This is a genomic window from Bradyrhizobium huanghuaihaiense, assembly GCF_007830635.1.
GTDB lineage: Bacteria > Pseudomonadota > Alphaproteobacteria > Rhizobiales > Xanthobacteraceae > Bradyrhizobium > Bradyrhizobium huanghuaihaiense.
Genome location: NZ_VLLA01000010.1, coordinates 168,863 through 272,222 on the forward strand (window position 1 = coordinate 168,863; position 103,360 = coordinate 272,222).

The following is a 103,360-nucleotide window of genomic DNA, read 5'->3' on the forward strand; positions in this document are numbered from 1 at the left end:
CTTCGGTCGCTGCTATAGGTCGCGCGCAGGACTCCATTGCTATTCGCGCCAGAATTCCGCGAGCTCCTCGGCGGTCACCAGATCGACCTGACCATGGAAGCGGGTACGATACATCGTCATGAGCGCGTCATGGCCGACGTCGGATGAGCTGCACAGAGCGTCCTCCACGATCACGACCCTGAAGCCGAGATCGACCGCGCTCAAGACCGTCGACAGGACGCAAACGTCGGTTTCCGCGCCAGTGACGACCACCGTCCCGATTGCTTTTTCGATCAACGAGGTCGCCAGCGCCGGATTGCTGAACGCCGAATAGGCCGGCTTGTCGATTGCGCGAGCCGGCGGAACGTGGCGCGCCAAGGCCGGCACGAGGTCAAGCGCCGATGCCGGGAGATGGTTGCGGGTGGCCTGCTCCCAACGCTGGAAATAGCTGCGCCACTGGCCGGGACGGTCCTCCGGGTGTTGCGGCGTGATGAAGCGCGAAAACACGGTTCTCACCTCGTAGCGCGACACGATCGTAACGATCGTTGGCAGGACTCGCTCCATCCACGGCGTCTCCCAGAGACCGCCGGGCGCAAAGATGTTCTGCATGTCGATGCAGAGATGAACGGCGCCACGAATCTCCGCGACCTCCGACTTGCCATCCCTCATTATCTTCCACCGTTCGCCTGCATCACCCATACTCACGAGCCCGACCGGTCCGCTTGCAGCGCCCGCGCCAGGAGGTGCGGTGCGACGCGCAGACTAGTTTCCGGCCACTGCAGGCCTGCCCAAGAAACCTGAAACCAGAACGCTGGTTCCAAGACGCATCTGCGAGGAACAAGCAGGAGCCAGGCTTCTTAACCGGACAGAACGACGTCGGAGGTCAGCATGGGTGACACCACGATCAAGAAGGTTTCCGCCAGCCACTCCCCGGTGGGGGACATGGGACAAACGTACCTGGTCTCCGGAAAGCACGTTTCAATGCGCTTGTGGCAGAACGAGGCGCCGCAACAGGGCGCGACGACGCAGCGAGAATACGAGACCGTTGGCTACGTCATTGCGGGGCAGGCCGAACTCACGCTTGAAGGCCAAACGATCAATCTGAAATCCGGCGATTCCTGGCTCGTTCCTGCGCAGGCAAAGCACGCCTACCGGATTCAGAAGACCTTTACCGCGATTGAGGCGACGGCACCGCCGGCGCAGGTGCACGGGCGCGACGATTGAACGGCCGCGCCGATTGGCGCGAAGGTGGACCGGCCAAGCTGTCATTCCGCGGCGCTCCTTGCGCCGATCGTATAGCCTTGGATGTAGGACAGCAAAACCGGCCGCTTTCCCCGCTGAAAAGTACGTACCGCTGACCGCTCCATGAAACGAGCGTACCGCGACGTGGATGTCGTGCGGACGGTCTTCCCGGATCATCCACCGGCCTGATTAGGAACCCTCGCGTCAACACTGAATTGGTACCGCACAATTCGGAGGACTTCACATGGATGGGATCATTTATCTCGTTGGGTTGATCGTAATCATCATGTTCATCCTGTCTCTGTTCGGCTTGCGGTGATCATCATGGAAACGCTGGTGAGAGCCGAAGACGCGACGGTGCGCGAGCAAGGCCGATTGCAACCGTGGAGTCTGCAATGGACGCCTGTCATCGCCGGCGCCCTGGCAGCATCGGCGCTTTCGCTGATCCTGATCTCGTTTGCGGCCGCCCTCGGGCTTGGCGTCGCCTCGGCGGCTCCGACCTGGCGGGATACCTCGTTTGCGCTTTGGCTGCTCTCGGGCGTTTATCTGATCTTTCAGGCCCTCATCAGCTTCGGTTGCGGCGGCTATTTTGCCGGGCGTATCCGATCGCCCTATGCGTCCGTCAACGAGGACGTCGCAACCCGCGACGGGATGCATGGCGTTGCCTCCTGGGCGCTTGCCGTCGTGATCGGCGCCGTCCTGACCGCCTTGGTTGCATGGGCGGCCAGCAAGCCGTCCTCGTCGATGCAGACGTCTTCGGCTTCCGAACCATCGGTTCTCAGTTTCGAGCTCGATCGCCTGTTCCGCGCGCCGCGTCGGCCGCCGAACGTCGATCTGAGCGCCGAACGAGCCGAAGCCGCACGCATCCTGATGACGTCGTCCAGCCACAGCGGCGTTGCGACCGACGATCGTGCTTACCTCGTCCAGCAGGTCACCGCGCTGACCGGCCTGACCGGGCCGGATTCGGAGAAGCGGGTCGATGCGACGATTGCGAATGCCAAGCAAGCCATTTCCAGGGCGCGCGCGGCGAGCATAATCCTGGCTTTTTCGGCCGCTGCTGCGCTGCTGTTTGGAGCCGTTGCCGCCTGGGCTGGCGCCGCTGCGGGAGGACGGCACAGGGACGGCCGGCCACTTTCTGCCTGGATGATGCATTCGAACCGCTGGTCGAGCCGCCCGGCAGAGACGCCGCAATCCATGCCTTAGCGCGAATTGATAAAAAAGGGCGTCCCGGTAACGGGGCGCCCTCGTTCGTCAGAACACAACGACAGGCGACCGCAGTCAGCAGCCCTCGTCGGCAGCGATTGACTTGCTGGCATCGGCCGCGGTGGACTTGGTCGATTGCTCGGCAGCCGTCGGCTGGCTCTGCATCTGACGCTGGGCATCCTGCGACGAGGCCGCGGTCCCCTCGGTCGCTTTGTTCATGGCCGAGGTCGGCGGATGCTCCTTGGCATTCGATGAAGCAACTCCCGTCGTCTCACCGGCTTTCCCGGTTGTCACCGGCCCGGAGCCGGCATCGCGGCTGGCCGTATTGCACGGACCGCCGAGCGCGATGGTCGAACTGAGCGCGAGCAGAGCGCCCACCAACATTGACTTCTGAAACATGACAATCTCCTTCCTCGCTTTCACCGGCTAGTGCTTGGCGGAGCCGGGTTCCGCCATCTTGCGATGCGATCTCAACGTCGTCCCGCACCCCACGTTCCAGGCGCGGACGCGCGTCGCTATCGCTCATCCGGCTTCGCGGCTCGTGCCTGAAGTCGCTTCGCTGATTTCTGGCGAAGCTGGTCCATGCGGCATTGCGAAGGCTTCTTGTCCTGGCGCCAACGCAGGATCTTCGTGCCGTGGCGAAACCGGCCGCCGGACACATGGTCGTAGCAGACCTCGACGACGTGAACCGGCCGCACCGGCTGCCACTCGGCAGATCGCCTGGTCGACCATCGGCTGGGCCCGCCCGGCGCCTTGCCGGTAAAGCTGCTCTTGCTGACGATCTTCTCGAATTTCTCGGTGAGGCCCACTCTGTCGGACGCCTTGATCGCCGAAGTGAAGCCGACGTGATGCAGGCGGCCGGCGTCGTCGTACAGGCCAAGCAGCAACGAGCCGAGCACCTTCCGTTTGCCCTGCTTCTTCTCGCCATATCTGAAGCCTCCGACCACGCAATCGGCCGATCGCAGCAGCTTGATCTTCTGCATCCCGTCCCGCGTGCCGCTGCGGTAGGCAAGGTCCAGCCGCTTTGCCACGACGCCATCGTGGCCGTCCTCGACATGCTGGAGCCACCGCTTCGCCTCGGCAAAATCGCGGTTCGCCGGCGAAAGCTCGAACACCTCGTTGCCCCGGAAGTAGCGCCGCGCGAATTTTTCAAGCGCAAGCCGTCGTTTTGCCAGCGGCAGCGCTCCGACATCCACCTCCGCCGACCGCAGCAGGTCGAAGGCGATGAAGTGTGCTGGCGTTTCCCGGGCAAGACGCTTCACCCGGCTGGCTGCCGGATGGATGCGCTGAAGCAAGGCGTCGAACGAGTAGCCCTCCTCAAGCTGGATGATCAGCTCTCCGTCGAGCATGAAGGAGCCCGCAGTTATAGCCGATGCGGCGGAAGCGATCTCCGGAAAATAGCGGACGAGGTCGCGGCCGCCTTTCGACCGCATGCGAACGCTTCGGCCGTCGCGAATGAGCAGGCAACGGAAGCCGTCCCATTTCGGCTCGTATTGCCATTGCGCCCCGCGCGGAAGCTCGGTGACGGATTCGGCTTCCATCGGCTCCATGGTCAACACTCGCAAAACGCCTCGATCAGCGAGACGTTGTTCGTCCCCCGTTCAAACAGGTTTGGCTGGATGTACCGTGCGCGGATGACGATCGTGCAGCAGCCGCGCAAGCGCTTCCCGCTCCGAGGCATGCCCCTTCATCGCCGTCTCGAACAGCGCCTCCTGGACGTCGCGCGGCATATCACCCCATACGTCCATGGCGGCCTGGCCCAGCAGATAAGCAAAGCGTTCGTCGGCCATGTCGACCCTCCCTCTCGTGCCTGAGGATAGGAACTGCAGGCGCCAGCCCGCGTTCCAAACCCATCAAGCAAGTCGAGCGGCTCTAGAAGGTGGATTGTCTCGGGTCGCAAACGCCAGCGGTCTAAAGACCTGAATTGGCGGACCGTCCGTCATCGCGTGCTGAAAGGTACGGGCGCGGCAATGGTTAGCTTGACGCCGGCTGCGGCGCGTCGGCCAATTCGATTTAGCCAAGCGCCTGGCTTGCGAGCGCGTAGGTCACAGGTGTGTCTCCGGAGCGATCGTTCGGATCACGAAACTCTCCGCCCAGCGACATCGTCGTGACGGTGTCGAAAAAGACGAGGCCACACCGGGCCAGGAAGGAGCAGAACTCCCCGTCGGCCAGATGCGTGTCGATCCTCAGAAACTGTCCTTCGTGCACCGCGACATGCGGCGCGACGACCAGGATCGCATCCTCGTCGCTCGACGCGACGACGGGCCCCACGACGTGCCCTCGCCCAAACGGGCGGCACAATGCGAACGCTTCGAGACGACCTTGCCGATAGAGTCCGAACGCGGCGGATTGTCCGAGCAGCGCCGCAATCAAGTCGAGGCGCGAGGCGCCAAACGCCTGCGCATCCAGTTGAGCGATGGCCGGCAGGTCCTTCCGATCCAGCTCCCGCAGCTCGGCCCCTTCGGAAGGGCTCGGCACCTCACCGAACCGCTGCGCCTCGGCTTGCCGCTGGAACACCGTTCGTTCGCGACGAAAGCCGAGCGAGAGATAAAGCTTGCGCGCTGCACGCGTGGCATTGAGGCGGAGATTGCGTCCCTTGGCGGCGGACAGAATGCGCTTCATGAGCCATTGGGCTGTGCCAAGCGCCTGAAGACGGGGCGAGGTGATCACCATGCCGACGGTGGCAAAATCCGTCCCATGGGGAAACCACATCGCCGATCCCAGCACCCGCCCGATTTCATCATGAACGACGATGCCGTGGCCGGTGTCGCGCAGAAACTGCCAGTCCTCCGGGCGGTGCGGCCAGCCGACGCCGATCGAGAGGGTGTAAAGCTGGTCGAGCTCGACCGTGTCGATGTCAACCGCACGCGCATCGAATGCGTCGATCGTCAGCGAACGGGTCGTGCGGGACTTCATGTCTCCCCCTGATCGGCCTGACCTTGGTCGCGGTAGTGTGTTCCGAGTTCGCTCCAGGGCCGCTGTGGCGCTCAGCATAAACCGAACCCCGCCGCAGATTACGTTTCAGAACAGCCATCTGGCGAAACAATCCACCAAATCGCGCTTGCCTTCGGCACCGGATGGAACACCGCTCCGATAGCATAGTGCGATCGGGTGACCCCGCCATGCCCTGCGTGTCCAAAACCCCGGCGGACAGCGCCACTCGCGCGGTCATCGACAACATCAAGCGATATGAGGCGGCTCGACCGCGTCGGGCTGCTGGATCGGACTTGTGGTTACTGAGAGGAGCCCAACTTGCTGCTGAAACGGATTGATCCCAACCCGACGTTCGCCCCGGAGGAATCCGGCCCAATCCCGGAGCGGCTCATTGCCGGCGCGCCGCACTTCAAGACCTGGGCGCAGGACGAGGCCAAGGGTGAGCTGGTGCATACCGGCGTGTGGGAAGCGACGCCGGGCGAGACGCGCTCCATCAAGGGCGAGACCTTCGAATTCTGTCACATCCTCGCCGGCAGGATCGAGATCACGCCGGATGGCGGCGAGCCGATCACGTTCAAGGCCGGCGACAGCTTCGTCATGAAGCCCGGCTTTATCGGCGTTTGGAAGACCATCGAGACCGTCCGCAAGATCTACGTCACGGTGTCATGAGCCTGAGCTTCGATCCCGAGGAGCGCAGCGAAGCGATCAGCGCGGCCGTACTCTCCCGTCTCTCCTGAAACGACAAGGCACAACAGATGCAGAACCTGAGCGACCAGCAACTCTTCCGCCAGCAGGGCTTGATCGGCGGCCAATGGCAAGCGGCGCTTTCGCGCGCGACGATCGACGTGATCGACCCGGCGACGCAAACCGTTCTGGGGACCGTGCCGGATATGGGCCGGGACGACACACGCGCCGCCATTGCAGCGGCTGCGAAGGCTTACGCGACCTGGCGCGCGAAGACCAATGCCGAGCGCGCCGCGCTTCTGGAAGCCTGGCACGGCCTCATGATCGCGCATCTCGACGACCTCGCGCGCATCCTGACGCTGGAACAGGGCAAGCCGCTGGAGGAGGCCAAGGGCGAGATTCGCTACGGCGCCTCCTTCGTCAAATGGTTCGCAGAGGAAGCCCGGCGGATCGCTGGCACCACGATCCCCTCGCCCACACCGGACCGGCGCATCGTCGTGCTTAAGGAGCCGGTGGGCGTGTGTGCGATCATCACGCCCTGGAATTTCCCGAACGCGATGATCACCCGCAAGGTGGCTCCGGCGCTCGCGGCGGGATGCACCGTCGTGATCAAGCCATCGGACTTCACGCCCTATTCGGCGCTGGCTCTCGGCGTGCTGGCCGAGCGCGCCGGCATTCCCGCCGGTGTCATCAACATCGTCACCGGCCTGCCGACCGAGATCGGTGCCGAGCTCATGGCGAACGAGACGGTGCGCAAGATTTCGTTCACCGGCTCGACCCGCGTCGGCTCGCTGCTCATGCGCGGTGCCGCTGACAGCATCAAGCGCGTCAGCCTCGAGCTCGGCGGAAATGCGCCCTTCATCGTCTTCGACGATGCCGACCTCGACCTCGCGGTCGAGGGTGCAATCATGTCGAAATTCCGCAACGGCGGCCAGACCTGCGTCTGCGCCAACAGGATCCTCGTGCAGGCCGGCGTTTATGATGCCTTTGCGGACAAGCTCGTCGCCCGCGTCAAGTCCATGAAGGTGGGATCGGGCCTCGAGCCGGGCGTGGCGATCGGGCCGATGATCAACGAAGCGGCGATCAGCAAGATCAATCGCCATGTCGCCGACGCACTGTCGAAGGGCGCCCGTATTGCCGCCCAACCGGCGAGCCTGCCCAAGGGCCCGCAATTCACCGCGCCGATCGTCCTGACCGGGGCGACCACCGACATGGTGCTGGCGCACGAGGAGACATTTGGTCCCGTGGCGCCTCTGTTCCGCTTCGAGACCGACGAGGAGGCGATCGCCATCGCAAATGCGACGCCCTTCGGCCTCGCCGCCTATTTCTATACGCGCGATCTGAAGCGGTCCTGGCGCGTTGCGGAGGCGCTCGAGGCCGGCATGGTCGGCCTCAACACCGGCATGGTGTCGACCGAGGTCGCCCCGTTCGGCGGCATCAAGCAATCCGGCCTGGGACGCGAAGGAGCACAGATCGGAATCGAGGAATACCTCGCGACCAAGGCCTTCCACATTGGTGGGCTGGGCTAGGCGGCAGCGGGCGAAAGGCGTAGCCCTTTCGCCCTACTGCACGCGATCAAGCATCTTGTAGTACAATCCCACCAGCGGCAGGAACCACGGCTTGCCGAAGTGACCGGGCACCGCGGGCCAGTCGAGGCCCTTCATCGGATTTCGGTCTTCGCGTCCGAGCATCGCATCGGCGATGATCATGCCGAGATGGGTCGACAGTTGCGCGCCGTGACCTGCATAACCCATCGCATACCACAGCCCGTCCTGATGGCCGGCGCGCGGGAAGCGGTCACTGGTCATGTCGACGAGCCCACCCCAGCAATAGTCGATCTCGATGCCGGCGAGCTGCGGGAAGGTTCGCGTGAGACCGTCGACGAGAACGGCGCCGCTCTTTGCGTCGGAGCGCTGGTCCGACGTCGCCGAGAAGCGCGCCCGTCCGCCGAAGATCAGACGGTTGTCGGGGGCGAGGCGGAAATAGTTGCCGACATTCATCGACGTGACGCACGTGCGATTGCCGGGCATGGTGGCCGCAATTTCGGCCGCGTCCAGCGGACGGGTCGCGACGATGAAGCTGCCGACGGCGACGAGGCGCCGCCGGAAGTAGCCGAAATTCGGCGTCGTGTAGGCGCCTGTCGCCAGCAGCACCTGATCGGCGGTGACGCTGCCGCGAGGTGTGGTCAGGCGATGGCGCGATCCCTCGCGCACCTGCGCGGTGACTGGCGCCTGCTCGAAGACGATCGCGCCGCGGCGCTTGGCGGCTTCGGCCAGCCCGATGCCATAGCGTCCCATATGCATCATCGCGCTCTTCTTCGAGAGCATCGCGCCAAAGAAGGGCGAGCCGATTTCGGCGCCGAGATCCCCCGCAGACAGCAATGCGGTGTCCGGATCGACCTCGCGATGAACCGCTTCGAAATTGCGCGCGATGGCGTCGAGATGCTTCGGCTTGGAGGCGAGCTTCAGCTTGCCTGCGCGGCGAAAATCGCATGCAATGCCCTCCTCCGCGATCAGCGCCTCGAGCGTGTCGATCGAAGCATCGAGCGCGTGGTAGAGCGCGACGGCTCGCTCCTTGCCCAATTCCGCCTTGGCGGCGAGATAGCTGTGGGCGAGACCGTTGTTAAGATGCCCGCCGTTCCGGCCCGATGCGCCGCCGATCACCCGGTCCGCCTCGAGCACGACAACCTTCGTTCCCGCCTTGGCGAGCTGGCGCGCGGCTCCGAGACCCGTGAAGCCACCGCCGATCACCGCGACGTCATAATGCCCTCCGACGGGACCTTCGGCGCCGCCGGAAAAGCGCGGTGCGGTATCGTGCCAGTAGGAGACGTATTTCACCGCAGATCCCGCCGGCTCAGAGTCCGAACACGCCGGGCAGGCCGCCGATATCCTTGATCTCGACGTAGCCGTAATAGGGATTGGCAGGCTCATGCCCCCGATTGACCCAGACCTTGTTCTTGATGCCGAGGTCGTGCGCGGTCATCAGGTCGTAGCGGAAGGACGAGGAGCAGTGCACGACGTCCTCAGGCCCGCAACCCAGCGTGTCGAACATGAATTCGAAGCCCTTCATGCGAGGCTTGTAGGACCGGGCCTGTTCGGCGGTGAGCGCGGCGTGAAAAGGCGCCCCGAGCTTGGCAACGTTGGACGGAAGCTGCGCATTCATGGCGTTGGAGAGAATGACGAGCGGAATCTCCTTGGCGACCCTGGCAAGGCCGGCAGGAACGTCGGGATGCGGTCCCCAGCTCGGCACGCGGTCATAGACCATCTGCCCGTGCTCGGACTTGAAGGCGACGCCGTTGCGCTTGCATGCACGCTCCAGCGCGTTATGGATCACGTCGGCATAGGGCTTCCAGTCGCCGAGAATTTCGTCGAGCCGATATGCCGCGAAATCGCGCACGAGCGCGGTCATTTGCGCTTCAGGAAGGTGCGCGCGATAGAGATCCTGCGCCGCTTCCGCCATCTGGAAGTTCGTCAGCGTGCCGTAGCAGTCGAAGGTCACGTATTTCGGGCGAAACTGGCTCATCATCCTATCCTGGTGCGCTCGCGCTCAGGGCTGCAACCATAGAACGTCAACGCGGCATAAGATGCGGCTTTTTCGCCGGCTGCGGTGGAAGATATCGTTCGCGCCGGGCCCTTCAGACGATCTGCACGTCGCCGAGATAAGAAACTGGTGCCGGACAGGAACACGAGTCAATGACCCAGAGCACCATATCGCTCACGGCCTTTCGCCCCGACCATCTCGAGGGCGCCTTACGTCTTTCGCGCCAAGCCGGATGGCCGCACCGCCTCGAGGACTGGCAACTGGCGCTCGACCTCAGCGCGGGGGTCGTCGCCCTGGATACGGATGCTTCGACCGTTGTCGGAACGATCCTGATGACGCCCTACAAACGGGACGTCGCGACCGTCAACATGGTCATCGTCGATGAATCCGCCCGCGGCCGCGGATTGGGACGCCGGCTCATGGAAGCCATCATTGAGCAGGCGGGATTGCGTGTGCTGAGGCTGGTTGCGACCGGCGAAGGCCTGCCGCTCTATCAAAAGCTCGGCTTTCACAGGACCGGAACGATCATCCAGCACCAGGGAACGGCCTTGCCGGTCGCCGCGCCCGCCAATGTCCGGCCGGCCGGGTCGCACGACGTCTTCGACGTCCTCGAGCTCGACCGAAGCGCGTTCGGCGCCGACCGCAGATGTCTGCTGCGGACGCTCGCGGAGGTCGGCCAACTCGCCGTGCTCGATCATGGCCGCGGGATCACCGGATTTGCGGCGTCGCGCGCCTTCGGCAGGGGTGAAGTGATCGGACCTGTGGTTGCAGCGAATGTCGATGACGGAAAAGCCCTGCTCAGCTTCTTCATGGCCCGAAGCGAAGGGCGTTTCGTTCGCGTCGATACTGCCGAAGCCTCGCAATTGAGCGCCTGGCTCTCGGAGCAAGGGCTGGTCCAGGTGGGCGACGGCATCGCCATGCAGCGCCCCGTCGCGGTTCAGTCCAGTCCCTCCACATCCACGACATTCACGACATTCGCCCTCGCCAGCCAGGCTTTTGGATAGACGGAGACTTTGATGCTGAGCAATTCGCTCGTCGAGCTCGACCGGGCTCACCTCATCCACCCGGTCGCATCCTACCGGGGTCACGAAGCGGCCGGCGTCAAGGTTCTCACGTCGGCCAGGGGAGCGACCGTGACGGATGCTTCCGGACATCAGTTGATCGACGGCTTCGCCGGACTCTGGTGCGTCAATGCCGGCTACGGGCACGAGAGCATCGTTGCGGCCGCTGCCAGCCAGATGCGGGAGCTTCCCTACGCGACGGGCTATTTCAGCCTTGGCTCAGAGCCCGCGATCCGCCTTGCTGCCGAGTTGGCGCAGCGCGCGCCCGGCGACCTCAACCATGTCTATTTCACGCTCGGCGGTTCGGACGCCGTCGACAGCACGGTCCGCTTCGTCCGCTATTACTGGCACGCCCGGCGCGAGCCGCTGCGCGAGCATTTCATCTCGGTGGAACAGGGCTATCACGGGTCTTCGACCGTCGGCGCCGGGCTGACGGCCCTGCCCGCCTTCCATGCCGGCTTCGGCGTGCCGCTGAGCTGGCAGCACAGGATCCCCTCGCACTATGTCTATCGCAATCCGGCCGGCGCGGATGATGACGCCATCATCGCAGCCTCGCTCGCCGCGCTCGACGCGAAGATCGAGGAGATCGGCGGCGCGCAACGCGTCGCCGCGTTCTATGCCGAACCGATCCAGGGCTCAGGTGGCGTGCTCGTACCACCAAAGGGCTGGATGAAGGCCATGCGCGCGCGGTGCAAGGCGCATGGCATCCTCTTCGTCGCAGATGAAGTCATCACGGGGTTCGGCAGAACCGGGCCGCTGTTCGCATGCAGCGAGGACGACATCATCCCCGATCTCATGACGGTCGCCAAGGGATTGACCTCGGGATACGTCCCTATGGGCGCGGTCTTCATGTCGGATCACGTCTACGACGCGATTGCCGATGCCGCAGGCTCCAGCGCCGTCGGCCACGGTTACACCTACTCCGCCCATCCAGTCAGCGCCGCGGTCGCCCTGGAAGTGTTGCGCCTCTACGAAAACGGCCTGCTCGAGAATGGCGCGAGAGCGGGTGCGCGTCTGATCGCTGGGCTTCAATCGCTCAGGGATCATCCCCTGGTTGGAGACGTGCGCGGCCGCGGCATGCTGGCCGCCGTCGAACTCGTCACCGACAAGCAACGCAAGACGCCGCTTCCTGCCGCGGCCGAGCCGGCGAAGCGCATCTTCGACCGCGCCTGGAAGAACGGCCTCGTCATCCGGGCTTTCCCCACCGGCGTACTGGGTTACGCCCCGCCGCTCTGCTGCTCCGAGTCCGAGATCGACGCCATCATCGAGCGCACCGCCAGGACACTGGACGATACGCTGGCTGATGCCGAAGTTCGCGCCGCACTGCGATAATAATAGGCACGCACAACGAGCGGGCTGGAGGCAGGTCCGAAACACTGGAAACAGAGACATCTTCGCAATTTTGTGCCGCGGCTCGCGGGTTTTTCGGCCAAAGCCGCCGAACTATCCTGCGAGACTTTGATCGCAGGAAAGAAGTGCAGTTCTGAGTGGAGACAGGGCACCGTCGTTACGACGGACCACGCCGGCATCCACCACAACGGCGCGGCAGAACAATCTGCCGCTCACCGCAGTACGGGTCGTAGCCTTAGCCAGCGAGGGGATTGACATGAGCGACACGACGAACTGGTCCTGTTCAGACGATGCCACGATCGAGAACGCCATTCGGCGCGGGGCTTCGCGCCGCGATCTTCTGAAGCTGATGCTCGCCAATGGCGTGGCCATGGCGGCAGCCGGCACGATCTTCGGCCGCGCGTCGGAAGCGGTGGCGGCGACACCCGTGAAAGGCGGCGCCCTGAAAGCCGCGGCCTGGTCCTCCTCGACCGCCGACACGCTGGACCCGGCCAAGGCCTCGCTCTCGACCGACTATGTTCGCTGCTGCTCCTTCTACAATCGCCTGACATTTCTCGACCAGACCGGCGTGCCCCAGATGGAGCTCGCCGAATCGATCGAGAGCGGCGATGCCAAGACCTGGACGATCAAGCTCAAGAAGGGCGTCACCTTCCACAACGGCAAGGAGCTGAGCGCCGACGACGTCATCTTCTCGCTGAAGCGCCATCTGGACAAGGCGACCGGATCGAAGGTCGCTGCGATCGCGTCCCAGATGACCGGCTTCAAGGCCGTCGACAAGAGCACCCTCGAGGTGACGCTGGCGAATCCCAACGCAGACCTGCCGACGATCCTGTCCATGCATCACTTCATGATCGTGGCCGACGGCACCACCGACTTCTCCTCGGGCAACGGCACCGGCGCCTTCACGTGCAAGCAGTTCACCCCCGGCGAACGCTCGATCGGCGCGCGGAATCCGAACTACTTCAAGGGAGGGCCGAATGTCGATTCATTCGAGTTCTTCGCGATTCCGGACGAAAACGCGCGGATCAATGCCCTGTTGTCCGGGGACATCCATCTCGCCGCCTCGATCAACCCACGATCGGTGCGCCTCCTCGACGGCAAGGATGGCCTTGCGCTGTCGACGACCACGTCGGGCACCTACACCGACCTGAACATCCGCATGGACATGGCGCCCGGCAACGTCAGCGATTTCGTGGAGGGCATGAAATACCTCGTCAACCGCGAGCAGATCGTCAAATCGGCTCTGCGCGGCTTCGGCGTCGTCGGCAACGACCAACCCGTCTCGCCCGCCAACGCCTACCACAATGCGGCCCTCAAGCCGAAATCGTTCGATTCGGACAAGGCAAAATTCCATTTCCAGAAGGCCGGCGTGCTGGGTCAGACCATCGAGGTCATCGCTTCCGAGGCTGCCGGTTCGTCGATCGACATGGCCATGATCGTCCAGGCAAGCGCCGCCCAGATCGGCATGAAGCTCGATGTGAAGCGCGTGCCCTCCGATGGTTACTGGAGCAATTACTGGCTGAAGGCGCCGATCCATTTCGGCAATATCAACCCGCGTCCGACACCCGACATCCTGTTCTCCCTCCTCTACAAGTCGGATGCGGCGTGGAACGAGAGCCGCTTCGTCTCGGAGAAATTCGACAAGATGCTGGTCGAGGCCCGCGGCTCGCTCGATCAGGCCAAGCGGCGCGAGATGTACAATGAAATGCAGGTCCTGGTGTCGGAACAAGCCGGCACCATCATCCCGGCCTATATCTCCAACGTGGACGCCATCACCGCCAAGCTGAAGGGACTGCAGCCCAACCCGCTCGGCGGCATGATGGGATACGCCTTCGCCGAATATGTCTGGCTGACCGCCTGACCGGCGCCAGGCGAAGTCACGCCTCGGGATCCCGAGATCGGAACCCGAGCTGAATGAAATGACGGGGCGGGGCGTGGAGGACGAATGTGAGAGGACAAGTTTCTTCGCTTGTGGTGAGGCGGCTACTCATCGCCTTGATCACGCTCGTGATCGTTTCCTTCGCCGTCTTCTTTGCGACCGCGCTCCTGCCCGGCGACACTGCCACCATCCTGCTCGGGCAATCCGCGACACCTGAAGCCGTCGAGGGCCTGCGCAAGGCCATGCATCTCGACGATCCCGCCATCATCCGCTTCCTGAGATGGATCGCCGGCCTCTTCCAGGGCGATTTCGGCAAGTCTTATGCAAACAATGCCCCGGTCGCTACTCTGATCAGCGGACGGTTCGTCAACACGATGAAGCTGGCTGGACTGACTGCCGCGATCGCAGTCCCTCTTGCGCTGACGCTCGGCATCACCGCTGCGATGTGGCGCGGCACGCTGTACGACCGCATCGTGACCGTCGGAACCATCGGCATCATCTCGGTGCCGGAGTTCATGATCGCAACGCTGGCTGTGCTGCTCTTCGCGGTCTACCTCAAATGGCTGCCGGCGCTTTCTCTCACCAACGAGGTCAAGTCGTTCCATGACCTGGTGCGGATCTACGCGATGCCGGTCATGACACTCACGTTCGGCGTTTCCGCGCAGATGATCCGCATGACGCGCGCCGCCGTGGTCGAAACATTGAACACACCCTATGTCGAGATGGCGCTGCTCAAGGGCGCCTCGCGTCCCCGGCTCGTGCTGCGACATGCCCTGCCGAATGCGCTCGGCCCCATCGTCAATGCAGTCGCGCTCTCGCTGTCGTACCTGCTCGGCGGCGTCATCATCGTGGAGACCATCTTCAACTATCCCGGCGTGGCTAAGCTGATGGTCGATGCCGTTTCGACCCGTGACCTGCCACTGATCCAGACCTGCGCGATGATCTTCTGCCTGGGTTATCTGGCACTGATCACGGCCGCCGACATCATTGCCGTCGTGTCCAATCCGAGGCTCCGATGACGAATCCGACCTCGTCAGGCCGGCTCAACATGCGCTTGGGCTATCGCTTCAATCTCGTGGGCGTGTCGGCCCTTGGCATCATCCTCCTCTGGGCCGGCGTCGCCCTGTTCGCTCCGCAGATCATCCCGCATTCCGTGGGCGAGATCGTCGACGCCGACTATTTTGGCCCCATGAGCCGGGACCTGTGGTTCGGCTCCGATTATCTCGGCCGGGATATCTTCTCGCGCATCCTGATGGGCGCGCGCTATACGCTTGGCATCTCGCTTGCGGCCGTCTCCATTGCCTGCTTCAGCGGCGTCGCGCTCGGCATGACTGCGGCAGTCGCCGGAGGTTGGTGCGACAGCCTGCTGAGCCGGTTTCTCGATGCGCTCAACTCTATTCCCAGCAAGCTGTTCGGCCTCGTCGTGGTCGCCGCGGTCGGCTCGTCGATCCCGGCACTCATTGCGACGCTCTCGGTGATCTATACGCCCGGCGCCTATCGCTTCGCTCGCGCCCTCGCCGTCAACGTCAATACAATGGACTTCATGGTGGTCGCCCGTATCAGAGGCGAACGCCTGCCCTATCTCATCGCCTCCGAGATTCTTCCAAACATTCTCGGCCCCGTGCTCGCCGATCTCGGCCTGCGCTTCGTCTTCATCGTGCTGCTGCTCTCCGGCCTGTCGTTTCTCGGGCTCGGCGTGCAACCGCCCTACGCGGACTGGGGTGCACTGGTTCGCGAGAACATCGGCGGGCTGCCCTTTGGCGCGCCGGCGGTGATCTTCCCGTCGCTCGCGATCGCAAGTCTCACCATCAGCGTCAACCTTCTGATCGATAACCTGCCGCGCAGGATCCGCGACCGGAGCGCCGAATGACGGGAAACCTCGTCGAGATCCGCAATCTCAGGGTTGAAGCAACGACCGACGCCGGCAGGCGGGTCGAGATCATCAAGGGCGTCAGCCTCGACATTGCCGAAGGCGAGATCGTCGCCCTCATCGGCGAGAGCGGCTCGGGCAAGACCACGATTGCCATGACGCTGATGGGCTACGCGCGGCAGGGCTGCGCGATCACCGGCGGCGAGGTGCGGGTGGGCGGCGTCGACATGGTGAAGCTTTCGGAAGCGGAACGCGCCGGCATTCGCGGGACGGGCGTCGCCTATGTGCCACAGAGCGCTGCGGCCGCCTTCAACCCTGCGCTCACCATCATGGACCAGGTCATCGAGGTGGCGCGGATTCACAGGCTCATGTCGGCCACTGAGGCGCAGGCGAAAGCCCTCTTGCTCTTCAAGGCCCTGTCGCTGCCGCACCCCGAAACGATCGGCAACCGCTACCCGCACCAGGTCTCCGGCGGTCAGCTGCAGCGCCTTGCCGCCGCGATGGCCCTGATCGGCCAGCCGAAGGTGGTCATCTTCGATGAGCCCACCACGGCGCTCGATGTCACGACGCAGGTCGAGGTGCTGCGGGCCTTCAAGTCCGTCACGGCGCAGCACAACATCGCCGGCGTCTACGTCTCGCATGATCTGGCCGTGGTCGCCCAGATCGCCGACAGGATCGTCGTGCTCAAGGACGGTACGGTCCAGGAAATGGGAGCGACCAACGATATCCTCGAGGGGGGCCAGCACCCCTACACCAGGGAGCTGCTGGCCGCGTTCAGGCCAAAGGCCCAGCAACGGGAGCCTGACGGCAAGAGCGCGACGAAGCGCCCGTTGCTGGAGGTCGACAATCTCACGGTCGGCTACGGACCTCGCTCGCGCGACGGACAGCCGCTGATCAAGGCCGTGCAGGCGGTCAGCCTCAAGCTGGATCAGGGCCGGAATCTCGGCATCATCGGCGAATCCGGCTGCGGCAAGTCGACGCTTGCCCGGGCGATTGCCGGCATCCTGCCGGCCCATGCGGGCGACATCGTCTTCAACGGGCGCGAATTGGGAAAGGCCGGCCGCAACCGCACCCGCAACGAGCTCCGCGAGATCCAGATCGTGTTCCAGCACGCGGACACCGCGCTCAACCCGGCAAAGTCGGTGGAAGACATCCTGAGGCGTCCCCTCGCCTTCTACCACGGCATGAGAGGCAAGACGCGCGATGCGCGCGTCAACGATCTGCTCGATCTGGTTCGGCTGCCCAAATCCGTGCGGCATCGATTGCCGGGAGAGCTGTCAGGCGGCCAGAAACAGCGCGTGAACTTTGCCCGGGCACTCGCTGCCGAGCCGACGCTCATCCTGTGCGACGAGATCACGTCGGCCCTCGACACGGTCGTGGCGGCCGCGGTGGTCGAGCTGCTGAAGGAGTTGCAGCGCGAACTCGGCATCTCCTACATCTTCATCAGCCATGACCTGTCGGTGGTCGAGGCGATCTGCGACGAAATCATCGTGATGTATCGCGGTCAGAAGGTCGAACAGATCGCGTCAACCCGTCTGGCAGCACCGGAGCACCCTTATACGCGGCTGCTGTTCTCTTCGGTGCCCAAGCTCGATACCCGCTGGCTCGACAATCTGGAACGGGATGCCGAACAGGTCCGGGCCTATGGCCATCCGTAGGCGCAGCCGGCATCAAGCCGGAAACAGGCTGGTCAGCGGCATCTGCGACCGGACGATGGGCGATTTGAGGACGACGAAGCTGAAATACTTGTCGATGCCGATATCCATGTCCGTCAACCGTTCCATGATCGTCTGGTACTCGCCGATGCTGGCGGTGACGAACTTCAGCATGTAGTCGTAACCTCCCGAGACCAGATGGCATTCGATCAACTGGTCGACCTTGTCGACCGCCGACAGGAAACGAGCGAAGTCGATCTGTCGATGGTTCTTCAACGTCACTTCGGTGAACACCGTCAGCGTCTGTCCCAGCTTGCGCACGTTGATTTGGGCGGCATATCCCTCGATGTAGCCCTCGGCCTGCAATCTCTTCACGCGCATGAGACACGGGCTGGGCGACAGATTCACCAGCTCGGCAAGCTCGACATTGGTGATGCGACCGTTCTTCTGGAGTTCGTGGAGGATCTTGATGTCGATCCGATCCAGCTTCATTGGTCTCTCTCCATCGAGCAGGCGCCAGAAGGCACAACAGAAAATTTGGTACAATGAGCTGAAGGCTCACCTTGCCCGCAGCCATCGTTTCCCATCGAAGCCGTATTGTTCGAGAAAAACGTGGTTTTGCGATGCCTTGAGGATACAGCATAAAATGCTGGACTACCATCAAATCCAGTGCCGCTCGCGCCGATGGGCGATTTACCCTGTGACGAGCGAAATCTAGGAAACCAGGATGCCTGCCCCACTCAGCCATATCGAGACCTCGCCGGATCTTCCCCATAGCGCCGACGTGGTGGTCATCGGAGGCGGCATCATCGGGGTGTTCGCAGCTTACTATCTCACCCTGCGGGGGCTTGGCGTCGCCCTCGTGGAGAAGGGACGAATCGGGGCTGAGCAGTCCAGCCGCAACTGGGGCTGGTGCCGGCAGCAAAATCGCGATGCCCGCGAGCTGCCGATGGCCACGAAGAGCCTGGACCTGTGGGAGAAGTTCGGCAGTGAGAGCGGCGAGAGCACCGGCTTCTCCCGCTGCGGCCTTCTGTATCTCAGCAACGACGAGGCAGAGCTCGAGGGCTGGGCGCGCTGGCGCGACTTCGCGCGGACGGCCGGCGTCACCACGCACATGCTTGATGCGACCGCGGCGACCCAGCGCGGCGCAGCGACGGGACGCGACTGGAAGGGTGGCGTGTTCTCGCCGACCGACGGCATCGCCGATCCCGCCAGGGCTGCGCCAGCGGTGGCGCGGGCAATGCTCAGGCGCGGGGGCACGGTGCATCAGATGTGCGCAGCGCGCGGGCTGGAGACCGAAGGCGGCTGCGTGAGCGCGGTCGTGACGGAGCGCGGTACGATTCGCACACGTATCGCCATATTGGCGGGCGGCGCGTGGTCGTCGTCGTTCTGCCATCAGGCCGGCATCCGTCTGCCACTCGCCTCGATCCGCTCGTCCATCCTGTCGGTGTCGCAAGGTGCGAAGGGCTTGCCGGATGCACTCCACACTGCCGCTGTTTCGGTGACGAAACGTGGCGACGGCGGCTATACGCTCGCCATCAGCGGCCGGGGCCGGGTCGATCCGACTGCGCAACAGCTGCGCTTCGCCCCGCAATTCCTGCCGATGTTTCTGCGGCGCTGGCGCAGTCTGCTCCCGGGCGGCCTCGAAGGCGCCAGGTCCGGGCACGAAACGCTGCAGCGTTGGCGCGTGAGCGAGCCGACACCGATGGAGCGCATGCGCATTCTGGATCCCACGCCCGATCAGAACACGATCGCGCTCACCCATCGGCGGGCGCTCGAGCTGTTGCCCGCCCTGAAGGACACCAGGATCACCGCCGCGTGGGGCGGCTACATCGACTCGACGCCCGATGGCGTGCCGGTCATCGGAGAGACGTCCGGCCTGCCTGGATTGGTCCTGGCCGCGGGCTTCAGCGGCCACGGCTTCGGTATCGGTCCGGGAGCCGGGCACCTCATCGCGGACATTGTGACCGGCGCCGCGCCGATCGTCGATCCCCAATCCTATCGGCCGGATCGCTTTGCCGGACTTGCGGTCGGAAAGGTCTCGGATTTCTAGAAAAGGTCGTCATACGCACCAAAGCGGCGCGCCACATCAGCATCGGTTCAGGGCGAGACCAGCTTCTTGCGGACGGCATAGCGCACCAGCTCGGCGGTGGACGACATTCTGAGCTTGCGCATGGCCGAGGCGCGATGGGTCTCGACGGTCTTCACACTCAGATTCAGGATCGCGCTGATGGATCTGTTGGTATTTCCTTCCGCGATCAGCTGGACCACGCTCTGCTCGCGTGATGTCAGCAGCATGTCGGCCCGGTTCTGCTTGTTCGCCTGGTAATCATGCAGCAGCTTCTCCAGGAGGACGCTGGTGAAGTAGGGCCTGCCGTCGAGCAAGGCTTCGATAGCGGAAATCAGGTGCTTGCGGGCATCGGACTTGAACAGGAAGCCGCGAATGCCGGCCAGGATGGCCTCCGTCAGCAGTTCCTCGCTTTCGTGCATGGTCAGGATCAGCACCTCCGTTCGCACATGCAGCGTCCTGAGGCGGCGGCTGACCTCCAGGCCGTTCATGATCGGCATGGAGTAATCGACAATCACGATGTCCGGTCGGGTTTCGAGCGCCAGCGCGACGGCCTGCTCGCCGTTGGTGGCCTCTCCGCTCACGATCCAGTCGGACCGCGTTCCAACGATCGCGCGAAGGCCGGAACGTACGATTTCATGATCATCCGCAATCAAGATGCGTTTCACGACATCGTTCCCGTTTGCCGGCTCCTATCCGACCGGGCGGACAACGGCAGTGACCGGCCGTAGGGTCGAACGATCATACGGCGCCCTGCGGCCAGCGTTATCCAACAAAACCCTGAGATGTCCCGGCGAAGGTACTGACGCCCAGGGTCGGTTCGCCGACGTCACCGTTCAGGCCTCGACCAGCCCGGTCCGGACCGCGTATCGGACGAGGCCCGCCGTCGAATTCACCTCGAGCTTGCGCATCGCAGCCGCCCGATGCGCCTCGGTTGTCTTGACGCTGAGATTGAGGATCGCACTGATCCCCTTGTTGCTGTAGCCTTCCGCAACCAGCTTGACCACGAGCTGCTCGCGCGCCGTCAGCTCGTGATGCCGCTCGCCGTTGGCGCCCGAGCCGCGGTCGAATTCCGTCACGCAGCTCGTGGTGCAGAACGGCCGGTGCAGCAGCAACGCCTCGACCGCCGCAAGCAGCAGCTTGTTGGCGTCCGACTTGACCAGGAACGCACGCGCGCCGGCCTCGAATGCCTGCTGCGCGATCAGGCCCGAATTGTGCACGGTGAAGATCAGGACCTCGGTCTGCAATGGATGGTCCTTGATCCGCCGCGCCGCCTCCACGCCGGTCATGCGGGGCATCGAGAAATCGAGGATGGCGACGTGAGGCTGGCTCTCGATCGCCGCAGCGACCGCCCGGCCGCCATCGGTGACCTCGGCCACCACCTCCCAATCCGCCCGCTGTTCGAGCACCGCACGCAAGCCAGACCGCACCGCTTCGTGATCGTCAGCTATGAGAATTCGTTTCATGGCAGCACGCTCCCAATCCTTCACGGCGGTTCGGCCGCCCATCCGGCCTGCCGCCGCGGGCTAGTGTTCTTTCGCTGATCGTGTGCCTGCGTGGGCCCTCATGATGGTCGTGGCTCTTCGCCGGTTCCGCCTGTTCGCCGCAAAGCGACGCGGAAACACCGCGCACAGGACGGTTCCGGAAAGTGGCGCGGTCCGGCTGGACCGGATGTCCAGCGTACCTCCGATCTCATGCAGCCTCACCCGCATCGCGGGAATGCCGACCCCGACCGATACCGCCTTGTGGCCGCGCCCGACCACATCGGGAAGACCGCGTCCATTGTCGCTGATCGTCAGCACGAAACGGCTGTCGGCAAGGTCGAGGGCGATGGCCACCTCCGTCGCTTTCGCATGGCGGTAGACGTTCGTGAGCCCCTCCTGAACGACGCGTAGCAGCGAACGCTTCGTTTCATACGGCAGCCGATCGACATCCGGCACGATGTTCACGGTCACGCGCAACGAAGTGCGCGCCGCAAATCCTTCCGCGTATCGCTCGATCGCGGCCTTCAATCCCTCACCCGCCAGATTCCGCGGATGCAGGAGATAGGCAAAGGCGCGGAGCTCCCGGAGGGCTTCGTCGATCGACGCGTCAATTTCGTCGCAGAGCCGTTCCGCGAGGGCCGCGTCGCCCACATTGCTCCGCATCCGCATCAGGCCGAGGCTGGCGGCGATCAGATGCTGACAGGTCGAGTCGTGCAGATCGGAGGCGATCCGTTGCTGGATGCCTTCCTGAATGGCGAGCAGGCCGACGTCGATATCGAGTCCATCGTCGCATGCGGCGGCGTGCTCGAAAGGACCGTTGCGCAGCTCGCGGTGGCTGCCGATCAACCGGACCACGCCGCCGTCCACGATCGGCGTGACCGTCGTTTCCATCGCCCGCGGCGACCCGCCGAGCGCGAGCCGCTGGCGGATCCTGACCTCCGTTCCCTCCGCGAGGCCGGCCTGAAGCGCCTCGCAGACGGACCTTGCGTCGTCCGCGCTCATGCAATCGAAGACGTCCATGTCGCTGACGTCTTCCGACGATACGCCGAGCTGGGACTCGAATGCCGGATTGATTCCCTCATAGGCGAAGTGTCCGCGGAACGACGGACGCGCGGCGAAGAGCAGATCTGCCGAAGACGTCCAATAGAGCTCGTCGATCGATTCTTGCGAACCTATGCGCAACCAGTTTTTCAGACCGGTTCGATCCGACTCACTGTCGGGGCAGCCATGTGGCTTCACGGTACGCACTCACTATATTCCGGCGACGCCCGATATCGGCGACTATATCGCAGGTCCCCTCCCCGCCCCACCGGCGAGACATCCGCCACCGGATCCGGAAGACGCACGCCATTGGGGCCGACCAATCATACACCCCGTCGCGCGACCACACCATCAGGTAGTATAATTTCCAGATTGAAATCTCGAATTCGTGAGGCATGTTTTCAGCGCGGAGCACTATGCAGTTTGTGCCACGCCCGCGACGTCAAATCCGATGCAACAGAGATTCAAAATCAAGATGTGGATGGCCGCGAGGTCACTGTGGCAACGTGGTTGCTCCAATACGCAGCAGCAAGCCTGTCGCAATTTGCCAGCAACATTCCCGCCCCGCTGGCCACGGATGCCGACCAGCCTAGCGGCTGCTGCTCGTGCCCGGCTTCTTCTTCCTCACCGCCTTCGCCGCTGGTGCGGGACGAGGCGGCGCGATATCGAGAGGATGCGATGGCTGCTGCAGACGGTGTATCGCGGCATCATCCCGAAGCGCATCGGTATCGAGACGCTGGCCTCGATCCACCGCATCGCGCGGATCGGCGAGCGCCATCGATGCCGCAAGGCTTCCGGCGACGATGCAGCTCAGCGTCAACAGGCGTCTTGCGGGCATCTTTCAGGTCTCACTCAAAAGGCGAAATCCAGGCGAGGGCCGATGCGAACGTCCCTGTACCGCCGCAACGGAACGTTCGACGTTCGCGCCTCGTATAGCACGGTGGTCGTGAGCGACACATTGCTGGCGAAATTATACTTCAGGCCCACATCGACCGAATAGAGTTGATCCTCCCGGCCGCTGTTGAGCCCATCGGTGAACCAATAGGCCTCGAACAGCGGCGTGCTCACGATCGACCATCTGGGATCGAGCTTGACCTCGATACCGAGCACAGCGTCAAAGCGCCAACGACGCGCTTCCGCGAGGTCTGAGAACCGATAGGTCAGCAGCAGCAGCGGCGAGAACGTCGTGTTGTCGAAGCGGAAGTCGCGCGCCACCGAGCCCATCACATCATGCGACGTGAATGCGAGGTCGCGGTAAACCCCGTCGAAATCATAGCGATTTTCATAGATGGCAGAGAAGCGCCAGCCGTTCCAATTCTCGGTCAGACGCGCGCCCATGCGCGCCACGGCGAAGTTGCCGTCCTTCTCCCGCGAAAAGGCCTCGTACTGGGCCCGTGCGTAGAGCCGGTAGGACAGATCGTTGGTGAGGTTTCCGTCGAGCCTGACACTGACGTCCGGCTCGTAATAGATGTCCGACTTGCGGTTGTCGCGGGTGAAGAGCGCGTTGTCGGTGAAGGTCGGCGAGATGGAACCGACGACACTCCAGGACGGTGCGGAATAGTAGGGAACAGCAGCAATCGGAGTCGTCCTGAACTCGTTGAGATCAAGGTCCGCTGCCCCGGCCGTGCCCACACTGAGCAAGCCGAGGACGGGCCAGCCGACCACCGGCAGAACAAATCCAGAGCTTCGCATCGCGCCCACCTCCGATGCTGCTGCGCAGACCGGGTTTTGCGCCACGCTGCGCAATGATTGTGGCGTGTTAATGTCACACTTTAAAATCACCGGTTGATCCAATCAACCGGCGTCGGTGCAGACCGCCGGATCGCGCACGCTTAGTAGTCGACCGCGTCCCTGGTGATTGGGCACGTCATGCAATGACCACCGCCGCGTCCCCGTCCGAGTTCCGCGCCGACGATGGTGATCACCTCGATCCCCTCCTTGCGCAGCAGCGTGTTGGTGTAGGTGTTGCGGTCATAGGCGAATACGACGCCGGGGGACGCGCAGACGAGATTGGCGCCACTGTCCCACTGGGTCCGCTCGCGCAGATACGCGTTCCCGCCGGTCTCCACGACGCGCAGCTTCTTCAGGCCGAGCGCTTCTGCGACGACGTCGACGAAGGGCTTCTCGTCCTTGCGCAATTCGAGGCCGGCCGGATTGTCCGCCGGCCGATAGGAGAATGCGGTAATGTTGTTGACGATATCGGGATAGAGCAGCACGCAATCGCGGTCGGCGAAGGTAAAGACGGTATCGAGATGCATCGCAGCGCGGAGCTTGGGCATCGCCGCCACGATCACCCGCTCGGCCGCCTTCTTCCTGAACAGCGCCGCAGCAAGCTGGCTGATCGCCTGCCGCGAGGTCCGCTCGCTCAGCCCGATCAGAACGTTGCCCTTGCCGATCGGCATCACGTCACCGCCTTCCAGCGTGGCGAGGCCGTGATCCTGCGTCGGATCTCCCCACCAGACATTGACCTTGCCGGCGAAGTCCGGGTGGAACTTGTAGATGGCAGCGGCGAGGATCGGCTCCTCATGGCGCGCCGGCCAGAACAGCGAGTTCAGTGTCACGCCGCCATAGATCCAGCAGGTGGTATCGCGCGTATACAGCGTGTTCGGAAGCGGCGGCAGCAGATATTCGGTCATGCCCGCCGCTTCCCGAATCAGCCGAAGCATCTCGCCGCCATGGGCCTCGGGAAAATCGTGGGTCGACAGTCCGCCGATCAGGGTCTCCGCCAGCTCACGAGGCTTGAGGCTTTCCAGATAGCTGCGCAGCTCGTCGATCAGCCCGAGCCCGACCTGGTTGGGAACGACCTGGTTGTCGAGAATCCACTTCCTGGCCTCCGGAATGGCCACGGTGTCGGTGAGCAGATTGTGCATCTCGACGACATCGATGCCGCGGTCGCGCATCTTCTGCACGAAGTCGAAATGATCGCGCTTGGCATTGTCGACCCACAGCACGTCGTCGAACAGCAAAGTATCGCAGTTCGTGGGCGTGAGGCGCTGATGCGCGCGGCCCGGCGAGCAGACCATCACCTTGCGCAGCTGACCGACTTCCGAATGAACACCGAACGGGATCCTTGAATCCGACGCCTGTGCTGTCGCCATGGGAGATGCCTCGCCTAGATGGTGATGTAGCCGGTGGCCAGGCCATGAATCCCGACCACGGCGCCGATCACGGCTGCGATGAAGATGACCCAATCGATCGACGTGAAGATTTTCGCCTTCTGCTGGAGGCGCGCCCAGAAATACAGCGCCGTGCCGGGGGCGTAGAGGATCGCCGACAGGAGCAGATATTTCATCCCGGCGGCATAGATCAGGAACAGCGTGTAGACGACGGCGATGCCGGTGAAGATCAGGTCGCGTCGCCGTTCGCCCGGGCTCTTTTCGTAGGTCTCGCCCCGCTTGACCAGCAGGAGCCCGTAAGCGGCCACCAGGAAGAACGGAATGAGGTTCATGACGCTCGTCAAATTGAGCATCAACGCGAAGGCATCCCGCGACCAGTACGTGCTGATGACGAACAGCTGCACGACGATATTGGTGAGCCAGAGCGCTGCGGCCGGCACCTTGTTGGCATTTTCGGTGCCGAACACGCGCGGCATATCCCTGGTACGGCCGGCGGCGGAGAGCACCTCGGCGCAAATCAGCGACCAGGCGAGATAGGCTCCGAGCACCGAGACCAGAAGTCCGATGCTGACGAACACGGCGCCCCAATGCCCGACCACCGCCTCCAGCACCGTCGCCATCGACGGCTGCCGCGCGTCGGCGATCTCCGCGCGCGGCAGCGCGGCATAGGGCAGCATCGTCACGAGCACCATGAGGGTCGTAACGACCGCGAAGCCCATGATCGTCGCGACGCCGACATGGGACCGCTCCTTGGCGTAGCGGGAATAGACGCTGGCCCCCTCGATCCCGAGAAAGACGAACACCGTGACCAGCATGGTCGCGCGGATCTGATCAAACAGACCCTTGTCCGGCATCCCCTCGCCGCCCCAGAAATTGGCGCGGAACAGATCGGCCTTGAAGGCAAACGCCAGGATGACGATGAAGATCAGGATCGGCACGATCTTGGCGACGGTGACGATGGTGTTGATCGCGGCGGCCTGTTGCACGCCACGCAGGATCATGAAGTGGAATAGCCAGATCCCGATCGAGGCGACGATGATCGCGGTGACCGTATTGCCGTCGCCGAACACGGGAAAGAACGCGCCGAGCGTCGACTTGATCAGGACCCAGTAGGACACGTTGCCGATGCAGCTGCCGGTCCAGTAGCCGAGCGCCGACAGGAAGCCGGGATAGTCGCCGAAACCTGCCTTCGCGTAGGCGTAGACGCCGGCATCGAGATCCGGCTTTCGCTCGGCCAGAGTCTGAAACACGCGCGCCATCGTGTACATGCCGCCGCCTGCGATGCACCAGGCGAAGATGGCGCCGAACGGGCCGGTGGCGATGCCGAACGTCCGCGGCAACGAGAAGATGCCTGAGCCCACCATGGAGCCGACGACCATTGCCGTCAGTGCGAACAACGAAAGCTTTTGGACCGTTGGCGTCGCAGTCATGGGGAGACCTCGAACCGCGAACGATGACCGATGCCGTGACCGATCGGCCTGCTCATTCCGAGCCCGAACCATGCGCTCTGATATGAAGGCGGCCTATCAGGTGATTACCTAGTCGGAGTCCGGGATTACCCTCACGGCCCGACGCTCAGGCCACGCTCGGCGCTTCGGGAGCCGCGACCGGCTCCTTTCCGCCCGACCAGGCCACATACAAGGTCGGCAGAAAGACGAGCGTCAGAACGGTTGCGACGAGCAGTCCGCCCATGATCGCAAAGGCCATCGGCCCCCAGAAGACAGTCGGCGCAATCGGAATCATGCCGAGGACGGTGGAGACCGCCGTCAGCATGATCGGACGAAAGCGGGAGCTGCTGGCATCGACCGCGGCCTCCCAGGGTCCCTTCCCCTGCGCGCGTTCAGCCTCGATCTGCCCAATCAGGATCACCGCGTTCTTGCTGATCATCCCGAGCAGCGCGAGGACGCCGAGAATGGCGACGAAACCCAGCGGCCGCCCTGACAGGAGCAGCGCCGCAACCACGCCAATCAGGCCGAGCGGTGCAACGCTGACGACCATCAATAGCCGCGGGAAGCTCTGCACCTGGACCATCAGAACCGTGAACATGACGAACAGCATCACCGGCACGACCACCATGACGGAGGCCTGGGACTTCCGGCTCTCCTCCACGGTGCCGCCGACCACGACATCATAGGACGGCGGCAGCGTCGTCCTCAGCTTGGCGATGGCGGGCGCCAGCGTATTGACGATCCTTTCCGGCAGCACCCCGTCGGGAATGGCAGCTCGCACCGTCAGGGTGGGCACGCGGTCGCGCCGCCAGATCAAGGGGAATTCCTGATCGTACTCGAAGGAGGCAAACTGGCTCAGCGGAACGGTCCGTCCACCGGGGATCGGCACCTGCAGCGTTCGCAAGCTCGCCAACGAGACACGCTGTTCGTCGGTCGCGCGGACCACCACGTTGACGAGATAGATGTCGTCCCGAACCTGTGTGACGGGCCTACCGGAGATCACGGTGTTCAGGACGGTGGAGATCGCCTGTGAACTCAGACCGAGAAGGCGTGCCTCATCCTGATTGACGCGGATGCGCACCTGGCGATCCGGCTCCATCCAGTCGAAGTTCGTGCTTCTGGCGCTCGGATCGGAGGCGAGGATCCGCGCCACCTCGAGCGCGATGTCGCGGACTCGCTCGACGTCGGGGCCGCTGACGCGATATTGCAACGGCCATCCAACCGGGGGGCCGAGACCGAGCGGCGAAACCGACGAGATCGCGTTCGGGAATTCATTCGCCAGGAACCGCTCCAGCTTTGCATGCAAGCGCTCACGCGCCGCAACGCTTCTGGCGACGACGACGGCCTGGGTGAAGAACTCGTTCGGCAGCTCGACGCTGAGAGGCAGATAGAAGCGGATCGCGCCGCGGCCGACATTGGTGCTCCAATGCTCGACGTCGGGATCGCCGGTCAGCGCCTTGTCCAGGCGCCTGGCCGCAGCTTCGCTGGCATAGATCGAGGCGTTCTGCGGCAGGCTGATGTCGACGAGCAGCTCCGGCCGGTCGGACAAGGGAAAGAACTGCTGCGGAATCAGCGGAAGCGCGAGCATGGATGCGACGAAGAGCGCTGCCGTCCCGCCCAGCGTCAGCCATTTGGCGCGGATCGCCAGCACCAGAAAGCGCCGATACAGCCGGAAGACGGCTCCGGGAGCCGGAGCGCCCGTCTGCTTGGGCGGCAGAAGGATGGCGACACCCAGCAGCGGCGCGAAGATGACCGCGACGAACCACGATGCCAGCAGTGCGATCGCAACCACTGCGAACAGCGAGAACGTGTATTCGCTGGCGGCGCTGGCGGCAAAGCCGACCGGAATGAAGCCGGCGATGGTCACCAGCGTACCGGCCAGCATTGCGAGCGCATGGGTGCGGAAAGCATAGCTCGCAGCCGCCATCTTGCTGTCGCCCAGCGCCAGCCGGTTGAGCGTGGCATCTGTGGTCGTCATGGCGTCGTCGACCAGCAGCGCGAGTGCGATGATGAGAGCGCCGAGCGATATTCGCTGCATATCGATGCGGAGAAGGTCCATGGTCGGAAACACGATGGCGAGCGTGAGCGGAATCGCCAGTGCGATGACGAGGCCGGGACGCAGGCCAAGGCTGACGAAACTCACCGCGAGAATGATGGCGATCGCCTGCACCAGCGAGGTCATGAACTCGCCGATCGCCTTGTCCACCACGACGGCCTGATCGGCAACCAGGCTCGGCTCGATTCCGATCGGCAGGTCGGCGGTGATGGCCGCCATCGCAGCTTTGACGTTCCTACCGAGAGCGAGGATATCGCCGCCGTCGCGCATGGCGATCGCGAGCCCGATTGCCGGATGGCCGTTGACCCGGAACAGCGGCTGCGGCGGATCGGCATAGCCGCGCCGCACCGTCGCAAGATCGCTCAGGCGGAGCATGCGACCGCCGGCCGCGAAGTTGATGCCGGCGATGTCCCGCTCGGACTGGAAGCTTCCCGACACCCGAAGCGAGATTCGCTCGGAGCCGGTCTGGATCGTCCCGGTCGGCATCACGACATTCTGAGCCTGCAGAGCGGCGATCAGAGCTGTCCGATCGACGCCGAGATTTGCGAGCTCCTTCTTGGAGAACTCGACGAAGATCACTTCGTCCTGCGCGCCCAGCAGCTCGATCTTCGCAACGTCGGGCACGCCCAGGAGACGCGATCGGATCGCCTCGACCCGGTCACGCAGCTCGCGCTCGGTAAACCCGTCGCTGGTGAAGCCGTAGACGATGCCGAAAGTGTCGCCGAAATCGTCGTCGAATGCCGGGCCGACAACCCCCGCAGGGAGCGTATGGCGAATGTCCCCGATCGTCTTCCGCACCCGATACCAGGTGTCGGAGACATCTCGTGCGTTGGCGCTCCCCTTCAGGTTCACGAAGATCGTGGTGAGGCCGGGCCGGGTGAAGCTGCGCAGGAAGTCGAGATGCGGCGTCTCCTGCAGTTGACGCTCGAGCCGCTCCGTCACCTGCTTCATCGTCTCTGCGGCCGTCGCCCCTGGCCACGCCGCCTGGACGATCATGGTCCTGATGGTGAATGCAGGGTCCTCGTTCCGGCCGAGGCGGACATAGGACAGTCCGCCGGCGAGCACGGCAACGAGCATGAGATAGATGACGAGCGAGCGGCGCTCGAGCGCCCATTGCGAGAGGTTGAAGCCGGTCATGGCTCCGACCCGAGCACGCGCACCTTCTGGCCCGGATGAAGCGCCTGAACGCCCGCGGTCACGACGATCTCGCCAGCGTCGAGCCCGCGCGAAATGATTACCTGTGCCTGATCGAACCGCAGCACGTCGACGTTCCGGGCAGAGACCGTCTTGGTCAGGGGATCGAGGATCCAGACGGCCGGCTGTTGGTTCATCCTGGTCAGCGCAGTTGCGGGAATGTCGATCATCGGTCCGGCGCTCGCCTCGGCGCGACCGATCACCGTGGCCCCCAGCCGCATCGCGGCGGGCGGATCGCTGAGTCCCACCCTCACCTCGAAGGTCCGTGTGACCGGGTTTGCCTGCGCGGCAACCTGCCGGATGCGCCCTTGCGCGGTCACTGCCGGATCGTCCGTCAGGCTGACGGTCACTTGCAGATTGGCGGGAGCCGCTCGCACCAGCTGGGCAGGGACCTCGAAGACAGCATCGCGGCCATCCTGCCGCGCAATCCGGGCAATGGTCTGTCCGGCCTGGATCACCTCGCCGGCGGCGGGCCCCGTCTCGGTGATCTTGCCGGGCGCATCGGCCCGCACCTCGGTGAAGTTGACATGGTCGTGGGCGGCGCTCAACTGGGCCTCGGCCGCGTCGACCTGGGACTGGGCCGTCTGTTGCGCCTGCGTTGCCGTCTCGAAATTGGCGCGCGTGGTCCATCCCTGCGCGAGCAATGTCTGCTGACGTTCGAAATGATTGCGGGCCTGGGTGAGCTGTCCTTGCGCGGCGGCGAGAGCCGCTTGCGCCTGACGCAGCGCGTTCACTTCATTCTGCGATTCCAGTTGCGCCAGAAGCTGGCCGGCCTCGACGCGCTCGCCGAGCCTGGTGTTGTTCGCGAGCAGCCGCCCCGAAATTCGGAACGCAACGCTGATCTCGTCTTCGGCTTCGACATGTCCAGTGAAGACGAACGGCGTCGGCGACTCCCGCTTCTCGATCGTCGTCGTGCGAACCGGGCGTGGCGCCGGCGCGACGTCGCTGGCCGCTTCCCTTTCGCAGGCCGCCAGCAGCAGCGATGCCGCGCCGGCAATAACCATTGTCCTGAGCGTCGGCATGAGATGATCACCGATCGACTTCACCGGACCTGATTTTGCCGAGGAGCCATCGTCCTTGTATCGGTAAATCTACTGAGCGCCCGCGGATACAATCGTGGTCGACGCTTCTTGCCCAAAATTCTTACCCAAGGTTCTTGCCCAAGATTCTTGCCAAAGACATGATCGACCGCGCGACAGGGACTGGATGATTCCCTCTCCCGCGTCAGGCAATCACCCAATAGCGTGAGCCTCGCACGCGGCGCATAACACGTGCGCCGGCCATCATGGTGGCGCGACCTGCGTCCGCCAAGACACCGGCGCACGACGGAGCGGGTTGCTCGGGCTCCGGACGCTTCACTCGAGGACAGGAGGATCCCCATGAAAAAGCTGGCTTTGCTGGCAGCCGCGATCACCATGACGCTTGGCGTCATGGGAGCGGCTGCGCCAGGACGCGCGCAAGATCTGGCGTGGTGCACGAAGATCAAGGGAATGACCAACTGCATGTACTCGACGCGCCAACAATGCCGCGCATCCATCAGCGGACGAAACGGTACCTGCGTTCGGAATCATCGTTCGTGGCAATAGGGATCGGCTCGTCCAGGCCTCGCCGGTCGGGCGTCGCTAGACGATTTTCCGGTCGTCTCGCGCCGCCCGAACTCCAAAGAGGGCCACGGTGCGGGCGCACCTATTGGGACATTCATCCGCCTGAGGCAGGGTTTCCTCTGATCCCGGAGGTGCCGCCCGCGGGATACCGTCCGCACCAACATTTTGGTCCGCATTTTCGATCCAAGGGAGGTCTTCATGTCCGATCTGGTCGCGATCGTGTATCCGTCCGAGGCAAAAGCCGAAGAAGTGCGTCAGCGGCTGCTCAAGCTGCAGAAGGAATATCTGATCACGATCAGCGACGCCGTGATCGCCGTGAAGACGGATTCGGGCGGCATCAAGCTCAATCAACTCGTCAACACCACTGCCATGGGCGCGATGACCGGTAGCTTCTGGGGCCTCCTCATCGGAGTCCTCTTTCTCAATCCGATCCTCGGGGTCGCCGTGGGTGCCGCGTCGGGCGCGCTGGGCGGCGCGCTGTCCGACTTCGGCATCGACGATTCCTTCATGAAGAACCTGTCGGCCAATCTCCAGACCGGCAACGCCGCCCTGTTCGTCCTGATCAAGCACATGACCGCGGACAAGGTGATCAAGGAGATCAAGGACGCCGGCGGCGTCGTGCTCAAGACCTCGCTCGATGAGACCAAGGAAGCGGCGCTGCGCGACGCGCTCGCCAGTGCGGTGGAGCGGCCGGCGGCCTGAGCCGCCGTCCTCTCGCGCCTCAACGGCGGCCGCCGGCAAGTCGCAGCAGCATCATGAACAGGTTGAGGAAATTGAGATAGAGCGACAGCGCGGCAACGACCGACTTGCGGCCCGCGGCGGTGTGGTCATCCGAGATGTCGTACATCCCCTTGATCCGCTGGGTATCGTAGGCCGTCAGGCCGGCAAACACGCCGACGCCCACGATCGAGATCAGCCAATCGAGTGCGGTCGACCCCAGGAACAGGTTGATCAGGCTCGCGATGATGATCCCGATCAGGCCCATGAACAGAAAGGTGCCCAATCCCGAGAGGTCGCGCCGGGTCGTGTAACCGAGGAGACTAAGCGCGCCGAACATTGCGGCCGCGATGAAGAAGACGCGGGTGATCGACGAACTCGTGTAGATGTGCAGCAATATCGATAGCGATACGCCGACCAGGGCCGAATAGACGAAGAACAGGATCCGCGCCGTGGACACCGACAGCGTGTTGATGCGCGAGCCGATGAAGAACACCAGGCCGAGCGGCGCCAGGATGAAGACCCACATCAGGGGACTCTGGAGCAATTCGGGGCCGATGGCCTGATAGGTCACCCAGGCGACGACGGCGGTCAGGCCGACACCGGCGGCCATGTAGCCGTAGATCCGAAGCATGTAGTCGCGCAATCCGGCATCCACCGCGACGCCGCCGGCGGTGTCTGTAGCCGTCAGGTTGTGATCATAGTTCGACATCGCTTGCCTCCTCTGGCGCTCGCCGAGTGGGGCCACGTTAGCCTTCGAACCTGCAGACCAACATCGGACAATCCCCCGAGCGCCATCAGTGAAAACCACTGCCTTGCAAATGGCACGGCGCCGCCGGAGCGCCCACGGCTCCCCTGTTCATTACCAATCCGCAAGTGGGGAACCTCTTTTGCGCCTCTCAGCCTTTTGGCGGAGGCACCTTACGCCGTTGTCACTGGAGGCCCGCCGCGGCCCGGCCTAATCGGGGGCATGCGCTTCTTCTTCCATATCGCTGACAAATATGGTGTCTCGACCGACGGGATCGGATGCGAATATGCCGGGCAGGACGCAGCCGTCCTGCATGCCAGCCGCCTTGCCGCCGAGCTTGCCAAGGCCGGCGAATTCTTCCGTGGCAGTGTCGTGCTCGTTGCCCGGACGACGGAGTTCCTCTCCTGCTCCGCGAGCGAGGACGAGGCGTTGCTTCCCAAGCCCTGACGACGGTACCTGACGACCGGACCTGACGCTTCGCGCCCGCCGATTTCCTGCCCTGCTCCCTACAGAGAATCCCTGATGGGCGCACGGGGTGCGGCCCTCTAAGGTCCGCGCATGAGGCGGTCGCTGCAACTGCGGCCGCCTTGGATTGGAAGGCCATCCGTCATGGCGGCGAACGAGGCCGATCAGAAACTCTCGCGCAACGCGCTGATTGCGCTTGTGATCGGGTCGATGGTCGGCTCCGGCATCTTCGCATTGCCGGCCCAGTTCGGACGCACCACCGGCGCGCTCGGCGCGATCATCGCCTGGGTGATTGCCGGCACCGGCATGCTGACGCTGGCCTTCGTGTTCCAGTCGCTGTCCCGCCGCAAGCCGGAGCTCGACGCCGGCATCTACGCCTACGCCAAGGACGGCTTCGGTGACTATATCGGCTTTGCCTCTGCAGTAGGCTATTGGATCGGCTGCTGTCTCGCCGACGTCGCCTGCCTCATCCTGATCAAGGCCACGCTCGGGCAGTTCTTCCCCGTCTTCGGCGACGGCACGACGCCGACCGCGATCGCCTCGGCGTCCCTGCTGCTGTGGAGCGTCCATGTCCTGGTGCTGCGCGGCATCAAGGGGGCTGCCGCGCTCAACACGGCCACGACCTTCGCGAAAATCATTCCGATCGTGCTGTTCATCATCGTGGCCGCGATCGCCCTGAACGGCGAAGTATTCTCCGGGAATTTCTGGGGTGCGGAGCGGCCGGACGCCCGGGACGTGCTGTCCCAGGTCCGTGGCACGATGCTGCTCACCGTGTTCGTGTTCGTCGGCATCGAGGGCGCGAGCGTGTATTCGCGCTATGCCAGGACGCGTGCCGACATCGGCATCGCAACGGTGACCGGCTTTCTGACGGTGCTCTGTCTTCTCGTGCTCGTGACGCTCCTGTCCTACGGCATCCTGCCGCGGAGCGGTCTCGCGGACCTGCCGACACCGTCGATGGCGGGCGTGATGGAAGCGATGGTCGGCCGCTGGGGCGGCGTGTTCATCAGCATCGCCTTGCTGATCTCGATCCTCGGCAACTACCTGTCCTGGTCGCTGCTTGCGGCCGAGATCCTGCACTCGGCGGCGAACCAGCGCACCATGCCGGCCTTTCTCGCGCGCGAGAACGCGCACAAGGTTCCTGTCGGGGCGCTCTGGCTCACGAATTGCGTGATACAGGCATTTCTCCTCGTGAGCTGGTTCGCCGAATATGCCTTCACGCTCGCCCTGAAGATGACGAGCGCGATGACGCTGATCCCGTATTTTCTCGTCGCGGCGTACGGCCTGAAGCTCGCATCGACCGGCGCGACCTATGATGCCGGCGAGCGCGCCCGCACCACCGACGGGATCGTCGCAGCGGTCGCGACGCTCTACGCGGCCGGCATGATCTACGCCGGCGGACCGAAATTTCTCCTGCTGTCCGCAATCCTCTACGCGCCGGGAACGCTGCTGTTCCTGATCGCCAAGCGCGAGCGCAAGGAGAGGCTGTTCAGGCCGGTTGAGTCCGTCCTGTTCGCGGCGATCGCTATCGCCGCCGGCGCCGGAATCTATGGGCTGGCTGTCGGAGCCATCTCGATCTGACCGATTGTCGCTGACCGCATGGAGGCGAGTATGAACATCTGGACCGTGTATCGCACCTTGATGCTGAGCGCAGTGGTGGCCGTCGCCGCGCCGTCGACCATTTCCGTGGCTCAGCCGAAGGACGGCACCGTGGCGGCGCCGAAGCAAACCGGCGCGGCTGCGCCAAGCGATGCAAGACCCAACACCAATACAAATCCGGTCAAGCACCGCTATTGGCGTCATCGCGGCGGCAAGCATCCGCATTATGGCAGCCGCCGCGTTCGCACCTGAGACAAGGCCACATGACGGCGGACCGATCAATGAGCGATTCCAGGATCGGACCAGAGCGAGTCCACGGGGTCGTTCTGCACGCGAGCCCCGTCGACGAATCCGGGCAAGCCGGAGGGCCGAGCCTGCTCGCGATCGGCCTCACTTTGCTCGCCGCAGCCGTTGCCCTGTTCCTGGTGTGGCAAACGGTGTCCAGCCTCCTCATCGTCTTCGCGGGGGTGCTGTTCGCAGCCTTTCTGGATGCCGCGGCGCGGGCTCTGGCGCCGGTCCTTCCGCTCAGCCGCATCTGGCGTCTGACATTCGTTCTCCTGCTGCTCTCAGCCTTGTCGGGCTTTGGACTGGTCTGGGGCGCCGGCAAGCTGCCGGAGCAGACGCGCCTGCTGCTGAAGGTCATGGATGCCCAGGTCGATATTCTGCAAGAGCACCTGTTGTCCTATGGCGTGGACCTGCTCGGCCCGGAATGGGGGCGCGACTTCGCCCAATGGCTGTTCGCCGATCAGGGCCGGTTTCTCAGCCACGCGCAATTCCTGCTGGGGGGTGCCTCGAGTCTTCTGACCGGTGTGCTCGTGGTCGTGTTCCTGGGGATTCTCTTTGCCTTCGATCCCACCAGCCACCGCGAGAGCCTGGTCGTGCTGGTCAGGCCATCCTACCGCGCCCGCATGCGCGCCGTGATGGACGAAATCGGCAACGTCATGCGGCTATGGCTCGTCGGCCAGTTGATCCGCATCATCCTGATGACGCTCTGCGTCTGGCCGGCGCTCTATCTCATCGGGCTACCGGGACCGTTCCTGCTGGGATTGCAGGCGGGCTTGTCGAATTTCATCCCCTATCTCGGGCCGATCGTCGCCGCGATCCCGATCGCGCTCGTGGCGATGCCGCTCGGCGCCTCGCTGCTGATCTGGGCCGTCGCCGTCTACACCATCATCCAGTCGATCGAGGGCTACGTGATCGGCCCCCTGATCCAGCGCCGGGCGGTCGAGACACCGCCCGCCTGGACGCTGGTTGCGATCGTCCTGCTCGGTGCCCTGTTCGGCGTCATGGGCATTGCGCTGGCGATGCCGCTCGTCGCCGTCGGGCGGGTCGCGATCATCCGGTTCTACGTCGAGGACTATCTCGGCGACGGTCGCGCGCCGGCAACCGAAAATCGTGAGTGACCCACCATGAGCGAAACCGATGCACAGCAACGCGATGCTCCCGAGCCTCCCCTGACGCGCGCAGGGGCCGGCCGTTTTCTCTGGCAGCAGCTTCCATACGCCGTTGCCTTGCTGCTCGCCATCGCAGGCGTCGCCTATACGAACGTCTCGCACCAACCGCTGGTCGGCTATTGGGAATTCCTGGCGCTTGCCATCGGCGTCGTCTGCGTCATCACCAAATGGCCGGAGACCGAAGGCAGGGACAGGCAGATCCGCCTGGTGTGGACCCAGGCGCTGCACTGGATCGCGGTCCTGATCACGATGAACATCATGCTGGTCTCCGGTGTCCAGCAGATGCTTCCAACCCCGGCGACCGGTCTCGTGCTGTTGACGCTGCTTGCGCTCGGCACGTTCCTTGCGGGCATCAGCCTGCTGTCGTTGCAGATCGCCTTTCTCGGCCTTGCGATGGGCGCGGCCGTCCCGGCGATATCCTGGCTGAAGCAGTCCATCTTCTTCTTCCTGCTCGGCGCCGTGCTGCTGATCGGTCTCGCGATCTCGTTCTGGCTGCGCCAGGACAGCCGCCCGTCGCGCGGCACGACGAGAGCCCAACACCAGACGGAGGGTTGAATGCGAACATTGCGCTATGTTGCGGTCATCTGCGTGTTGACCGTTCTTTGCACCACCACGTCCGCGCGCGCCGAGAGATTCAGGATTGGCAGGCTGCTGTGCTTCTCCGAGCCTCGCGTCGGGCTGGTGCTGGGATCGACACAGGCGATGCGCTGCGTGTTCAGCGCGATACGTCCGCCCCGGCAATACGTCTACGAGGGTCGGATCAGGCGCGTCGGGCTAGACCTCGGCGTGACCAGCGCCGGCACGTTGTCCTGGGCGGTCTTCGCCCGGAATTCGCGGATTGGCCCCGGCACGCTGCGCGGCAGCTATGTCGGCGCGAGCGGCAATTTTGCATTGGGCCCCGGCCTCGGCGCCAACGTCCTGATCGGCGGCTCGCGGAGGAGCGTGATGTTGCAGCCGATCTCGATCGAACGTTCGATCGGGCTCAATCTCGCGGCTGGCGTGACCCATCTGACGTTGGGACCGCGAGGCCCGCAATAATCCGCATCCTGTCTGGTGGTTCGATGAAAACGACCTGGACCATGACACGCAATCGGAAACGCTGGCTGATCGCCATCCTCGTCGCGGCTGTCTGCGCAGGCGGGTACTTCGCCTGGCAGACGCTTGGAGGCGACAGACTTCCGAGCGGGTTCGCTAGCGGCAACGGGCGCATCGAGGCCGTCGAGATCGACATCGCCACCAAGACGCCGGGGCGCATCCGCGACATCCTGGTGCGGGAAGGCGATCTGGTCTCGGCGGGACAGGCGCTCGCACAGATGGATACCGTGCAGCTCGAGGCGCAGTACCGCCAGGCCGAGGCCCAGTTACGGCGAGCCACGATCGGCATCGAGACCGCCCGGAGCCTCGTGACCCAGCGCCAGGCCGAGAAGAAAGCCTCAACAGCCGTTGTCGACCAACGCGGTGCAGAGCTGGACGCTGCCGATCGAAAGCTGCAACGCTCCGAGCAATTGATCAGAACCAATGCCGTTCCTCAGCAGGTGCTCGACGACGACCGCGCGGCTGCCAACGGCGCCCGTGCAGCCGTCGCGGCGGCAGAGGCCCAGCTCGCCGCCTCGGGCGCCGCCATCAGTGCGGCCGAGGCGCAGGTGATCGATGCGGAGGCTGCGGTCGAAGCGGCGAAAGCGGCCATCGAGAGCATCAAGGCCGATCTCAACGATTCGACACTCCGCGCACCCCGCGACGGGCGCGTCCAGTTTCGCGTCGCCCAGCCGGGCGAGGTTCTCAGCGCCGGCGGACGCGTGCTCAATCTCGTCGATCTCGGCGATGTCTTCATGACCTTCTTCCTGCCGACGGCGCAGGCCGGCCGCGTCGCGATCGGTTCGGAGGTCCGCCTCATCCTCGACGCCGCGCCGCAATGGGTCATCCCGGCCACGGCGACGTTCGTTGCCAGCGTTGCCCAGTTCACGCCGAAGACGGTCGAGACCGAGGAGGAGCGGCAGAAGCTGATGTTCCGCGTCAGGGCGCATATTTCGCCGGAGCTGCTGCGGCGAAACATCGAGCAGGTCAAAACCGGCCTGCCCGGCCGCGCCTTCGTCCGCATCGATTCCAACGCCGCGTGGCCGGCAGAGCTGACGGGACGCCTCGTCAAATGAACAACGCGTCTCAACCTCGATCCTCGCTCGCGCCGGTGATACGCCTCGAGGCGGTCGGCCTGCACTACGGGGCGATCCGCGCACTCGATCGCATCGCCCTCGAGATTCCCGCGGCACGCATGGTGGGCCTGATCGGACCCGACGGCGTCGGCAAATCCAGCCTGCTCTCGCTCGTTGCCGGGGCTCGCGCGATCCAGGATGGCCGCGTTCACGTGCTCGGCGGAGACATGGCCGACGCCGCCCACCGGCGGCGGACCTGCCCGCAGATCGCCTATATGCCGCAGGGCCTCGGCAAGAATCTCTACCCGACGCTCTCCGTATTCGAGAATGTCGATTTCTTCGGCCGCCTGTTCGGTCATGACAGGCGCGAGCGCGAGGAGAGAATTCGGGAGCTCCTGGGGAATACAGGCCTTGCGCCGTTCGCTGACCGGCCCGCGGGCAAGCTGTCCGGCGGCATGAAGCAGAAGCTCGGGCTCTGCTGCGCCTTGATCCACGATCCCGACCTGCTGATCCTCGACGAGCCGACCACCGGCGTCGACCCACTCTCGCGCCGCCAGTTCTGGGAGCTGATCGACGAGATCCGGAAGGATCGCCCCGGCATGAGCGTCATCGTCGCGACCGCCTACATGGAGGAAGCGGCGCGGTTCGACTGGCTGGTTGCGATGAATGACGGGCATGTGCTCGCCACCGGGACACCGGCCGAGTTGCTGCGACAGACCGGCACCGACAATCTCGATGCCGCCTTCATCGCACTGCTGCCCGAGCAGCAGCGACGGGACCACAGGGAGGTGGTGATCCCGGCTCGCGCAAGCGATCACGACGATGACATCGCGATCGAGGCCAAGCATCTCACCGTCAGATTCGGCGACTTCACGGCGGTCGACAATGTCAGCTTCCGCATCGCCCGCGGCGAGATCTTCGGCTTTCTCGGCTCCAACGGCTGCGGCAAGACCACGACGATGAAGGTCCTGACCGGACTGTTGCCGGCCAGCGAGGGCGATGCCTGGCTGCTCGGGCGCGAGGTCGATCCCAGGGACATGGATGTCCGACATCGCGTCGGCTACATGTCGCAGGCGTTCTCGCTCTATTCGGAGCTGACGGTTCGCCAGAATCTCGAGCTGCACGCGCGCCTTTTCCGGCTCGCACCCGATACGATCGAGGATCGAGTCCACGCCATGGCCGGACGCTTCGATCTCACCAGGGTGATCGACGCCCTGCCCGACGCCCTCCCGCTCGGCGTTCGCCAGCGCCTGTCGCTGGCCGTCGCCATGATCCATGCGCCCGATATCCTGATTCTGGACGAGCCGACGTCGGGCGTCGATCCCGTGGCGCGCGACGGCTTCTGGCAGATCCTGTCCGACCTGTCGCGACAGGACAGCGTCACGATCTTCGTTTCCACCCATTTCATGAACGAGGCGGAGCGCTGCGACCGCATCTCGCTGATGCATGCCGGCAAGGTCATGATCAGCGATACACCGGAACGGATCGCGGCACGGCGCGGCAATGGAAGCCTCGAGGAGGCTTTCGTCGCCTATCTCAAGGACGCGATCGCCGCGACGGAAACGACCAAGGCAGCTCCCGCGCCGTACACGGCCACCCCCGCAACCGCAAAGACGCACGGAGCGGTGCATGGCGCATTGAGCTTCTTCGATCCGCGCCGCATGTTCGCCTACACGCAACGGGAAGCGCTCGAGCTCAAGCGCGATCCGATCCGCGCCACCCTCGCGATCCTCGGCAGCCTCATCCTGATGTTCGTGATGGGCTATGGCATCAACATGGACGTCGAAGACCTCTCCTTCGCCGCAATGGACCGCGACGACACCACAGTCAGCCGGGACTATATCCTCCAGATCGCCGGCTCGCGCTACTTCACCGAGCTCGCCCCGATCACCGACTATGACGATCTCGACCGCCGCATGCGCAGCGGCGAACTCAGCCTCGCCATTGAAATTCCTCCGGGCTTCGGCCGCGACGTCGCGCGCGGCAGCAACGTTCAGATCGGTGCATGGGTCGACGGCGCAATGCCGTCGCGTGCCGAGACGGTGCGCAGCTACGTGCAGGCGATGCACGCGACCTGGCTGGCGCAACGCGCCCGGCTGCTCTATGGCGATGCCGCCACGACCGGCGACTTCCAGCTCGAGGTCCGCTTCCTCTACAACCCCGACATCCGGAGCATCGTCGCGATGGCGCCGGCCGTGATCCCGCTCCTGCTGCTGATCATTCCGGCGATCCTGGCGACGCTGAGCGTCGTGCGCGAGAAGGAGCTCGGATCGATCATCAATTTCTACGTCACGCCGGTGACGCGGATCGAGTTCCTGGTCGGCAAACAGCTTCCCTATGTCGCGCTCGCCATGCTGAACTTCTTCCTGCTGACCGCCTTTGCGGTATTCATATTCCGTGTCCCCTTCACGGGCAGCTTCGTCGTGTTCACATCGGCCGCGCTCCTGTACGTCGTCATCACCACCGCGATGGGTCTGGTGATCTCGTCATTCATGACGAGCCAGATTGCCGCGATCTTCGCGACCGCGCTGCTCACCATGATTCCGGCCACGCAATATTCGGGGCTCGTCGATCCCGTATCCTCGCTCCAGGGCGCGGGCGCGATCATCGGGCGGATCTATCCGACCGCGCACTTCGTCACCATCACGCGCGGCACGTTCTCCAAGGGGCTCGACTTCGGCGATCTCTCCGGACCGTTCCTGGCACTTCTCGTAACCATCCCGGTGCTGCTCGTCCTCGGCGTCGCGCTCCTCAGAAAGCAGGCGAACTAGATGCGCGGAGGCAACATCGTTCAGCTCGGCGTCAAGGAATTGCGCGGCCTCGTGCGCAATCCCATGATGCTCGCACTGATCATCTATGCCTTTACCGTCTCGATCTACACCGCCTCCAGGGCCCAGCCGGAAACGCTCAACCAGGCGGCACTGGCCATCGTCGACGAGGACAAGTCGCCCGCCGCCACGCGCATCATCACGGCGTTCAGCCCGCCCTATTTCGCGGTTCCGCGACTGATATCGCAATCGGACATGATGAGCCGCATGAACGCGGGCCTCGACACCTTCGCGCTGAACATCCCGCCCAACTTCCAGCGCGACCTGCTTGCGCGGAGATCGCCGGCCATCCAGCTCAATGTCGATGCGACCCGGATGTCGCAGGCCTTCACGGGAAGCGGCTATATCCAGTCCATCGTCAGCGACGAGGTCAGCGAGTTCCTGTCCCGCTATCGTTCGGCTGCCCCCTTGCCGATCGACCTGGCGCTGCGCGCACGCTTCAATCCCGAACTCAACAAGAGCTGGTTCGGAGCCATCAACAACATCATCTCCTCCGTCACGATGCTGTCGATCATCCTGACAGGGGCGGCCCTGATCCGGGAACGCGAGCACGGCACGATCGAGCATCTGCTGGTCATGCCGGTGACACCCTTCGAGGTGATGGCGAGCAAGATCTGGTCGATGGGCCTAGTCGTCCTCGTCGCGGCCAGCGTGTCGCTCATCTTTGTCGTGCAGGGACTGCTGGCCGTCCGGATCGGCGGCTCGGTCCCGCTCTTTCTGTGCGGCACCGCTCTTTATCTCTTTGCCACCACCAGCATGGGCATTTTTCTCGCCACATCCGCCGGCACGATGCCGCAATTCGGTCTGCTCCTGATGCTGGTGCTGATGCCGCTGCAGATGTTGTCGGGCGCCACGACACCGAGGGAGAGCATGCCCGAGCTGATCCAGAACATCATGCTCGCCGCGCCGAACACCCATTTCGTGATCATGGCCCAGGCCATCCTGTTCCGCGGTGCCGGGCTCGCCGTCGTGTGGCCGCAGCTCGCAGCATTGCTGGTGATCGGCGGACTGTTGTTCTTCCTGTCGCTGCGTCGCTTCCGGCAATTCCTGCAGTGAGGTCCCGCGGGATCATCTTGCGTCCGACCGGGTACAGACCCGAAGGGGGATGCGAACATTACCGCCCGGCGGCTCAGGGTTTCGTCTGATGTCGGCATGGCGGGTTCGCCGCTAGGATTCACCATCTGTCGATGGAACCATCGTTGTCCGGGAGGATCGCATGACAGCCTATGACAGCCGGTCCGGCATCGCAGCGCTGGGCCCTCCGCCACTCTGGGTCTGTGCGCTCCTCGGCGCGGTCTTGATTGCCGCCGGCTTCTTTGCGCTCGGCGACCTCGCCTTTGCCACCATCATCAGCGTCAAGTTCATCGGACTGACCGCGATCGCCGCCGGCGGATTCGAGATCGCGCATGCGTTCTGGACCAAGGAATGGGGCGGCTTCCTGTGGCGGATCGTTCTCGGCGCGCTCTACCTCGTCTTCGGCCTCATCCTGCTGACCCAACCGGCCTCCGGCGCGCTGATCCTGACCTATTTCCTCGGCGCGGTGCTGTTCGCGTCCGGCGTCATTCGGTGCGTGCTGAGTTTTGCCTACTGGCATCAGAACGGCTGGATGATGCTGATCTCCGGCATCTTTGCCGTCATCGCCGGCGTGCTGATCCTGTTCGGCTTCCCCGACATCAGCGTCTGGGCGCTTGGCTTCCTGCTCGGTGTCGACCTGATCTCGCATGGCCTCGCCTGGTTGCTCTATGCGCTGCAGTCGCTGCGGACGGCCGAGTCACAAAGGAGAGAAGCACAATGATTGCTCCCAACCGCCGCGCCTTCCTCGGTCTTGCAACGAATGCCATTGCCGCGGCCGCAATCGGCACCGTCGGCGCGCGCCTCATCGGCGTCGCGGAGGCGATGCCGGTCGACCCCGATCCCGGACGGGCCGGCGAGTCAGCGCTCCCTGTCATGCCGGCGCAGTGGGGACCGGGACCCGGCCCGGGCTGGGGCAGCCCGGGCTGGGGCGCCCCGCCACCGCGTCCCGGTTGGCGTCCCCCACCGCCGCGTCGTCGTCGCCGCTGGGTGTGCTGGTGGCATCGCGGTCGTCGTCATTGCGGATGGCGCTGGCGCTAGGACGCGTCCCGAGCCCTTGCCAAGGTGATGGAGGGAATCGTGCGCAACAATTACCAATGGGTCCTCGCCGCCGTGCTGGCCGCGCTTCTCGTTGCGGCGACCTGGTTCTGCGTGTCGGTCTGGCGCTCGACGCCGGCGATGCCGGTCTACGGCAACGTCATCCTGGCCGGGGCCGCGGTCCTCGTCCTGGTGTCGGGCTGCGGCCTGATCGCATTGATGTTCTACAGCCATCGCAAGGGCTACGACGAACCCGCGCGCAGCGACAGGGCCGCGCGAGACTGACCCAGTCCGCTGTTCTGAGCCTGGAGCAAGGAGCGGACGATGAACCATGCGGACGTCCCGATCCGATTGCTGGCGGCAGGTCTCATGATCGTGCTGACCGGCGGGGCCGCCCGGACGCAGCCTGCCGCCTCCGCGCCTTCAGTCGGGATCGTCGAAGCGACACGGCGTCCGATCACCGAGAGCAGCGAGTTTCTCGGCCGCATCGAGGCGATCAACCGGGTCAACGTTGCCGCCCGCGTCACCGCTTTTCTGGAACAGCGGCTCTTCAACGAGGGCGCGGAGATCAAGAAAGGTGACCAGCTCTATCGCCTCGAGCGCGGTCCATTCGAAGCCGATCTTGCGGCCAAGAAGGCGCAGGTGGCGCAGCTCGAGGCCACGCTGGAGAATGCAAGGCTGACGACCGAGCGCGCACGGACCCTGCTCGGCGGACCGGCCGGGCAGCAGTCGACCTATGACGCCGCGATTGCAAACCAGCGCAGCCTGGAAGCCCAGGTGCAGGCCGCGCAGGCGCAGGTCCAGGCCTCGCAGATCAACCTCGACTACACCGTGATCAGCGCGCCGATCGACGGCAAGATCGGACGCACGGCGGTGACGGAAGGCAACATCGTCAGCCCCTCGTCGGGCGTGCTGACCACGATCGTCAGCCAGGATCCGATGTACGTCACGTTTCCCGTGCCGCTGCGCCAGGGACTCGAGCTGCGCGAGCGATACGGTCCGCAAGGCGGACTTGAGGCGGTGGTGATCCGATTGCGGCTGCCCGACGGGCGCATGTACGGCCAGTCCGGCAAGCTGAACTTCGTCGACAACAGCATCGCGCAAAACACCGACACGATCACGGTGCGGGGTGAGATCGCCAATCCGATCCTGCGCGCCTCCTCCGCGGCAGGCGTCATCACCCACGAGCTGACGGACGGCGAGTTCGTGACCGTCGTGCTCGAAGGGGTCCAGCCCATCGAGGTGCTGGCGATCCCGCGCTCGGCGGTGCTGTCCGACCAGCGGGGCGACTACGTCCTCGTGGTGGGCACGGGCAACAAGGCCGAGCAGCGGCGCATTCAGCTCGGACAATCGACAACGACGATTGCCGCGGTCATCGACGGGCTTGCGGCCGGCGACAAGGTGATCGCGGAAGGCCTGCAGCGGGTTCGTGCCGGCCAGACCGTCACCCCGGATCCGGCAAGCGCACTCATTCTGTCGAGCATGAAGGGCGCAGCGACCGGACCGGCGCCACCGGCCGACCACGGCACCCTCCTCCCGACACGCCCGGCGGACGGCAGCCCATGATATCGGACGTCTTCGTCGACCGCCCGCGGCTATCGATGGTGATCGCTCTCATCATCACCATCGCCGGCGCGCTGGCGCTCACGCAGATTCCGGTGGCGCAGTTTCCGGATATCGTGCCGCCTCAGGTCACCGTGGCCGCGACCTTCCCCGGCGCCTCGGCCGAAGTGGTGGAGAGCAGCGTCGCCCAGCCGCTGGAGGCCCAGGTCATCGGCGTCGACCGCGCGCTGTACATGAAATCGACCAGCGCCAACGACGGCAGCTACACGCTGACGGTTTCGTTCGCGCTTGGCACCAATCCCGACATCAACACCGTCAACGTCAACAATCGCGTGCAGAGCGCGCTGTCGCAATTGCCCACGGAGGTGCAGCAGCAGGGCGTGACGGTGCAGAAGCGATCCTCCTCGATCCTGCAGTTTCTGGTGCTGTACAGTGCCGATGGCCGGCAGGATCCGCTCTTCATCACCAATTACGCCATCATCAACGTGCTCGACGCGATTGCCAGCACGCCCGGGGTCGGCCAGGCCAATCTGTTCGCCAAGATGAACTATTCGATGCGGATCTGGTTCGATACGCAGCGGCTCACCAGCCTCGGCCTGACCCCGACGGATGTGATCGCCGCAATCCGCGCGCAGAGCGTCCAGGCTCCCGTCGGCCGTATCGGGGCGCGGCCGATCAGCAACGATCAGCAGTTCCAGTTCAACGTGCAGACACTGGGCCGGCTCGCCACCGTCGACCAATTCGCCAACATCGTGCTGCGCGCCAATCCGGACGGATCATCGCTGCTGGTGAAGGACGTCGCCCGCGTCGAGATGGGCGCACAAAATCTCGACAGCGAAGCGCGGATCGACGGGCGCGCCGCCGTCCCGATCGCGATCTATCTCGCGCCGGGCGCCAATGCGGTGACCACCGCGCGCGCGGTGGCGGAGACGATGCAGCGGCTGTCCGCCCGGTTTCCCGCAGGCCTCAGCTATCTCGTGCAATACGACTCCACGAGTTTCGTCCGCGACACAATCGCGGAGGTGTTGCGGACGCTGGGCGAGGCGTTCGTCCTCGTGGTGGTCGTGGTCTATTTGTTCCTCGGAAACCTCAGAGCCACGGCGATTCCGGCCGTCGCCGTACCGGTCAGCCTGGTGGGCACCTTCGCCGTCCTGCTGACCTTCGGCTATTCGGCCAACACCGTGTCCCTGCTCGCCATGGTGCTCGCCATCGGCATCGTCGTCGACGATGCCATCGTCGTGGTGGAAAACGTCGAGCGCGTCATGGCGGAAGAGCCCGACCTGTCGCCGGCGGAGGCCAGCAAGAAGGCCATGAGGCAGATCACCGCGCCGATCATCGCCATCACCCTGGTGCTGCTCTCGGTGTTCGTCCCGATCGCATTCATTCCCGGCATCTCGGGCACGCTGTTCCGTCAGTTCGCGGTGACCATCAGCGCCGCCATGATGATCTCGGCATTGAATGCGCTCACGCTCTCGCCGGCGCTGTGCGCCCTGCTGCTGCGCCACGGCGGCCCGCGCCGAGGTCTCATCGGCCGCGTGCTCGGCGGGATCGACTGGGTGCGCGATCGCTACAGCGGCGGCGTCCGCCACCTGGTGCGTATGGCCGCCTTGTCACTGCTGCTCGTCGCGGTCTTTGCCGGCGGGATCTTCGGCCTGTCGCTGGTCACGCCGACGGGCTTCCTGCCGGAAGAGGACCAGGGTGCCTTCTTCACCTCGGTGCAGTTGCCCGATGGCGCTTCGGTGGCGCGGACCAGCGCGGTCACACAGCAGGTCGAAGACATCCTGAAACAGATACCGGCCGTCGACCACGTCCTGGCGGTGATCGGCTTTTCGCTGCTCGACGGCGCCTCGGAGCCGAACAGCGCGCTGGTGGTGGCGCGCCTGAAACCCTTCGCCGACCGAAAGGCGGCGGCGGATTCGGCGCAGGCGCTGATCGCCAGGATGTTTGCAGCCGGCGCGCAGATTCGAGAGGCCAACGTGCTGCCGTTCAACCTGCCGCCGATCATCGGGCTCTCGACCGGAGGCGGATTCGAATATCAGCTGCAGGCGCTGGAGGGACAGAGTCCGGCCGCGATCTCCAGCGTGACGAACGCGCTGATCGGCGCCGCCAATGCCGATCCACGGCTCGCGCGCGTGTTCTCGACATTCACCGCGACCAACCCGTCGCTCTATCTCGATATCGACCGCCGCAAGGCCCAGGCGCTGGGCGTCACCATCAGCGACATCTTCACCGCGCTGCAGGCCACGCTCGGCGGCATCTATGTCAACAATTTCAACCTGTTCGGCCGAACCTGGCAGGTCAATCTTCAAGGCGAGGCGTTCGACCGGGCCGACACCTCGGACATCTGGCGGATCTATGTGCGCAACAGCACCGGCGAGATGGTGCCGCTGCGATCGCTGGCCGGGCTGAAGATCGTCACCGGACCGCAGGTCATCACCCGCTACAACAACTATCGCTCGGTGACCGTCAACGGCAGCCCGGCGCCGAACATCTCCTCGGGCACCGCGATGGCTGCCATGACTGAGATCTCCGATGCCGTGCTGCCGTCCGGTTACACTTTTGCATGGACCGGCACCGCCTATCAGGAGCAACAGGCCGCCGGCCAGACCGGCATCGTGCTGATGCTCGCCGTCCTGTTCGCCTATTTGTTCCTGGTCGCGCTCTATGAGAGCACGGTGATCCCCATCCCTGTGCTGCTCTCGGTCGTCGTCGGCGTGCTCGGATCCTATCTCGGCATCAAGGTCGCCGGGCTTAACCTCGATCTCTATGGCCAGATCGGCCTGGTGGTCCTGATCGCACTCGCCGCCAAGAACGGTATCCTGATCGTCGAATTCGCGAAGGAGCAGCGCGAGGCGGGGATGGCGCTCGATGAGGCCGCAGTCCAGGGCGCCCATATGCGCTTTCGCGCCGTCATGATGACCTCGGCCGCCTTCATCCTCGGCCTGCTGCCGCTCGTCGTCGCAACGGGCGCAGCCGCGCTCAGCCGTCGCGCGGTGGGCACGGCGGTGTTTGCCGGCATGCTGGCCGCGAGCTCGATCGGGATATTCATGGTGCCGATGCTCTATGTGGTCTTTCAACGCATCCGCGAACGCACGAAAGCGGCTTTCAAATCAAGCCATCGGCCGACTTCGCCCGACCGCGATGCGGTCTAGACCCGGCCATTGGCTATGCCCATTGCATCCGGACCCGCCGCCCGAAAACGACCTTCGGCCCGCACGCCGCACCCGGTTCGTGCGATGAACGAAAAAGCGCGGAGATCTTTCGCAATCCGTCCTCCGGACGAGGAACGAGCGAGCCGCACCTCGTTGAAAATCTCGCAGCATCTTTCGCCCCCGGATCCTTCGCGCATAACCTGCGTCATTTCGGAGCGATCCAGAGCCGCAAGGCGAGCGAAATCAGCGCCACCGTGCCGACGCCACCGAGCCAGAGTGCCACGAACCACAACAGGCGTTGCGCGAGCGGGTGCGGATTCCGATCGGGTTGCATCAATGATACCCGCTTTCAGGCCGTACCTTGCCACGAAACACCCAATAGGCCCACGCGGTATAGCCGAGGATCAGGGGGATCAGCACGGAGACGCCGAACAGCAAGAAGATCTGGCTGTTCGGCGGCGCGGCCGCCTGCCAGATCGTGATGCTCTGCGGCACGATGAAGGGATACATGCTGATGCCAAGCCCGGCATAGGACAGCGCGAATAGTGCAAGCGACAGAAAGAACGGCTGGTAGTCGTATTTGTTCGCGAGCGCGCGGAGCAGCAACACCGTGACAGCGGCGACCGCGATCGGCACCGGCGCCGTGAAGATGATATTCGGCCAGGCGAACCAGCGCTGCGTGTACTGCACATGCAGGAGCGGCGTTGCGATGCTGACCGCAACGATCGCCCCCAACATAGCAAACAACAATAGCCAGCTCAGGCGATAGGCGCGGTCGCGCAATCTCCCTTCGGTCTTCATGACGAGCCAAGTCGCGCCGAGCAGCGCATAGCCGATCACGAGCGACACGCCGGTAAGGATCGAGAACGGCGTCAGCCAATCCCACCAGCCGCCCGCATAATGCCGCGCCTCGACTTTCACGCCCTGCAGGATGGCGCCGAGCGCGACGCCCTGCGCCAGCGCCGCAAGCCACGAGCCGCCGGCAAAGGCGAGGTCCCAGGGGTTGCGTTCTCCTTGCGCCCGCCAGCGGAATTCGAAGGCGACGCCGCGGAAGACGAGCGCGATGAGCATCGCGATCATGGGCGTATAGAGCGCGGGCATCAGCACGGCGTAGGCGAGCGGAAATGCCGCCATCACGCCGCCGCCGCCGAGCACGAGCCAGGTCTCATTGCCGTCCCACACCGGCGCTACGCTGTTCATGACCACGTCGCGGTCGGCTTTCGCTGGAAACAACGGAAACAGGATGCCGAGCCCGAGGTCAAAGCCGTCCATCACCACATAGACGAACACGGCAAAGGCAATGATGAGCGCCCAAACCGTTGCGAGGTCGATGGCGAGGCTCACTGGCTCACCCCTTCGATCGCGGGCGTGATGCCCGCCGTACGTGTCGGCATCTCGTGCGGTGGTCCGACTTCACCGGGATGCGGAGGCTGCGCCATCAGCCGCAACAGATAGGTCACGCCGGCGGCATACACGACGAAATAGACGATGACAAAGGCGAGCAGTGAGGAGCCGACGGCAGGGGCCGCCAGAGGTGAGGCGGATTCAGAAGTCCGTAGCAGATTGTACACCGTAAACGGTTGCCGGCCGGTCTCGGTGGTGATCCAGCCCGCGAGCACGGCGATGAAGCCGGCCGGTCCCATCAGAACAGCAAAGACATGCAACAACCGCGAGTCGAACAAACTGCCACGCCAGCGGCACCAGAGGCTGAACAGGCCGAGGCCGAACATCAGGAAGCCCATGCCGACCATGATCCGGAACGACCAGAAGGTGATCGGCACCGGGGGCCAGTTTTCACGCGGCACGGTGTCGAGGCCCGGCATCGGCGCATCCGGCGAATGTTTCAGGATCAGCGAGCCCAGCTTGGGAATTTCGAGGGCGTATTTGACCTTGCCTTCCTGCTGGTCAGGCAGGCCGAACAGGATCAGCGGCGCACCACCGGGATGGCTCTGGTAATGTCCTTCCATCCCCATGATCTTCACGGGCTGGTGCTCCAGCGTGTTGAGGCCGTGCTGGTCGCCGGCGATAATCTGGATCGGCGCCACCAGGGTGGCCATCCACATTGCCATGGAGAACATCACGCGGGAGCCGGCGAGATGTGGGTTGCGCAATAGATGAAACGCGCCGACCGCGCCGACCACCAGCGCCGTGGTGAGGTAGGCCGCCAGCACCATATGGACAAGGCGATAGGGAAAGGACGGGTTGAAGATCACCTTGAGCCAATCCGCCGCAACGAACTGGCCGTCGGCGTTCACCGCATAGCCAGCTGGGGTCTGCATCCAGGAGTTGGAGGAGAGAATCCAGAACGCCGAGATCAGCGTGCCGATCGCGACCATCAGCGTCGCCAGGAAATGCAGCCGGGGGCCGACGAGCTTGAGGCCGAACAGCATCACGCCGAGGAAGCCGGCCTCGAGGAAGAACGCTGTGAGCACCTCATAGGCCATCAGCGGGCCGATCACGGGGCCGGTCTTGTCGGCGAAGGCCGACCAGTTGGTCCCGAACTGGTAGGCCATCACGATGCCCGACACCACGCCCATTCCGAAGGCGATCGCAAAGATCTTGAGCCAGTAATTGAACAGGTTGAGGAAGACTTCGCGTCCGGTCAAAAGCCACCGCGCTTCCAGCACCGCGAGGTAACTTGCAAGCCCGATCGAGAACGAGGGGAACACGATGTGGAACGACATCGTGAACGCAAATTGTGCGCGGGCGAGCGTGACCGCATCCCATCCTTCGAACATGAAGCACCTCTATCTTCGATCCAGCACGTTCCCTTTCGGACTCTCGAACACAACGCACGTTGTCGTCGCATGCGCGATCAGCCGGTCCTTTACATCGGTGATGCCACGCGCCATGCCGGGCCCGATGCACTTATCATTCTTCAGAAAGGGGGTTGCCGGGTCAAGCCCGACAACGACAAAAGCAACTACGCTCCCTTGGCTTCGGATCGTCCGCGCTACTCGGCCCCGACCTTGCGCGGGGAGACCGTCTTCCGACGGTTGCTGCGGAGTTCGAGGAGACCGAGCAGGATCTCGTCCCGCTCCGCCTCCAGCTCTTCGACGCTGCGCGATCCGATCTCGGCATGAACACCGTCGATCAGCTTCTTCTGCACCTCAGGAGTGAGCTCGGGCGTACCGAGGGTCTTCCACGTTGCGGTAAACGGGCCGGCAAACTGGTGCAAGAAATGCTCGATGCCGCCCGGGCCGCCGCCGAGATGATTGAGCATCATGTTGCCCATGATACCCCAGCGCAGACCAGGCCCCCAGGACAAGGCGTCGTCGACGTCGGCGGCGCTCAGCACATCCTCGGCAACGAGGTAGTAGACCTCCCGGGCCAGTGCGCCCTGCAGGCGGTTGGCGACATGGCCCGGCATTTCCTTGTTGAGCCGGACCGCCTTCTTGCCGATCGACTTGTAGAATGCGATCGCACGCTGGATCGTCTGCTCCGAGGTCCTGGTCCCGCCGACGACCTCGACCAGCGGGATCAGGTGCGGCGGATTGAAAGGGTGACCGATGACGCAGCGCTCAGGATGCAATTCAGCGCCCGACTGAATGTCGCTCATCTTGATCCCGGACGAGCTCGACGCGATGATCACGTCCGGCGGCAGCAGCTCGTCGAGCTGCTTGTACAGCTTCTGTTTGAACTCCAGCCGCTCGGGTCCGTTCTCCTGCACGAGATCGACACCGACAACCGCTTCGGCAAGGTCGGCGGTGAACTTCAGCTTCGCCTGCGATGCGCCAGGCGACACGCCCAGCCGTTCGAGCGCCGGCCAGGCCGAGTCCACGAACTTCCGCAGCGCGGCCTCCGCGTCGGGCGCGATGTCCGTCGCGACGACATCAAGCCCCTTGGCGAGGTACTGCGCGGCCCAGCTCGCGCCGATCACGCCGGTGCCGATGATTGCGACGCGGCGAATGGGTTTGGTATTGGTCATGGGGATGCTCCGATGCGTTTGTCAGATTTCGACGTATGCGACGCCGGTGAGATTTCCCTGGGCGGCGAGAAGCATCCGCTTCTCCGTCCCGTCGAGCTTCGCCGCATAGAGCGAACCGGCGAAATCGGTCACGAACATGCGGTTGCCCGAAACATCCAGCGCGATGCCGATCCCTTCCATCAGGTCCGAGACCACGATCTGCGGCACGTTTTGCGCGGGCCTGGCGTCGATCGGCGCGCGGTTCACCGTGTTGCCCCGTGGAGGATTGCCGCGATCGGTCCAGTAAAGGATGCGATGCTTCAGATCGATTTCGAGATCGATCGGTTCGGGAAGCCCGTTGAAGAAGACTTCGATGTCGCTGCGATCAACCGCCGTCTCGCCCTTCGGGATCTCGATCCCGGCGCGCAAAATGCGTCCGACTTCGGCGTTGTCGCCGCCTTTTTGCGTCCAGTAGATCTGTCCGTGTAGGGGATCGACGGCGATCCCGACGCACCATCTGTTCTGATCGCGGCGGTCGTTCTCGCCCTGGCCCGTCTGGACGAGCGTCTCGATCTGCGAACCGTCGAGATTGGCGCGCATGACTCGCATGCCCTCGCGATCGGACCAGTACAGCTTGCCGTTCGCCTTATCGAGATGCAGCTGCTTCGGCGTGAACGTGCCGCCGGGCGCGACGACGAACCTGCGATTGCTGCCATCGAGGTCGGCGCGTTCGATCGAGCCGTCGTTACGGCTGGGAACGCCCATATTGGTCCAGTAAACGTGACCAGCCGCCACGTCGACGACGATCCCGTCGGGATGCGGACAGTCGGCCGCGATGATGTAGGGATGCGAGCCGTCCGGATTCATCGACAGCACGCGGCCGCCGCTCAAGTCGAGAAGAAACAACCGGCCGGAGCGTGTCGTGCCCGATGCGGCTTTTATCTGCGTGGCATGGAGTATGGTCATGGTCTGTCCTTTGGTGTCGCTTCGCTGGCGCCGGACTATTCGGCCGCGCGGGGCTTCGGCAGGTTGGTGAAATTGGGCGCCCGCTTTTCTCGGAATGCCGTGAAGGCTTCGGTGGCTTCTGCTGAGTGAACTCGTGCGCTGAACTCCCGGCTTTCGAACTTCGCGGCCTCTCTGAGCTGGCCGATAGACGTCTGCTTGAGGAGTCGCTTGGAAGCGCGCAACGCGCCTGCCGGCTTTGCCGCAAGTTTCTGTGCCGTCGTAGAGCCGGCGAGGCTCGTGTACATGCCGGCCGTCATCGCGTTCTTCTGGGCCGGGCGATTGAGCTCGACCCGCAAGATGCTGCCGGAACGCTCGGTGATGATGTCGCTCATTGCGTACTTCCTTTCCCGATGGTCTTGCGGCGGTCAGACCGCGCTTTCCTGCTTGCGCGGTGGCGCCGCCTTCGCGATGGCGCCGCTTTCGCGCAGGTTGATGATACTGTTGGCGTCGAATCCGAGTTCACCGAGGATCTGCTCAGTGTGCTCGCCGAGGTCGGGCGCGCGCTGGGCCGGAGCCTTGGTGACGCCATGCACCGTGATCGGGCTCGAGATCGTCGAGGTCAGCTTGCCGCCGGCGCCGTTGAGCGGCACGACGATATCGTTGGCCGCGAGCTGCGGGTCGTTGACGACCTCCTGCGGCCCGCGCACTTCGCCAAAAGTGACGTTCACGCCGGAAAACACTTCATGCCAGTGCGCCATCGGTTTGGCGCCGAAAACCTCGTCGAAGATTGCCGTCAGTTGCGGCATGTTCGCGACCAGATGCGCAGGATCGGAAAAGCGCGTGTCGGTCAGCAAGTCGTGCCGGCCCATTGCATTCACGACGGGGACAACCTTGTCCGGCGTGACGATGAGCACGAACCACGTGCCGTCGGAGGAACGATAGACGTTCGCCGCGGCGTTGGCCGGATGCGTGCGGTCGTGCATCGGCGGAAACTTGGCGCCGGCGAGAGCCGCCTGGATGGAAACGCTCGCAGACCACACGCCCTGGGCCAGCAGCGAGGTCGTGACATAGGAGCCTTTGCCGGTACGCTCGCGCCGGTACAGGGCGGTGACGATCGCCGCGTAGAGACCGACGGCCGTGGCGTTGTCGCCGCTGCCACCCACCGGCCAGGTCGGCGGCGCGCCGGCATCACGCGTCATCGACAACAGACCGCTGCGCGCCCAGTAGGAGGTGATGTCGAAGCCGGGCAGTTCGGCGTCCGGCCCGTGCTCGCCGAAGCCCGTGAGGTCGGCATAGATCAGGCGCGGATTCCATCCCGCGACGTCATCATATTCGAGCTTCAGCTTCTTCCGTGCATGGTGCGGCGTGTTGACGATGAACACGTCGGCCCAGTTGGCGAGCTCGAAGATGATCTGCTGCGCGCCCTGTGACTTGAGATCCAGCGCGATACTGCGCTTGTTGCGGTTGGCGAGGTGCCACTGATAAGGATCGTGGGCGCTCGGTTGGAATGGGACCTTGTGCCCATTGCGCCAGGGATCGCCGTGCGGCGGCTCGACCTTGATGACATCGGCGCCGAAGTCGGAGAGGATCACGGCCGCGCCCGGTGCGGCGACAAAGCTCGAGAAGTCGACGACCTTCAAGCCGGAAAAGATGTTGTCGTTTGCCATTGATGGCTCCTGAGTTCGATAGTGGCTTGCAATCTCAGCGGCCGTGAAATTGCGGCGCGCGCTTCTCGAGGAAGGCCGACGTGCCCTCCTTCTTGTCTTCCGTGCCCGCGCACAGCCCGAAATAGGAGGCTTCGAGGGCGAGGCCTTCGCTCTGGCTCGTATCCATTCCCTTGTTGGTGGCCTCCAGCGCGAACTTGACGGCGAGCGGTGCGTTGGCGGCGATCTCGCTCAGGATCGCTTCGGCGCGCGGGATCAGGTCGGATGCGGGGACGATCTCGTTGACCAGCCCGATGCGGTACGCCTCCTGCGCGCTGATGATCCCGCCCGACAGGATGAGCTGAAGCGCGCGGCCCTTGCCGATGAGCCGGGGCAGCCGCTGCGTGCCGCCCCCGCCGGGCAGCAGCCCCAGTTTCACCTCCGGCTGGCCGAACTTCGCGTGCTCCACCGCGATGCGGATGGTGCAGGCCATCGCGGTCTCGCAGCCGCCACCGAGCGCAAAGCCGTTGATCGCCGCAATCACCGGCTTGCCGAGATTCTCGATGAGATCGAGGACCTCCTGTCCGAAGCGGCTGGACTGCTCGGCCTCGATCGCGCTCGCTTGCGCCAAACCGCTGATGTCAGCGCCGGCGATGAAGGCCTTGTCGCCCGCTCCCGTCAGGATGACGCCGCGCACCGCTGGATCGTTCTGCGCAGCCTCGAATGCGGTCCGCAGGTCCTGCCATGTCGGCACGTTCAGGGCGTTGAGCACCTTCGGCCGGTCGACCGTCACGTAGGCGATCGCGCCACGCTTCTCATAGAGAACGTTCGCAAGTGTCGGAGCTGGTGCCGGCAAAGCGTCGGAGACAACTCCTGATGATGATGTTGACATGTTGATTGATCCTGGCTGAGGGATGGGCCGGCAGCCGAGTGCCGGCCCGTTCGTGACATCAGACGAAGGCACTGAACCCGGTGATCGCCTTGCCGACGATCAGGTTCTGCATCTGGTAGGTGCCTTCGTAGGAGTAGATCGCCTCGGCATCGGCAAAGAAGCGCGCGACGTTGTAGTCGACCAGGATCCCGTTGCCGCCCATCAGCTCGCGGGCCCAGGCGACGGTTTCCCGCGCCTTGGACGTGCAGAACGCCTTGACGATCGCTGCCTGCGCATCCGTCAGCTTGCCTTCGGTTTCCAGCTGCATCGCGCGGACCAGCATGCTCTGGCAGGCCACGATGTTTGCCAGCATCTTCGCGAGAAGCTCCTGAATGAGCTGGAACGACCCGATCGGCTTGCCGAACTGCAGGCGCGCCTGCGCGTATTTGAGGGCGTTCTCGTAGGCGCCCATCTGGGCCCCGGTGATTTCCCAGCCGACGCCATGCCGGGTGCCGCGCAGCACCAGCGCAGGATCGCGGAACGTCCCTTTGCCGCCCTGAAGGCGGTTTGCATCGGGCACGCGGCAGTCGGTCATCGTGATCTGGCCGTTCTGCACGACCTTCAGCGCGATCTTGTTCTGCATCTTCTCGACGCTGAACCCGGGCGTCGTCTTGTTCTCGACGATGAACCCCTTCACCTGATTGTCGGCCACGTCGCGCGCCCAGACGATCGAGATGTCACACCACGGAGCGTTGCCGATCCAGCGCTTCTGGCCGTTGAGGACCCAGGTGTCGCCTTCGCGCTTCGCCGTCGTCGTGAGACCTGCACCGGTCCCCGAGCCCACCAGCGGTTCGGTCAGCGCGAAGCATCCGACCTTTTCCATGCGCGCCATCGGCGGCAGCCATTTCTGCTTCTGCTCCTCCGTGCCCGCGAGGTAGATGGAATTCATCGCAAGACCGGTGTGGACGCCGTGGAAGGTGCAGAAGGAAACATCGGTCCGTGCGATCTCCAGGGCGACCAGGCCGACCAGCAACGGGCTTCCGCCGGGGCAACCGTAACCGTGCATGCCGAGGCCGGCGATGCTCAGTTCCTTGTAAGACGGGAGCAGCTCGAACGGGAATGAGTCCTCGACCCAGTGCTTGTTGATGATGGGAGCAACCTTCGTCTCCATGTAGGCGCGCACCTTCTTGACGATCGCCCTCTCCTCCTCGTCCAGCGTGTCGGCGAATTGAAAGAAGTCGGCGTTCGGCGGAGGAAGCTGTTTCGGTGCCGAAGGTTTCAGTGCAGCAGCGGTGGCCATTTCGATCTCCGTTTCGATGTGGGGCCTGCGACTGCAGCAGGCGTCTCGTTCCAACGCATCGAACATAGGGAAGCGGCCCGCATGCGGCTTTGCATCGCGTGCTGTCGTTTTGTCATTTGTTGCTGGCGAGCGAGGTGGCAGATGCAAATGCGGGACAACTGGCCGCGCCGTACTCAAGATGTCTGAGATGATGGCGGACTACGAAAATGCCGAACGTGTGCTTCGATCAGGTAGGCATCACGGGAGCACTCGGACATATTCAGATTAGGGAAGAGCTCGTCTTAGGCCGTGTACCTATAAACACGGCGGCGTCATGTGACTGGTGACTCCGTCCGCTTTGCTCCTATAGCGACCAAATTCGTGCGGCAGCACAATATGTCGCGATGGGCCATTAGCGGAAGTTGCGGTTATTCGATCACCTCGTTGGCCAAGGCGAATACCTTGGCCGAGATGGTCATTCGGGCAGCCCTGCTTGCCGCAATCCCTCTTCATACCGCGCGACGTCCTCAGCACGTCGATAAGGGCCAAGCACTTCCTTGAGATTGGAAAGGCGCAGCGTGGGGCTCAGTTCTCGCAGCCGAGCCACTGCCTTGTGTGCTTGCTCCGGCCGACCGGCCATTGCGTTGCTTGCGGCGGTGACACGTAATCCAGGTTGATAGTCCGGACTGCACTGCAGTGCCATTGCCGCCCATGATGCCGCTTCGTCATAGCGCTCCAAAAAGAAATGCCCATATGCGGTTCCGGCTCGCATGCCCATCAGCCACGGATCAAGTGGGCTCAGGCGAATGGCACGCGCGAAGCGCTCGATCGCCGATTCCGGCTCGCCGAGCCAGAGTTTTACCCAGCCGCCGAAATTCCATGCCTCAGCCAAATTGGAATTAAGCGCGAGCGCGCGATCAACCAAGCCGGCACCTACCCCAAGATCCCCAGCAACAAAAGCTAACGCATTCCCGGCAGCGGAGAGCGCGATCGCGTCATCCCTGCCCAACTCAACTGCCCGTTGAGTGAGCTTCTTCACTTCGGCAATCGCGTTCGCTGTGTCCGGAATCCAGCCATTGATCCTGGCAATGAGGTAGCAAGAGGCTGCACGACCGTAGGCGGTGGCAAATTCCGGGTCGAGATCGATCGCGCGGTTGAACAGACGCAATGCCTCGTCGTTCGCTTGCCGATTACCAAACTGATGAAGCCGGGCCAAACCGCGCAAATAGAGGGTATAGGCGTCGAGACTAGCGGTCGGCTTGCGTTTGGCGCGCTCGATCTCAGCTTTTTCCACCGCAGGCGCGATCGCCCCGACAACGCTCTCAGTCACCTGATCCTGCAAATCAAAGATGTCGCCGAACTCGCCATCAAACCGGTCGGCCCAAATATGTGCTCCGGTCGCGGCATCGATGAGTTGTCCCGTAATGCGCACTCGGTTTGCCGCCTTGCGAACGCTCCCTTCCAACACGTAGCGCACCCCAAGCTCGCGTCCCACCTGCTTCACGTCGACGGCGCGCGACTTGTAGGTGAAGCTGGAGTTTCGGGCGATGACAAATGGCGCCTTGAAACGGGACAGCGCCGTGATGATGTCCTCGGCCATTCCATCGGCAAAGTATTCCTGTTCGACATCGCCTGACATATTCTGGAACGGAAGCACCGCAATGGAAGGTCTGTCGGGCAGCGGAGGCGGGCTCTCGGCCTCGGCAGCAAGAACTGGCGCAGCCTCTCGCGCTTCAGCCGGCGCACCGACCTCAAAGGCCCTGATTGGCTCCTGAATGTTCCTTACATGTTGAACGCCAGGATCCGCACCCGGATCTGTGACCAAGGCTCGCGCGGGCATTTCTTCCTCGATGACCTTGCCAACGAACCGGAGGCCTCTGCGAGAAACCGTCCGGATCAGGCGTTGCTCCTTGCCGGTGTCCCCGATTGCCCTGCGCACGGCATTGACGTGGCTGGTCAGCGTGGATTCGGACACGATCCGTCCTTCCCACACCGCCTTCAGAAGATCATCCCTTGTGACGACCTGTTCCCGGTTCTGGACCAGGAAGAGCAGCAGATCGAACACCTTCGGTCCAACGGCGATGAGTTCGGAGCCTCGCTTGAGCTCGCGCCGGTTAGCGTCGAGGCAATAATCTTCGAACAGAAGCGGCACTTCTGATCCTTCTTGGACAAGAAGCCACGGAAAACCCAATCGCAATTCAAGCCGGCTGCAAGGCTTTTTCCGCTCGGAACAGTACACGTTTTCTCACCCTTCGGGAACAAGCCCGGTTCGATAAATGGTTGGCCCGGTCCGCACCCGACGCACATTGAGCTTCGCGATTGACGCAAACAATCCGGCCGCCCGGCATTTCGTCCCGCCACCTGCATCGCATCCCCAATGCGAGGATACGTTCATGAACAAGCATATCTTGCGCGATTCCTTGGATGACGCATCAGTTGCGCCTGAGGCATGCCAAGTAATCAGTCCGGCCAATGCCGAGCGCCCTCACGCCGGTGCGGTAACGGCGCGAGTGCTCGGGACCACCGCATTTCGCATGGCTTTGGATACCTCCGGTGCCGCGATCGCCCGCCGGAAATACAAACGAGTGCACGACGTCTGCGGGCCCAAGACCCATCACGTCATCATGGCCTACAACGGCTCGGTGCAGCGCATGGAACGGCGGTCGGGACGATCAGTTGCGACCGGAACGTTCCGTCCCGGGGCTGTGATAATCATTCCCGAAGGATCAAGCTCCCGATGGGACATTCCAAAACCTGTTGATGTCGTTGAGTTCTATCTTCCGCACGCGACGCTCGAGCGCGTGGCCGAAGAAGCCGACACCGCCGGACCGGTCAATCTCCTGGAGCGAACGGCGCATCCCGACCCCGTTACATCCCGGTTGCTCTTGACCGCGGCAGATACCCTGGAGGGCAATGAGGCTCTGGATACGCTGTTCAGGCGTCAACTGACAAGCCTTCTGGCCACGCGTCTCCTGGCTGCGCACTCCGGCTTGCCAACCACGATCCAGCCGACCATGGGTGGCCTTTCGCCAAAGGTGCTGAGCCGCGCCATCGAGCGCCTGCGCCCGGACAGCGATGCGGACGTCTCTCTCGCCGCGCTCGCCTCGGATGCCGGTCTGTCGCGCTTCCACTTCTGCCGCGCTTTCAAGAAAAGCACCGGGCTGTCGCCGCATGCCTGGCTGCGTCAGCACCGGCTCGAGGAGGCCAAAAACATGCTGCGCGACACCGACGCGTCGGTCATCTCGGTCGCAGTCGCGCTTGGCTATTCCTCCCAGACCGCGTTCGCCGCTGCCTTCAGGAAGCTGACCGGCGAGACCCCGAGCAATTGGCGACGGCGTGCACGTTGACAGCATCGCCGATGCGGGGAACTGCATCATCGTTAAAGACGGAGCGGAGAGCCTGCCTCGGCCCTCGACGCCCGTTCTCATGCGGGCGGAAGTCGCGTGCGCACGACCGGTGCGGCCTGGAGCACGGATCGCAAGTGTCCAGGCCCCGTGACACCGATGAAGCTCGGGCGTCAGATGACGAGGCCGCGGAGGCAAGCATGCTCTAACGGCCAACGCGAGCCAGTAGGATATATGCGATCTCCCGAACAACGCGACCAGGCGCTACCTGCTAGTCTGCCCAAGGGGAGTCATCGCCGCCTGCCCGCCGCCCATGCGGCTCGTAGCGTCAGCCGACTTAATAGGATTGGGCTCCGGGGAGGTCGCAACCGCGCTGCTTACGATGCGACCCTGCAGCGGTTTGGGCATCAGCTCGACCATCGCTGCATCGGGACTTCCCGCCCGAGCCACCTTATCGGTGGTGACGAGATTGGTCAGTCGCAATTCATCCCGAGACAGTTCATGCAGATCTTCCCACGGTGGCACGTTCAGCGACAGCGACAACAGATCGCCCGCGCCGCCCATATCGAAGGTGTACTTGGCAAGACGCCCGATATCGCGTTCCACGATCATCAGATCATCTGCGCTGTAGGTTGCGGCCTTAGCGTCATTGGCACGGTCCCCAAGCCAGATCTGATGTACCCGGACGTGGGCAGTCTCGGGCACGTAACGCGTCTTGCCCGACAGCAGAAGGAACACGCACATCGATTCGCAATAGGCTACGGGCGCCATATTGGCAGGAGCACCTTGAGCGGTATTGGTCTGGACGCTGACGCCGACGGTGGTCAGTGCCCCAAGCTCGCGGAAACGCCTTCCAAGCGCGATTGAGGCGTTGACCGAACCGCCGCTGGAATCCAGCACGATGGTCGCGCCGCCGAGTTGTCGCCCATGGGCGAATTCATCAAAGTCCCTTGGACTGTCGGCGGTCACGATCCCGGCTGCGCGGACCCAGCCCCGGCAATTCGGCTGGCAATCGACCCAAGTGAACTTCATCGGCAGTTTGCGTTCTTCGAGAGCGACGCCGGCATGGACCGAACCGCTCAGCACAGCCATCAAAGCGATGCAGAGGAAGGCGCCAACGAGCAGCATCCATCCCCGGATTTCCGTCCAACGACTGTGATCCGAAGCTCGATTGGTGATGCGGATGCGCTCCGAGGTGTCGACCTTCGAGATTGTCGCCAGGTTGATCAAGAGCGAAACGGCCAGCAGGTACACTGGAATCACGAACATGATTGCGTAACCTCGATGGACTGTCGGATGGGGTCGGCCGTGCCGCGCTGGCGTACATACACCGGCGACAGCTGATGGTGCCCGGCTGACGGTACGGCTTCAGAACCGGCGCTTTGCCTGGGTTGATGCTTGGCCCGCCATTTTGGGCCGGTTGGATGCTGACTCAGCCGTCTTGCGAGCAAAACCTGACAGTGCGCTTGCATCTATGATGCTCATCACGGAACTCCTCAGTCGTCTTGCCGTTCGAAATCGGCGCTAGGCAATCGCTGGACATTTCGTGTGCCTTGCTTCGTCGCGATCGAACATAGTTAAGGGACCGGGCGAATTTCTTTGCTTCGCATGCTTTCGTTTTGTCATTTTTTGCTGGCCGGAGATGACAGATGTTGAATCACCAACAGCAAAGGGTGAGGCCGTTGCGAGCTGCGGATTCACGCCAGCATGAGAGCCTGCTTGATAAAAGCCGGTGACGAATCGTGTTGTCGCGATCCAAGCTCGCGGCGATATTGGCCCGGCGCCTGGCCTGTTGCTTGCCTGAATGCGCGCGTAAAACTGGCTTGGTCGGAAAAGCTGAGCGCCAGCGCAATGTCCATCAACGATCGCTCACCTTGCACCAACAAGGCTTTCGCGCGGTCAAGCCGCCTGGCGCTAACGTAGCGATGAGGAGGTTGCCCGACGGCTTGCTTGAAGGCACGGGCAAAATGGTATCGGCTCAGGCAAGCAGTGGATGCCATGAGATCAAGGGTGAGATCGCCTTCCAGGTTCGTTTCGATGTAATCCAGCACACGCTGAAGCCTGCGTCGATCGAGCGCTCCACTTGCGCGAGAGACAATGGGCTGGCCGGCCGGTGCCCCGATGCACTTTTGAACCAACCTCGCCGCCAGGCTGGATGCAAGGTTCTCGATGAGCAGACTGCCGGCGGACGTTTCGGCCTGCAATTCCGCCGAGATTGCACGTCCGATCTCGGCCAGCAGCGGATCTTCGAAAGCGCTTTCGTAGCTCAGCGCGTGGACTGCGGCCAGATCGATATTGATATTGAAAGGCGCGAAGTGGCTGAGTGGAAGATGGATATGCAGAATTCCCGACATATCTTCGGCGATGTCAACCGAACCTTCCTGCAGACCGGGAGGAGACAGCCAAACCGTACCTCGCCTTGCGATGACCCGGCTTTCGATGCCTGGGGCGCGCCGCGTAACCAGCGATTCATTGCCGTGAGTATCGAAGCAAATCCTGATGTCGGATTGTGGAGTTCTCCATGGGATCACCCCTTTGCGAACGGTCCCACACAGCTGGGCCGACAGGCCTAACCAACCTCGATCCGCCGAAGATGACAGGACCCCCTCGAAACCGTAGTGCTCCAATCCATATCGGGTTGCAGTAGCCGCCTGATCAAGTTGGATGTCCAAGACACGCTCCTACAGAGTTAGAGCTTCAACGTTGTTCAGCCCGGAATCCGGGAGACTGAGGTCCTGAGATCGGCGGCGTCCCCCATCATGGCCGGTTTTGCAAGCCAGGTTTCCTCATGCCGCAGCTTTGCGCAGAACAACAAGCCTGGCTTTCTGAACCAGAACAACGTCGCCGCGCTGGTTTATCGTCCGGCTGAGAAGGACGATCGTTCCGCGGTCGCGCCGCGTGCGTGACGGCGTGACTTCGACGACTTCGCTCTCGACGTGGAGCACGTCGCCGGGACGGACCGGTGCCGCCCAGCTCACTTCGCCCCCGGCGCCGACGAAGCCGCCGGCGAGTGGCGGACCGCTCTCGACGTTGAGACGCATTGTGATCGCGGCGGTGTGCCAGCCGCTCGCCACCAAGCCCTTGAAGAACGTCCGCTCGGCAGCGTGCTCGTCCGTATGGAAGGGTTGCGGATCGAACTGAACAGCGAATGCCTTGATCTGCGCTTCGTCGAGCCTGTACGTTCCGGTGGTGAAGCGTTGCCCGGCCTGAAGGTCGTCAAGATAGAGCCCTTCTGCTGGAATTTGTCTTGCAGCCTCGCGGCTCACTTGGACCATGGTCATGTGGGCCTCCTCAGGCTGCGATGCTGGAGCGGCCTGCATTCGCACGCCCAGCCTTGTTCCGGGCTTCGATGGCCCTGACGGAGTCTTCAAACGCCTTGTCCAGAACCCGCCTCCCGATCCTTCCGAGCACGAAGCCGAGCAGCCGCCCCGTCAGATTCTTGCCGTCGCGTATGACGACCACATCGATGTCTGTCGTGCCGTCGGGCTGACGCGTGAAGGTGTAGATGTGCCCCGACGCGCTACCCCACACGTTGGAATCGATCGTCGTGAGGACGACGCGGGCAGGATCGGACCAGTCGTAGTGCAGGCGCTCCCAGATCCCGCCCGAGCCTTCCGTGACATCGGCATGCGAGCCGCTCTGATGATGTACCTTGAGATACGCATCGCTGCTGTTGCCAAACAGCTTCGAGCGGCCGGGTCCGAAATCGGTCAGGCCGGCCACGTACTGCTCGGGCGTCGCAGTGGTCCTCCGATGAAGGCGGATGGTGGACATGTGCAGTTTCCCTGGCTGCGTTCCGCTTGGCGAACGCAGCCGTTCGAGTCGAAGTTCAGTTCGAGGCCGTGCTCGGTTTGCGAACGAGCACGCTGTCGCCTTCCCGGCTGATCTCGATCACGCCCGCCGGCTTCGGCGTCGAGAGAAGCAGGCGCTGACCCGGTGCGAGGAGAGATACGACGCGGAACGGTGTTCCTGTCTCGCCCTGCGCCAGAGTGGCGACCACGCGAAAGCCATCGCGCTCGACAGTGTAGTAGGCGACCCCCGATATCCCGCCGAGGTCGATGCTCTTGGCCTCGATGGGACGCAGCCCTTCTGCCTGGGCGGCCGTCAGGGAGACGAGACCGAATGCAACGGCGAAAAGCGTGTTGCGGATTGACATGACGATTCCTCCTAATGGTTGACGATCGAGCACAGCGAAGTCGTTGATCACGACAACGGTTCGCCGCCCCGATGAATCCAGGTTCCGTTGATGACGATTGGTGCGTTGTCGGGCTGCCCGCTGACCGGATCGGCCGGCGGGAACACACTGTCGTAGATCGCGCGGGCTTCTCGTATCAGGCGGAGCCGTTCGCGCTCGGCCTTCGGGATAAATTGAATGACTTCACCCATATTCGCCTCCAGTTCGTAACGCCGTTGTCCGGCAGGTCATGACTGGCAGGTGGGGCGAAAGGCCTGGGTCAACAGGCCGGGAAATCGGGAGTCATCCTTCCAGATTTCGGAAGCTCGACAGCGGAGCTCGCACGGCCCGGTCTACTCCGCGAAAACTCGCTTCAGCCGCGGCGCCGCATAGTCTAGGAACGCTCTTACTTTGATCGGCAGAAACCTGTTGGCCGTGTAGACGAGATTAACCGGCATTGACGGTGGCTGGAATTCATCCAGCAAGGTCGTCAATGTTCCTGCTTCCGGACCGGCCTCGAGTTGGTAGGCAAAGGCGATGGAAATTCCCACGCCTGCGCGGGCGGCCGTACAAGCCGCTTCCGCGCTGCCCACGGTGAGCCGCGTATGCACCGGCGCCGCGACGGTCGCCTTGCCTTTGACGAATGTCCAGACATCGGGGGGCGAGAAGCCGGGATAGCTGATGCAATCATGTCCGGCCAAATCTTCCGGCGTGCGCGGCGTTCCGCGCGCCGCCAGATAGGCGGGACTCGCGCACACCACCCGGCGCGTCCTGCCGAGCCGCAGCGCGACCAAGCTCGAATCCGGCAACTCGCCGATGCGCACCGCGACATCGATTTGCTCCTGGGCCAGGCTCAGCTTCTGATCGGTGGGGATCATCCTGACCTTGATGTCCGGATAGGTCTTGAGGAAGTCCGCGATGATCGGCATGAGGATGATGCGCCCAAGGCCCAATGGGGTCGTCACCGCCAGCTCGCCTGTCGGCGTGGTATACTCGCCGGAGGCGGTACGCTCCGCTTCGAGCACATCGGTGAGGATGCGCTTGCAAGCCGCAACGTAGGACGTGCCCGCATCCGTCAGCACCAGCTGCCGGCTCGATCGGTTGAAGAGCTTCGTCCGCAGGTGAGCCTCGAGCTCGGATACGTTGCGACTGACTGTTGTGAGGGGCGTTTTCAATCGCCGCGCCGCCGCGGACAGGCTGCCCTGCTCGACCACGGTCAGAAAGGTCGACATCGCTTCCAGGCGATCCATCGGATCCCCTTCCATAATTCGGGAGGATACCTTCCGATTTTGCCATATCGCCCCGGACTTCGGAAGACGACGTCGCCCCTATCGAGCGAACCTTCCGCTGCCTGGAAGGACCCTTTCCACATACGACCCTTTCTCAGGCGGGCTCTCCAATCGATCTCCTTGGATGATGGCGTGGGAAACGCCGTCCTCAACACTGACAAGGAGAGTTCAATGACAGCGCATATCGAATCCTATCGGTACGAAATCCAGTACAGCGACGACGCCGACTTCGTTGCGTATCAGCGCAAGTCGAGCGACGGCGTCTGGCAGACGGTTTCGGCGTGGATGATTCCGGATTCGGCGGATTGCTGAGTGCCGGCTGGCCATTGCACAGCCGACCGGTCTTCCGTGTCGGCCGGCTTCGACAATCCGAACTGGCCGAAGCTCGACATATTGCACTCGGTGCAATGTTTCGATTGCACCGAGAATTGCATCGGATCATTCTGCTCATCCGAGGAGCTCATATCGAGAGGCCAGCGTTCAGAACCATTTCCCGAGCCATTATCGGCGCCAGCCGACGAATGTCAGCCTCTCGGAGCATTGAAATCCTAGCTCGGAGCATTGGAGAGCAAAATGCCTGCGATAGTCTCGACGATCATCCTTTCTGCTGCCATCAAGGGGTCCGGGATCGCATCTCGGCTGCTTGCCGGCGCTTGCGAGAGGTTCTCGGGCTACCTCGGCCGGCGGACCGCCATTGCCTGCCTTCACGATCTCGACGACCGCGCACTGCGGGACATCGGCATCCGCCGTTTTCAGATCGAGGCCGCTGTCGACGGTCTCATCACAGTCTCTGCTCAAGCGGACGAAGAGGTGGTGACCCCCGCGGCGGTAACGATTTCACGCGAGCGTCGGCGCGCGCCAACCTTGGAGTCGGCGCCATGGAGCTGACAGTCGCCACGATACTGGTTACCTTTGCCGGCGTATTCCTGATCTGTTTCATGAAGGGCGCGTTTGGCGGCGGATTCTCGATTGTGGGCATTCCGCTATTGTCGCTCGTGATGGATCCGGTCACCGCCGGCGGCCTTCTCGCGCCATTGTTCATCGCGATGGACTTGTTCGCCCTTCGCTACTGGAAGCCTTCGACCTGGTCGAAGCCGGATCTTCTGCTGCTGTTGCCGGGTCTCGTGACCGGCATTGGATTCGGGTATCTGCTGTTCCGTTTCCTGGACCACCGCGCAATCGCGATCGCGATGGCCGCGACCACGTTGATCTTCGTGGCACTGTGGCTTGCTGCAGGCGCGGAAGTGATAACTCGTCCACGTTCAACGCCGAAGGCGATCACCGCCGGTCTCGCCTCGGGAGTCACGACAATGGTAGCGCATTCGGGCGGACCGCCGCTCGCGATGTATCTGCTTCCGCTCGGGCTCAGCAAGGAGATCTATGCAGGAACAACCAGTCTGTTCTTCACTGTCGGCAACGCGACCAAGGCCGTGCCTTGGCTCTTGCTGGTGAAGCCGACGGGAAACGTCTGGACGTTGATGGCGCTTTGCCTGCTCGCCATTCCCGCTGGCGTATGGGCGGGTTGGCGGCTCCACGGGAGCCTGAACCAGCGCCAGATCTATCGGGTTTGCTACGGATTGCTGGTCGTGACGGCGCTGAAGCTACTGTGGGATGGGGTCTCCGGCTATCTCGTGTGAGCCGATTGTTGGCGATGTGCGAGACTCGCAAACCCTAACAGCCTCTAACAACCGATAACGAGCAAATTGCGCCGCCTATGCCAAGTTAGTCTTGCACAATGTTGATGCGATCCTGGAGCGCCCATGGAGTTGCAAGCGAAACAGCCGACCGTCGAAGCCCGCCATGAGACGTGGCCGCCTCGTAGCGTCCGAAAGCCGGTTTGTGCGACCTTGCTTCTATCTTCGGCGGATCGCCCCTGGTCCGGCCTGTCGGCCGACTTATGTACTGCTAGAAAAGGCGAGATCCCATGGAGAACTCCACAATCAGATATCAGGATCTGCGTCGCTGTCCGTAGCGCCAAAACGATTGTCACGCGGAAGGCGCCAGGCATCGAGAGTCAATTGGTCGCTGAGCAGGGCACGGTTTGGCTTTCGCCTCCTGGCATGCAGGAGGGTTCGATCGATTTCGCTCAGAACATACCGGAATTGCTTCATATCCATCTTCCACTCAGCCACTTCTCGTCGAGCGAATTCGACAACGACACCGGCAATTGCGCGATCGACGCGCTAGGCTACGAAGAAGCTTACGAAGACCCGCTGCTTGCCGAGATCGGATATGCAGTCGCCTCCGAACTGAAGGCCGAGACTTCCGCCGGCGGACTGCTCGTCGAATCCCTCGCATCCAGTCTGGCGGCGAGGCTGCTTCAGAAGCGCACCAGCGCGCCACGCACTCAGCTTCTTCCCTGCCGTACACATCAGGGGCTCGATCAGCGCAGGCTCTCCCGCGTGCTGGACTATATTGATACAAACCTGGAAGGCGATCTCAGCCTTGAATGCATGGCAATGATCGCGTGCCTGAGCAAATACCATTTTGCGCGCGCCTTTCGACAGGCCGTCGGAGATTCTCCCCACCGCTACGTCAGTGCCAGGCGCCTCGAACGCGCGAAGGCCTTGCTGATCCGTAGCGACCGCCCCCTGGTGGACATCGCGCTTTCGCTCAACTTTTCCAGCCAGGCCAATTTTACGCGGGCCTTCAAGCAGGCGACGGGACACGCGCCCGGTCGATATCGTCAAGCAGCCGGATACGTCCACCCGAGCCCTCTCTGACGAATATCCCGCAATCGCTTCCGGCTTCGGCTTGAGATTGCATCTCACCGGCGCTTTGGCGGTCAGCAATAAAGGACAAGACGGCAGCACGCGATGCAAAGCACGCGGGCCGTCATCCGACTATCTTCGCCGTGGTAAGTCGCTGAGAGACCGCTTGCCATGCCGATACGTCAGTACTTTGTGTGGGTGGGAAGCGTCCTGCTCCTGTCGCTGTTTGCAGCCGATTGGTTGCTTCCAGCGCCCCCTGCTCATTCGCATTCCGCGATCGCTCCGAGTGAACGGGCGAATCTGCGCATTCGTTCGGATCACAAATGGCCGGAACGGGTGGTGTTCGACACCGCGCATGCGGCGGTGCCGCTCGCTGCTGCGTCCGGGCCCGAGCCGAACGCCGTTCACGACGACCTTCCCCTGACCGCGCAACGCAGTCCACGCGAAGCGTTCGCGGCGGTGGAGGAAGCTCCGGCCACCACTCCGACAGCAACAAATGAAAACGGACCGGCAATCCGGGCAAAGCCGCGGCGGCCCAGAGCTCGTATGACCAGTGCAGCCAAAACCGATTGATCGGGAGCTGACATGAAAGACGTTCTGTGCCTCGCCGTGTTCGCTGGCAAGATTCTATGCCTCTTGATGTTCGTGAACGTCGTGAAACCCGACGTCGTCGGCATTCTCCAGACGTCGGCGGCTCCTGTCGACTGCAGGGAACGTTCAGGACTGCGGGACTGCGCCTCGAACCTGTTTGCGACAGCTTCGCTAGCCGACGCGAAGTCATGCATCGCACATAGAAACATCGCTCACTGCTGAAGCAACCGTCCGCCGACGCCACGATCGCCATGACCAAAATTGCCTCATTCCGTGACCGACACGCCGCCCTCATCTTCGCGCTGCGGACCTTTGCGGCGGCGATGCTGGCGTTCTCGATCGCGCTGCTGCTGGACATGCCGCGTCCCTATTGGGCCATGGCGTCGGTCTATATCACCTCGAACCTGTTCACGGGGGCGACCACCTCCAAGGCCGTCTACCGCATTCTGGGCACGCTGATTGGCGGGGCAGGAACGATCGTGCTGATCCCGAACCTCGTCAATGCGCCGGAGCTGCTCAGCCTCTGCATCGCGCTGTGGGTCGGCATCTTTCTATATCTCTCGCTGATCGACGGCACGCCGCGCAGCTACGTCTTCCTGCTGGCCGGCTATACCGTGGCCCTGCTCGGATTTCCCATCGTCTCGACGCCCCAATCGGCCTTCGACATCGTGGTTTCCCGCGTGCAGGAGATCGTGCTCGGAATCGTCTGCGCGAGCGTCGTCGCGATGCTCGTGCTGCCGCGCAGCGTGGCCTCCGCAGTCACCGCACAAACCGACGCATGGCTCGCCGGCGCGCGCCGGCTCGCCGCGGGCATCCTGACGGGCCGCGGCATCGGTCAGGAGCGTGACAGCGAACGCATGCGTCTTGCCGCTGCGGCCTCCGAAATCGACCAGCTTGGGCGCCATCTCGGCTATGAGGCGACCGCTTCTGCAAATACCGGGCGAGCGCTGCAGCGCCTCCGGCAGCATATGCTATCGCTGCTTCCGCTGCTCGGATCGATCGAAGACCGCAAGCTGCCTCTCAACTGGCATGAGGAGGCTGCTGCGCGCGTTGCCTGCATCTGCACAAAGACAGCGGCATGGCTCGACGCGGGCGGGCGCGATGGACAGCAAGCAAGCGCGTTGCGCACAGCACTCGATGAAATACGACCGGAGCTGGGCGTAGATCCCGACTGGACCGACATTGCGATCTCTGGTCTCGTGGTCCGGCTTCGTAACCTTGTCGACGTCATGCAGGATTGCCAGCTCCTGCGCGAGGCCATCTCCGAGGGGCGCAATCCCGAATCGCTTCCACTCGCCTTCTCTCCTGGCGGATTGGCTGTTGTCATCCCGCATCGCGACCACTGGTCTGCGCTCCTGGCGGCCGGCTCCGTGGCCCTTGCGGTGCTTTGCTGCAGTTGCTTCTCCATTGCCACCGGCTGGTCGGACGGGGTTGCTGCTCCGCTCTTCGCCGCCGTCGTCGGCAGCTTTCTGGCGGGTGTGGACGATCCGCTTCCGGCGTTCCGCAATTTCTACGGAGTGTTCGTCGTCGTTATCGCCGTCCATGGCATCTACCTGTTTGGCGTGTTGCCACGGATTACGACTCTCGAGGTGCTCGTCGTCGCATTGATGCCGACTTTCCTGCTGTTCGGCTGGATGGCTGCGCGGCCCGCGACCGCACGCCTCGGCTCCATACTTGCCATCTATCTCTCGGTGCAACTGGCGTTGACCGAGACCTATTCGGCCGACTTTACCTCCTATGCCAACTCCAGCATTGCGCTGATGCTGGGCGTGGCGCTGACCGGCGTGACCTGCGGCATCGTTCGCCTGGTCGGGGCTGACTGGATCGCTAACCGATTGCTGCGAAGCAATTGGACCACGCTTGCATCGGTCGCCGAGCGCACGTCGGATCAAGGTCCCTTTGCACTTGCCAGTCTCATGCAGCATCGCCTCGCCCTGCTTGCTGCGCGTATCACCGTCGTTCCTGCCGATGCAAGGAGCGGCGCAGCCAATCTTCGCCAGCTGCGGACGGCGCTCAACATTGTCGGCGTGAGGCGCGCGAGCTTGGGCCTGTCACGCTGCACAAGAGCGGCAGTCGAAGCCTTTTTCGCCCGCCTTGCCCCGATTTGCAGGACCCATACGGCCGGGCCGCTTCCAGATGGCCTAATCGGACAGCTCGATAGCACCATCGCATTGACGTTGCAGGAACCCTTGAGCGAAGCCCGCGATAACGTCCTGATCGGTCTCACAGGCGTTCGTTCCGGGCTGTTTCCGGAGTCGCCGGCCTATCAACCGCAGCAAATCGAACCTGGGACGATCGCCGCATGAAATACCAACTTGACCTTTTCGGCGTGCTCGTTCCGACGCTCCTGCTCTGGAGCGTGGTTGCCTACGTGCTGGCGCGCGTCGTCAGCAAGCTGATTGCTCGTATCGGCCTCTATCGATGGATCTGGCATCCCGCACTCTTCGATTTCGCGCTTTTCATCTGCCTGGTCACCGGCCTCGTCTTAGGCTCCACGGAGTTATTCTCATGACAGCACCCGTTTCGCTCCAGAAAGCCATATGGCGCGGGTTCACGATGAAGTGCCCGAACTGCGGCCAGGGCCGTCTGTTCGGCCGCTTCCTCAAGGTAGTCGGCAACTGCGAGGTTTGCGGCGAAGATTACACGCCGCAACGCGCCGACGACCTTCCGGCCTATCTTGTGATCGCGATCGTCGGCCACCTCGTCGTGCCTGGGCTTCTAGCCGTCGAGATGACCTATTCACCTCCGGCCTGGCTTCAATTGCTGATCTGGCTCCCGGTCACCGGGCTTTCCGCATTCTTTCTGCTGCAGCCCGTGAAGGGGACAATTGTCGGCCTGCAATGGCAGACCGGCATGCACGGCTTCGAGGCCGCCAGACGCCGCCGGGATCGAGAAGTCCCTGATGGCGTCACGCCCGTTTCTCACCTCGCCTCCAAGGAGTTGGTGTCATGAAAGCCGTTGTGAATTTGCTGCGTCCTTTTGCGCTGACCGGTCTCATCGTGCTGGTCGCGCTTTGGGCCGGTTACAAGCTGTGGGATTACTACTTTGATGCGCCCTGGACCCGTGACGGACATGTGCGGGCCGACGTGGTGCCCGTGGCTCCCGATGTTTCCGGCTTTGTGAGCGAGGTTTTGGTTCGGGACAATCAGCAAGTACAAAAGGGCGACGTGCTCTTCCGGATCGACCGGGCGCGCTATGAAATCGCGCTCAAGCAGGCAGAGGCGGTACAGGAAGGCAAGCGCGCCACGCTCGACAATGCCAATGCTGATCTGAAGCGCTACAGTGCGCTGACACCCGGCGTCGTGGTTTCCACGCAGCGGATGGACCAAGTCGTCGCCATCCAGGGCTCGGCCCGGGCGGCCTATGACCAGGCCGTCGCGGATGTTGCGCTTGCGAAGCTCAACATCGAACGCAGCGAGGTGCGGGCCTCGGTCAGCGGCATTGTCACCAACAACGAGCTGCGGCCGGGCGCCTACCTCACCCCCGGAAAGGGCGTGATGGCGCTGCTCGATACCGACACCCTGCACGTCCAGGGCTACTTCGAGGAAACCAAGCTGCAGCGCATCCATGTCGGCGATCCCGTCAACGTGCGGCTGATGGGAAGCAGCCGTGCCTTGCTGGGCAAGGTCGAGAGCGTTGCAGCCGGTATCGAGGACCGCGATCGCAGCAACGGCTCAACCCTTCTTGCCAACGTCAACCCAACCTTCAACTGGGTCCGCCTGGCGCAACGCGTCCCGGTCCGGATCGCGCTGGACGGCACCGAGCGAAACGAACTCGTTGCGGGCGCCACCGCGACGGTCGAGGTACTCGGCTCCGGATCACGCAGCTATGCGACCGAAGCCAAAAATGCACGCAGGACGGCACAGCCCTCCAGCTGCCACATGGCGCGAACTGCGATCGCGGTCGTACCCTCGTGCGGCTGAAAGCTGATCAGATAAAGGTCTATCAAGATGTTGGTAGCGTTTCTGGCAATGCTGAGCACGGGCATCTTCGCGGCCCATATTCTCGAAGCGCTGCACACGGGCCTGTCGGCGCACACACGCCGAAATCGAACGCGATAACCCACCGAGGTAACCTCTGATGCGCACTCGCCGGACCAGCTATCGATCCTGGTTGTCGCTCGGCGCCGGCACCGCCCTAACCGCCACTCAATCGCTTCGCAGGCTCTGCAACCTCAGCTTCCGGAGGCGCGACCGCGAACACCACGGAGTGTCCGCTTTGCTCGCTCGAATATCCTATTCTACGACGAAGGCGTCATCGGGCTGTGCGGTCGGGTCTAGGAGCTGTATCGACGGGTGAAGCCACAACAAGAACGAGCCAGTCGCTCAGCAGTCCGGCGGTGCGAGGCTCGACCACGGGAACGTCGCACGAGATACGCTCTGTGCTCACGGCCGGAACGAAAAACCCTGCATCAGCAGGGCTTTGGAATGGTGGGCGCACCAGGGCTCGAACCTGGGACCCGCTGATTAAGAGTTCAAAACCGGCGCCTCTCTACGATTTCTGAATCTGCGCTACACTACGGTGAGGTCGAAGAAGACCTTTTATTTATAGGGACTTGTCGCATAGCTTCGCAGTCCGGCGAACGCAGACCTTCAAACACCTCGGCTCGCCAAAACCGTTTGAAAACCGTTTTAACAGTTCACGTCCCCCCATGACCGATATTCGCATTGCTCTCAGCGACAAGGCTATCGCTCAGCTACCGTCTCCTGAAGATGGCTGGTATCTGGCTCGCGACACCGAGCTGAAAGGCTTCTTCGTGGTCGTGGGGAAGCGGAAAAGGACCTTCACCGTTCAAGGTGATCTTAGGCAACGAGGAAAGCGGGCCTCATCCATTAGAGTGTCTATTGGAGATGCCAGCGAGTTAACGACCCGAGCGGCCCGCTCGCTTGCCAAGGAATATCTTGCTCAAATCAGCAAGGGAAAGCACCCGAAAGCGAGGCAAGACGGAAACGCCGAACAGGGCAATACCAACCGGGATGAAGCTGTAGCGAGCGTTACCCTGAAGCAGGCTTGGCAACGCTATCTGGAAGCCCACTTGATTCGAAAAGGCCGTAGCAAAAAAACGATAAGCGGCTATCGGGATCACGTCGAGCGTCTCTTTTCCGAATGGCTTGACACCCCTCTGCTCGACCTCGCGAACGATCCCGGTCGCGTCGCCGAAAAGCATGATGAGCTTTCCAAGGAGAACGGTCCCTACATGGCGAATGGCAGCATGCGGACGCTGCGGGCCATTTACAATCATGCTCGGAAGACCAATCGATCGCTGCCGCGCGACAACCCCGCAGATGCAGTCGATTGGAATCAGGAAGAGCGCAGGAACACCGGTATGGGGACCGGCGATTTGAAAGGATGGTTTCTCGAGCTAGCCAATCTAGACAACCCAATCCGGCGCGAATTCCATCTTTTCACATTGCTGTGTGGGTCTAGGCCCACCGCATTGCAGCAGGCTAAGCCCGAACACATCAATTTTCGGCGGCGAACGCTCCACATCCCGACGCCCAAGGGAGGCAGCAAGCGAGCGTTCGACATTCCACTGTCTCGGGAGATGATCCTGAGCCTCATTCGAGTGCTTCGTTTCGGCAGGCAAATACATCCGTCTCAGGCGCAAGAATGGTTGTTCCCAGCTGAGAGCGCCTCTGGACACCTGGCGGAAACAAAGGAAGATAGAGATATCTTGTCGAAATGGGGCAATGACCTTCGTCAGACATTTCGGACAATTGCCGCCGCTGCTGGCGTTTCCGAATTCGACGCCAAGCTCCTTATGAACCATTCGATCCCTGGTGTGAATGCAGGCTATGTCACTCGACACAAGCTGGTTGAAGACCACCTGCGCAGCCAGCAGCAAGCTATTAGTACGGCTGCGTTTTCTGGTCTCGGTAAGTCGCTCGTAGGACAAGGGCCGTTGTCAGATTGGCTCGGTCACGCGGCAAGCCGACGAGTCGTCAGCCTTTTCCAATTGAAGCCAGCGCCCCTCAGCGAGGAGGAGGAAAGAATTCGGCAAGCAGCCTGATCCAGGCTGCGATCTGATCGAGGCGCCCACTGCGTCCGAACGTAAGCAGCAATAGAAAAGATCAACGAAAACATTGAATCTCGTGCGGACTGACCACCATTATCGCTATTTGTACATGGGGTTTCGGTGGTCAAACGGTGGTCGAGTGCATCAACCGACTGTTGGAGCCCGCCTGAACAACGGGCGGATATGGACTGAGCATGAGGCCGGGGCGAAGACGGCCGACCTAGCTCGCAAGCACGGGGTCTCCGAAGCGACTAACCGCGGCCGGATGAAAGTTCGGTGGCAGGTCAGATATGATAGTGGATCCGCCGCGCTCACCCATTCAACAAAACGACGGCTTATCGCACTATTGATTTGCTCTTGTACCACCGTCGATCGGTCGAGGGACATATCCGACCTGCTGAAGCGGGGCGGACACCCATGTGCCTGCAGCAAATGCGTTAGCAGTCACTCCTTGACATCTAGGACCGCAGTCCATCGGTCCAGATGCGGCCGGCGTCGAGTGCAAATCACTGCTCGAGGGCGTTTGCAACTCTCTGGGGCAGACCATTGCCGGGCTAGAAAAGGCTACGCTCCTGCCTTGAAACAGAAACAGACTCCATCTGCCTATAGGCACAGGCAGAGCGGTTCATTTGGCTCGGGTGCGAAACCCTTAAAAGGCGCCGATCGGGTCAAAAATTGCCGGCGACCAGATCGTAAGAGCCCCTGGTACCGCGAACGTACACCTTGGCGGCGGCGGCGCATATCAAGTCCCGATTGGAATCGAAAGCGTGGAGAAGGCTCGACTCATCGTAACCGGTATCGGGTTGAATTCGCTTCAGCGCTTCTTCTTCGATGAAAAACGATGCCTCAATGGCGCTATCGTGTCCCCAGAACCGTACGGCACGCCGCGTGCGGTCGTATGAACGGCTATGGTTTGGAAACTCGATCATGTGGCCGGAGCCGATCCGTTGTGGAAAGGTGACTTCCTTGCCTTGCCAGCTCGACGCGATTTACCTTTTGGACGGCCGATCTGCGACCGCCCTTGCGAGCGACGGTGCCAAACCTGGCGCTGGAAGAGCGTTGAGGCGCCCGCAAACTCTTAGATGGCTACGTGGAAAGCGAACTACAATCCCGTTCGCCCTGTCACAGCAAATAGTTTCTGCCTGACCTCGCTATTCCGCGGACGGGCACTATATCTTGAATATCACCGCGTGCTTCCCGGCTGTTATCGGTGACTGAGAGCATCGTGCTCCCGCCGCGACCAAAAGGCGGTCAATATGTCAAACATCTCAAAATTCGGACTGCGCGAGTGGCTGGTGCCGCCGGTCGTTCTGCCGATCTTCTTCGCGTTTGTGATCGCTGGTGCGGTGCTCATTCAATGGTAGCCGCCCGCGGGCCGCAGCGGCGCAACTCTCTGAGATCATGAAATTGCATCTCAACGGATAAAGGGATGCGGCAGCGAGACAGGAACCATAGAGGGGCGTGCCGATCATCGGTGCGCACCCACAGCAGCCGTGAGTCTCAATGACGTTCGGTCCATCACGCGTTCCAGCCTTCGTTCTCGTCGTAGAAGACGAGATGGTGCTCCGCAGGCGCGCAGTTGGCATGGTGGAAGACGCCGGCTACACGCCGTTGGAAGCGCTGGATACCGACGAAGCCCTCGCAATCCTGAGCTCCAGATCCGACATCGCGCTCGTTTGCGCCGACATCCAGCTGCCGGGCAGCATAGACGGCATAGGCCTTGCGCACACCGTGCGTAGACGGTGGCCGGCAATCGACCTCATCCTGATGTCCGAGAAATTGAACCCGCCGAGCATCGATCTTCCCCCTTGCAGCGAGTTCTATGGTAAGCCGCTCCAGGCTTGGCAGATCAAAGCTGGTATTCGTAGGATGATTGGCCACGCCCGAGGCGCGTGAGAGGACCCACCATCGTCCGGTCTCCGCGTCAAGCGGCCAGCGAGCAAGCTCTCACCTCTCGTCGATCGGCGGTACCATGGCGATCTTCCTCGTCCGGCATATCACGACATATCGGTACCGGCGCGCGGTCAGGCTCGGCCGACATCAATTAATGGCACGGCCGCGCGATAGTTTCGACCAGCGACTGATTGATTTCTCGCTCAATGTGACGCCCGAGCCTTCTGAGGTGAGGTGGCTGCACGATGTCTTCGGGAATTGTGTTGCGCAGGTCGAGTTTGGCTGTGACAGCGACAATTTGCGATTCGAGTGTGTCATCAAGGTCGACCACACGCCGGAGAACGCGCCCGACTTCAGAATTGAGGACCACGCGAAGGACCATCCGTTTGCGTATCAGGCGGAGGAGGCGCCCGACCTGGCACCCTATGTTCAGAGATGGTTCTCAGACCCGGAAGACCATCTCGGCAGGTGGCTGGACACGTTTCTCGTGCGCGGGACCAGACGTTCTACCGGACAGGTCCTGATGACCCTCAATGAAGCAATCTCGGATGGCTTCGCCTACGACCGCCGCACGGCGCCAGGAACGCAAAGTCCTTCTACGACACTCGAACGCAGGAAGGGCACCTGCCGGGATTTTGCCGTCTTGATGATTGAAGCTGCGCGAAGCCTGGGCTTCGCCGCACGCTTTATCACCGGCTATATCTACGTACCGGATCGCGATGGTCCTGTCTGGCTGGGCGGGGGAGCCACCCATGCCTGGTGCCAGATCTACGTCCCCGGCTCCGGCTGGGTCGAGTTCGATCCGACCAATGGAATCGTCGGAAACCGCGATCTGATCCGCGTGGCGGTGGCCAGAGTCCCAAGCCAGGCCATTCCCCTGTTCGGCACTTATTGGGGAGCTCGTGAGGACGAGCTTGGGATGGATGTGGACGTGAACGTCAAAACAGCGTCGGCTCTGTCGTAATGTCGTTCAATGAAGAGGCAGGAACACGCCCCCCGCCAGCGCGTTGGAACTTCCGAACGCCGCGCTGTGTCGACAGGCATAATCGAGATCGAAGCAGCCGCGGCAATTTGTCGACTTTGGAGGACGCCGAGTGAAGATCCGGGTCGGCTATGAGATGATCTACGACTTTCCGCAGCCCACACCCATGATCATGGTCCTGGGCGTTCATTTCTCTCGGGCATCGGACGTCGTCGTGCCCGATTATCTGACTACCACGCCTTCGGTTGCGATCGTCCCCTATCGTGACGGCTTCGGCAACTGGTGCAGCCGCATCGTTGCTCCAGCCGGCCGAATGCGCCTGGCGGCTGACGGGATGGTTCGCGACACCGGCTTGCCGGACGTCGTTATGCCCTCGGCTACCCAACACGCGGTCGAGGACTTGCCGGCAGAGACAATCGTATATCTGCTCGGCAGCCGCTATTGCGAAACCGATCATCTGTCCGATGTCGCGTGGAAACTTTTCGGGAAGGTCTCGCCCGGATGGGCCCGTGTTCAGGCGATCTGTGATTTCGTTCACAATCACATTCAATTCGGCTACGAACACGCGCGCGCAACCAAGACGGCCCGGGACGTCTTCAACGAAGGCAAGGGCGTTTGCCGAGACTTCGCGCATCTGGCCATCACGTTCTGTCGCTGCATGAACATTCCCGCCAGATACTGCACCGGCTATCTCGGCGACATCGGCATGCCTCCCCCCTACGCCCCAGGAGACTTCGCGGGATGGTTCGAAGCCTACATCGGCGGACGTTGGTACACATTCGATCCACGCAACAACGTCCCCCGGATTGGACGTGTGCTGATCGCTCAAGGACGTGACGCGGCCGACGTGCCGATTACCCAGACGTTTGGCCCTAACACCTTGGTCAGCTTCAAGGTGTGGACCGACGAGATCCATTCGTGAGCACAGGATGAAGTGAGGCTGAGCCCTGAATCGCTTCAGGAGAAATGATCCCGGACTTGCGACTCGACTTGACCGTACGAAAGCGAGTTGAGCTTCTGCCGGAACGAATGTCGGTGTCGCAACTTGGTAAGGACGACCGGATGCAAACGCCCCCCACAGCATCCGAGGAAATGACGGCCTCATTGCGCCCCCACGCTCTGGGGCCGTCGCTTGGGAGCCTCTCTAGTCGCGCTCTCTGAGCACGGGCTTCTCGTGCAACACCGCACTCAACAACGAGTTGTGGACCTCGATGTGGCCATTATAGCTGATGAGCCCCAACCTTCGAAATTTGTTCATAAAATAGCTGACCCGCGATCGCGTGGTCCCGATCATCTCAGCCAGTGTCTCCTGATTGATGCTCGCACTGATCGGCTGCGGACTGCCTTCCTTGCCGAAATTCGCGAGCAGCAACAGCAGGCGAGCCAGCCTCCGTTCGCTGGAATTGAATAGCTGGTCGATCAGGTCCTCCTCGATCCGGCTGTTTCGGGTCAACAGATACGAAATGAACAGCTGGGAGAATTTCGGCTCTTCACGGATAGCCGACATCATCGCTTCTTTGGTTATCGACGTGATGACGCAATCTTCCATCGCCGTTGTCGTCGCGATCCGCAGAGGATGACCATTCATGCATCCCTCGCCGAAGAACTGACCGGGCTCGAGAATGGCGACGACTGCCTCCTTGCCCTGCTCCGAAACGACCGTCAGCTTGACCTTGCCGCTTTGAATGTAGAACACCGAGTCAGCAGCGTCGCCCTGCTGAAACACATGCTGGTTCTTGCGAAACGTCAGAATGGCTTTGCCGGCGCCCACCTTGCCGAGAAAATGTTGGGGATCGAACGTGTCCTTGGACGGCTTCGCCACGCGTGGACTCCTTTGAATCGACCAAACTTGTTCGCTTCGATCGGCTGCCAGGGAACGGCTTTCTTGACCAAGCGACGAACGGTTGCTCCTTGCCGGCCAGACCTTGCGGCAGCGGCCCTATTGGGCAGAATTTACTCCCTGATTGTTCGCAATTCTAGGGAAGAGCCACTTTCCAAAGGGCGCGGCTCATTGCGCGCCCATCAGCAGGCATTCTCGGGCGAAGCGACGGTCGCCCTGCGCGTGGCACGACTTTACGATTGAGCATGGAAGTATGCCGACCCGGCGGCACGACGCGCTGGTCAATATAGCTCACCATGGAGTTAGGCAGCGCCCGAACTCCTTGCGGGCCCTGCTTTGCACCCCCTCGCTATTCGACGCTTCCATACCCATATCCTGTGTGTCTGATCGGACCATTGGGCCAATTGAGTGCAACGCCCCGCGACAGGCTGCCGGCCTGAATAGGTCGCCGACAACAGGAGGATTCCATGCCACTTGCGCACTTTCGAATCGATGAAGGACCGCACACGATGGACGGGCTCCGACTCATTGCACGGGATGGGAACAAGCAGGTCGAGGCATTCATGAGCCGGAAGGTGATGGACGTCTGGGCAGAATCCGTCGAGCATCTTGGAGGACGTCAAAGTCTTTTCCGAGATCAATACAATGCGCTTGGCAGACTGAACCTCCCCGCACTTCAACGGATTGTGCGCGCGAAATACGAGCGAGGTGCCGCGTTCAACCGCCAACATCCCTTCGTGGAGGTCCTGTTCTCTGACATTTCCGAAAGTGGCGAGACCTTGGATCTAAGTGAACTGGTTCGAGAAGCATTACCCCCGGCATTTCATAGGCTGGCCTAACATCCTGAAGGCAGGCAGCGACCGAAGCGTACGCTTCCGGCTCGCCGGATTCAGCACATTTACTTGCGAGTGAGCAATATTGACCAGCAAGGCGACAAGCCAGGTTTCAATATGACTTGCGTAGCCCTCGGTGAGGGAAAGTCAGCGCGCCGCCTGGCCATGGTCATGCCGTCACTTCTGTGCAAGCGAACAGACAAACAAATCGGCTACAGCGTCTCGCAACTCGTTCAATTGCGCCATCAGATGCTCCGGTTTGCTCGGACGCTCCCGCCGGGACCTGACCGGAATCAGCGGCGGCAAATCGCATCTTCCTTGCGAAGCCTTGCCAGACGCAAGCGGTGAACCGGCTGTCCCTGATGACGAAGTCAAGCATTGCAAGGCAAGATAAAGTTGGGGGCCGCCGGCTCGTTGCCAGCCGTGCCAGGCGCGGTTCGACAAGCGGGCGATGCGCCTTACATCGGACGAGGAACGTACGGAGCGCAAGCGTCGACGGACAAGAGGCCCGAATCTCGCCCCGGGGGGCTCGACCGCTTCGACCGGCCGAGGAAAAGGAGTGGTTCAGATGATGGTGCCAGTGAAAACCGAGGAGTTACCTGCGGGCGTGTTCGTGCTGGAGATCGATGGCCAGCCGATCTTAGCGCTCATGGCTGCCACGCTTTTCCAGGCCAGAGAACTCGGCCAGGAGCAATGGCTCCTAGAGGACTTGAAGCGAATGACGCTCGGACACAGACCGCTTTGGGATGGGACGTCTCCGATTAGGGTGCGTCGCGCCGATCCAGCAGAAGAAGTGTATTACGTCGACGCGAAGACGGAGAGAGCTGCGGACGACTCGCCTTTGGTCTATCTGGTTCGGCGCGACGATGAAGCGGATGCAAGTGGAGCCGTCACTCGTGGCACATTTCCGCCCAGGAGATGATATCGAGATGGCGTGGGGTCTCGTCGGTCAAGCGACATTGGGCGCGCCATGACAATGGCTGAGACGTCATCAGTGTGAACAGCAGTCAACTACAGCATCCCAGATGCACCGCCTCGAGATCGAAGATGTGACTTTCGGACGTGGAGTGGATCGACAGTTCGCAGGACGCGCCTCGCGCGTCGCCAGTCGCGGGCTCTGATCTCGCCAGATCATTCTATTGAAGCGCGGCCAGCTTCCCGCTGGAACTGTCCCGGCGTTGGGGCCGTTCGAGATTGCATCAGATGGCTCGAGCGATATCCGGCAGCTGGTCATCTACACGGGTAGGAAATCATGATGTTCCTAATGGTTCTGATCTGGGCGACGCAGAACCGAGACGCTGCCCTGGAGCCAAAGCTCGACGAGTGCTCCTGGCCAGGGCCGCATTGCGCTTAGCAAAGATAGAAAACTGCACGATGATGCGTAAGGGAGGCTTTATGGCAAATGTAACCGAACGGAATAACGTTCACGTTCGTGGCGCGGGCGACCGGGCGATGGTCTTCGCCCACGGCTTCGGGTGCGATCAGAACATGTGGCGGTTCGTGGCTCCGGCGTTTGAAAGGGACTTCAGGACGGTTCTATTCGACCACGTCGGCGCCGGCGGATCCGATCTGTCGGCCTATGACTGGGCCAAGTATTCAACCTTATCCGGTTACGCCGACGACGTGGTCGAAATCGGCGCCGAGCTAGGTTTGAAGGATTGCGTCTTCGTCGGGCATTCCGTCAGCAGCATGATCGGCGTGCTGGCGGCGCGACAAGCGCCAGGCAGGTTCGGCAAGCTCGTGCTCATCGGCCCTTCAGCCCGCTACATCGACGACGAAGGATATGTTGGCGGGTTCAGTGCCGAGCAGATCGGTGAATTGCTCGCGCTTCTCGAATCCAACCACATGGGTTGGTCAACACAGATTGCGCCGATGATCATGGGCAATCCCGACCGCCCGGAACTCGGTCAGGAGCTCACGAACAGCTTCTGCCGCACGGACCCCGATATTGCCAAAGCGTTCGCCCGTGTGACTTTCACCTCCGACAACCGCAAGGATCTCGCGGAAGTTTCCGTTCCAGTCCTCGTCCTCCAATGCAAGGAGGACATCATCGCCTCCCAGGAGGTCGGCGATTTCGTTGCCCGTAGTATCCCCGGCGGTCGAATGATCGTCCTGAACGCGACCGGGCATTGCCCGAACCTCAGTGCGCCCGACGAGGTCATCGCGGCGATTCGAGCCTTCGTCTCGTGAGCGTCTCCGGTCCAGACTTCGAGGACATGGTCAACAACGCCCCGTGCGGGTACGTCACCCTGCACCCGAACGGCCGCATTGAGCATGTCAACCCGACCTTGCTGGCGTGGAGCGGGCACCCGGCAGACCAGATGGTCGGCAAGCGTTTCACCGATTTCCTGACCATGCCAGGCCGCATCTACTACGAAACTCATATCGCGCCGCTGCTGCGGATGCAGGGCTTCTTCAACGAATTCGCTATCGACATGGTGACCGCTGCCGGTGAGCCGCTCCACATGATCGCCAACGCGAACGAGCGCCGCGATGCGGATGGAAAGCTGCTGCTGATCCGTCTTGCGTTGATCAAGGCGACCGACCGACGGCGCTACGAACAGGAGCTCCTCGCCGGCCGAGAATTGGCCATTGCTGCCGAAAGGGCGACCCAAGAAGTGCTGCTGCTCGAGCACGAAACCTCCGAACTGCGGGAACAGTTCATCGCCGTACTTGGTCACGATCTTCGCAATCCTCTCGCCTCCATCAGCGCTGGCGCGAGACTTCTCGGCCGTACCGTGCAGAATGAGAAGGAGCAGCAGATCGTCGCCATGATGCAGACGACGGTCATGCGCATGGCCTCGATGATCGACAACGTCCTCGACTTTGCACGCGGTCGTCTGGGCGGCGGCATTACCCTGGAATACGATGCGAAAGGACCGCTGGAGCCCGTCCTTGCCCAGGTGATCGACGAACTGAGGCTGGCTTCGCCCGGTCGCGTCATCGAATTCGAGTTTGCCGTCGACGGGCCGGTAAACTGCGATCGCATCCGCATCGGCCAGCTCCTTTCCAACCTGCTCGGCAACGCCGTGACGCATGGCACGGCCAACAAGCCCATCACCGTTCACGCCGAGACGCGAAATGGATTGTTCGAGCTCTGGGTCGCCAATGCCGGTGAGGCTATTCCGCAAACGGTGATGGACAAGCTGTTCGAACCGTTCTTCCGCGGCAAGGCCCGTGCGAGCAAGCAAGGGCTTGGACTTGGGCTGTACATCGCCTCGCAGATCGCAAAGGCGCATGGGGGCGCATTGACCGTCGCATCGACACCCGCGGAGACCCGCTTTAGTTTCTCAATGCCGCTGGCGTAACATGCATGCTGCAATGGCCGCCTTTCGACGGCGCGGTCCTCAATCTTCTCCCGAGAGCGACACCGGACTAGCCTTCGAGGACGTGGCCCAAAGCTCTTAGCGGACGCACGCGATCGCTGACGATCTTGAGGATGGCCAGCATCGGAACAGCCAGGATCGCGCCAGGCACGCCCCACATCCAGAACCAGAACACCAGCGACAGGATGACCAGCACCGGGTTCAGCGTGAAGCGTCGGGCAAGCAACATGGGCGTCAGGGTTTCGCCTTCGGCGAGGTGGATGCAGAAGTAGAGGGCCGGCGGCAGCAAGGCCCACCACAAGCTGTCGAAGCTCAACATTCCGGCCAGCAGGAAGATGACGGTGCCTAACAGTGGGCCCAGAATTGGAACGTAGTTGAGCAGGAAGGCCGCGGCTCCCCACAACAGCGGGTCTCCAAGCCCGCAGAAATACATCGCAACCGCCGTTGCAATTCCCACTGCAGCATTCATGGCGGTGATTGTAAGCAGATAGGCAGATATGTCCGCTTCGATCTGCTGGGAGATGTCCACCGCCTGCCTCTTGTCGCGAAAACTTGGGAGGACCTCGACGATACGTCGCAGAAAAACGTCGCCTGCGACCAGGAGAAAGTAGAGCACCAGAACCGTGGTAAAAAGGCCGTCGATGACAGCCCGCGTTCCAGCGAAGAGCGCGCCGGTCAGGCCGAGATCGCTGCGGACCGAAACGATGGCTCCTTTCTTCTCGGGAGCGTCGGCGACGTGCTCGGCCTGCTGGATGACTTTCTGCAGCGCTTCGATCGGGCGCTTTAGAACGACCAAGTGAGTTTCGAGGCGAGGCAGGCCCTCCGGCAATTTCTCCGCCCAGGTCGCGGCAGGTAGCGACAAGGCTGCCACAAACCCCACGAGCGCTCCCACCACCACCAGGATCGCCAAGAGCGCTCCGATGGCACGGGGGAGACCTATACGCTCGAGCAGATGCACGACGGGGTGCAGAATGAGCTGCAGCACGAAGGCGAGCACCACGGGCAATATGATCGAGCTTGCCACATGCATGGCTGCCAGCACGGCCAGTGTTAGCAGACTACCGAGAAAGAACGTCTGCGGGCTGGACGGCAGCGGCATTTCGATATCGTCGGCCGCCTGCGGTGGCGAGGCAGCCGGTTCCGGTACGCCGACATTCTGCCCCGGGGACCAGGGGGGCTCATGCGGCAACTTTGACAGCGAGACCACGACGCTTTTCTCCATCCCGATCAAGGGGCCTGCCCCAACCCGCTGAGTCAGCTTCGCACCGGTCGGAAGGGCGCGATGCGGCTGCAGGAGCCTTTAGCCGGATAAGCAGTCGGTCCGGCTGGACGGTTCGGCCGCGGCGGGCCTCTTCGCCAACTGAAGAATGAGAACACGTGGCCCCGCCGGAGCGTTCCTAGGCGCTCGCGAACCGGTGCGGTGCATTCCCGCCAATGTCGGTCGCAGCAGCGGCTTCATCGATGGCCGCCATCAACCGAGCCGTGGCAGACTGTTGGATCATGTGCCCTGCCCCAGCGACGCGGTGCAGCTTGCTGTGAGTGATTTCGCCGTGAAGTCTGACCGATTGCTTGTTGATATCGATGAGGCGATCCTCATCGCCGGCGATGATGATGGTGGGCATCTTGAGTTGGTCGTAGCTCTTCGACGACTCGAATGCAGCGGGGATCATCAACGTTGCCTCCGCCGCGCTGGCACGCATCTGTGACGGTCGCAACGCCAACTCCTTGGGGAAGCCGACGAACTTGTCAGGGACTGGCCGCGGACCGAACATTTTTCGCAACATGGAAGGCCACAAAAGGCGGCTGACGATCGGCGAGATCGTGTGACTGAGCGCATCGCCCATCCCGCGCATCGAAGACATCGAAGATGCCGCCGCATCAGCACGGACGGTTGGAAAATAGTAGCCTGATGCGAGCACCAAAGCTTCGACAAATGACGGATGTCTTGTTGCCAGCGCAAGAGCGACCGCCGCACCCCATGAATGTCCAAGCACGATCGCCCGCTGAACGCTCAGCCGATCAAGCGCCTTTCTGAACAGATCGGCCTGGGCTTCCGGGGTCCATATCACGTTCCGCGGCCGCGAGCTGTGTCCGAATCCGGGGCGATCGAATACGATCACCCGAAACCGGTTGGCCGCCAGGTCGATCAAGCCGCTGGATTCAAAATCCTGGATCATGCTGCCGTTGCCGTGCAGGAGCACAAGCGGACGGCCGTTGCCGCGTTCCACGTAGTGCAGTCGGACGCCATCGATCTCCAAGAACTGCCCGCGAGGCGGGTTATCGCGCTCCGCTTTCTTGGCGACTCGCCCATTTACGATCGCCATGGCCCCGAGGAGGGAAGCTGCCCCTGCAAAGGCCGCAAGCGCAGGATGTCGCCGCAAGGGAGTGGTGTAGTCAGACTGGAGCGAGGGCGAGCGTGTTCGCGGGAGTTCCATGTGCAGTACCTCTGGTGGTCTGCACGATGCCTCAGGGAGATTGAGAGATGTTGCAGGCTATCGTTAACCGTCGGTGCCAAGTCTTCGTTCCAAACGTACCTTGAAGCGCATCGTTGTCGCTGTCGCCGGTTCAAGTCACTCCAATTGATCGGCCCAGCGCGCTGGGGGCAAGAAATGATCGCGTGGAACATGTCGACGTTGGTCTTGTTCAACCTTGTTACTCTTGCCAAGAAAGCGACTGGATAAATGGCAAACAACAACAGAAGCCCGGATGAGAAGCAGCCCGGCGAAAATCCGGAAGGTAAGTATCACTACAATCCGGGAAATATGGCGGGCAAAAAGCCCGGTGACGCGGAGCAGACTGACGAAAATCGAACGCTCCCGTCTCCGCGCAAAGAGAAGCCCGCCGAATAGGTCCGACAACGCCCGCGACTTTGCCTCTTCGAAGAGCCGCGGAAAGAACCTGAGGACCAACTGAGACACCCTTCCGAGAATCGACTCATCGCAAGACGCGCGTCCCACGATGAGCCATCCCGGGTGGATGGCGCGAGCTGAGGGGTCAGTTATCGCGCCACAGACCAATACGACAACCTCAGGACGGGAGAGTCGTTCCTGTCAGAGCCTGGCGGGGCAAAGCTTGTGCCCTCTGTCTGCTGTCTGCACTCTGAGACGCAACTCGGCTGCCAGCCCCTGATGCCGGCATAAGTGTTCTTTTGCGGCATGCCGTCGGTGTCAGGGAGCCGCTTGCCACGCTTCTGCGATTCATGGGAGTTCCGATGAAAAAACCAGTTCACTCAGTTGACGAGCCCGAGCCGAAAACGCCACGTGCCGACAGACCGCCAGCGGACGGATTTGTGGTCATTGTCGACGGGCACTTCAAGTCGAGGTTTGACACAGCGGAAGCTGCGGAATCCTCGGGCCGCACACTTAAATCGACTTACCCGAAGCTCAAGATCGAAATTTACGACGCCGTGACAAAGGTGCGAACCTTCTTGGGCTGAGAAGTCAACGCTCCGGCGGTCCTCATCAGGAGCGAAACGGCCTCTGTGAGGAAAGAGCTCGCGTGCCGGATTTTTGCCAGTTCACATTGGTCTTACATGCGGTGGCCCGCGCACAATCCTACGTTTTCGTTCAAGATCCGGATCTTTGACGGCCACGAGAGGCGGAACGGCCAGGTAGGAAGCGACCGATGCGAACAGGAGTTCGTGAGCGCGATCGACGATATCATCCAAGAAAGTCGTCTTCGCGAACATCACGCGGGCCTCCGCCAGCAATTGGCCGCGAGTCGGCATGTTGGGCAGATGCATCTCCACGCGAGGATACCCCTTCAAAACAACGTCCCTCGGGAACAAGTCGGTCTGATGGACTGATGATCTGATCGCCAGTGCGATGCCCTCGGGATTGAAACGACGAACAAGTTGCTCGGCTGTCCGCCTGATGACACGAGATCCCAAGCGTTGCTCGTTGCGGAGAACCTGCTCCGGCGGCGTCTTCAAGTTCCAGACGATGCCGAGCCGGGATAAGGCCACCAGAATATAATAGGTTACGTCGATCTCCCACCAACGAAAGCCTTGCTTGGCGCTGCTTTGGTAGGCGTGATGATTGTTGTGCCACCCCTCGCCCATCGTAAACAGAGCCAGAAGCCAGTTGTTGCGGGAGTTATCGCCCGTAACATATCTCTTTTGGCCGTGAACATGTGCAAGGGAGTTGATGCAGAACGTTGCATGATACAGGAGCACTGTGCTCCAGAAGAATCCGACCACGAGTCCCGACCACCCGGCAATGAGGAAGCAAAGACCTGCCGTCACGATCGCAGGCAAAAGCTCCAGTTTATGAAGCCACATCAACTCGGGGTAGGACGCAAAGTCCGAAACCTTCGTCAAGTCGGTCGCATCATGCTGGCGATGGAAAATCCAGCTGACGTGGCTGTAAACGAAGCCCTTTTGGCTTGGCGAATGCACGTCTTTCTCCGTATCGGAGTAAAGATGGTGATGTCGATGTTTCGCAGCCCACCAAAGTACGCTTTTTTGGGAACTGCTTTGGGCGAGGAACGCAAGAGCGAACTGGAACGTTCGGCTCGTTGAGTAGGCTCGATGCGAGAAGTACCGGTGATACCCAGCAGTGATCGCGAACATGCGTAACCAATATAAGACGATGCACATCGCAACCGCTGGCCACGAGACGCCCGACCATGTCGCCATGAGGCAACCGGCGTGGATCAGCAGAAACGGGAGGACCTGCGGGTAGATGATGTCGTGTTCCTGATTCGTATGACTATGGGTAGACACTCTGACGACCTCGGCGGTTTGGCGTGGGGGCCCGTCCCGTTAGGACGGCTCGCGCGCTGTGGCGGCATTTTCTTTGGGCACGAAAACAACCGCGCGGCAGGAAAACGTGTCGCGGCTTGCGAAGCCATAGGTCCTGCCGGTACGTCCGTGGTCAAAGCAGCATCTGCAAAGTGGCGGTGGCGAGGAAGGGCCCGCACTTCCGCTTGCAATTCCGATCAGTTGGTCGGACCGTTCGCCGCACATGAGACCATGTCAAAGGCACATCGAGCGGACCGGCCAACTGGTAGCCCCCGGCCGGTCAAGTAGACACATCGTCCGTCGCGGACAGAGCCAACGTAAAATAGGTGCGGCCCGCCTCGGGCGAGGGATAGCCATTGACGAGAAGCTTCCAGGACTTGATTTCCCATATGTCGCCCGGCTTCGACTCTCGAAGGACTTCACCCGCCAGCTTTACGGCCTCTTCCTTTGCAGCATTTAGGTCGGCAAGCTCGGTGCCGTGGTGATCGAGACCAGCCTTGCCGTCCATAATGTGAAAATGATAGCGCGGCATGGGACGCTCCTTCATTTTGGCGGGGAGCGCGTGGCATCTCTCAGTCTCCGGATCGCCTGATGGTCACGGGAGATAGGCGACAATACTCGCCATCCCACTCCGTTCCTAGAAGAACCGCTGCTCACGGAGCCCGGCTTAAATCGTCAAAAAGGAACAGACTCAGGGACAGCAACGATGCTAATTTGTGGAACTGAATTCGAAGGCTCTTTCAAGTGTCTGCGGCCAATGTAAGGAATACTCACCCGCTGATCCGCAAGCTGGAAACTGTCTTCCCGCTTTCTGACGAAGAGCGGAAGGCGATACTGGCGCTCCCGATCGATCAGAGGGTGATCGAGGCCCATCAGGACATCGTACGCGAGGGGGATCGCCCGAGCCGATCTTTCGTCATTGCCGATGGCGTGGCTTGCGCCTTCAGAATGACAGGCGAGGGCAAGCGCCAGATCCTCGCATTTCACATCACGGGCGACATGCCGGACCTTCAGAGCCTGCACTTGCAGACGCTGGACATCAGCATCGGAACGATCACGGCTTGCAAGGTCGGCTTCATTCAGCACGAGGATCTGCAGCGCCTGTGCGAACGCCAAGCCCGCGTCGCGGCGGCCCTCTGGCGTGAAACACTTATCTATGCGGCGATGTTCCGCGAATGGATCACCAATATCGGACGTCGGCAGGCGCTAGGCCGGGCAGCGCATTTTATGTGCGAATATATCGTCCGTGCGCGAGCCATGGGCCTTGTGGAAGATTACTCATGCGAACTGCCGATCACGCAGGAAGAGCTTTCCGATGCCATGGGCCTTTCGATTGTTCACGTCAACCGCGTGCTCCAGGAGCTGCGCAAGCTGGGTTTGATCAACCTCGAAAGCCGGCACTTGACGGTGCTTGATTGGACCCGGCTCCAGGAAGTCGGAGACTTCGACGCGGGATACCTCCACTTACCGAAGACGGCCACGTAGCGTTACGCCCCTTCGTCAAACGGCGGCGCGGACGGATGAACTGAGGGCCGCCCATGAACCTCTTCGACCATCTGCCATCCCAGAGACAGCTCTAGGGCAGGTTGGAATTCTGCACTCATTGAAGAATGCGGCAGCCGGAGAGTCATCGTTCGTCTCATCTGCGCCACCGATTAGCTGACAGCCGGACGCCCGAGGGAACAAAGGGGTGAGGAGGCGGCTTGAGTTGGGCGGCAGAACCAGGAGACTGGGAGCCGCGAAGAAAAGCCGTTCGGTGTAACGCCCGAGCGGCTTTTGTTTGATGGCGCATCTCTTGTGAAGTCGCTTGGCTGCCGCAATCGAGAAAGCCGATCCCAACCACGACCTGGGAACACTTCGCCCCCAGCCGGTTTAGTTCCGAGCAGCATTTTGCGATGCGGTTCTTTAACACTCACGCGAATCGGATTTGGCATGGCCTCCGTCACAGTAGGGCTGAACAGATACTTCACATTGATCGAGCGTTCAGTGCCCACGAAAGTCGGGACTTTCATTCGCTGGCTGCGGGAGCCATCCAAACTCTGGATCCGGATCATCGTTGCGGGGGGACTCATTCTCGGGGGCATCTTCAGCTTCTTGCCCCTCTTCGGCCTCTGGATGCTCCCCCTTGGACTTCTTCTCATCGCGCAGGACATGCCGATCCTGCAAAAACCTCTCCTCGCCATGTTGCGTTGGATCGAGATGAAATGGAAGCGGCTCAGGCGACGTTTCAGAACGAGGCCGCGGCCAATTGTGGCGAAGCAACCGGAATGACGCGACCGCTCGCCCGCGGCGGCGGGGCATTCTCCGTATTTGGAACGTTGTGGTTAAGCCGGGCTTGGTCCGGCAGGAGGTCACCATGACCAAGACATCAGACCACGGCATCATGCGCGTACGCGGAGAAGATCAGCCGGCAGACAAGGAGCGGGCGCAACTGGCTCAAAAGATTGAGCTCGGCCACACACCGCCCGTGATCAAGGAAGAGGCGAACGACCGGGACTGAACGCAATGATCGTGAGCCGGCGCGCGGGGCCTGCCAGCAGGATCCGCGCGCAACATCATGCTGCTTTCTGATGCTGCTCGAACGCAGCGATGGCCCGATTCGAAAGCATCAGGGTGCGGCTCTCTCCCTTGAGAATTTGCGTTTTGATACTTTGAAGTAGGATCTCGGCCGCCTGCTGAGGATCGGCGATCCCACCTGAGCGGTCCAGGAAGTCCCAGGCTATCTGAAGCGAGTTTTCAATGAGAACTGGAAGTGGCTCGGTCATGCGGGAGGAACGCCCCGGACGACCTCCCGTTCCTTCATTCTGGAGCCGGTAATCCCGGTGTGGACAGCCATTCGCTGATTTGGGCCCCGGTCTCCGCCTGCCGAGCTTTGCGGATTGTTTGGTCCCGCTCGATACCTGGCGGAAGCGACTTTGCCTTTTGACGAAGGGCTCGCCCATGCTCGGCAAGGCGTTCTTCAAAGGAGGTGGTTTGCTTCAGACGGCGTCGCTGCATAGCGTGCTCCTTTTCCCAGGGAAGAAGGCGGGAGCGCGACAGCGTTCTCATCACCGACAGATGCCGAGGGCCGCGCGGTGACAGATAAAGCGTATCAGTTCGCCGTCCGACACGCTGGTCAGTATTGATCAGGCCGTGAAGGCGACAGGGACACCGTCACCCTGCAAGAATGCGCGACTCCAGCACCAAACCCGAAAGCCTTTGGTCGTCGGATCATTGAAGACAAAGACCGCCCGTACCCCGTCGCAATGGGCTAGAAATGCTCTTCACGCTCAGGCCGCAAGCTCTCGAAGCGTTGAGATGATGGCCTCTGACGGGTACGGCTTGCTGAAGAATCTCGTCCCCTTGGGCAGATCGGAATCCTTGACGAGATGCCCCGAGACGATCAGCAGCTTGATCGGTGGCCATCTTTCGCGGACCGCTACGGCGAGCCGAACGCCATCCATCGAACCCGGCATCCTGACGTCTGTGAAGACAACGCAGACATCCTTTCGGGCCTCAAGTATCCTGATGGCTTCATCCGCGTTGCCGGCGAGAATCGGATGCAGTCCCGCGTCCTCGACGATGTCGCTTGCCATCAAGAGGAGCATCGGTTCGTCCTCGACGATCAAGACGCAACTGCCGCGAGGAGAGCTTTGCTCTGGCATATCAGCCCTTTCTAATGCAGGAGACGCCACCCGGTCGGGACATCCGCAGTCACGGCTTTAAGCGATGGCAGCAGCCGACGTTCCGAATGGCCGATTGTTTCTGAGCAATCTTTGCATCGACAATGCGGCTGACGGTTTCCGAGGGTTCACCATGAGGCGCCGCCACTTCCGCCGAATGAGCGTGGAAGTCGCCCCGTCGGCAATGTGCGTCTGGCGACCCTGCCTGCCCATCGCCGCAGGGTGAGCGCATCGACGCCGCCCCTTCCACTCAGAGCATGACCGTCACCTGCGAGGCAGTCGGATCGAAAAGCACGTGCCTGTTTCTTCGTTGGATGCCACAGAGATCTCGCCGCCATGGGCTTCGACGATCAATTTTGCGATGTAGAGGCCGAGGCCGAGGTGGGTACTGTGCTCCGGCGGACTTCCGTCATCGTGGCCTCGCGTCCAGGATTGGAAGATTGATTTTTGCGCTTCAAGCGGGATTGAGGAGCCGAGATTGTGCACGTTGATGGTCACAGCATCGGGATCGTTACCTGCGACGGTCACTGTGATGGGCGTCGCTACGTCGCCATAATGGACCGCGTTGCCCATCAGATTGGACAGCACCTGTCCCAGGCGGGCGCGGTCGCAGGAAACCAACGGATCGCCCTTCGTCGCGACCTGAAGTTTTCGATCTGCGTTGACGGCGCGAAACTCATCTGCGATTTCCTGGCACAGAGCCGCAACGTCGTTCTCGGTCTTTGTAACGGGGATTTGAGTGCCGAAGGACGAGCGTGTGAGATCGAGCAGATCGTTCAGAATTCGCGTCGCCCGCCCTGCGGCCAGCTTGATCTCCGAAACAACCTTGGCCTGCTTCGCGTCGGTTGTCCCCGATCGCTCCATCCACTGAGCGCCCATTGAAACGGCGCCGAGAGGATTGCGCAGGTCGTGGCCGAGGACGCCCAGAAACAGGTTGCGCGAGTCATTTATCGTCTTGGTATAGTGGGCCACCGACTCCGTCACGGCCTGATCGATCGCTTCATTGAACCGCGTCAAGTCCTCAATATCGGTGTCCGCAAGGCTTCGATGATGAGCAACCCACTGCTTGACGACGCTTGCGCGAAGCGCCCGATATTCCGAGATCATCTGGTCGATGTTAAAGCCGTCGGCCAGACGCAGAGCGGCATGGAGCTCAGCCGCGCTTTGAGAAAAGGGGCTGTCTTTCGGGCCGTCGCCTCGCGATTTATCAAATCGCTCCCGCGGGGTTTGTGCGGTTTCGAGGTCGTCCGCCACAAACCTAAGAAGATCGAAGATATGATCTTCCAGAGCCAACTTCGTCATTCGATCGCTGGCCGGTGACAGAGTTCGAGCGAACTCCGTCCATTCTTTCACGATCGGAGCCTGGTTCCGTCGAATGAAGTCAGCCAGGCGTTCGTACTTTGGCCGCTCAGTGGAATTGCTCAAAGCCGCCCCCAAGTACTCAAAGCCGCCCCCAAGTAGATGACGCGAGCCCTAGATCGAGCAGGCACAAGCCCGCTGCTCGCGAATGCCGTGCCCTTCCGAAGCGCCGAGCCTAGAGTATAGCCACTGGCTCCCGAGCTGTCACAACTGGCTCCGCCAGCGGGGAGAACCGCGCGACTTTGCGGCCGGAACCTGCGGTACAACGGTCGTTTTGCACTTGCCCTGCAGGACGCGGGGATATCGGAAAGCGATCGTTCCACTCACGTCGCGGGCAGGACCCGGCGCACCTCTGCGTCTGTAGCCGATGCAAGCTAGCACCACCATATTGGCCTATGGGAACCGGCTTCAATGCTTGGTGCTCGAATTCCGATAGACTATCGAAACGCAGAACAGCTGTTCGGTGCTGGAGCGCACTTCCACCGCCAAATCCGGCCGCTTGCTTGGGAAGACGGATTCCTTGGCGATTCCAGTCAAGGTTTGCATTGCTTTGACTTCGGCGGCTTTCAGATTGGGAAGGGGTAGACCTTCCTGGTCTGCAAAGAAATCGCGACCACTTTGGATGTCAAAGAAATACCGATTCATCGAGCGCTCCGGAAAATGATCACATATTAGCCCCAGTCGGATTGCTGAAAGACTCGGACATTGATGCGGCCTGTCGTTCTGTCACACGATCAGCCTCAACTGTTCGATCTGTCCCGCCGGACGTTGCGAAATTCTTCGGGGCCTTTCATTAACCTGCCCTTCCGGCTTGCCCTGTCTTCAGATGTCGCATTCGCATCACCCAGCCTGTCAATTGCGTCAGAGGCCAGCTCCTTTGCGCGGATCCGAGGGCTCTCACGATTCGAATCCGGAGCTTCGCGCATAGGCCGATCACGCAGCCCTTTGAGCGCCGTCTTCACCAGCAGTTGTATCGCTTCTGACCGGTTGGGCCTCTGCTTCTGGCTGAGCGCCCATGCATCAACCTGGTCGAGAAGCTCGCGCGTCAGCCGAACCGTCCGGCCTTGCTCAGCTGTCGCCGCTGGTGACTTCTGGAGAACTGCTTTTGACCTGGACATCTCTGACATCATTTGATTGGAGGGTGATAACGGCGATGCCGCTGCATGTGAGCCGGAGCCAGTCATCTCCTGCGAGGGCGGGGCATCTGGCCAATTTTTCTGTCCGTGTCGAGCTAATGAACCCGGCCGCTTAGGGTTCCGGTGGATCCCTGCCACGACCACCTGCTCATCGCACAGCTCCTTGCGTCGTTCTCAAACACGGCGAGAGAGCGACGGAGTGCGGTCGCCTTCCGGACCATTGCGACGGCACACCGCACCGATCGATATCATCTCTGCCCGAAAGAGCGTGCGCCTCCCGAGCTGCAATAGCTACAACTTTCTCGGCCTCGCAAGGAGCGGACAGACCTCGATTTTTTGCTCGGGAACCCCGATTTCACTGGCTGTTCCCTGCTACGAAGCGCAGCGTCGTCCGAACGAGGAGCTGGCCTTGAACGGAAGCGCGTTCAGCAGCGAAAGCGGATTTGCAGAAGGGCGCCGTATGACGGACGTCACCAAGGAAGGCCTGGATGGTGCCGCCGCGCGGCATCTCTCGGCTGGCTTCAACTTCCGAGCCTTTACGCCGCACAAGGTCGCGTACGATCTTATCCGTTGGGATGAGGAGTTCAGACACGCCAATTACTCTCACCTCGTCGTAGCCGTGACGCTCTGGCAAAGCAGTTCGTCTGACTAGCGCAAAGCCAAGAAGGCTCGTCGCGCGGAACGTCATTTACACGGTCAATCTGAAGATATAAGGTTTGGCTAGAGGTTGGCAGATGCTCACCTTGAAGCTGCCCAGGAAGCAGCGACTTCCGAAGTCGCCGCGCGTCGTCGTAGTAGCAGCTCACGTGCCATCGGAAGGCGCAATCATAAAACTGGATTTTACCAACGTGCGTCAGCAGCGCCGGTGCACGTCCTCATGCGCTCACGAAAGGCAACCATCATGAAGCTTCCTGCAATATTACAAGGCGAGGCGCGGACCCGCTTCCTTCAAGGAATTGCTTTCGGCGCGGTGGCGACCATGGCGATTGGATTTGCCTGGGGCGGTTGGATCACCGGGGAGTCCGCCAGGGTCATGCGGGTCTCGGCGGAGACCAGTGGCCGGATGTCCGTTCTGGTACCGCTGTGTGTCGCTCAGTTTACAGCCGCGGACGGCGCTCTCGCGAAGTTCAAGGCGACCGGCCCTTATTCCAGAGAAAACGTCGTCAGCGAATTCGTGAAGAGTGTGGCGTCCACGAGCATGGACTACTCATTCGCCAAGGCTTGCGCCACCGGCATCGAGACGGAGATTGCCAAGACGGCGGCCAAGACCTGATTCCCATTCGGGAGGACAACAGATAGGGCCAGCCGCCCTCGATCGGGCGATCATCTTTGACCACACCATGCGGGATGGATTCGGCATTCTGGCGGGAAGCTGTTGGACGATTGGCACCTTGTTCAAATTGCGGCCGGCGCCATAAGCCGCAGTAAAGTCACTAGTGAGGCCCAAGATGTGGGGTAAAGATAGATCAATGTCGCTTTGGACGCCCGAGAAGCTGGAGGAAAAAGCCAAGGCAGACGCTGAGAACGACAACTACAATCCACCACATTCATGGTGGCCTGGCCGATACAGCGTTGGTACCGAAGCCCGCGACAAGTACGACAGAGCTTTTAATCTTCATCACAGCGCCAAGGACGAGCGCTAGGCTGTCCCAATTCGCTTCGTGCGAGATGGTCAAATTTGCTCAGATTCGGTACCGCCATAGGTGTTAACAAAAACCTGTCACCGCGAGGCCCTAGGCATTTATCGGTGATGAGAACGTCATCAGTCGGTCTCGCCTGCCTGCTCGTCCAATAAACCGGGAGACGGTGATGCAAAATGGGGCCGGACCTCTTTCAGAGGCTGAACTGACGATCGTGGAGCGTTATAAGCTCGACGCGCTTGAGGACATGGACGTTCCCGAGATCCTCGATTTTCTTGAAGAAATCGAGGACGAGATCAGACGACGGGGTGCCCCCGAGGGAGCGACCGATCGAGAGTAGCAAAAACAATGACTTACCGGACCGACCAATTTGCCCTTTGTACCAATGAATTGTGCGACATATCCAATCGTCGATTTACCCAAACGCTCTGACTGGGAGCGGCTTGATGTTCAACGTCGATCTCCGCACGGTGGCAGACCGCGTCCAACTCTTGGTGAACGCAAATCAACGGCGGTGACCCACGTACCAGTGGCGAAATTTTTCGCACGGGACGCACAAGCCACGTGGCTCATCACTGAAGTCGATCCAGACGAGCCCGATCGCCTCTTCGGATTGTGCGACCTCGGTCAGGGGTGCCCGGAACTCGGCTACGTCTTATCTTATTCGATCTGTCGCCTGAGGCAGTTCGTGGGGATCTCAGGGAGTGCGTTTCCTGGTCCGGCGCCGCGTCTGTCCCGCGGCCTTCAAGCTGGCGGGTAACGTCGGCGGCACGTCATCCCGGCGTCCGTACTCGAACACAATCCCCGGCGGAGACTCGAACCTTCCTTGATGCCGTCGACGTTCACCCCAAGACGCTTGATCTTGTCGTACAAGGTCTGCTTGGGGAGGCCGAGCAGCGCAGCTGTTGTCTGGACGTCGCCCTGCTTGCGGCGCAATGCATCCTCGATGATCAATCGTTCGATGTTCTCGAGCTGGCGAGGCAACGAGACGTCCGCGCCGCCAAGGCCGGATTTGTTGATCGTCTTGCCGTCGAGCACACCCAACACGAAACGGTCGGCGGCATTGCGAAGCTCGCGCACATTTCCCGGCCATGCATAAGCCAGCAGAACAGACGTCGTCTGCTCGTCAAGGATGGGCGCGTCGCGCTCGAACCGCCTGGCAGCTTCGGAGAACCATGGCGGCGATCTGATCCTGGTTCAGGGCCACAGTTCGCCCGGCATCTATGCGCGCGCCTTTCTCGAGGGGCGGCTCAGCGAGAAAACACACCGGCGGAGTTATCCGGAATATCGGACGGCCGCCGCGATGCGTCGCCGACGCCATTGACACGTTCGTCGCCATGTCGGGAAGGTTTTTCAGAGGCTGCGAGAGCGCCGACGCGATCAGATGTAGGCGTGCACCGCCTGCTAAGTATTGGCAAAAACCCGCAGGCGCCGTCTTGCACCAGCTTCCGCCGATCTTCCGAACAAACCTGATTCCGAACCCGCGTCCCGGAGATGGCAGGGTCCTCAACTCGCGCCAGCAGCCTCGGTCCGCTAACTCTTGGGGTACAGCGCAGAAATCGCGGGTTGCCAGGGAAGCAAATCGAGCCCGACATCCTTGGCGTGTTCCAATTTGATGGGCCCATCTGAAGCGCGGCGTCGCAAGGCAAGGCACTTGCCCCTGACTGCGGTTTGATGGCCCCTCACGCAGAAACTGCGGTCAAGACAAAGATCGGCACCAAAATGGCCGGCGCTGATTCCGCTCCCTCGTTGTGAGTCGCGCTCCCTAGCCGAAAGCAGCAACCGTGACCCGCGTGCTTGATCCGCGTTTGCGTCCATCCTTTGCCGCAGCGGGTAAGGCTTGCAGTTATCGTCCCGGCAGAGCCGTGACTTCTCGGGGCGGCTTGATCCGCAAGAACGGATATGCCGCCAGTTCTTTCGAATGCCGCGCGAACATATCGACCCGTCTGCTCGTAAACTCCGTAATGACGCCGAAAAATTCAGTTGGTGACCTGATCGTCGCAAGTCTCAGGCTGAATTCAAAAGCGAATTGCGCGTTGGCCCCGGCTATCTCAAGAAGCTTCGCTTGATACGCCTGCATGTTTGCTGTCGGTAGAGCAAAGCCTTTCGTTGGATCGCTATCCGTCATTCTCTGGCTGCGGTCACCTACTAAGGCATCCGCCTCAGGCTCAATGATGGGAACCTGGTGTTTAGGATCATCATGAAGCTCAGGAGGCGGTTCGACCGAGTCTGCCGCAGCAGAGTGAAGTGAATTGTCTTTCGGGCTTCTAACAATGGCCTGCTTGTTCCGTTGGGCCCGCGCGGCCATTTTCGGGTTGCGGGCGCGCTTTGCCGCTGTCGCCGCTTTGCGTTTGCTCATCTGACGCTCCAAGAAAATGGGGGTGCGACCACAACGGTCATTTCCGAAAGGACAACAGGCTCTGTGACGTGGCGTTCCAAGCCCGTGCACTGTTGGTCGAATGAACTAAGATAAATCGCACGTTCTCTGAGCCGCCCCGAGAAGCCAGACTACCCACCGAGCGAATGCTCGAGGAAGAAGCGCAGCATTTCCCTCGTGGCATCCGGCCCTTGCGGGTCAGTGTAGGACCCGGCGGGGCTGCCGCCTGACCATGCGTGTCCGGCGCCATCGATGTTCCAGTGTTCGGAAGTCGCCCGACCGGCCCCGTCGATCAGGACGGTGCGAGTATAGGCATGGCCGTGGGGTACGCGTCCGCGCAGCACCCTCATCGTCGGCCTCGTTGCCCTGGCGGCCTGCTCGATAATCTGATCGCCATTCTTTGGATGCACCGTTGTGTCGCGATCGCCATGGAAAACGATGGTCGGCACAGAAGTTTTGCCGTCCGCAATTGCCTTGGAGCCGCCTCCCTGCCGCATGGCGACGAACGCGGAGGGAAGGTCGCTGGCGGCCCCACACGCCAGGCCTGAATGAATGCCGACGGCCGCGTATAGGTCGCTATACGTGGCGCCCATGATGGCAGCGGCGGCCCCACCGGCAGAGAGACCCGCGACGTATACGCGCTTCGGATCGATCGGATGGTCGCGCATGATCTGGCGGGTAATGCCGGCGATCATCGAAGGCTCGCCCTCACCGCGGCGCTGGTCACCGGTGCGAAACCAGTTCCAGCACTTCGACTGGTTGGCTCCGCTCGGCTGCTCAGGATAGGCCACGAAGCAATTCTGCTCTTCCGCCAGGAAGTTCATCCGGGTGCCGGCCGCGAAATCGTCGGGCGACTGGGTGCAGCCATGAAGCATGACGATCAGGGGAAGCCGTTGTCCCTGGCAGCGGCTCGGGATGAACAGCTTGTAGGTCCGGCTTCCCGCGGCGTTACTGAAGGTACCGGCGATAAACCGTGTGCCCTCGGGCACGATGTCCGATGGCGACAGAGGAGCGCGCGTAATCGGACTTCGCAGGCCAAGCCCGGAAAAATCCCGCATTCCGTCGAGCGGTAAGGAGCGTCTGCGTCCCTGACCAGAGCGGGCCGACGAGGCCTGCGGAGCTTCTCGCTCCTCGACGACGTCGGCCATGGCGTCGATGGTAAGCGGATCGAGCCGCGAGAGCGGAGCCTGAGAGGCGCTGCGCGACTCCGGTCTTGGAGCGCGATCGCCCTGGAGCATGCGCTGCAGCAGCGCGGTGGCTTCGACCAGTTGGCCGGCACGCGTGAGGCGGGTTGCTTCGCGGACTATGTCTTGATTCAGCATCGTTCACCTCGTTCTGTCGGCGAGAGCGGCCTTGACCGCGGGAGTGGCGTGTAGGGCCCCCAGCACCGAAACCGACGCGATCGTGGCGCGCGCCAACTCGGGAGTGACGTCCTGGGCGATGGTGGCTAAGCCCAAAACATTGATCTGCAGCATTTCGCCGGCGCGCCGCGCCGCTTCGAGATCCTCGCGTGTGTAGTTGCGCAGCCCGAGGTCCAAGTTCTTCCGGGCCGTGGATTGTCTGACGACCTCTACGTGTCGCTCGAGCTGGTTCCGGATTGCTGTCCGGATGAAATCGGTCCTGTTCGAATAGAACCCTTCCTGCACCATGAGATCGACATGACCGAGGTCGACATAGCCAAGGTTGATCGTGATCTTCTCGGTGTCGGGGGCCTTGGGTCGCAGCTCGTGTGCATTTCCGGCCATAGTGAAACATCCCTGCACCATCCGTCTGGATGGTGTGTGGATGTATCTAGATGCTCCCGGGCGCCTTTCAAGGGGTGGAGCCATCCAATAAACCAGGAGCTCGCGCAGGCGGACCGTCTCGTGGAGCGTCAGACAAATTCTGGCGAAACTCGCCTCCCCTGTCTTCGCAAGCCCGATGGCCCAGTTCGTTTAAAAAAACAGAAACAGGTTCGTCGTGCTCCCACGTCGCGGGCAAACCAAAATAGAAAGCACCCTTAACCTTCTGAGTGACATGCTCAATGTCGCTCACCTTCCGCTTCCCGTGTCGCCGGATGGCCGGCTGCCCGCGTTCGCTGAAGTGACCGGCTTTGATGCTGCATCAGCGTGGGCCCCGCCTTACGCCAGGGCAACAAGCGTTTCTCGGCGAGCTCGCTGTCCGCTTCGCAGTGGTCAGTGGCCGGCTCAGCTACAGCACAACTTCACAACAACGAGCCCCGCGAGATTGAAGTTCTCGAGAGCGCCGCTTTCACCGATTTCCTCGACAAGTCCGAACCGCTCTGGGCCGACCTGTACGGTTGGAGAACCAACTAGGCGTCATTCCGGAGCCAAGGGCGGCAAACTCAGGATCACGGCCTCGCCATCGATCACAAACCTCTTTTGCCGGTTCCTCAGCGCGGCCTCAGCAGGCCATCCAGAGTGCGGATGGTGACCATCTCACCGCAAAAGCAGCGGGCGTTCCCGTCCGGCCGTTGAGTCGGCAACGGCAGAGCCAGCCTGTGCATGCAGTTCTTCCAGGCGGTCCAGTCGCGCTAGCTGCGCCAAGCCTCGTAATCGATCTCGGACCGCGTTGCCAGCCACCTCTGCCATGCCGCCTCGAAGCCGGCGCGGACCTTGTCGAACGTCTCGTTAATGCCGCCGCGGTGCTTCCTGGGCTCGATCCCTGGAAGCCGCCACCGTGGCTCACGTAGGCAGAGCCGCCCTAGGACGTGCGGCGCGAGTAGGGGGATAGCAACCAAGTATGGCTTTGGCTGTTCACATGCATGGAAGCGCATCTTCTGCAGGTCACTACTGACGATGGCGAGTGCCGGTTTTGGTTAGCAGCCGGTACGGAAGAAGAGGCCGTTCAGCTCGTCTTGGATGCCATCCCGGAGGGATGGACCGCCAAACTAATCGATCGCGGGGGCACCGCCCTGGAGCAAGCTGCAGCGCTCGGCCTGACTGTTGGACTCGCGCCAGGAGAAGCCCGCGAGGTAAGCAGAGGAGTCGGGCTTAGCTGATACGCAGGCGTTTCTCCGCCGCCGCGATCTGCGAGCGGGGAAACCGGCCAGATGAACTTTGAAGCTTTAGCCCACAAGGAGCGTCAGATGAGCGAACGACGTGAGCTATATCGTAGTACCAACGGCGACGCTTGGTTTCTGGGACGCGAGCCGGCCAATGGACATGCTTTCATCATTCATCAGCCAAATGCGCCTTCTGGCGGCCGACTGACACACATTGAACTCGGCGATTTCTTGCGAAGTGAGCCGAAAGGACCCGAGCACCAGGCCCTTCTGCGCCTGATAGGTACGCTAGTGAACGTGCCACCGTACGCTTAGGGCGTACCAGCAGCGTTAGAGCGGCCTAGCACTCACATATACGGGCTGTTCTCCGAGACCATAAGCAGAGACGGATCGGATATCGGCACACCTTGCAGGTCAATCGAGGCGTTTGAAAGGATCTGCGTGCAGATACGTGCCATCAAAGTAATTGACGCCAAAGCGCCGATCACCAATCCAACGCTCTCTCCGCATTCGAATCTTCCTGAGCAGAGTTCGTGGCGGCCAACGCAAGCATTGACTAGAGCATGTTGTTTTTGACTGGAATCGGGGTTCCCAGAGGGGGCGATTTCTGATTCAAACTCCATGCTGGGTGGGGGAGGCCAGCATGGATGACGCGTCCCTATTCGGAAGACATCCGTGAACGCGCCTTGGCTCGCGCTGACGCGGGCGAGACGGTTCGTTCGATCGCAGAGGCGCTACAGATCAGCCCCTCCTGCGTGACGAAGTGGAAGAACCTAAGGCGTGATACCGGAGGCCTGGCGCCCGGCCAGATCGGCGGCCACAAGAAGCGGGTTCTGTCGGATGCCAACGCCGACTGGCTGCGCAAACGCATTCGCTCGGGGCCATTCACCTTGCGCAAGCTGACGCAGGAGCTGGCTGCACGGGGGATCAAGACAGACGTGCGGGCGGTGTGGACTTTTGTTCACGCCGAGGGGCTCAGCTTCAAAAAAAACGCTTCTACCAGCCGAGCAGGATCGCCCAGACGTCGCACGTAAGCGGACCCGCTGGAAAGCGCATCAAGGCAGGATCGATGTCGCACGGTTGGTTTTTATCGACGAGACGTGGATCAAGACCAATATGGCGCCGCTACGCGGCTGGGGGCCTTGTGGACAGCGCCTCCAAGCATCTGCACCTTTCGGCCATTGGAAGACCATGACCTTCATCGCGGCGCTGCGTCACGATCGGATCAGTGCGCCTTGGGTGATTGATGGCCCTATCAATGGTGAACTCTTCACGCTGTACGTCGAGAAGGTGTTGGCACCCACCCTCGCACCGGGCGAGATCGTCGTTCTCGACAATCTTGGCAGCCACAAGGGCAAAGCGGCTCGCCAAGCTATCCGGGCCAGAGGCGCCCACCGTATCTTCCTGCCGCCCTACAGCCCTGACCTCAACCCGATCGAGCAAGTCTTCGCCAAACTCAAACACCTCATGCGAGCCGCAGAGCCTCGTGACGTGGAGGCAACCTGGCGGAAGGTTGGTGAACTCCTCGATCTCTTCTCCGAGGCGGAGTGCACCAACTACTTCAAAAACTCAGGCTATGTTTCCGTGTAAATACATCATGCTCTAGC

The 103,360-nt window shown here is 62.2% G+C and carries 106 protein-coding genes (1 of these 106 only partly in view); 57 read left to right on the forward strand and 49 right to left on the reverse strand.

Annotated features, from left to right (window positions below; all coding sequences use genetic code 11):
* Positions 1 to 18 carry the final stretch of a DUF72 domain-containing protein gene (locus tag IQ16_RS21340; RefSeq protein WP_026311926.1) on the forward strand. Its footprint begins 705 nt before the window's first position, so only the last 18 of its 723 coding nucleotides appear in the window; the start codon falls outside the window, past its left edge; it ends in the stop codon at positions 16 to 18.
* 21 nt (positions 19 to 39) lie between these two features.
* On the opposite strand, the gene IQ16_RS21345 is transcribed toward IQ16_RS21340, so the two are convergent.
* A complete protein-coding gene (locus IQ16_RS21345) occupies positions 40 to 648 on the reverse strand; it encodes a cysteine hydrolase family protein (RefSeq protein ID WP_018642584.1) in 609 nt (202 codons plus the stop codon).
* A gap of 219 nt (positions 649 to 867) precedes the next feature.
* Here IQ16_RS21345 and IQ16_RS21350 point away from each other — a divergent pair, with 219 nt between their 5' ends.
* Positions 868 to 1,203: a cupin domain-containing protein gene (locus IQ16_RS21350; RefSeq protein ID WP_026311925.1), complete on the forward strand. Its 336-nt coding sequence runs from the start codon at positions 868 to 870 to the stop codon at positions 1,201 to 1,203.
* Between the two features lie 342 nt (positions 1,204 to 1,545).
* Positions 1,546 to 2,424: a hypothetical protein gene (locus tag IQ16_RS21355; protein ID WP_051122970.1), complete on the forward strand. Its 879-nt coding sequence runs from the start codon at positions 1,546 to 1,548 to the stop codon at positions 2,422 to 2,424.
* 75 nt (positions 2,425 to 2,499) lie between these two features.
* Here the strand turns inward: IQ16_RS21355 and IQ16_RS21360 are convergent, their stop codons facing one another.
* The 4 genes from IQ16_RS21360 to IQ16_RS21375 form a co-directional block, all read right to left on the reverse strand.
* Positions 2,500 to 2,823 carry a hypothetical protein gene (locus IQ16_RS21360; protein ID WP_018642581.1) on the reverse strand — a complete coding sequence of 108 codons (324 nt, stop codon included), beginning with the start codon at positions 2,821 to 2,823 and terminating at the stop codon, positions 2,500 to 2,502.
* 116 nt (positions 2,824 to 2,939) lie between these two features.
* Positions 2,940 to 3,965 carry an ATP-dependent DNA ligase gene (locus IQ16_RS21365; RefSeq protein WP_026311924.1) on the reverse strand — a complete coding sequence of 342 codons (1,026 nt, stop codon included), beginning with the start codon at positions 3,963 to 3,965 and terminating at the stop codon, positions 2,940 to 2,942.
* 60 nt (positions 3,966 to 4,025) lie between these two features.
* Positions 4,026 to 4,214, reverse strand: coding sequence for a hypothetical protein (locus IQ16_RS21370; RefSeq protein ID WP_018642579.1), 189 nt, complete (start codon positions 4,212 to 4,214; stop codon positions 4,026 to 4,028).
* Between the two features lie 223 nt (positions 4,215 to 4,437).
* A complete protein-coding gene (locus tag IQ16_RS21375; protein ID WP_018642578.1) occupies positions 4,438 to 5,340 on the reverse strand; it encodes a GNAT family N-acetyltransferase in 903 nt (300 codons plus the stop codon).
* A gap of 336 nt (positions 5,341 to 5,676) precedes the next feature.
* On the opposite strand from IQ16_RS21375, the gene IQ16_RS21380 reads away from it, so the two are divergent.
* A complete protein-coding gene (locus IQ16_RS21380; RefSeq protein WP_018642577.1) occupies positions 5,677 to 6,027 on the forward strand; it encodes a cupin domain-containing protein in 351 nt (116 codons plus the stop codon).
* An 86-nt stretch (positions 6,028 to 6,113) separates the two neighbouring features.
* Positions 6,114 to 7,571: an NAD-dependent succinate-semialdehyde dehydrogenase gene (locus IQ16_RS21385; RefSeq protein ID WP_018642576.1), complete on the forward strand. Its 1,458-nt coding sequence runs from the start codon at positions 6,114 to 6,116 to the stop codon at positions 7,569 to 7,571.
* Between the two features lie 33 nt (positions 7,572 to 7,604).
* Here the strand turns inward: IQ16_RS21385 and IQ16_RS21390 are convergent, their stop codons facing one another.
* Both IQ16_RS21390 and IQ16_RS21395 read right to left on the reverse strand, forming a co-directional pair.
* Positions 7,605 to 8,879 (reverse strand): NAD(P)/FAD-dependent oxidoreductase, encoded by a 1,275-nt coding sequence (locus IQ16_RS21390; RefSeq protein WP_018642575.1) that lies wholly within the window; start codon positions 8,877 to 8,879, stop codon positions 7,605 to 7,607.
* Positions 8,880 to 8,895: 16 nt separating this feature from the next.
* Positions 8,896 to 9,564 carry a haloacid dehalogenase type II gene (locus tag IQ16_RS21395; RefSeq protein ID WP_026311923.1) on the reverse strand — a complete coding sequence of 223 codons (669 nt, stop codon included), beginning with the start codon at positions 9,562 to 9,564 and terminating at the stop codon, positions 8,896 to 8,898.
* Positions 9,565 to 9,734: 170 nt separating this feature from the next.
* Here IQ16_RS21395 and IQ16_RS21400 point away from each other — a divergent pair, with 170 nt between their 5' ends.
* The 6 genes from IQ16_RS21400 to IQ16_RS21425 all read left to right on the forward strand — a co-directional run bounded on the left by IQ16_RS21400 (position 9,735) and on the right by IQ16_RS21425 (position 17,400).
* Positions 9,735 to 10,586, forward strand: a complete 852-nt coding sequence (locus IQ16_RS21400) for a GNAT family N-acetyltransferase (protein ID WP_018642573.1) — start codon at positions 9,735 to 9,737, stop codon at positions 10,584 to 10,586.
* Between the two features lie 12 nt (positions 10,587 to 10,598).
* Positions 10,599 to 11,975: an aspartate aminotransferase family protein gene (locus IQ16_RS21405; protein ID WP_018642572.1), complete on the forward strand. Its 1,377-nt coding sequence runs from the start codon at positions 10,599 to 10,601 to the stop codon at positions 11,973 to 11,975.
* Positions 11,976 to 12,249: 274 nt separating this feature from the next.
* The gene (locus IQ16_RS21410; RefSeq protein WP_018642571.1) at positions 12,250 to 13,854 is read left to right on the forward strand and encodes an ABC transporter substrate-binding protein; all 1,605 of its coding nucleotides are present in this window, start codon (positions 12,250 to 12,252) and stop codon (positions 13,852 to 13,854) included.
* A gap of 86 nt (positions 13,855 to 13,940) precedes the next feature.
* Entirely contained in the window at positions 13,941 to 14,891 is a 951-nt protein-coding gene (locus IQ16_RS21415) for an ABC transporter permease (protein ID WP_026311922.1), read from the forward strand.
* Positions 14,888 to 15,742 (forward strand): ABC transporter permease, encoded by an 855-nt coding sequence (locus tag IQ16_RS21420; RefSeq protein WP_018642569.1) that lies wholly within the window; start codon positions 14,888 to 14,890, stop codon positions 15,740 to 15,742. The genes IQ16_RS21415 and IQ16_RS21420 overlap by 4 nt, the downstream gene beginning before the upstream one ends.
* Positions 15,739 to 17,400: an ABC transporter ATP-binding protein gene (locus IQ16_RS21425; protein ID WP_018642568.1), complete on the forward strand. Its 1,662-nt coding sequence runs from the start codon at positions 15,739 to 15,741 to the stop codon at positions 17,398 to 17,400. Before IQ16_RS21420 ends, IQ16_RS21425 begins: the two co-directional genes overlap by 4 nt.
* 12 nt (positions 17,401 to 17,412) lie before the next feature.
* On the opposite strand, the gene IQ16_RS21430 is transcribed toward IQ16_RS21425, so the two are convergent.
* Complete coding sequence (locus tag IQ16_RS21430) at positions 17,413 to 17,889, reverse strand: Lrp/AsnC family transcriptional regulator (RefSeq protein WP_018642567.1); 477 nt, start codon at positions 17,887 to 17,889, stop codon at positions 17,413 to 17,415.
* Between the two features lie 235 nt (positions 17,890 to 18,124).
* On the opposite strand from IQ16_RS21430, the gene IQ16_RS21435 reads away from it, so the two are divergent.
* The gene (locus IQ16_RS21435) at positions 18,125 to 19,450 is read left to right on the forward strand and encodes an NAD(P)/FAD-dependent oxidoreductase (RefSeq protein ID WP_145831730.1); all 1,326 of its coding nucleotides are present in this window, start codon (positions 18,125 to 18,127) and stop codon (positions 19,448 to 19,450) included.
* A 47-nt stretch (positions 19,451 to 19,497) separates the two neighbouring features.
* Here IQ16_RS21435 and IQ16_RS21440 read toward each other — a convergent pair whose 3' ends face one another.
* The 9 genes from IQ16_RS21440 to IQ16_RS21480 all read right to left on the reverse strand — a co-directional run bounded on the left by IQ16_RS21440 (position 19,498) and on the right by IQ16_RS21480 (position 30,826).
* Positions 19,498 to 20,133, reverse strand: coding sequence for a response regulator (locus tag IQ16_RS21440; protein WP_018642565.1), 636 nt, complete (start codon positions 20,131 to 20,133; stop codon positions 19,498 to 19,500).
* A gap of 168 nt (positions 20,134 to 20,301) precedes the next feature.
* Positions 20,302 to 20,931, reverse strand: coding sequence for a response regulator transcription factor (locus IQ16_RS21445; protein ID WP_026311921.1), 630 nt, complete (start codon positions 20,929 to 20,931; stop codon positions 20,302 to 20,304).
* A 60-nt stretch (positions 20,932 to 20,991) separates the two neighbouring features.
* Complete coding sequence (locus tag IQ16_RS21450) at positions 20,992 to 22,197, reverse strand: ATP-binding protein (protein ID WP_026311920.1); 1,206 nt, start codon at positions 22,195 to 22,197, stop codon at positions 20,992 to 20,994.
* Between the two features lie 382 nt (positions 22,198 to 22,579).
* Positions 22,580 to 22,828 carry a hypothetical protein gene (locus tag IQ16_RS21455; RefSeq protein ID WP_018642562.1) on the reverse strand — a complete coding sequence of 83 codons (249 nt, stop codon included), beginning with the start codon at positions 22,826 to 22,828 and terminating at the stop codon, positions 22,580 to 22,582.
* A 14-nt stretch (positions 22,829 to 22,842) separates the two neighbouring features.
* The gene (locus IQ16_RS21460) at positions 22,843 to 23,784 is read right to left on the reverse strand and encodes an outer membrane beta-barrel protein (RefSeq protein ID WP_244635789.1); all 942 of its coding nucleotides are present in this window, start codon (positions 23,782 to 23,784) and stop codon (positions 22,843 to 22,845) included.
* A 38-nt stretch (positions 23,785 to 23,822) separates the two neighbouring features.
* Complete coding sequence (gene arcA / locus IQ16_RS21465) at positions 23,823 to 25,088, reverse strand: arginine deiminase (protein WP_018642560.1); 1,266 nt, start codon at positions 25,086 to 25,088, stop codon at positions 23,823 to 23,825.
* Positions 25,089 to 25,102: 14 nt separating this feature from the next.
* On the reverse strand, positions 25,103 to 26,536 hold the full coding sequence (locus tag IQ16_RS21470) for a basic amino acid/polyamine antiporter (protein ID WP_018642559.1): 1,434 nt from the start codon (positions 26,534 to 26,536) through the stop codon (positions 25,103 to 25,105).
* Between the two features lie 145 nt (positions 26,537 to 26,681).
* Complete coding sequence (locus tag IQ16_RS21475; protein ID WP_018642558.1) at positions 26,682 to 29,747, reverse strand: efflux RND transporter permease subunit; 3,066 nt, start codon at positions 29,745 to 29,747, stop codon at positions 26,682 to 26,684.
* A complete protein-coding gene (locus IQ16_RS21480; RefSeq protein ID WP_026311917.1) occupies positions 29,744 to 30,826 on the reverse strand; it encodes an efflux RND transporter periplasmic adaptor subunit in 1,083 nt (360 codons plus the stop codon). Before IQ16_RS21480 ends, IQ16_RS21475 begins: the two co-directional genes overlap by 4 nt.
* 357 nt (positions 30,827 to 31,183) lie before the next feature.
* Here IQ16_RS21480 and IQ16_RS21485 point away from each other — a divergent pair, with 357 nt between their 5' ends.
* Together IQ16_RS21485 and IQ16_RS21490 are read left to right on the forward strand one after the other, a co-directional pair.
* Positions 31,184 to 31,390 (forward strand): DUF3551 domain-containing protein, encoded by a 207-nt coding sequence (locus IQ16_RS21485; protein WP_080648041.1) that lies wholly within the window; start codon positions 31,184 to 31,186, stop codon positions 31,388 to 31,390.
* Between the two features lie 216 nt (positions 31,391 to 31,606).
* Complete coding sequence (locus IQ16_RS21490) at positions 31,607 to 32,110, forward strand: DUF1269 domain-containing protein (RefSeq protein WP_018642556.1); 504 nt, start codon at positions 31,607 to 31,609, stop codon at positions 32,108 to 32,110.
* 19 nt (positions 32,111 to 32,129) lie between these two features.
* Here IQ16_RS21490 and IQ16_RS21495 read toward each other — a convergent pair whose 3' ends face one another.
* Complete coding sequence (locus IQ16_RS21495) at positions 32,130 to 32,837, reverse strand: Bax inhibitor-1/YccA family protein (protein WP_018642555.1); 708 nt, start codon at positions 32,835 to 32,837, stop codon at positions 32,130 to 32,132.
* A 258-nt stretch (positions 32,838 to 33,095) separates the two neighbouring features.
* Between IQ16_RS21495 and IQ16_RS21500 the strand changes: the two genes are divergently transcribed.
* The 14 genes from IQ16_RS21500 (at position 33,096) to IQ16_RS21565 (ending at position 48,190) form a co-directional block, all read left to right on the forward strand.
* On the forward strand, positions 33,096 to 33,320 hold the full coding sequence (locus IQ16_RS21500; protein ID WP_145831731.1) for a DUF6894 family protein: 225 nt from the start codon (positions 33,096 to 33,098) through the stop codon (positions 33,318 to 33,320).
* A gap of 162 nt (positions 33,321 to 33,482) precedes the next feature.
* Positions 33,483 to 34,916 (forward strand): basic amino acid/polyamine antiporter, encoded by a 1,434-nt coding sequence (locus IQ16_RS21505; RefSeq protein ID WP_018642553.1) that lies wholly within the window; start codon positions 33,483 to 33,485, stop codon positions 34,914 to 34,916.
* Between the two features lie 30 nt (positions 34,917 to 34,946).
* Entirely contained in the window at positions 34,947 to 35,186 is a 240-nt protein-coding gene (locus IQ16_RS21510) for a hypothetical protein (protein ID WP_018642552.1), read from the forward strand.
* 29 nt (positions 35,187 to 35,215) lie between these two features.
* Positions 35,216 to 36,337 carry an AI-2E family transporter gene (locus IQ16_RS21515; RefSeq protein ID WP_020607846.1) on the forward strand — a complete coding sequence of 374 codons (1,122 nt, stop codon included), beginning with the start codon at positions 35,216 to 35,218 and terminating at the stop codon, positions 36,335 to 36,337.
* 6 nt (positions 36,338 to 36,343) lie between these two features.
* Complete coding sequence (locus IQ16_RS21520) at positions 36,344 to 36,943, forward strand: hypothetical protein (protein WP_018642550.1); 600 nt, start codon at positions 36,344 to 36,346, stop codon at positions 36,941 to 36,943.
* Positions 36,944 to 37,426, forward strand: a complete 483-nt coding sequence (locus IQ16_RS21525) for a DUF992 domain-containing protein (protein WP_026311916.1) — start codon at positions 36,944 to 36,946, stop codon at positions 37,424 to 37,426.
* Between the two features lie 41 nt (positions 37,427 to 37,467).
* A complete protein-coding gene (locus tag IQ16_RS21530; RefSeq protein ID WP_026311915.1) occupies positions 37,468 to 38,538 on the forward strand; it encodes an HlyD family secretion protein in 1,071 nt (356 codons plus the stop codon).
* Positions 38,535 to 41,309 (forward strand): ribosome-associated ATPase/putative transporter RbbA, encoded by a 2,775-nt coding sequence (gene rbbA, locus IQ16_RS21535; protein ID WP_018642547.1) that lies wholly within the window; start codon positions 38,535 to 38,537, stop codon positions 41,307 to 41,309. Before IQ16_RS21530 ends, rbbA begins: the two co-directional genes overlap by 4 nt.
* Positions 41,310 to 42,422 carry an ABC transporter permease gene (locus IQ16_RS21540; protein ID WP_018642546.1) on the forward strand — a complete coding sequence of 371 codons (1,113 nt, stop codon included), beginning with the start codon at positions 41,310 to 41,312 and terminating at the stop codon, positions 42,420 to 42,422. It abuts the gene before it with no gap.
* A 160-nt stretch (positions 42,423 to 42,582) separates the two neighbouring features.
* Positions 42,583 to 43,161, forward strand: a complete 579-nt coding sequence (locus IQ16_RS21545) for an HdeD family acid-resistance protein (protein WP_018642545.1) — start codon at positions 42,583 to 42,585, stop codon at positions 43,159 to 43,161.
* Entirely contained in the window at positions 43,158 to 43,478 is a 321-nt protein-coding gene (locus IQ16_RS21550; RefSeq protein WP_145831732.1) for a twin-arginine translocation signal domain-containing protein, read from the forward strand. Before IQ16_RS21545 ends, IQ16_RS21550 begins: the two co-directional genes overlap by 4 nt.
* Before the next feature lie 39 nt (positions 43,479 to 43,517).
* Positions 43,518 to 43,760, forward strand: a complete 243-nt coding sequence (locus IQ16_RS21555) for a hypothetical protein (RefSeq protein WP_244635792.1) — start codon at positions 43,518 to 43,520, stop codon at positions 43,758 to 43,760.
* Positions 43,761 to 43,799: 39 nt separating this feature from the next.
* Complete coding sequence (locus IQ16_RS21560) at positions 43,800 to 45,041, forward strand: efflux RND transporter periplasmic adaptor subunit (protein ID WP_018642543.1); 1,242 nt, start codon at positions 43,800 to 43,802, stop codon at positions 45,039 to 45,041.
* Positions 45,038 to 48,190: an efflux RND transporter permease subunit gene (locus tag IQ16_RS21565; RefSeq protein ID WP_145831734.1), complete on the forward strand. Its 3,153-nt coding sequence runs from the start codon at positions 45,038 to 45,040 to the stop codon at positions 48,188 to 48,190. The genes IQ16_RS21560 and IQ16_RS21565 overlap by 4 nt, the downstream gene beginning before the upstream one ends.
* Before the next feature lie 205 nt (positions 48,191 to 48,395).
* On the opposite strand, the gene IQ16_RS21570 is transcribed toward IQ16_RS21565, so the two are convergent.
* From IQ16_RS21570 to IQ16_RS21615, 10 genes are all read right to left on the reverse strand, one after another.
* Positions 48,396 to 48,524 carry a hypothetical protein gene (locus tag IQ16_RS21570; protein WP_018642541.1) on the reverse strand — a complete coding sequence of 43 codons (129 nt, stop codon included), beginning with the start codon at positions 48,522 to 48,524 and terminating at the stop codon, positions 48,396 to 48,398.
* Positions 48,524 to 49,534 carry a cytochrome d ubiquinol oxidase subunit II gene (cydB, locus tag IQ16_RS21575; RefSeq protein ID WP_018642540.1) on the reverse strand — a complete coding sequence of 337 codons (1,011 nt, stop codon included), beginning with the start codon at positions 49,532 to 49,534 and terminating at the stop codon, positions 48,524 to 48,526. Before cydB ends, IQ16_RS21570 begins: the two co-directional genes overlap by 1 nt.
* A complete protein-coding gene (locus tag IQ16_RS21580) occupies positions 49,531 to 50,928 on the reverse strand; it encodes a cytochrome ubiquinol oxidase subunit I (protein WP_018642539.1) in 1,398 nt (465 codons plus the stop codon). The genes cydB and IQ16_RS21580 overlap by 4 nt, the downstream gene beginning before the upstream one ends.
* A 215-nt stretch (positions 50,929 to 51,143) precedes the next feature.
* A complete protein-coding gene (locus IQ16_RS21585) occupies positions 51,144 to 52,118 on the reverse strand; it encodes a 3-hydroxyacyl-CoA dehydrogenase NAD-binding domain-containing protein (protein WP_018642538.1) in 975 nt (324 codons plus the stop codon).
* A gap of 21 nt (positions 52,119 to 52,139) precedes the next feature.
* A complete protein-coding gene (locus tag IQ16_RS21590) occupies positions 52,140 to 53,063 on the reverse strand; it encodes a 3-hydroxyacyl-CoA dehydrogenase (RefSeq protein WP_051122966.1) in 924 nt (307 codons plus the stop codon).
* Between the two features lie 35 nt (positions 53,064 to 53,098).
* Positions 53,099 to 53,434, reverse strand: coding sequence for a Clp protease/crotonase-like domain-containing protein (locus IQ16_RS21595; protein WP_018642536.1), 336 nt, complete (start codon positions 53,432 to 53,434; stop codon positions 53,099 to 53,101).
* A 33-nt stretch (positions 53,435 to 53,467) separates the two neighbouring features.
* Positions 53,468 to 54,709 (reverse strand): CaiB/BaiF CoA transferase family protein, encoded by a 1,242-nt coding sequence (locus tag IQ16_RS21600; protein ID WP_018642535.1) that lies wholly within the window; start codon positions 54,707 to 54,709, stop codon positions 53,468 to 53,470.
* Positions 54,710 to 54,743: 34 nt separating this feature from the next.
* Positions 54,744 to 55,577, reverse strand: coding sequence for an enoyl-CoA hydratase-related protein (locus IQ16_RS21605; RefSeq protein WP_080648040.1), 834 nt, complete (start codon positions 55,575 to 55,577; stop codon positions 54,744 to 54,746).
* Between the two features lie 58 nt (positions 55,578 to 55,635).
* Positions 55,636 to 56,856, reverse strand: a complete 1,221-nt coding sequence (locus IQ16_RS21610; protein WP_018642532.1) for an acyl-CoA dehydrogenase family protein — start codon at positions 56,854 to 56,856, stop codon at positions 55,636 to 55,638.
* 454 nt (positions 56,857 to 57,310) lie between these two features.
* Positions 57,311 to 58,987, reverse strand: a complete 1,677-nt coding sequence (locus IQ16_RS21615; protein ID WP_018642531.1) for a winged helix-turn-helix domain-containing tetratricopeptide repeat protein — start codon at positions 58,985 to 58,987, stop codon at positions 57,311 to 57,313.
* A gap of 241 nt (positions 58,988 to 59,228) precedes the next feature.
* Between IQ16_RS21615 and IQ16_RS21620 the strand changes: the two genes are divergently transcribed.
* Complete coding sequence (locus IQ16_RS21620) at positions 59,229 to 60,182, forward strand: helix-turn-helix domain-containing protein (RefSeq protein WP_035666259.1); 954 nt, start codon at positions 59,229 to 59,231, stop codon at positions 60,180 to 60,182.
* 261 nt (positions 60,183 to 60,443) lie between these two features.
* Here IQ16_RS21620 and IQ16_RS21625 read toward each other — a convergent pair whose 3' ends face one another.
* From IQ16_RS21625 to IQ16_RS21655, 7 genes are all read right to left on the reverse strand, one after another.
* Positions 60,444 to 61,448, reverse strand: a complete 1,005-nt coding sequence (locus IQ16_RS21625; RefSeq protein WP_018642529.1) for a COG3904 family protein — start codon at positions 61,446 to 61,448, stop codon at positions 60,444 to 60,446.
* A 428-nt stretch (positions 61,449 to 61,876) separates the two neighbouring features.
* On the reverse strand, positions 61,877 to 62,851 hold the full coding sequence (locus tag IQ16_RS21630; protein ID WP_244635794.1) for a helix-turn-helix domain-containing protein: 975 nt from the start codon (positions 62,849 to 62,851) through the stop codon (positions 61,877 to 61,879).
* Between the two features lie 114 nt (positions 62,852 to 62,965).
* Positions 62,966 to 63,460, reverse strand: coding sequence for a MaoC family dehydratase (locus tag IQ16_RS21635; protein WP_018642527.1), 495 nt, complete (start codon positions 63,458 to 63,460; stop codon positions 62,966 to 62,968).
* Positions 63,461 to 63,470: 10 nt separating this feature from the next.
* A complete protein-coding gene (locus tag IQ16_RS21640) occupies positions 63,471 to 63,953 on the reverse strand; it encodes a hypothetical protein (protein ID WP_018642526.1) in 483 nt (160 codons plus the stop codon).
* Positions 63,954 to 64,008: 55 nt separating this feature from the next.
* Positions 64,009 to 64,386 carry a hypothetical protein gene (locus IQ16_RS21645; protein ID WP_244635796.1) on the reverse strand — a complete coding sequence of 126 codons (378 nt, stop codon included), beginning with the start codon at positions 64,384 to 64,386 and terminating at the stop codon, positions 64,009 to 64,011.
* Positions 64,383 to 64,565 (reverse strand): hypothetical protein, encoded by a 183-nt coding sequence (locus IQ16_RS21650; protein WP_018642524.1) that lies wholly within the window; start codon positions 64,563 to 64,565, stop codon positions 64,383 to 64,385. Before IQ16_RS21650 ends, IQ16_RS21645 begins: the two co-directional genes overlap by 4 nt.
* A gap of 141 nt (positions 64,566 to 64,706) precedes the next feature.
* Positions 64,707 to 65,603: a LysR family transcriptional regulator gene (locus IQ16_RS21655; RefSeq protein ID WP_018642523.1), complete on the reverse strand. Its 897-nt coding sequence runs from the start codon at positions 65,601 to 65,603 to the stop codon at positions 64,707 to 64,709.
* Positions 65,604 to 65,813: 210 nt separating this feature from the next.
* On the opposite strand from IQ16_RS21655, the gene IQ16_RS45735 reads away from it, so the two are divergent.
* The 10 genes from IQ16_RS45735 (at position 65,814) to IQ16_RS21700 (ending at position 74,954) form a co-directional block, all read left to right on the forward strand.
* Entirely contained in the window at positions 65,814 to 65,954 is a 141-nt protein-coding gene (locus IQ16_RS45735; protein WP_167526341.1) for a hypothetical protein, read from the forward strand.
* Positions 65,955 to 66,215: 261 nt separating this feature from the next.
* Entirely contained in the window at positions 66,216 to 66,530 is a 315-nt protein-coding gene (locus IQ16_RS21660; protein WP_018642521.1) for a DUF1127 domain-containing protein, read from the forward strand.
* Positions 66,521 to 67,279, forward strand: a complete 759-nt coding sequence (locus IQ16_RS21665; RefSeq protein WP_018642520.1) for a sulfite exporter TauE/SafE family protein — start codon at positions 66,521 to 66,523, stop codon at positions 67,277 to 67,279. Before IQ16_RS21660 ends, IQ16_RS21665 begins: the two co-directional genes overlap by 10 nt.
* Positions 67,280 to 67,660: 381 nt before the next feature.
* Positions 67,661 to 68,365, forward strand: a complete 705-nt coding sequence (locus IQ16_RS21670) for a helix-turn-helix domain-containing protein (protein WP_244635798.1) — start codon at positions 67,661 to 67,663, stop codon at positions 68,363 to 68,365.
* 159 nt (positions 68,366 to 68,524) lie between these two features.
* Positions 68,525 to 68,926 (forward strand): hypothetical protein, encoded by a 402-nt coding sequence (locus IQ16_RS21675; RefSeq protein ID WP_145831735.1) that lies wholly within the window; start codon positions 68,525 to 68,527, stop codon positions 68,924 to 68,926.
* Between the two features lie 269 nt (positions 68,927 to 69,195).
* Positions 69,196 to 71,250: an FUSC family protein gene (locus IQ16_RS21680; protein ID WP_018642517.1), complete on the forward strand. Its 2,055-nt coding sequence runs from the start codon at positions 69,196 to 69,198 to the stop codon at positions 71,248 to 71,250.
* On the forward strand, positions 71,247 to 71,456 hold the full coding sequence (locus IQ16_RS21685; protein ID WP_018642516.1) for a DUF1656 domain-containing protein: 210 nt from the start codon (positions 71,247 to 71,249) through the stop codon (positions 71,454 to 71,456). The genes IQ16_RS21680 and IQ16_RS21685 overlap by 4 nt, the downstream gene beginning before the upstream one ends.
* Entirely contained in the window at positions 71,453 to 71,896 is a 444-nt protein-coding gene (locus IQ16_RS21690) for a DUF983 domain-containing protein (RefSeq protein WP_018642515.1), read from the forward strand. The genes IQ16_RS21685 and IQ16_RS21690 overlap by 4 nt, the downstream gene beginning before the upstream one ends.
* A complete protein-coding gene (locus tag IQ16_RS21695) occupies positions 71,893 to 72,867 on the forward strand; it encodes an efflux RND transporter periplasmic adaptor subunit (RefSeq protein WP_018642514.1) in 975 nt (324 codons plus the stop codon). The genes IQ16_RS21690 and IQ16_RS21695 overlap by 4 nt, the downstream gene beginning before the upstream one ends.
* 728 nt (positions 72,868 to 73,595) lie before the next feature.
* Positions 73,596 to 74,954, forward strand: a complete 1,359-nt coding sequence (locus IQ16_RS21700) for a tyrosine-type recombinase/integrase (protein WP_018642513.1) — start codon at positions 73,596 to 73,598, stop codon at positions 74,952 to 74,954.
* A 674-nt stretch (positions 74,955 to 75,628) separates the two neighbouring features.
* Here IQ16_RS21700 and IQ16_RS21705 read toward each other — a convergent pair.
* Positions 75,629 to 75,889, reverse strand: a complete 261-nt coding sequence (locus IQ16_RS21705) for a DUF1488 family protein (protein ID WP_018642512.1) — start codon at positions 75,887 to 75,889, stop codon at positions 75,629 to 75,631.
* A 574-nt stretch (positions 75,890 to 76,463) separates the two neighbouring features.
* Here IQ16_RS21705 and IQ16_RS21710 point away from each other — a divergent pair.
* From IQ16_RS21710 to IQ16_RS21720, 3 genes are all read left to right on the forward strand, one after another.
* Positions 76,464 to 76,856: a response regulator gene (locus IQ16_RS21710; RefSeq protein WP_018642510.1), complete on the forward strand. Its 393-nt coding sequence runs from the start codon at positions 76,464 to 76,466 to the stop codon at positions 76,854 to 76,856.
* A 76-nt stretch (positions 76,857 to 76,932) separates the two neighbouring features.
* Entirely contained in the window at positions 76,933 to 77,817 is an 885-nt protein-coding gene (locus tag IQ16_RS21715) for a transglutaminase family protein (RefSeq protein ID WP_018642509.1), read from the forward strand.
* A 130-nt stretch (positions 77,818 to 77,947) separates the two neighbouring features.
* A complete protein-coding gene (locus IQ16_RS21720; RefSeq protein ID WP_018642508.1) occupies positions 77,948 to 78,757 on the forward strand; it encodes a transglutaminase-like domain-containing protein in 810 nt (269 codons plus the stop codon).
* A 222-nt stretch (positions 78,758 to 78,979) separates the two neighbouring features.
* Here IQ16_RS21720 and IQ16_RS21725 read toward each other — a convergent pair whose 3' ends face one another.
* Positions 78,980 to 79,657 (reverse strand): Crp/Fnr family transcriptional regulator, encoded by a 678-nt coding sequence (locus IQ16_RS21725; protein WP_018642507.1) that lies wholly within the window; start codon positions 79,655 to 79,657, stop codon positions 78,980 to 78,982.
* Positions 79,658 to 80,142: 485 nt separating this feature from the next.
* On the opposite strand from IQ16_RS21725, the gene IQ16_RS21730 reads away from it, so the two are divergent.
* From IQ16_RS21730 to IQ16_RS21745, 4 genes are all read left to right on the forward strand, one after another.
* A complete protein-coding gene (locus IQ16_RS21730) occupies positions 80,143 to 80,514 on the forward strand; it encodes a hypothetical protein (RefSeq protein WP_018642506.1) in 372 nt (123 codons plus the stop codon).
* A 562-nt stretch (positions 80,515 to 81,076) separates the two neighbouring features.
* Positions 81,077 to 81,430 carry a hypothetical protein gene (locus IQ16_RS21735; RefSeq protein WP_018642505.1) on the forward strand — a complete coding sequence of 118 codons (354 nt, stop codon included), beginning with the start codon at positions 81,077 to 81,079 and terminating at the stop codon, positions 81,428 to 81,430.
* A 473-nt stretch (positions 81,431 to 81,903) separates the two neighbouring features.
* On the forward strand, positions 81,904 to 82,698 hold the full coding sequence (locus IQ16_RS21740) for an alpha/beta fold hydrolase (RefSeq protein WP_026311910.1): 795 nt from the start codon (positions 81,904 to 81,906) through the stop codon (positions 82,696 to 82,698).
* Positions 82,699 to 82,724: 26 nt separating this feature from the next.
* Positions 82,725 to 83,816: a PAS domain-containing sensor histidine kinase gene (locus IQ16_RS21745; RefSeq protein WP_041953572.1), complete on the forward strand. Its 1,092-nt coding sequence runs from the start codon at positions 82,725 to 82,727 to the stop codon at positions 83,814 to 83,816.
* Positions 83,817 to 83,883: 67 nt separating this feature from the next.
* Here the strand turns inward: IQ16_RS21745 and IQ16_RS21750 are convergent, their stop codons facing one another.
* Positions 83,884 to 85,056, reverse strand: a complete 1,173-nt coding sequence (locus IQ16_RS21750) for an AI-2E family transporter (RefSeq protein WP_018642502.1) — start codon at positions 85,054 to 85,056, stop codon at positions 83,884 to 83,886.
* Between the two features lie 175 nt (positions 85,057 to 85,231).
* Positions 85,232 to 86,269: an alpha/beta fold hydrolase gene (locus IQ16_RS21755; protein ID WP_018642501.1), complete on the reverse strand. Its 1,038-nt coding sequence runs from the start codon at positions 86,267 to 86,269 to the stop codon at positions 85,232 to 85,234.
* A gap of 246 nt (positions 86,270 to 86,515) precedes the next feature.
* Here IQ16_RS21755 and IQ16_RS45740 point away from each other — a divergent pair, with 246 nt between their 5' ends.
* Together IQ16_RS45740 and IQ16_RS21760 are read left to right on the forward strand one after the other, a co-directional pair.
* Positions 86,516 to 86,683 carry a hypothetical protein gene (locus IQ16_RS45740; RefSeq protein WP_167520780.1) on the forward strand — a complete coding sequence of 56 codons (168 nt, stop codon included), beginning with the start codon at positions 86,516 to 86,518 and terminating at the stop codon, positions 86,681 to 86,683.
* A 362-nt stretch (positions 86,684 to 87,045) separates the two neighbouring features.
* Positions 87,046 to 87,270 (forward strand): hypothetical protein, encoded by a 225-nt coding sequence (locus IQ16_RS21760; protein ID WP_018642499.1) that lies wholly within the window; start codon positions 87,046 to 87,048, stop codon positions 87,268 to 87,270.
* 81 nt (positions 87,271 to 87,351) lie between these two features.
* Here IQ16_RS21760 and IQ16_RS21765 read toward each other — a convergent pair whose 3' ends face one another.
* On the reverse strand, positions 87,352 to 88,557 hold the full coding sequence (locus IQ16_RS21765; RefSeq protein ID WP_018642498.1) for an acyl-CoA desaturase: 1,206 nt from the start codon (positions 88,555 to 88,557) through the stop codon (positions 87,352 to 87,354).
* A 298-nt stretch (positions 88,558 to 88,855) separates the two neighbouring features.
* Positions 88,856 to 89,107 (reverse strand): DUF6894 family protein, encoded by a 252-nt coding sequence (locus IQ16_RS21770; protein WP_020607844.1) that lies wholly within the window; start codon positions 89,105 to 89,107, stop codon positions 88,856 to 88,858.
* 212 nt (positions 89,108 to 89,319) lie between these two features.
* On the opposite strand from IQ16_RS21770, the gene IQ16_RS21775 reads away from it, so the two are divergent.
* The 3 genes from IQ16_RS21775 (at position 89,320) to IQ16_RS46615 (ending at position 91,075) form a co-directional block, all read left to right on the forward strand.
* Complete coding sequence (locus IQ16_RS21775) at positions 89,320 to 90,060, forward strand: Crp/Fnr family transcriptional regulator (protein WP_145831737.1); 741 nt, start codon at positions 89,320 to 89,322, stop codon at positions 90,058 to 90,060.
* Positions 90,061 to 90,507: 447 nt separating this feature from the next.
* Positions 90,508 to 90,846, forward strand: a complete 339-nt coding sequence (locus IQ16_RS21780; protein WP_018642495.1) for a hypothetical protein — start codon at positions 90,508 to 90,510, stop codon at positions 90,844 to 90,846.
* A gap of 85 nt (positions 90,847 to 90,931) precedes the next feature.
* A complete protein-coding gene (locus tag IQ16_RS46615) occupies positions 90,932 to 91,075 on the forward strand; it encodes a hypothetical protein (protein ID WP_157785226.1) in 144 nt (47 codons plus the stop codon).
* A 55-nt stretch (positions 91,076 to 91,130) separates the two neighbouring features.
* Here the strand turns inward: IQ16_RS46615 and IQ16_RS21790 are convergent, their stop codons facing one another.
* From IQ16_RS21790 to IQ16_RS21810, 4 genes are all read right to left on the reverse strand, one after another.
* Positions 91,131 to 91,340 carry a hypothetical protein gene (locus IQ16_RS21790; protein ID WP_018642493.1) on the reverse strand — a complete coding sequence of 70 codons (210 nt, stop codon included), beginning with the start codon at positions 91,338 to 91,340 and terminating at the stop codon, positions 91,131 to 91,133.
* Positions 91,341 to 91,844: 504 nt separating this feature from the next.
* Positions 91,845 to 92,183 (reverse strand): response regulator, encoded by a 339-nt coding sequence (locus tag IQ16_RS21800; RefSeq protein WP_018642491.1) that lies wholly within the window; start codon positions 92,181 to 92,183, stop codon positions 91,845 to 91,847.
* 318 nt (positions 92,184 to 92,501) lie between these two features.
* Complete coding sequence (locus tag IQ16_RS21805; protein WP_026311909.1) at positions 92,502 to 93,662, reverse strand: sensor histidine kinase; 1,161 nt, start codon at positions 93,660 to 93,662, stop codon at positions 92,502 to 92,504.
* A gap of 342 nt (positions 93,663 to 94,004) precedes the next feature.
* Complete coding sequence (locus IQ16_RS21810; protein ID WP_018642489.1) at positions 94,005 to 94,241, reverse strand: DUF6894 family protein; 237 nt, start codon at positions 94,239 to 94,241, stop codon at positions 94,005 to 94,007.
* Between the two features lie 900 nt (positions 94,242 to 95,141).
* Here IQ16_RS21810 and IQ16_RS21820 point away from each other — a divergent pair.
* From IQ16_RS21820 to IQ16_RS47665, 5 genes are all read left to right on the forward strand, one after another.
* A complete protein-coding gene (locus tag IQ16_RS21820) occupies positions 95,142 to 95,384 on the forward strand; it encodes a hypothetical protein (protein ID WP_244621056.1) in 243 nt (80 codons plus the stop codon).
* Between the two features lie 249 nt (positions 95,385 to 95,633).
* Positions 95,634 to 96,005, forward strand: coding sequence for a hypothetical protein (locus IQ16_RS21825; RefSeq protein ID WP_145831738.1), 372 nt, complete (start codon positions 95,634 to 95,636; stop codon positions 96,003 to 96,005).
* A 196-nt stretch (positions 96,006 to 96,201) separates the two neighbouring features.
* On the forward strand, positions 96,202 to 96,375 hold the full coding sequence (locus tag IQ16_RS45225) for a hypothetical protein (protein WP_157785227.1): 174 nt from the start codon (positions 96,202 to 96,204) through the stop codon (positions 96,373 to 96,375).
* A 166-nt stretch (positions 96,376 to 96,541) separates the two neighbouring features.
* Positions 96,542 to 96,712 (forward strand): hypothetical protein, encoded by a 171-nt coding sequence (locus IQ16_RS45230; RefSeq protein ID WP_157785228.1) that lies wholly within the window; start codon positions 96,542 to 96,544, stop codon positions 96,710 to 96,712.
* A gap of 45 nt (positions 96,713 to 96,757) precedes the next feature.
* Positions 96,758 to 97,132 carry a DUF2958 domain-containing protein gene (locus IQ16_RS47665; RefSeq protein ID WP_145831748.1) on the forward strand — a complete coding sequence of 125 codons (375 nt, stop codon included), beginning with the start codon at positions 96,758 to 96,760 and terminating at the stop codon, positions 97,130 to 97,132.
* Here the strand turns inward: IQ16_RS47665 and IQ16_RS21835 are convergent.
* The 4 genes from IQ16_RS21835 to IQ16_RS21855 all read right to left on the reverse strand — a co-directional run bounded on the left by IQ16_RS21835 (position 97,117) and on the right by IQ16_RS21855 (position 100,494).
* A complete protein-coding gene (locus tag IQ16_RS21835; protein ID WP_442869946.1) occupies positions 97,117 to 97,563 on the reverse strand; it encodes an AAA-type ATPase lid domain-containing protein in 447 nt (148 codons plus the stop codon). The genes IQ16_RS47665 and IQ16_RS21835 overlap by 16 nt on opposite strands.
* A gap of 655 nt (positions 97,564 to 98,218) precedes the next feature.
* The gene (locus IQ16_RS21845; protein ID WP_018642482.1) at positions 98,219 to 98,731 is read right to left on the reverse strand and encodes a Phasin protein; all 513 of its coding nucleotides are present in this window, start codon (positions 98,729 to 98,731) and stop codon (positions 98,219 to 98,221) included.
* A 149-nt stretch (positions 98,732 to 98,880) separates the two neighbouring features.
* A complete protein-coding gene (locus IQ16_RS21850; protein WP_014493170.1) occupies positions 98,881 to 100,071 on the reverse strand; it encodes an extracellular catalytic domain type 1 short-chain-length polyhydroxyalkanoate depolymerase in 1,191 nt (396 codons plus the stop codon).
* A gap of 3 nt (positions 100,072 to 100,074) precedes the next feature.
* Entirely contained in the window at positions 100,075 to 100,494 is a 420-nt protein-coding gene (locus IQ16_RS21855; protein ID WP_014493169.1) for a CopG family transcriptional regulator, read from the reverse strand.
* A gap of 1,906 nt (positions 100,495 to 102,400) precedes the next feature.
* Between IQ16_RS21855 and IQ16_RS21870 the strand changes: the two genes are divergently transcribed.
* Positions 102,401 to 103,343 (forward strand): IS630 family transposase gene (locus tag IQ16_RS21870; protein WP_145831636.1). Its coding sequence is split into 2 segments (ribosomal slippage): positions 102,401 to 102,736 and positions 102,738 to 103,343, totalling 942 coding nucleotides; the frame shifts between segments, so codons are not numbered across the junction.
* Positions 103,344 to 103,360 lie beyond the last annotated feature (17 nt).

Coding starts and splice junctions, on each gene's coding strand:
- IQ16_RS21685 (WP_018642516.1), top strand. CDS start 71,247: ATGAAATACCAACTTGACCTTTTCGGCGTGCTCGTTCCGACGCTCCTG.
- IQ16_RS21490 (WP_018642556.1), top strand. CDS start 31,607: ATGTCCGATCTGGTCGCGATCGTGTATCCGTCCGAGGCAAAAGCCGAA.
- IQ16_RS21610 (WP_018642532.1), bottom strand. CDS start 56,856: ATGGCCACCGCTGCTGCACTGAAACCTTCGGCACCGAAACAGCTTCCT.
- IQ16_RS21585 (WP_018642538.1), bottom strand. CDS start 52,118: ATGACCAATACCAAACCCATTCGCCGCGTCGCAATCATCGGCACCGGC.
- IQ16_RS21510 (WP_018642552.1), top strand. CDS start 34,947: ATGAACATCTGGACCGTGTATCGCACCTTGATGCTGAGCGCAGTGGTG.
- IQ16_RS21745 (WP_041953572.1), top strand. CDS start 82,725: ATGGTCAACAACGCCCCGTGCGGGTACGTCACCCTGCACCCGAACGGC.
- IQ16_RS21345 (WP_018642584.1), bottom strand. CDS start 648: ATGAGGGATGGCAAGTCGGAGGTCGCGGAGATTCGTGGCGCCGTTCAT.
- IQ16_RS21750 (WP_018642502.1), bottom strand. CDS start 85,056: ATGGAGAAAAGCGTCGTGGTCTCGCTGTCAAAGTTGCCGCATGAGCCC.
- IQ16_RS21740 (WP_026311910.1), top strand. CDS start 81,904: ATGGCAAATGTAACCGAACGGAATAACGTTCACGTTCGTGGCGCGGGC.
- IQ16_RS21695 (WP_018642514.1), top strand. CDS start 71,893: ATGAAAGCCGTTGTGAATTTGCTGCGTCCTTTTGCGCTGACCGGTCTC.
- arcA (WP_018642560.1), bottom strand. CDS start 25,088: ATGGCGACAGCACAGGCGTCGGATTCAAGGATCCCGTTCGGTGTTCAT.
- IQ16_RS21525 (WP_026311916.1), top strand. CDS start 36,944: ATGCGAACATTGCGCTATGTTGCGGTCATCTGCGTGTTGACCGTTCTT.
- IQ16_RS21680 (WP_018642517.1), top strand. CDS start 69,196: ATGACCAAAATTGCCTCATTCCGTGACCGACACGCCGCCCTCATCTTC.
- IQ16_RS45740 (WP_167520780.1), top strand. CDS start 86,516: ATGGCAAACAACAACAGAAGCCCGGATGAGAAGCAGCCCGGCGAAAAT.
- IQ16_RS21855 (WP_014493169.1), bottom strand. CDS start 100,494: ATGGCCGGAAATGCACACGAGCTGCGACCCAAGGCCCCCGACACCGAG.
- IQ16_RS45230 (WP_157785228.1), top strand. CDS start 96,542: ATGCAAAATGGGGCCGGACCTCTTTCAGAGGCTGAACTGACGATCGTG.
- IQ16_RS21405 (WP_018642572.1), top strand. CDS start 10,599: ATGCTGAGCAATTCGCTCGTCGAGCTCGACCGGGCTCACCTCATCCAC.
- IQ16_RS21595 (WP_018642536.1), bottom strand. CDS start 53,434: ATGAGCGACATCATCACCGAGCGTTCCGGCAGCATCTTGCGGGTCGAG.
- IQ16_RS21710 (WP_018642510.1), top strand. CDS start 76,464: ATGACGTTCGGTCCATCACGCGTTCCAGCCTTCGTTCTCGTCGTAGAA.
- IQ16_RS21545 (WP_018642545.1), top strand. CDS start 42,583: ATGACAGCCTATGACAGCCGGTCCGGCATCGCAGCGCTGGGCCCTCCG.
- IQ16_RS21365 (WP_026311924.1), bottom strand. CDS start 3,965: ATGGAAGCCGAATCCGTCACCGAGCTTCCGCGCGGGGCGCAATGGCAA.
- IQ16_RS21445 (WP_026311921.1), bottom strand. CDS start 20,931: ATGAAACGAATTCTCATAGCTGACGATCACGAAGCGGTGCGGTCTGGC.
- IQ16_RS21640 (WP_018642526.1), bottom strand. CDS start 63,953: ATGTCCACCATCCGCCTTCATCGGAGGACCACTGCGACGCCCGAGCAG.
- IQ16_RS21730 (WP_018642506.1), top strand. CDS start 80,143: ATGCCACTTGCGCACTTTCGAATCGATGAAGGACCGCACACGATGGAC.
- IQ16_RS21600 (WP_018642535.1), bottom strand. CDS start 54,709: ATGGCAAACGACAACATCTTTTCCGGCTTGAAGGTCGTCGACTTCTCG.
- IQ16_RS21690 (WP_018642515.1), top strand. CDS start 71,453: ATGACAGCACCCGTTTCGCTCCAGAAAGCCATATGGCGCGGGTTCACG.
- IQ16_RS21385 (WP_018642576.1), top strand. CDS start 6,114: ATGCAGAACCTGAGCGACCAGCAACTCTTCCGCCAGCAGGGCTTGATC.
- IQ16_RS21665 (WP_018642520.1), top strand. CDS start 66,521: ATGGAGCTGACAGTCGCCACGATACTGGTTACCTTTGCCGGCGTATTC.
- IQ16_RS21760 (WP_018642499.1), top strand. CDS start 87,046: ATGAAAAAACCAGTTCACTCAGTTGACGAGCCCGAGCCGAAAACGCCA.
- IQ16_RS21370 (WP_018642579.1), bottom strand. CDS start 4,214: ATGGCCGACGAACGCTTTGCTTATCTGCTGGGCCAGGCCGCCATGGAC.
- IQ16_RS21560 (WP_018642543.1), top strand. CDS start 43,800: ATGAACCATGCGGACGTCCCGATCCGATTGCTGGCGGCAGGTCTCATG.
- IQ16_RS21565 (WP_145831734.1), top strand. CDS start 45,038: ATGATATCGGACGTCTTCGTCGACCGCCCGCGGCTATCGATGGTGATC.
- IQ16_RS21550 (WP_145831732.1), top strand. CDS start 43,158: ATGATTGCTCCCAACCGCCGCGCCTTCCTCGGTCTTGCAACGAATGCC.
- IQ16_RS21435 (WP_145831730.1), top strand. CDS start 18,125: ATGCCTGCCCCACTCAGCCATATCGAGACCTCGCCGGATCTTCCCCAT.
- IQ16_RS21755 (WP_018642501.1), bottom strand. CDS start 86,269: ATGGAACTCCCGCGAACACGCTCGCCCTCGCTCCAGTCTGACTACACC.
- IQ16_RS21400 (WP_018642573.1), top strand. CDS start 9,735: ATGACCCAGAGCACCATATCGCTCACGGCCTTTCGCCCCGACCATCTC.
- IQ16_RS21530 (WP_026311915.1), top strand. CDS start 37,468: ATGACACGCAATCGGAAACGCTGGCTGATCGCCATCCTCGTCGCGGCT.
- IQ16_RS21605 (WP_080648040.1), bottom strand. CDS start 55,577: ATGTCAACATCATCATCAGGAGTTGTCTCCGACGCTTTGCCGGCACCA.
- IQ16_RS21420 (WP_018642569.1), top strand. CDS start 14,888: ATGACGAATCCGACCTCGTCAGGCCGGCTCAACATGCGCTTGGGCTAT.
- IQ16_RS21475 (WP_018642558.1), bottom strand. CDS start 29,747: ATGACCGGCTTCAACCTCTCGCAATGGGCGCTCGAGCGCCGCTCGCTC.
- IQ16_RS21790 (WP_018642493.1), bottom strand. CDS start 91,340: ATGACCGAGCCACTTCCAGTTCTCATTGAAAACTCGCTTCAGATAGCC.
- IQ16_RS21505 (WP_018642553.1), top strand. CDS start 33,483: ATGGCGGCGAACGAGGCCGATCAGAAACTCTCGCGCAACGCGCTGATT.
- IQ16_RS21500 (WP_145831731.1), top strand. CDS start 33,096: ATGCGCTTCTTCTTCCATATCGCTGACAAATATGGTGTCTCGACCGAC.
- IQ16_RS21590 (WP_051122966.1), bottom strand. CDS start 53,063: ATGACCATACTCCATGCCACGCAGATAAAAGCCGCATCGGGCACGACA.
- IQ16_RS21495 (WP_018642555.1), bottom strand. CDS start 32,837: ATGTCGAACTATGATCACAACCTGACGGCTACAGACACCGCCGGCGGC.
- IQ16_RS21770 (WP_020607844.1), bottom strand. CDS start 89,107: ATGCCGCGCTATCATTTTCACATTATGGACGGCAAGGCTGGTCTCGAT.
- IQ16_RS21375 (WP_018642578.1), bottom strand. CDS start 5,340: ATGAAGTCCCGCACGACCCGTTCGCTGACGATCGACGCATTCGATGCG.
- IQ16_RS21430 (WP_018642567.1), bottom strand. CDS start 17,889: ATGAAGCTGGATCGGATCGACATCAAGATCCTCCACGAACTCCAGAAG.
- IQ16_RS21705 (WP_018642512.1), bottom strand. CDS start 75,889: ATGATCGAGTTTCCAAACCATAGCCGTTCATACGACCGCACGCGGCGT.
- IQ16_RS46615 (WP_157785226.1), top strand. CDS start 90,932: ATGACCAAGACATCAGACCACGGCATCATGCGCGTACGCGGAGAAGAT.
- IQ16_RS21410 (WP_018642571.1), top strand. CDS start 12,250: ATGAGCGACACGACGAACTGGTCCTGTTCAGACGATGCCACGATCGAG.
- IQ16_RS21675 (WP_145831735.1), top strand. CDS start 68,525: ATGCCGATACGTCAGTACTTTGTGTGGGTGGGAAGCGTCCTGCTCCTG.
- IQ16_RS21700 (WP_018642513.1), top strand. CDS start 73,596: ATGACCGATATTCGCATTGCTCTCAGCGACAAGGCTATCGCTCAGCTA.
- IQ16_RS21470 (WP_018642559.1), bottom strand. CDS start 26,536: ATGACTGCGACGCCAACGGTCCAAAAGCTTTCGTTGTTCGCACTGACG.
- IQ16_RS21395 (WP_026311923.1), bottom strand. CDS start 9,564: ATGAGCCAGTTTCGCCCGAAATACGTGACCTTCGACTGCTACGGCACG.
- IQ16_RS21635 (WP_018642527.1), bottom strand. CDS start 63,460: ATGACCATGGTCCAAGTGAGCCGCGAGGCTGCAAGACAAATTCCAGCA.
- IQ16_RS21360 (WP_018642581.1), bottom strand. CDS start 2,823: ATGTTTCAGAAGTCAATGTTGGTGGGCGCTCTGCTCGCGCTCAGTTCG.
- IQ16_RS21850 (WP_014493170.1), bottom strand. CDS start 100,071: ATGCTGAATCAAGACATAGTCCGCGAAGCAACCCGCCTCACGCGTGCC.
- IQ16_RS21780 (WP_018642495.1), top strand. CDS start 90,508: ATGGCCTCCGTCACAGTAGGGCTGAACAGATACTTCACATTGATCGAG.
- IQ16_RS21540 (WP_018642546.1), top strand. CDS start 41,310: ATGCGCGGAGGCAACATCGTTCAGCTCGGCGTCAAGGAATTGCGCGGC.
- IQ16_RS21515 (WP_020607846.1), top strand. CDS start 35,216: ATGAGCGATTCCAGGATCGGACCAGAGCGAGTCCACGGGGTCGTTCTG.
- IQ16_RS45225 (WP_157785227.1), top strand. CDS start 96,202: ATGTCGCTTTGGACGCCCGAGAAGCTGGAGGAAAAAGCCAAGGCAGAC.
- IQ16_RS21620 (WP_035666259.1), top strand. CDS start 59,229: ATGAACAAGCATATCTTGCGCGATTCCTTGGATGACGCATCAGTTGCG.
- IQ16_RS21355 (WP_051122970.1), top strand. CDS start 1,546: ATGGAAACGCTGGTGAGAGCCGAAGACGCGACGGTGCGCGAGCAAGGC.
- IQ16_RS21480 (WP_026311917.1), bottom strand. CDS start 30,826: ATGCCGACGCTCAGGACAATGGTTATTGCCGGCGCGGCATCGCTGCTG.
- IQ16_RS21520 (WP_018642550.1), top strand. CDS start 36,344: ATGAGCGAAACCGATGCACAGCAACGCGATGCTCCCGAGCCTCCCCTG.
- IQ16_RS21625 (WP_018642529.1), bottom strand. CDS start 61,448: ATGTTCGTGATTCCAGTGTACCTGCTGGCCGTTTCGCTCTTGATCAAC.
- IQ16_RS21485 (WP_080648041.1), top strand. CDS start 31,184: ATGAAAAAGCTGGCTTTGCTGGCAGCCGCGATCACCATGACGCTTGGC.
- IQ16_RS21735 (WP_018642505.1), top strand. CDS start 81,077: ATGATGGTGCCAGTGAAAACCGAGGAGTTACCTGCGGGCGTGTTCGTG.
- IQ16_RS21425 (WP_018642568.1), top strand. CDS start 15,739: ATGACGGGAAACCTCGTCGAGATCCGCAATCTCAGGGTTGAAGCAACG.
- IQ16_RS21650 (WP_018642524.1), bottom strand. CDS start 64,565: ATGGGTGAAGTCATTCAATTTATCCCGAAGGCCGAGCGCGAACGGCTC.
- IQ16_RS21660 (WP_018642521.1), top strand. CDS start 66,216: ATGCCTGCGATAGTCTCGACGATCATCCTTTCTGCTGCCATCAAGGGG.
- IQ16_RS21845 (WP_018642482.1), bottom strand. CDS start 98,731: ATGAGCAAACGCAAAGCGGCGACAGCGGCAAAGCGCGCCCGCAACCCG.
- IQ16_RS21570 (WP_018642541.1), bottom strand. CDS start 48,524: ATGCAACCCGATCGGAATCCGCACCCGCTCGCGCAACGCCTGTTGTGG.
- IQ16_RS21810 (WP_018642489.1), bottom strand. CDS start 94,241: ATGAATCGGTATTTCTTTGACATCCAAAGTGGTCGCGATTTCTTTGCA.
- IQ16_RS21580 (WP_018642539.1), bottom strand. CDS start 50,928: ATGTTCGAAGGATGGGATGCGGTCACGCTCGCCCGCGCACAATTTGCG.
- IQ16_RS21825 (WP_145831738.1), top strand. CDS start 95,634: ATGAAGCTTCCTGCAATATTACAAGGCGAGGCGCGGACCCGCTTCCTT.
- IQ16_RS21350 (WP_026311925.1), top strand. CDS start 868: ATGGGTGACACCACGATCAAGAAGGTTTCCGCCAGCCACTCCCCGGTG.
- rbbA (WP_018642547.1), top strand. CDS start 38,535: ATGAACAACGCGTCTCAACCTCGATCCTCGCTCGCGCCGGTGATACGC.
- IQ16_RS47665 (WP_145831748.1), top strand. CDS start 96,758: ATGAATTGTGCGACATATCCAATCGTCGATTTACCCAAACGCTCTGAC.
- IQ16_RS21655 (WP_018642523.1), bottom strand. CDS start 65,603: ATGGATCGCCTGGAAGCGATGTCGACCTTTCTGACCGTGGTCGAGCAG.
- IQ16_RS21455 (WP_018642562.1), bottom strand. CDS start 22,828: ATGCCCGCAAGACGCCTGTTGACGCTGAGCTGCATCGTCGCCGGAAGC.
- IQ16_RS45735 (WP_167526341.1), top strand. CDS start 65,814: ATGACAGCGCATATCGAATCCTATCGGTACGAAATCCAGTACAGCGAC.
- IQ16_RS21715 (WP_018642509.1), top strand. CDS start 76,933: ATGGCGATCTTCCTCGTCCGGCATATCACGACATATCGGTACCGGCGC.